The 114908-nt window shown below is 69.7% G+C and carries 93 protein-coding genes, 2 tRNA genes, 1 pseudogene and 1 riboswitch (1 of these 97 running past the window's edge); of the genes and pseudogenes, 65 read left to right on the forward strand and 31 right to left on the reverse strand.

Annotated features, from left to right (window positions below; genetic code table 11):
* A partial coding sequence (gene ccmI / locus ABNX41_RS00005) for a c-type cytochrome biogenesis protein CcmI (RefSeq protein ID WP_438667660.1) occupies nucleotides 1–299 on the reverse strand: 299 nt, incomplete at its 3' end.
* Nucleotides 300–576: 277 nt separating this feature from the next.
* Here ccmI and ABNX41_RS00010 point away from each other — a divergent pair.
* The 5 genes from ABNX41_RS00010 (at nucleotide 577) to ABNX41_RS00030 (ending at nucleotide 6711) form a co-directional block, all read left to right on the forward strand.
* Entirely contained in the window at nucleotides 577–1824 is a 1248-nt protein-coding gene (locus tag ABNX41_RS00010) for a sarcosine oxidase subunit beta family protein (protein WP_438667661.1), read from the forward strand.
* Nucleotides 1825–2014: 190 nt separating this feature from the next.
* Nucleotides 2015–2338, forward strand: coding sequence for a sarcosine oxidase subunit delta (locus ABNX41_RS00015; protein ID WP_438667662.1), 324 nt, complete (start codon nucleotides 2015–2017; stop codon nucleotides 2336–2338).
* Nucleotides 2335–5361, forward strand: a complete 3027-nt coding sequence (locus tag ABNX41_RS00020) for a sarcosine oxidase subunit alpha family protein (RefSeq protein ID WP_438667663.1) — start codon at nucleotides 2335–2337, stop codon at nucleotides 5359–5361. The genes ABNX41_RS00015 and ABNX41_RS00020 overlap by 4 nt, the downstream gene beginning before the upstream one ends.
* Entirely contained in the window at nucleotides 5354–5920 is a 567-nt protein-coding gene (locus ABNX41_RS00025) for a sarcosine oxidase subunit gamma (RefSeq protein ID WP_438667664.1), read from the forward strand. Before ABNX41_RS00020 ends, ABNX41_RS00025 begins: the two co-directional genes overlap by 8 nt.
* Before the next feature lie 188 nt (nucleotides 5921–6108).
* On the forward strand, nucleotides 6109–6711 hold the full coding sequence (locus ABNX41_RS00030) for a superoxide dismutase (RefSeq protein ID WP_438667665.1): 603 nt from the start codon (nucleotides 6109–6111) through the stop codon (nucleotides 6709–6711).
* A gap of 78 nt (nucleotides 6712–6789) precedes the next feature.
* Here ABNX41_RS00030 and ABNX41_RS00035 read toward each other — a convergent pair whose 3' ends face one another.
* Nucleotides 6790–7098, reverse strand: coding sequence for a hypothetical protein (locus tag ABNX41_RS00035; protein ID WP_438667666.1), 309 nt, complete (start codon nucleotides 7096–7098; stop codon nucleotides 6790–6792).
* Nucleotides 7095–7676: an LOG family protein gene (locus ABNX41_RS00040; protein WP_438667667.1), complete on the reverse strand. Its 582-nt coding sequence runs from the start codon at nucleotides 7674–7676 to the stop codon at nucleotides 7095–7097. Before ABNX41_RS00040 ends, ABNX41_RS00035 begins: the two co-directional genes overlap by 4 nt.
* Before the next feature lie 349 nt (nucleotides 7677–8025).
* On the opposite strand from ABNX41_RS00040, the gene ABNX41_RS00045 reads away from it, so the two are divergent.
* The 6 genes from ABNX41_RS00045 to der all read left to right on the forward strand — a co-directional run bounded on the left by ABNX41_RS00045 (nucleotide 8026) and on the right by der (nucleotide 20157).
* Entirely contained in the window at nucleotides 8026–9462 is a 1437-nt protein-coding gene (locus tag ABNX41_RS00045; RefSeq protein ID WP_438667668.1) for a LysM peptidoglycan-binding domain-containing protein, read from the forward strand.
* A gap of 788 nt (nucleotides 9463–10250) precedes the next feature.
* On the forward strand, nucleotides 10251–12104 hold the full coding sequence (locus ABNX41_RS00050) for an ABCB family ABC transporter ATP-binding protein/permease (RefSeq protein ID WP_438667669.1): 1854 nt from the start codon (nucleotides 10251–10253) through the stop codon (nucleotides 12102–12104).
* A gap of 386 nt (nucleotides 12105–12490) precedes the next feature.
* Nucleotides 12491–15841, forward strand: a complete 3351-nt coding sequence (locus tag ABNX41_RS00055; RefSeq protein ID WP_438667670.1) for a caspase family protein — start codon at nucleotides 12491–12493, stop codon at nucleotides 15839–15841.
* Nucleotides 15842–16267: 426 nt separating this feature from the next.
* Nucleotides 16268–17005, forward strand: coding sequence for a hypothetical protein (locus ABNX41_RS00060; protein ID WP_438667671.1), 738 nt, complete (start codon nucleotides 16268–16270; stop codon nucleotides 17003–17005).
* A 176-nt stretch (nucleotides 17006–17181) separates the two neighbouring features.
* Complete coding sequence (locus ABNX41_RS00065) at nucleotides 17182–18645, forward strand: PQQ-like beta-propeller repeat protein (RefSeq protein WP_438667672.1); 1464 nt, start codon at nucleotides 17182–17184, stop codon at nucleotides 18643–18645.
* 42 nt (nucleotides 18646–18687) lie between these two features.
* Entirely contained in the window at nucleotides 18688–20157 is a 1470-nt protein-coding gene (der, locus tag ABNX41_RS00070; RefSeq protein WP_438667673.1) for a ribosome biogenesis GTPase Der, read from the forward strand.
* A 144-nt stretch (nucleotides 20158–20301) separates the two neighbouring features.
* On the opposite strand, the gene serS is transcribed toward der, so the two are convergent.
* The gene (serS, locus tag ABNX41_RS00075; RefSeq protein WP_438667674.1) at nucleotides 20302–21594 is read right to left on the reverse strand and encodes a serine--tRNA ligase; all 1293 of its coding nucleotides are present in this window, start codon (nucleotides 21592–21594) and stop codon (nucleotides 20302–20304) included.
* 363 nt (nucleotides 21595–21957) lie between these two features.
* Here serS and yajC point away from each other — a divergent pair, with 363 nt between their 5' ends.
* From yajC to ABNX41_RS00120, 9 genes are all read left to right on the forward strand, one after another.
* On the forward strand, nucleotides 21958–22287 hold the full coding sequence (yajC, locus tag ABNX41_RS00080; protein ID WP_438667675.1) for a preprotein translocase subunit YajC: 330 nt from the start codon (nucleotides 21958–21960) through the stop codon (nucleotides 22285–22287).
* A 161-nt stretch (nucleotides 22288–22448) separates the two neighbouring features.
* Nucleotides 22449–24137, forward strand: a complete 1689-nt coding sequence (gene secD / locus ABNX41_RS00085; protein ID WP_438667676.1) for a protein translocase subunit SecD — start codon at nucleotides 22449–22451, stop codon at nucleotides 24135–24137.
* A gap of 14 nt (nucleotides 24138–24151) precedes the next feature.
* Nucleotides 24152–25126: a protein translocase subunit SecF gene (secF, locus tag ABNX41_RS00090; RefSeq protein WP_438667677.1), complete on the forward strand. Its 975-nt coding sequence runs from the start codon at nucleotides 24152–24154 to the stop codon at nucleotides 25124–25126.
* Nucleotides 25126–25482, forward strand: coding sequence for an Mth938-like domain-containing protein (locus ABNX41_RS00095; RefSeq protein ID WP_438667678.1), 357 nt, complete (start codon nucleotides 25126–25128; stop codon nucleotides 25480–25482). Before secF ends, ABNX41_RS00095 begins: the two co-directional genes overlap by 1 nt.
* 318 nt (nucleotides 25483–25800) lie before the next feature.
* Entirely contained in the window at nucleotides 25801–26436 is a 636-nt protein-coding gene (gene ccmA / locus ABNX41_RS00100; protein ID WP_438667679.1) for a heme ABC exporter ATP-binding protein CcmA, read from the forward strand.
* Nucleotides 26433–27095: a heme exporter protein CcmB gene (ccmB, locus tag ABNX41_RS00105; RefSeq protein ID WP_438667680.1), complete on the forward strand. Its 663-nt coding sequence runs from the start codon at nucleotides 26433–26435 to the stop codon at nucleotides 27093–27095. The genes ccmA and ccmB overlap by 4 nt, the downstream gene beginning before the upstream one ends.
* Before the next feature lie 73 nt (nucleotides 27096–27168).
* Nucleotides 27169–27900, forward strand: coding sequence for a heme ABC transporter permease CcmC (ccmC, locus tag ABNX41_RS00110; protein WP_438667681.1), 732 nt, complete (start codon nucleotides 27169–27171; stop codon nucleotides 27898–27900).
* Nucleotides 27897–28058, forward strand: a complete 162-nt coding sequence (ccmD, locus tag ABNX41_RS00115) for a heme exporter protein CcmD (RefSeq protein ID WP_438667682.1) — start codon at nucleotides 27897–27899, stop codon at nucleotides 28056–28058. Before ccmC ends, ccmD begins: the two co-directional genes overlap by 4 nt.
* Nucleotides 28051–28599 carry a DsbE family thiol:disulfide interchange protein gene (locus ABNX41_RS00120; RefSeq protein ID WP_438667683.1) on the forward strand — a complete coding sequence of 183 codons (549 nt, stop codon included), beginning with the start codon at nucleotides 28051–28053 and terminating at the stop codon, nucleotides 28597–28599. Before ccmD ends, ABNX41_RS00120 begins: the two co-directional genes overlap by 8 nt.
* Nucleotides 28600–28647: 48 nt before the next feature.
* Here ABNX41_RS00120 and ABNX41_RS00125 read toward each other — a convergent pair whose 3' ends face one another.
* Nucleotides 28648–28818: an SH3 domain-containing protein gene (locus tag ABNX41_RS00125; protein ID WP_438667684.1), complete on the reverse strand. Its 171-nt coding sequence runs from the start codon at nucleotides 28816–28818 to the stop codon at nucleotides 28648–28650.
* Nucleotides 28819–29196: 378 nt separating this feature from the next.
* Nucleotides 29197–31950, reverse strand: a complete 2754-nt coding sequence (gene acnA, locus ABNX41_RS00130) for an aconitate hydratase AcnA (RefSeq protein ID WP_438667685.1) — start codon at nucleotides 31948–31950, stop codon at nucleotides 29197–29199.
* 281 nt (nucleotides 31951–32231) lie between these two features.
* On the opposite strand from acnA, the gene ABNX41_RS00135 reads away from it, so the two are divergent.
* Entirely contained in the window at nucleotides 32232–32939 is a 708-nt protein-coding gene (locus ABNX41_RS00135) for a DUF1223 domain-containing protein (protein WP_438667686.1), read from the forward strand.
* A gap of 486 nt (nucleotides 32940–33425) precedes the next feature.
* Here the strand turns inward: ABNX41_RS00135 and ABNX41_RS00140 are convergent, their stop codons facing one another.
* Both ABNX41_RS00140 and ABNX41_RS00145 read right to left on the reverse strand, forming a co-directional pair.
* Nucleotides 33426–34433, reverse strand: a complete 1008-nt coding sequence (locus ABNX41_RS00140) for a lysophospholipid acyltransferase family protein (RefSeq protein ID WP_438667687.1) — start codon at nucleotides 34431–34433, stop codon at nucleotides 33426–33428.
* 54 nt (nucleotides 34434–34487) lie between these two features.
* Nucleotides 34488–35507: a DMT family transporter gene (locus tag ABNX41_RS00145; protein ID WP_438667688.1), complete on the reverse strand. Its 1020-nt coding sequence runs from the start codon at nucleotides 35505–35507 to the stop codon at nucleotides 34488–34490.
* A 316-nt stretch (nucleotides 35508–35823) separates the two neighbouring features.
* Between ABNX41_RS00145 and ABNX41_RS00150 the strand changes: the two genes are divergently transcribed.
* On the forward strand, nucleotides 35824–36018 hold the full coding sequence (locus tag ABNX41_RS00150; RefSeq protein ID WP_438667689.1) for a hypothetical protein: 195 nt from the start codon (nucleotides 35824–35826) through the stop codon (nucleotides 36016–36018).
* 593 nt (nucleotides 36019–36611) lie between these two features.
* On the opposite strand, the gene ABNX41_RS00155 is transcribed toward ABNX41_RS00150, so the two are convergent.
* The 7 genes from ABNX41_RS00155 to ABNX41_RS00185 form a co-directional block, all read right to left on the reverse strand.
* Nucleotides 36612–37718, reverse strand: coding sequence for a flagellar motor switch protein FliG (locus tag ABNX41_RS00155; protein ID WP_438667690.1), 1107 nt, complete (start codon nucleotides 37716–37718; stop codon nucleotides 36612–36614).
* A gap of 103 nt (nucleotides 37719–37821) precedes the next feature.
* Entirely contained in the window at nucleotides 37822–37989 is a 168-nt protein-coding gene (locus ABNX41_RS00160; protein WP_438667691.1) for a hypothetical protein, read from the reverse strand.
* A 136-nt stretch (nucleotides 37990–38125) separates the two neighbouring features.
* Nucleotides 38126–39436 carry an adenylosuccinate lyase gene (gene purB / locus ABNX41_RS00165; protein WP_438667692.1) on the reverse strand — a complete coding sequence of 437 codons (1311 nt, stop codon included), beginning with the start codon at nucleotides 39434–39436 and terminating at the stop codon, nucleotides 38126–38128.
* 207 nt (nucleotides 39437–39643) lie between these two features.
* Nucleotides 39644–40438, reverse strand: a complete 795-nt coding sequence (locus tag ABNX41_RS00170) for an NAD(P)H-dependent oxidoreductase (protein WP_438667693.1) — start codon at nucleotides 40436–40438, stop codon at nucleotides 39644–39646.
* Nucleotides 40435–41286 carry a heme-dependent oxidative N-demethylase family protein gene (locus ABNX41_RS00175; protein WP_438667694.1) on the reverse strand — a complete coding sequence of 284 codons (852 nt, stop codon included), beginning with the start codon at nucleotides 41284–41286 and terminating at the stop codon, nucleotides 40435–40437. Before ABNX41_RS00175 ends, ABNX41_RS00170 begins: the two co-directional genes overlap by 4 nt.
* Nucleotides 41287–41855: 569 nt before the next feature.
* The gene (gene glnA, locus ABNX41_RS00180; protein WP_438667695.1) at nucleotides 41856–43265 is read right to left on the reverse strand and encodes a type I glutamate--ammonia ligase; all 1410 of its coding nucleotides are present in this window, start codon (nucleotides 43263–43265) and stop codon (nucleotides 41856–41858) included.
* An 83-nt stretch (nucleotides 43266–43348) separates the two neighbouring features.
* A complete protein-coding gene (locus ABNX41_RS00185; protein ID WP_438667696.1) occupies nucleotides 43349–43687 on the reverse strand; it encodes a P-II family nitrogen regulator in 339 nt (112 codons plus the stop codon).
* Between the two features lie 170 nt (nucleotides 43688–43857).
* On the opposite strand from ABNX41_RS00185, the gene ABNX41_RS00190 reads away from it, so the two are divergent.
* Nucleotides 43858–45543, forward strand: coding sequence for an NAD(P)H-hydrate dehydratase (locus ABNX41_RS00190; protein ID WP_438667697.1), 1686 nt, complete (start codon nucleotides 43858–43860; stop codon nucleotides 45541–45543).
* A 169-nt stretch (nucleotides 45544–45712) separates the two neighbouring features.
* On the opposite strand, the gene ABNX41_RS00195 is transcribed toward ABNX41_RS00190, so the two are convergent.
* Nucleotides 45713–46204, reverse strand: a complete 492-nt coding sequence (locus ABNX41_RS00195) for a Hint domain-containing protein (protein WP_438667698.1) — start codon at nucleotides 46202–46204, stop codon at nucleotides 45713–45715.
* 300 nt (nucleotides 46205–46504) lie between these two features.
* Here ABNX41_RS00195 and ABNX41_RS00200 point away from each other — a divergent pair.
* A tRNA-Leu gene (locus tag ABNX41_RS00200) sits at nucleotides 46505–46589 on the forward strand.
* Between the two features lie 26 nt (nucleotides 46590–46615).
* Nucleotides 46616–47950, forward strand: a complete 1335-nt coding sequence (gene tig / locus ABNX41_RS00205) for a trigger factor (protein ID WP_438667699.1) — start codon at nucleotides 46616–46618, stop codon at nucleotides 47948–47950.
* 548 nt (nucleotides 47951–48498) lie between these two features.
* Here tig and ABNX41_RS00210 read toward each other — a convergent pair.
* The 4 genes from ABNX41_RS00210 to rpsF form a co-directional block, all read right to left on the reverse strand.
* Nucleotides 48499–49122, reverse strand: a complete 624-nt coding sequence (locus tag ABNX41_RS00210; RefSeq protein WP_438667700.1) for a CHAP domain-containing protein — start codon at nucleotides 49120–49122, stop codon at nucleotides 48499–48501.
* Between the two features lie 993 nt (nucleotides 49123–50115).
* A complete protein-coding gene (rplI, locus tag ABNX41_RS00215) occupies nucleotides 50116–50688 on the reverse strand; it encodes a 50S ribosomal protein L9 (RefSeq protein ID WP_438667701.1) in 573 nt (190 codons plus the stop codon).
* Nucleotides 50689–50700: 12 nt separating this feature from the next.
* Nucleotides 50701–50928 carry a 30S ribosomal protein S18 gene (gene rpsR / locus ABNX41_RS00220; protein ID WP_125327012.1) on the reverse strand — a complete coding sequence of 76 codons (228 nt, stop codon included), beginning with the start codon at nucleotides 50926–50928 and terminating at the stop codon, nucleotides 50701–50703.
* A 26-nt stretch (nucleotides 50929–50954) separates the two neighbouring features.
* Entirely contained in the window at nucleotides 50955–51359 is a 405-nt protein-coding gene (rpsF, locus tag ABNX41_RS00225; protein ID WP_438667702.1) for a 30S ribosomal protein S6, read from the reverse strand.
* 308 nt (nucleotides 51360–51667) lie between these two features.
* Here rpsF and ABNX41_RS00230 point away from each other — a divergent pair, with 308 nt between their 5' ends.
* A complete protein-coding gene (locus ABNX41_RS00230) occupies nucleotides 51668–52243 on the forward strand; it encodes a YceI family protein (protein WP_438667703.1) in 576 nt (191 codons plus the stop codon).
* Between the two features lie 798 nt (nucleotides 52244–53041).
* Here ABNX41_RS00230 and ABNX41_RS00235 read toward each other — a convergent pair.
* Entirely contained in the window at nucleotides 53042–54292 is a 1251-nt protein-coding gene (locus ABNX41_RS00235; RefSeq protein WP_438667704.1) for a cytochrome b/b6 domain-containing protein, read from the reverse strand.
* Between the two features lie 1086 nt (nucleotides 54293–55378).
* Complete coding sequence (gene ptsP / locus ABNX41_RS00240; RefSeq protein ID WP_438667705.1) at nucleotides 55379–57622, reverse strand: phosphoenolpyruvate--protein phosphotransferase; 2244 nt, start codon at nucleotides 57620–57622, stop codon at nucleotides 55379–55381.
* A gap of 526 nt (nucleotides 57623–58148) precedes the next feature.
* On the opposite strand from ptsP, the gene ctaA reads away from it, so the two are divergent.
* The 3 genes from ctaA to ABNX41_RS00255 all read left to right on the forward strand — a co-directional run bounded on the left by ctaA (nucleotide 58149) and on the right by ABNX41_RS00255 (nucleotide 61411).
* Nucleotides 58149–59345, forward strand: a complete 1197-nt coding sequence (ctaA, locus tag ABNX41_RS00245; protein ID WP_438667706.1) for a heme A synthase — start codon at nucleotides 58149–58151, stop codon at nucleotides 59343–59345.
* Nucleotides 59345–60853, forward strand: coding sequence for a carboxypeptidase M32 (locus ABNX41_RS00250; protein WP_438667707.1), 1509 nt, complete (start codon nucleotides 59345–59347; stop codon nucleotides 60851–60853). The genes ctaA and ABNX41_RS00250 overlap by 1 nt, the downstream gene beginning before the upstream one ends.
* Nucleotides 60854–60955: 102 nt before the next feature.
* A complete protein-coding gene (locus ABNX41_RS00255) occupies nucleotides 60956–61411 on the forward strand; it encodes a PaaI family thioesterase (RefSeq protein ID WP_438667708.1) in 456 nt (151 codons plus the stop codon).
* 694 nt (nucleotides 61412–62105) lie between these two features.
* Here ABNX41_RS00255 and ABNX41_RS00260 read toward each other — a convergent pair.
* On the reverse strand, nucleotides 62106–64475 hold the full coding sequence (locus ABNX41_RS00260) for a heavy metal translocating P-type ATPase (RefSeq protein ID WP_438667709.1): 2370 nt from the start codon (nucleotides 64473–64475) through the stop codon (nucleotides 62106–62108).
* 88 nt (nucleotides 64476–64563) lie between these two features.
* Between ABNX41_RS00260 and ABNX41_RS00265 the strand changes: the two genes are divergently transcribed.
* The 5 genes from ABNX41_RS00265 to ABNX41_RS00285 all read left to right on the forward strand — a co-directional run bounded on the left by ABNX41_RS00265 (nucleotide 64564) and on the right by ABNX41_RS00285 (nucleotide 68797).
* Nucleotides 64564–65004 (forward strand): MerR family transcriptional regulator, encoded by a 441-nt coding sequence (locus ABNX41_RS00265; protein ID WP_438667710.1) that lies wholly within the window; start codon nucleotides 64564–64566, stop codon nucleotides 65002–65004.
* Nucleotides 65005–65397: 393 nt separating this feature from the next.
* Nucleotides 65398–66105, forward strand: coding sequence for an RBBP9/YdeN family alpha/beta hydrolase (locus ABNX41_RS00270; protein ID WP_438667711.1), 708 nt, complete (start codon nucleotides 65398–65400; stop codon nucleotides 66103–66105).
* Nucleotides 66106–66484: 379 nt separating this feature from the next.
* Complete coding sequence (locus ABNX41_RS00275) at nucleotides 66485–66673, forward strand: hypothetical protein (RefSeq protein WP_438667712.1); 189 nt, start codon at nucleotides 66485–66487, stop codon at nucleotides 66671–66673.
* A 92-nt stretch (nucleotides 66674–66765) separates the two neighbouring features.
* Entirely contained in the window at nucleotides 66766–66933 is a 168-nt protein-coding gene (locus tag ABNX41_RS00280) for a hypothetical protein (protein ID WP_438667713.1), read from the forward strand.
* A 370-nt stretch (nucleotides 66934–67303) separates the two neighbouring features.
* Nucleotides 67304–68797, forward strand: coding sequence for an FAD/NAD(P)-binding protein (locus ABNX41_RS00285; RefSeq protein WP_438667714.1), 1494 nt, complete (start codon nucleotides 67304–67306; stop codon nucleotides 68795–68797).
* Nucleotides 68798–68977: 180 nt separating this feature from the next.
* Here the strand turns inward: ABNX41_RS00285 and ABNX41_RS00290 are convergent, their stop codons facing one another.
* Entirely contained in the window at nucleotides 68978–69484 is a 507-nt protein-coding gene (locus tag ABNX41_RS00290) for an RrF2 family transcriptional regulator (RefSeq protein ID WP_438667715.1), read from the reverse strand.
* A gap of 1036 nt (nucleotides 69485–70520) precedes the next feature.
* Here ABNX41_RS00290 and ABNX41_RS00295 point away from each other — a divergent pair.
* Nucleotides 70521–71591 (forward strand): AbrB family transcriptional regulator, encoded by a 1071-nt coding sequence (locus ABNX41_RS00295; RefSeq protein ID WP_438667716.1) that lies wholly within the window; start codon nucleotides 70521–70523, stop codon nucleotides 71589–71591.
* Between the two features lie 239 nt (nucleotides 71592–71830).
* On the opposite strand, the gene ABNX41_RS00300 is transcribed toward ABNX41_RS00295, so the two are convergent.
* Complete coding sequence (locus tag ABNX41_RS00300; RefSeq protein WP_438667717.1) at nucleotides 71831–73249, reverse strand: NAD(P)/FAD-dependent oxidoreductase; 1419 nt, start codon at nucleotides 73247–73249, stop codon at nucleotides 71831–71833.
* 293 nt (nucleotides 73250–73542) lie between these two features.
* A riboswitch (cobalamin riboswitch) is annotated at nucleotides 73543–73729 on the forward strand.
* Between the two features lie 149 nt (nucleotides 73730–73878).
* Here ABNX41_RS00300 and ABNX41_RS00305 point away from each other — a divergent pair.
* The 4 genes from ABNX41_RS00305 to ABNX41_RS00320 all read left to right on the forward strand — a co-directional run bounded on the left by ABNX41_RS00305 (nucleotide 73879) and on the right by ABNX41_RS00320 (nucleotide 78506).
* Complete coding sequence (locus ABNX41_RS00305; protein ID WP_438667718.1) at nucleotides 73879–75750, forward strand: TonB-dependent receptor plug domain-containing protein; 1872 nt, start codon at nucleotides 73879–73881, stop codon at nucleotides 75748–75750.
* A gap of 256 nt (nucleotides 75751–76006) precedes the next feature.
* Nucleotides 76007–76786 (forward strand): ABC transporter substrate-binding protein, encoded by a 780-nt coding sequence (locus tag ABNX41_RS00310; protein WP_438667719.1) that lies wholly within the window; start codon nucleotides 76007–76009, stop codon nucleotides 76784–76786.
* A complete protein-coding gene (locus ABNX41_RS00315; protein ID WP_438667720.1) occupies nucleotides 76783–77766 on the forward strand; it encodes a FecCD family ABC transporter permease in 984 nt (327 codons plus the stop codon). Before ABNX41_RS00310 ends, ABNX41_RS00315 begins: the two co-directional genes overlap by 4 nt.
* Complete coding sequence (locus ABNX41_RS00320) at nucleotides 77763–78506, forward strand: ABC transporter ATP-binding protein (RefSeq protein WP_438667721.1); 744 nt, start codon at nucleotides 77763–77765, stop codon at nucleotides 78504–78506. Before ABNX41_RS00315 ends, ABNX41_RS00320 begins: the two co-directional genes overlap by 4 nt.
* A 129-nt stretch (nucleotides 78507–78635) precedes the next feature.
* Here the strand turns inward: ABNX41_RS00320 and ABNX41_RS00325 are convergent, their stop codons facing one another.
* Nucleotides 78636–78944: a DUF6476 family protein gene (locus ABNX41_RS00325; protein WP_438667722.1), complete on the reverse strand. Its 309-nt coding sequence runs from the start codon at nucleotides 78942–78944 to the stop codon at nucleotides 78636–78638.
* Between the two features lie 63 nt (nucleotides 78945–79007).
* Here ABNX41_RS00325 and ABNX41_RS00330 point away from each other — a divergent pair, with 63 nt between their 5' ends.
* The 4 genes from ABNX41_RS00330 to pssA all read left to right on the forward strand — a co-directional run bounded on the left by ABNX41_RS00330 (nucleotide 79008) and on the right by pssA (nucleotide 84402).
* Nucleotides 79008–80087: a pseudouridine synthase gene (locus ABNX41_RS00330; protein WP_438667723.1), complete on the forward strand. Its 1080-nt coding sequence runs from the start codon at nucleotides 79008–79010 to the stop codon at nucleotides 80085–80087.
* A gap of 647 nt (nucleotides 80088–80734) precedes the next feature.
* Entirely contained in the window at nucleotides 80735–81631 is an 897-nt protein-coding gene (gene rpoH / locus ABNX41_RS00335) for an RNA polymerase sigma factor RpoH (RefSeq protein WP_438667724.1), read from the forward strand.
* A gap of 1246 nt (nucleotides 81632–82877) precedes the next feature.
* Entirely contained in the window at nucleotides 82878–83570 is a 693-nt protein-coding gene (locus ABNX41_RS00340; RefSeq protein ID WP_438667725.1) for a phosphatidylserine decarboxylase, read from the forward strand.
* 1 nt (nucleotide 83571) lies between these two features.
* Nucleotides 83572–84402, forward strand: coding sequence for a CDP-diacylglycerol--serine O-phosphatidyltransferase (pssA, locus tag ABNX41_RS00345; protein WP_438667726.1), 831 nt, complete (start codon nucleotides 83572–83574; stop codon nucleotides 84400–84402).
* A 150-nt stretch (nucleotides 84403–84552) separates the two neighbouring features.
* Here pssA and ABNX41_RS00350 read toward each other — a convergent pair whose 3' ends face one another.
* Nucleotides 84553–86424: a M3 family oligoendopeptidase gene (locus ABNX41_RS00350; protein ID WP_438667727.1), complete on the reverse strand. Its 1872-nt coding sequence runs from the start codon at nucleotides 86422–86424 to the stop codon at nucleotides 84553–84555.
* A 468-nt stretch (nucleotides 86425–86892) separates the two neighbouring features.
* On the opposite strand from ABNX41_RS00350, the gene ABNX41_RS00355 reads away from it, so the two are divergent.
* The 8 genes from ABNX41_RS00355 (at nucleotide 86893) to ABNX41_RS00390 (ending at nucleotide 95627) form a co-directional block, all read left to right on the forward strand.
* Nucleotides 86893–88308, forward strand: coding sequence for a circularly permuted type 2 ATP-grasp protein (locus ABNX41_RS00355; protein ID WP_438667728.1), 1416 nt, complete (start codon nucleotides 86893–86895; stop codon nucleotides 88306–88308).
* A 6-nt stretch (nucleotides 88309–88314) separates the two neighbouring features.
* On the forward strand, nucleotides 88315–89265 hold the full coding sequence (locus tag ABNX41_RS00360) for an alpha-E domain-containing protein (protein WP_438667729.1): 951 nt from the start codon (nucleotides 88315–88317) through the stop codon (nucleotides 89263–89265).
* Entirely contained in the window at nucleotides 89265–90209 is a 945-nt protein-coding gene (locus tag ABNX41_RS00365) for a transglutaminase family protein (protein WP_438667730.1), read from the forward strand. Before ABNX41_RS00360 ends, ABNX41_RS00365 begins: the two co-directional genes overlap by 1 nt.
* A 33-nt stretch (nucleotides 90210–90242) precedes the next feature.
* The gene (locus tag ABNX41_RS00370; RefSeq protein ID WP_438667731.1) at nucleotides 90243–90962 is read left to right on the forward strand and encodes a proteasome-type protease; all 720 of its coding nucleotides are present in this window, start codon (nucleotides 90243–90245) and stop codon (nucleotides 90960–90962) included.
* Nucleotides 90963–91428: 466 nt separating this feature from the next.
* Nucleotides 91429–91755, forward strand: coding sequence for a hypothetical protein (locus ABNX41_RS00375; RefSeq protein WP_438667732.1), 327 nt, complete (start codon nucleotides 91429–91431; stop codon nucleotides 91753–91755).
* Nucleotides 91756–91983: 228 nt separating this feature from the next.
* Entirely contained in the window at nucleotides 91984–92862 is an 879-nt protein-coding gene (locus ABNX41_RS00380; protein ID WP_438667733.1) for a LysR family transcriptional regulator, read from the forward strand.
* A gap of 239 nt (nucleotides 92863–93101) precedes the next feature.
* Nucleotides 93102–93971 (forward strand): DUF481 domain-containing protein, encoded by an 870-nt coding sequence (locus ABNX41_RS00385; RefSeq protein ID WP_438667734.1) that lies wholly within the window; start codon nucleotides 93102–93104, stop codon nucleotides 93969–93971.
* 1254 nt (nucleotides 93972–95225) lie between these two features.
* On the forward strand, nucleotides 95226–95627 hold the full coding sequence (locus ABNX41_RS00390; RefSeq protein WP_438667735.1) for an MmcB family DNA repair protein: 402 nt from the start codon (nucleotides 95226–95228) through the stop codon (nucleotides 95625–95627).
* A 286-nt stretch (nucleotides 95628–95913) separates the two neighbouring features.
* Here ABNX41_RS00390 and ABNX41_RS00395 read toward each other — a convergent pair whose 3' ends face one another.
* Entirely contained in the window at nucleotides 95914–96162 is a 249-nt protein-coding gene (locus ABNX41_RS00395; protein ID WP_438667736.1) for a DUF6324 family protein, read from the reverse strand.
* Nucleotides 96163–96348: 186 nt separating this feature from the next.
* Here ABNX41_RS00395 and ABNX41_RS00400 point away from each other — a divergent pair.
* From ABNX41_RS00400 to ABNX41_RS00410, 3 genes are all read left to right on the forward strand, one after another.
* A tRNA-His gene (locus tag ABNX41_RS00400) sits at nucleotides 96349–96425 on the forward strand.
* Between the two features lie 342 nt (nucleotides 96426–96767).
* On the forward strand, nucleotides 96768–97091 hold the full coding sequence (locus ABNX41_RS00405; protein ID WP_438667737.1) for a hypothetical protein: 324 nt from the start codon (nucleotides 96768–96770) through the stop codon (nucleotides 97089–97091).
* 89 nt (nucleotides 97092–97180) lie between these two features.
* A complete protein-coding gene (locus ABNX41_RS00410; protein ID WP_438667738.1) occupies nucleotides 97181–99499 on the forward strand; it encodes a Tex family protein in 2319 nt (772 codons plus the stop codon).
* A gap of 218 nt (nucleotides 99500–99717) precedes the next feature.
* Here the strand turns inward: ABNX41_RS00410 and ABNX41_RS00415 are convergent, their stop codons facing one another.
* Nucleotides 99718–100143 (reverse strand): hypothetical protein, encoded by a 426-nt coding sequence (locus ABNX41_RS00415; RefSeq protein ID WP_438667739.1) that lies wholly within the window; start codon nucleotides 100141–100143, stop codon nucleotides 99718–99720.
* On the reverse strand, nucleotides 100140–101564 hold the full coding sequence (gene tldD, locus ABNX41_RS00420) for a metalloprotease TldD (RefSeq protein ID WP_438667740.1): 1425 nt from the start codon (nucleotides 101562–101564) through the stop codon (nucleotides 100140–100142). The genes ABNX41_RS00415 and tldD overlap by 4 nt, the downstream gene beginning before the upstream one ends.
* Nucleotides 101565–102148: 584 nt before the next feature.
* Here tldD and coxB point away from each other — a divergent pair.
* The 11 genes and pseudogenes from coxB to ABNX41_RS00475 all read left to right on the forward strand — a co-directional run bounded on the left by coxB (nucleotide 102149) and on the right by ABNX41_RS00475 (nucleotide 114287).
* Nucleotides 102149–103066 (forward strand): cytochrome c oxidase subunit II, encoded by a 918-nt coding sequence (gene coxB, locus ABNX41_RS00425; protein ID WP_438667741.1) that lies wholly within the window; start codon nucleotides 102149–102151, stop codon nucleotides 103064–103066.
* A 396-nt stretch (nucleotides 103067–103462) separates the two neighbouring features.
* Entirely contained in the window at nucleotides 103463–104437 is a 975-nt protein-coding gene (gene cyoE, locus ABNX41_RS00430; RefSeq protein ID WP_438667742.1) for a heme o synthase, read from the forward strand.
* A 12-nt stretch (nucleotides 104438–104449) separates the two neighbouring features.
* The gene (locus ABNX41_RS00435) at nucleotides 104450–104644 is read left to right on the forward strand and encodes a cytochrome c oxidase system small membrane protein (RefSeq protein ID WP_438667743.1); all 195 of its coding nucleotides are present in this window, start codon (nucleotides 104450–104452) and stop codon (nucleotides 104642–104644) included.
* A pseudogene (locus ABNX41_RS00440) lies at nucleotides 104641–105237 on the forward strand (cytochrome c oxidase assembly protein); the annotation flags it as partial. The gene ABNX41_RS00435 and the pseudogene ABNX41_RS00440, both read left to right, overlap by 4 nt.
* A 118-nt stretch (nucleotides 105238–105355) precedes the next feature.
* Complete coding sequence (locus ABNX41_RS00445) at nucleotides 105356–106168, forward strand: cytochrome c oxidase subunit 3 (RefSeq protein ID WP_438667744.1); 813 nt, start codon at nucleotides 105356–105358, stop codon at nucleotides 106166–106168.
* A gap of 139 nt (nucleotides 106169–106307) precedes the next feature.
* Nucleotides 106308–106976 carry an SURF1 family protein gene (locus ABNX41_RS00450; protein ID WP_438667745.1) on the forward strand — a complete coding sequence of 223 codons (669 nt, stop codon included), beginning with the start codon at nucleotides 106308–106310 and terminating at the stop codon, nucleotides 106974–106976.
* 329 nt (nucleotides 106977–107305) lie between these two features.
* Nucleotides 107306–108703: a threonine synthase gene (gene thrC, locus ABNX41_RS00455; RefSeq protein WP_438667746.1), complete on the forward strand. Its 1398-nt coding sequence runs from the start codon at nucleotides 107306–107308 to the stop codon at nucleotides 108701–108703.
* Nucleotides 108700–109962, forward strand: coding sequence for a M16 family metallopeptidase (locus ABNX41_RS00460; RefSeq protein ID WP_438667747.1), 1263 nt, complete (start codon nucleotides 108700–108702; stop codon nucleotides 109960–109962). The genes thrC and ABNX41_RS00460 overlap by 4 nt, the downstream gene beginning before the upstream one ends.
* Complete coding sequence (locus ABNX41_RS00465) at nucleotides 109959–110552, forward strand: GNAT family N-acetyltransferase (RefSeq protein WP_438667748.1); 594 nt, start codon at nucleotides 109959–109961, stop codon at nucleotides 110550–110552. Before ABNX41_RS00460 ends, ABNX41_RS00465 begins: the two co-directional genes overlap by 4 nt.
* A 1150-nt stretch (nucleotides 110553–111702) precedes the next feature.
* The gene (locus tag ABNX41_RS00470) at nucleotides 111703–112611 is read left to right on the forward strand and encodes an MBL fold metallo-hydrolase (protein ID WP_438667749.1); all 909 of its coding nucleotides are present in this window, start codon (nucleotides 111703–111705) and stop codon (nucleotides 112609–112611) included.
* Between the two features lie 224 nt (nucleotides 112612–112835).
* Complete coding sequence (locus tag ABNX41_RS00475; RefSeq protein WP_438667750.1) at nucleotides 112836–114287, forward strand: FAD-binding oxidoreductase; 1452 nt, start codon at nucleotides 112836–112838, stop codon at nucleotides 114285–114287.
* Between the two features lie 98 nt (nucleotides 114288–114385).
* On the opposite strand, the gene ABNX41_RS00480 is transcribed toward ABNX41_RS00475, so the two are convergent.
* On the reverse strand, nucleotides 114386–114908 hold the 3' portion of the coding sequence (locus tag ABNX41_RS00480; protein WP_438667751.1) for an adenine phosphoribosyltransferase. 35 nt of this gene lie beyond the right edge of the window; the window shows 523 of its 558 coding nt (coding positions 36–558); its start codon lies beyond the right edge, outside the window; the stop codon is at nucleotides 114386–114388.

A 114908-nucleotide genomic window follows, 5' to 3' on the forward strand; every position in this document is an offset into this window, starting at 1 on the left:
GCGCCCCCGGCGCGGGTCGGCGCGGCGGCCTGCCGCGCGGCGCCCCGGTTGGCGCCCCGGTCGGCGTCCAGAAGCCGCCGGGCGATCTCGGTGCGCAGCCGCTCGGCTTCGGCCGCCGCCAGCGTGCCGCGTTTCAGGTCGCGCTCCACCTCGCGCAACTGGTCGCGGTAGACTTGCAGATCCCGCGCCGCCACCGGCGCCGGATCGGCCCGCCGCGCCGCCAGAAGCGACAGGATCAGAAGCCCCGCCACGCCAAGCGCCAGGGCCGATGCCGCTGCCCAGAAGCCCAGATTTTCCATCCATCTTCCCCGAGGTTGCTGGCCTTGCCATGTAACCGCTCGGGCCCCGGCGCGAAAGGGCCGGTTCCCGCGCCTTTTGCCACAGGCCCGCGCGCGCCCCATTCGCCGCCGATGCGGTCGATGTCGGATTTTTCCCGATTGCGCCGCTCGTGGACACGGGCCATCATCGCGGCCGTTCCATTCAGGAAGCGCCCCGGGTCCGGGCTCGCGGATGGGGAATCGCCCCGGCCCGATCCGATCCGAGGACCCCGACCAAGGCAGGACGAAAGAGCATCGCATGAAACGTTATTCGGTCTTTGCCATCGCGCGCGAGGCGCTGCGCTTCCATACCGGGTGGGAGCGCGCCTGGCGCAGCCCCGAGCCGAAGCGCGACTACGAGGTGGTGATCGTCGGCGCCGGGGGCCACGGCCTCGCCACAGCCTATTATCTCGGCAAGAACCACGGCATCCGCAATGTCGCGGTGATCGAGAAGGGCTGGCTCGGCGGCGGCAATTCGGGCCGGAACACCACGATCATCCGCTCGAACTATCTCCAGGACAGCTCCAGCGCGATCTTCGAGAAGGCCCGCAGCCTTTACGAAACCCTCAGCCAGGACCTGAACTACAACGTCATGTTCAGCCCGCGCGGCCTTCTGATGCTGGCCCAGACCCATCACGAGATGCGCGGCTACAAGCGCACCGTCCACGCCAACCGCCTCCAAGGCGTCGAGACCGAATGGATCCCCCCCGAAGAGGTCAAGCGCCTGGTCCCGATCATCAACCTGAATGGCCCGCGCTATCCCGTCCTCGGCGCGCAATACCAGGCCCGCGGCGGCACCGCGCGCCATGACGCGGTGAACTGGGGCTATGCCCGCGCCTGTTCCGAGATGGGCATGGACATCATCCAGAATTGCGAGGTCACCGGCATCGCCCAGTCGGGCGGCCAGGTCACCGGGGTCGAGACCACGCGCGGCGCCATCGGCTGCAGGAAGCTCGGCATCGTCGTCGCGGGCCATTCCGGCGTCCTGGCCGAAATGGCGGGCTTCCGCCTGCCGATCGAAAGCATGGCGCTCCAGGCCCTGGTCTCGGAGCCGGTGAAACCCTGCATCGACGTCGTGGTGATGGCCAATACCGTCCATGGCTACATCTCGCAATCCGACAAGGGCGAGCTGGTGATCGGCGGCGGCACCGATGGGTTCAACAACTACAGCCAGCGCGGCTCCTTCCAGCATGTCGAGGAAACCCTGCGCGCCCTGATCGAGACCTTCCCGATCATCTCGCGCCTCAAGATGCTGCGGCAATGGGGCGGCATCGTCGACATGACCGGCGACCGCTCGCCGATCATCTCGAAGACGCCCCTCGGCAATTGCTTCATCAATTGCGGCTGGGGCACCGGCGGCTTCAAGGCGATCCCGGGCTCGGGCTGGGCCATGGCCGAACTGGTCGCGAAAGGCGAGCCCGGCGCCCTGGCCTCCGAATTCGACATGTGGCGCTTCCGCGAGGGCCGCTTCATCGACGAATCCGTCGCCGCCGGGGTGGCCCATTGATGTCGCGCCCCCCGCTCCGCCAGGGCCCGGCCCTCCGCCAGGCACCCGCCACGCCAAACCCGCGCCGCGCCGCCGCCCACCGGCCCGGCCGGATCCGCCCCCTTCATCTTGGCACAAATATCCCCGGGGGGGCCGGGGGGCAGGCAGCCCCCCGGGGCGTCCCCCTTTCGAGCGGCCGGAGGTTCCCGCCATGCTGATCCTGACCTGTCCCTATTGCGGCATCGCCGCCGAAGAGACCGAACTCTCCCCGGGTGGCGAGGCGCATCTGAAACGCTTCGGCCCCGGCGCTTCGGACGCCGAGTTCGAATCCTACATGTTCGCGCGCAAGAACCCCAAGGGCGTGCATTGCGAACGCTGGCGCCACAGCTACGGCTGCGGCAAGTGGTTCCTCGCCGCCCGCGACACCCTCAGCCTTGAGGTCTTCGGCACCTATCCCGCCCAGACCACCGAACCCCCCGCCGCGATCGTCGAGAAGATCATGGCCCGAAACCCCGACTGGAAGGGCTGGAAATGAGCGCGCGCCTCGCCTCGGGCGGGCGGTTGATCGACCGCTCCGCCACATTGGAATTCACCTTCAACGGCCGGAAACTGCGCGGTTTTCAGGGCGACACCCTGGCTTCCGCCCTGCTCGCCAACGGCCAGGTGCTGGTCGGGCGCTCGTTCAAATACCACCGCCCCCGCGGCATCGTGGCCCGCGGCGCCGAAGAGCCGAACGCGCTGGTGGGCCTGGGCCAGGGCGCGCGGTTCGAGCCGAACCAGCGCAGCACCACGACCGAGCTTTTCGAAGGCCTGACCGCGACCAGCCAGAACCACTGGCCCAGCCTGGAATTCGACATCGGCGCGGTCAACGACGCCCTGTCGCGCTTCCTGCCCGCGGGTTTCTACTACAAGACCTTCATCCATCCCCGCCCGGCCTGGAAACATCTGTTCGAGCCGGTGATCCGCCGCTCGGCGGGCCTTGGCCGCCCGCCGGAAGAGGCCGACGCCGACCGCTACGAATTCGCCTATGCCCATGCCGATCTGGTGATCGCGGGCGGCGGCATCGCCGGGCTTCGCGCCGCGCTTCTTGCGGGGGCGGCGGGGGCGCGGGTGATCCTGGCCGAACAGGGCCCGCATTGGGGCGGCCGCGCGCCGGTGGACGGCGATCTGATCGACGGCGCGCCCGCCTCGGAATGGATCGATTCCGCGCTTCATGCCCTTGAAAGGATGGAGAATGTCACGCTGCGCACCCGCTTCATGGTGGCGGGGGTGCACGACCATGGCCATGTGCTGGCCGAAGAGCGGATCGCCGACCACACGCCGGGCGACGGGCGGCCCAGGAAGCGGCTCTGGCGGATCCGGGCGGCCAAGATCCTGGCCGCGACCGGCGCGATGGAGCGTCCGCTGTCCTTCGCCGGAAACGACGTGCCGGGGGTGATGCTCGCCGGGGCGATGCGCGACTATCTGGCGGATTTCGCCGTCTCGCCCGGCGACCGAACCGTGGTCGTCACCAACAACGACGACGCCTATCTGACCGCGCTGGCGCTGCATGACGCGGGCCTGCGGGTCGCGGCGGTGGTCGATGCCCGCGCCACCGCGACCGGCCCGCTGGCCGGGCGGGTCCGCGCCCTGGGCATCCGGGTCGAGACCGGGCGCGGCGTCGTCAAGGTCCATGGCCGCAAGCGGGTCACCGGCGTCTCCATCGGCCTTCAGGTGGGCGAGGGCGCGGCGCTGGAGGAGATCGCCTGCGATGCCGTCGCCATGTCGGGCGGCTGGTCGCCCGTGGTCCATCTGTGGTCGCATTGCGGTGGCAAGCTGGTCTGGGATGCGGCGGGCGCGATGTTCCGCCCCGATCCCGATCGCCCGGCGCGCAACCATGACGGATCGGCGCTGGTGATCGCCGCCGGGGCCGCCAATGGCGCGCTTTCGGCGGCCGAGGCGCTGGAGGATGCCACCCGGGCGGGGCTTGAGGCGGTGGTGGCGCTTGGCCTCGAACCCGCCGATGCGGCCGGGCCCGTGCGGGCCGAACCCGTCCCCTCGGCCCCGGTCGAGCCGGTCTGGATCATGCCCGCGGGCGCGGGACCGGAACTGCGCGCCAAGATGTGGCTCGACTACCAGAACGACGTGAAGGTCTCGGACCTGCAACTGGCGGCGCGCGAGGGCTATGCCTCGGTCGAACATGCCAAACGCTACACCACGCTGGGCATGGCGACGGACCAGGGAAAGCTTTCGAACATCAACGGGTTGGCCGTTCTTTCTGATGCATTGGATCAAGAGATCGCAAAGACCGGCACCACCACCTTCCGCCCGCCCTGGACCCCTGTCACCTTCGGCGCGCTGGCGGGCGAGGCGAGGGGCGCGATCTTCCAGCCCCTGCGCAGGACCCCGATCCATGACTGGCACCTCGCCCAGGGCGCCTATATGGAGCCGGTGGGCCTGTGGCAACGCCCCTACACCTATCCCCGCATCGGCGAAAGCCATGCCCAGGCCGTGAACCGCGAGGTGCTGAACACGCGCCGCAACGTCGGGCTGCTCGATGCCTCGACGCTGGGCAAGATCGTGGTGAAGGGGCCGGATGCGGGGCGGTTCCTCGACATGCTCTACACCAATATGATGAGCAACCTCGCCCCCGGCAAATGCCGCTACGGGCTGATGTGCAACGAACAGGGCTTCCTTTTCGACGACGGCGTGGTGGCGCGGCTGGACCAGGACACCTGGCTTTGCCACACCACCACCGGCGGCGCCGATCGCGTCCATGCCTGGATGGAGGACTGGCTGCAATGCGAATGGTGGGACTGGCAGGTCTATACCGCCAACCTGACCGAGCAATACGCCCAGATCGCCATCGTCGGCCCCAGGGCGCGCGAGGTGATGGAGCGGCTTGGCGGCCTGGATGTCTCGAAGGCGGCGCTGCCCTTCATGACCCATGCCGAGGGGGATCTGGCGGGCATTCCGGCGCGGGTCTACCGGATCAGCTTCTCGGGCGAACTCAGCTATGAGGTGGCCGTGCCCGCCGGGCAGGGCGCGGCCTTCTGGCAGGCCTGCCTTGAGGCGGGCGAGGATCTGGGCCTGATGCCCTACGGCACCGAGGCGCTGCATGTGCTGCGCGCCGAGAAGGGTTTCATCATGATCGGCGACGAGACCGACGGCACGGTGATCCCGCAGGACCTGAACCTCGACTGGGCGGTGTCGAAGAAGAAGGCAGATTTCCTGGGCAAGCGCGGGATGGAGCGCAGCTTCCTTGCCGCGCCCGACCGCTGGAAGCTGGTGGGGTTCGAATCGCTCGACGGTTCGGTCCTGCCCGATGGCGCCTATGTGCTGGCCGGGGGGCACAACCGATACGGCTTCCGAAACGCCCAGGGGCGCGTCACCTCGACCTACTGGTCGCCCAATCTGCAAAAGGGCATCGCCATGGGGCTTTTGAAACACGGCCCCTCGCGCCTTGGCGAAGAGGTGGAGCTGACCCGGATCGAGGGCGACGAGAAGGCGGGCCCGATCCGGGCGCGCGTGGTCTCGCCCGTGTTCCTCGACCCGGAAGGAGAGAAGCTGAATGCCTGATCCGGTCCAGATATCCCCCGTCACGCCGCTGGCGGGCGCCGAATTCCACGGCTTCGCCCGGGTGCGCGAGGCGCCCGCCCAGGGCATGATCACCCTGCGCGCCCGGCCCGGCGCGGCGGGGCTTGAGGCCGCCGTCATGGCGGTGACCGGCGGCCCGCTGCCCGCCGCCCGCCAGATCGTCACCACCGAGGGCCGCTCGGTCGGCTGGATGGGGCCGGACGAATTCCTGCTGCTGCTGCCCCGGGACGAGGTGGGCCCGGCGCTTCGGGTGATCGCCGATGCCATGGCGGGGGCGCATCACCTTGCGGTGGATGTGTCCGACGCGCGGGCGCTCTTGCGCATCGAGGGGCCGCGCGCCGACCAGGTCCTGCGCAAGCTGACCCCGGCCGATCTGGACGCGCTGGCGCCGGGAGAGCTGCGCCGCTCGCGCCTGGCGCAGGTGGCAGCGGCCTTCTGGGCGGCGGAGGGCGGTTTCACGCTGGTCTGCTTCCGTTCGGTCGCGGGCTATGTGATGGATGTCCTGACCCATTCGGCGCAACCGGGCGCGGAACTTTCCTGAGCGCGGCGCGTTGGGGGACGAGGACCTGCACCGCCGGGTTTTCGGTCGCCGTCTCCGGGTTGCAGCGGGTGCGGCGCCTTTCTGTGCGCCCGGGGACATGTCCTCGTGCCCCGGGTCGCACTTGACCTTCCGGCGTTATGCGCCCTTATTCGGCGGGTAACGCCATCCCTCGAACAGGAGAGTCTGCCATGGCCTTCACCCTTCCCGATCTTCCCTATGCCCATGACGCGCTTGCGCCCCTCGGCATGTCGAAGGAAACGCTGGAATACCACCACGACCTTCACCACAAGGCCTATGTCGACAACGGCAACAAGCTGATCGCGGGCACCGAATGGGAATCGAAATCGCTTGAGGACATCGTGACCGGCACCTACCAGGCCGGTGCGGTGGCGCAGAACGGCATTTTCAACAATGCCTCGCAGCACTGGAATCACAACCTGTTCTGGGAAGTGATGGGCCCGGGCGAAGACAAGAAGATCCCCGGCGCGCTGGAGGGTGCGCTGACCGAGGCCTTCGGCTCGGTCGACAAGTTCAAGGAAGAGTTCGCCGCCGCCGGCGCGGGCCAGTTCGGCTCGGGCTGGGCCTGGCTGGTCAAGGACAAGGACGGCAGCCTCAAGGTCACCAAGACCGAGAACGGCGTGAACCCGCTGGTCTTCGGCCAGACCGCGCTTCTGGGCGTCGATGTGTGGGAGCACAGCTACTACATCGACTTCCGCAACAAGCGTCCGGCTTACCTCACGAACTTCCTCGACAAGCTGGTGAACTGGGAAGCGGTCGCGGCCAAGCTCTGAGCCCGGCCGCCGCGCGGCCTTCCGCGCCGGAAATGACGAACCCCCGCAGGTCCGGCCTGCGGGGGTTTTGTTTTTGCCCTAGCCTTCGCGCCGCAGGATGGCGCGGGCGGCCCGGCTTGTGTCTGCCTCCACCCTTTCCGATGCGGCGATCATCGCCAGCGCGTCCCCCTCGCGCCCCGAGGCGAGGATGGCCCGCGCCTTCGACACCCGGCTGCGGCACGAATGCGCGGTCCAGCCGCTGCGTCCCTGCAATTCGGCGGCGGCCTCCGCGTGACCCTGCGGCCCCTTGAAAAGGTCCAGATGCCTGACGAAGGCCGCCATGCCGATCGCGCGCAGGGCGGCGCGCAGCCGGTCGTCGTCCATGCCGCGCGCCGGGGTGCCGCTCATCCCAGGGCTTCGGCGATGGTTTCCTGGCCCGCCAGCGCCCCGGCCAGCGCCGCTTCCAGCGCGGCCACGTCCGGGGCCAGCCGGTAAAGCCCCGACAGGCCGCCGGGCGCGAAGCCCTCGGCCACGACATGGTTCAAGAGCGCGACCAGCGGCTGCCAGTAGCCGTCGGTGTCCAGCAGGAAGATCGGCTTGGCGTGCAGCCCGATCTGCGCCCAGGTCAGCACCTCGAAGAATTCGTCAAGGCTGCCCGCGCCGCCCGGCAGCACCACGATGGCGTCCGAGTTCATGAACATCACCTTCTTGCGCTCGTGCATGTCCTCGGTGATGACGAAGGTGGTCAGGTCGCGCTTGCCCTTCTCGGCCCCCAGGAGGTGGACGGGAATCACGCCGAGCGCGGGCGCCCCCGCCGTCTGGGCCGCGCGGGCGACCTCGCCCATCAGCCCGACGTCGCCCGCGCCATAGACCAGCCGCCAGCCGCGCGCGGCGATCACCTTGCCAAAGGCGCGGGCCGAGGCGGCATGGGCGGGATTGCTGCCCGGACGAGAGCCACAGAAGACGCAGATCGAAGCTTTGGTCATGGGAAAACCTGAATTCCTGTTGCCAGAGGAGGGTCTATCGGGATTCCTAAGCCAGAATCCGCCGCGAGGCGATGGGGCAGCCCGTCGTCGCGCCGGAAAAACGCAAGGTCCGTGAACGCAAGGTCCGTGCCCGAGGGCGGGACCGGCCCTTGCGTTCCGCACAGGCGGCAGGCGCGCCCCCCAGGGCATCGTGTCGAGAAGACCGGCCGTCCGGGAAGGATGGCCCTGGGGAAGACGGGCCTCGGGCAAAGACGGGTCGCCGGGGCAGCTTGCCCGCCGGGGCGGAAAGAGCGGAATTCCGCCGCGCGCAGATCATGGCGCGCGGGGGCTTGGGAAAGGGACGGATGCGATGGCAGGTTGGGCGGCGGCGAAGGCCGGGGGATGGGCGGGGGCGGTGACGGCGGTGGCGGGGGCGGCGACCCTGGTCGGCTATCTGGTCTGGGATGCGCGCCGCTCCGAGCCCGCCGCGCCCGAGAACCTGCCGGTCGCGGCGGCGGCGGTGCCGCCCGAATCGGCCGCAGCGGGTGCCGCGCCCGCGACCGCGCCTGTGACCGAGGCCGGGGCGGCCCCGGAGACCGCGCTCCCCCGGATCGGCACCTGGGCGGTGACCGCCACCGGCTCGGCGGTGATCGCGGGCTTTGCCGCGCCGCATTCCACCGTCCAGGTCCTGATCGACGGCACCTCCGTGGCCGAGACCCGCGCCAGCGGGGCGGGCGAATTCGCCGTGGTGACCACGCTTGCGCCCAATCCCGCGCCCAGCCTGATGACGCTCTACATGCTGCTCGCGGACGGCAGCGGGATCGCCTCGGTCGAAAGCGTGGCGCTTGGCCCGATCGTGGGGCCCGATACCGGACCTGGGACGGCTCCCGCCGCGGCCGAGGCCGATTCCCCCGCCGCCCCGGCCGCGCTTCTGGTCACGGGCGAGGGCGCGGTTCTGCTGCAGGAGGCTCCGCTGCCCGAGGAAGCCCCTCTCCCGCAGGAGGCCGCCGCCGCCGAGGCCGACCAGCCCCTGCCCGCCGCCGCCGAATCCGCCCCCACGACCGGCGGCGCGACCCTCGCGCCGGTCTCGGTCGAGACCATCACCTACACGCCCTCGGGCGAGGTGCAGATCGGCGGCGCGGGCCAGCCCGGCGCGGGCCTGCGGATCTATCTCGACAATGCCGCGCGGGCCGAGGCGCGGGTGCCCGAGGGGGGCAAGTGGCTGGCCACGCTGGCGGATGTGGCGCCCGGCCTCTACACCCTGCGCGTGGACCAGCTTGGCCCGGAGGGCGAGGTGACGGCGCGGTTCGAGACCCCGTTCCGGCGCGAGACGCTGGAGGCGCTGGCGGCTGCCACCGCAGGTGCGGCGCCGGGCGTCGCAGTCCCCGAAGAGGTCCCCGAGCAGGCTGCCGGACAGGCGCCCGACCAGACCTCGGCCCAGCCCCCCGATCCGGCCCCCGCGCAAATCGCCGCCGAGCCGGGCGTTGGCGCCGCGCCCGCCCTGGCCCCGGTCTCCGAGGCCCCGATTCCTCAGGACACGCCCCCCGAGGCCCCGATCCCGGCGGGCGCCGTTTCGGCCAACCCGCCGCCTGCGGCCGCATCCCCGGCGGAAACCGCGGCCGACCCCGCGCCGCCCGCCCGCCCGGTCACGATCACCGTCCAGCCGGGGCATACGCTCTGGGCCATCGCGCGCGACGAATTGGGCGGCGGGCTGCTCTATGTGCAGGTCTATGAAGCCAACCGCGACAAGATCCGCGACCCGAACCTGATCTATCCCGGCCAGGTCTTCACCATCCCGGGGAATTGAGGGGGGCGAGGCGAGGGCGGGCAGGGCGCTGCCCCCGGCAACCACGACAGCGGGCCGGAGCCCCCGCGATGGGAAGCCGAAAGGCGGGCAGCCCTGCGCCGGTGTGCCGAGGTTGGGACGCCGTGCTCAGGCGGGCCGCGAGAGCGGGAGACCGAGGCCGGAGCCCCCGCGATGGGGTGCCGAGAGACGGGCAGCCCTGCGTCGGCGTGCCGAGTTGGCGGGCACGCCAAGGGCGCGCCACCGCGAGGCCGGGTCGGTGAGGCCGGGGGAGGGCGTCGCGACATGGGAAGCCGAGAGGCGGGCAGCCCTGCGTCGGCGTGCCGAGGTTGGGGCGCGGTGCCTCAGGCGGGCCGTGAAACCGGATGCCGCCCGCCTGCGATCCTTCTCGGGGCGGGCGCTGCGGTGAGCGACTTCTCGGTGGAGGCTTTGCCGCGCGGGCGGTGCGCCGTTGGCAGGGGCCATCGGATGGGGCCGCCCCGTCCCGCCCGTGCCGCAGTCGATCCGGCGGCGGGCGCGCGCTCGCGTCAGGCGGGACGCTCCGAGGGCCCCGCTTTCCCGGCCGCCCCTTTACTCCACCCCCCTTTACTCCACCCCGGGGCGCGACTATCTCAGGGCCTCCTTGAAGAACGGAAAGGGCCGACCCGCGCCGATAGGCGCAGCCTCGGGCCGCGCTTCCCCGCCCCGCCCCGCCGGAGCCCCGGGCCGGACCCCAGCCTTCGCCGTCCGTCGGCCTGGCCGGGATCGCCGTTCGGGGCGCAAGCCCATTCGTCGATTTGCCGGATCACCAGATGCGCTCTCCCAGTTTCTACCCTTCCGCCACCGGGGACCGCCCCGCCAATGCCGCCGCCGGATCCGAGATCCCCGCCGCGCCGGGGGCCGAGACGCTGCGCCGCGTCGTGCCCTATCTGTGGCCCGAGGGGCAGCCTTGGGTGAAGCGCCGGGTGGTGCTGGCGATGCTGCTTTTGATCATGGGCAAGGTGATCGCGGTCACGGTGCCCTGGCTCTACAAGCTGGCGGTGGACGCGCTGGACGGCGCGGGCGGCGATGCGCTGGCGATCGGCGCGGTGGGGCTGGTCGTGGCCTATGGCATGGCGCGGGTGATGAACATCGCCTTCGGCGAATTGCGCGACGCGGTCTTCGTGCGGGTGGGCCAGCGCGCCTTGCGCCGCCTGGCGCTTGAGACTTTCGAGCATATCCACCGCCTGTCCTTGCGCTATCACATCTCGCGCCGCACGGGGGGGCTGTCGCGCATCATCGAGCGGGGGGTGAAGGGCGTCGACTTCCTCCTGCGCTTCCTTCTCTTCTCGATCGGGCCGCTGATCCTCGAGATCCTGATGATCACCACGATCTTCGTCCTGGCCTTCGGCTGGAGCTTCGCCGCCGTGGTGGCGGTGACGGTCGCGGTCTATATCCTCTTCACCCTCAAGGTCACCGAATGGCGCGTCCGCATCCGGCGCGAGATGAACAACGAGGATACCGACGCCAACCAGAAGGCGGTCGACAGCCTGCTGAACTACGAGACGGTGAAATATTTCAACGCCGAGACGCGCGAGGCGGGGCGCTATGACGGCGCCATGCGCAGATACGAGGCGGCGGCGGTCAAGACCGGGCTGTCGCTGGCCATGCTGAACGTGGGCCAGACCTTCCTGATGACGGCGGGGCTGGTCGCGGTGATGGTGCTGGCCGCGCAGGGCGTGCAGGCGGGCCGCATGACGGTGGGCGACTTCGTCATGGTCAACGCCTATATGATGCAGATCACCATGCCGCTGAACTTCCTCGGTTCGGTCTACCGCGAGATCCGCCAGGCGCTGGTCGACATGGGGCAGATGTTCGGCCTCCTGGGCCAGCCCGCCGAGGTGCTGGACGCCCCCGACGCCCGCCCCCTTGCCGTCACCGGGGGCGAGATCGTCTTCGACGAGGTGCGCTTTTCCTACGATCCGGGGCGCGAGATCCTCAAGGGCGTCTCGTTCCGCGTGGCGCCGGGCCAGACGCTGGCGCTTGTCGGCCATTCGGGATCGGGGAAATCCACCATCGGGCGGCTGCTGTTCCGCTTCTACGACGTCGGTTCCGGTGCGATCCGCATCGACGGCCAGGACCTGCGCGAGATCACCCAGTCCAGCCTGCATGCCGCCATCGGCGTGGTGCCGCAGGACACCGTGCTTTTCAACGACACGATCCGCTACAACATCGCCTATGGCAAGGATTCGCCCTCCGAGGAAGAGATCGCCGCCGCCGCCCGGGCCGCCCGGATCCATGATTTCATCATGAGCCTGCCCGAGGGCTACGACACCGCCGTGGGCGAGCGCGGGCTGAAGCTTTCGGGGGGCGAGAAGCAGCGCGTCGGCATCGCGCGCACGCTTTTGAAGAACCCGCCGATCCTGATCCTGGACGAGGCGACCTCGGCGCTGGACACCCGCACCGAACGCTCGATCCAGGATTCGCTGCGCGAGATGGGGCAGGGAAGGTCGGTGATCACCATCGCCCACCGGCTTTCGACCATCGCCGATGCCGACCGGATCCTGGTGATGGACCAGGGCGAGGTGGTCGAGGAGGGGCGGCATGAGGATCTGATCCAGCGCCACGGCATCTATGCCGCGATGTGGGCGCAGCAGATCGCCGAAGAGGAAGAGGCCGCGGCCTGAGGGCGGGCGGCCCCCGGTCGTCTGATCGCGGGCCGTCTGATCGCGGGCCGGGCGCCGCCATGCCCGCCCGTGCCGCCATGCCCGCCCGTGCCGCCATGCCCGCCCGTGCCGGGGGGCTTCCCTCACCGCCGTGCCGACCCTCACCGCCGTGCCGACCCTCACTGCCGTGCCGACCCTTGTCGCCGGGCCCGCCACTGCCGCCCCCACCGACCTGTGCCGCCATGCCCGCCCTTGCGGCGCTGTCCAGCGCCGCTTGCGATTCCCCACTTGCCCGCAGCGGTTTTCCTTTGACCCTGCGGCACGGGCGCGCCATTGCTTGGTGCGGGCCGTTGTCGCAGGGATCGAGGGTTGCAGGGATCGGGGGTTGTGCAGATCGGGGGAAGGTGATGTTCGGGCGGGTGATCATCGCGCTGGTGATCGTGATCGGCCTTGCCTCCTCGGCCATGGCCGAGCGGCGGGTCGCGCTTGTCCTCGCGGTCGAGGATTACCGGAACCTGCGCGATCTGGCCAATCCGGTGAACGACGCCCGGGCGATGGAGGAACTGCTCGAAAGCCTGGGCTTCGAGGTCTGGCTGGAAAGCGACCGCAACCTGAGCCGCAGCCTGCGCGCGCTGGAGGATTTCCGCCAGGACGCCGCCGGGGCGGATGTGGCGCTGTTCTTCTACGCCGGGCATGGCGTCGCCATCGAGGGCGTGAACTATCTGCTGCCCACGGATGCCGAGATCACCTCCTCGGCGCGGCTGGCCGAGACCTCGCTGCCGCTCTCGGCGGTCCAGGCGGTGCTCGACGAGGTGGCGCCGGTCTCGATCGTGCTGCTCGACGCCTGCCGCGACGATCCCTTCGGGGGCATCGGCGGATCGGGCGACGGGCGCGGCGCGGTGGCGCTGGATGAGGATCCGGCCGACCGCCCGCCCCCGGTGCCGGGGCTGGGGCGGATCGGGCGCGCGGACGGGGTGCTCTTCGCCTTCGCCGCCGCGCCGGGAGAGACCGCTTCGGACGGCGACGGGCGCAATTCGCCCTTCACCTCGGCGCTGCTGCGCCATTTCGCCACCGGCGGGGTGGAACTGAAATCGGCGCTGACGCTGGTGCAGCAGGATGTCTACGACCGCTCGCGCGGGCGGCAACTGCCCTATATCGAAAGCGGCCTGCCGGAGCTGGTCTTCATCGCCGAGGCGGGCGAACTGCCCGAACGCGACCAGTTGCTGATGGCCATGGCCGGGCTGACCGAGACCCTGCGCCATGAGGTCGAAAGCGTGGCCGAGGCCAACAACATGCCCCTCGCGCCGCTTTACGCCGCGCTGATCTCGGGCGATCTGGCGCGCGAAAACGTGGAAGAGCGGCGGCGCAAGCTGGAAGAGGCCGCGCGCTCCTACGCGGCGTTCCAGTCGGAACTGGTGAAATACGCCTCCGACGATCCGCGCGTGGCGCAATTGCGGGCCGAGGCCGAGGAGGCGCTGTCGCTGGGCGCCTTCGAGGCGGCGCGGGCGCGGCTGACCGAGGCGGCGGCGATCGATTCGACGGCGCGGCTGGCGATCCGCGACAATTACCTGACCCGGACGCTGTCCGAGGCCTCGACCCATGTGCTGAACGCCAATGCGGCGCGCACGGACCTGCGCTACGATCTTGCCATCGGCGACCTGACCCGCGCGGTCGAGCTTTACGCCGAGATCGAATCCGACCTGCCCGACCGCGAGACCCGGCTGGCCTATGTCATGGCGCTGGCCGGCCTGGGCGAGTTGCACTTGATCGCGGGGAACAGTTTCGGCGCGCTCGGCGCCCATATGACCCGCGCCGAATTCCTTGAGCGCCAGGCCCGGGCCGAGCCCTTCGACCTGGGCTGGACGCGCGAGCTGATCTGGGCGCTGAACAATGCCGGCACGGTTCTGCAACAGCTCGGCTATCTGCGCGAGGCCGAAGAGGCCTTCATGAACGCCTTCACCTTCAGCCAGCGCCAGAGCGACCAGAACCCCGACGACCGCGACCTGATGCGCGACCGCGCGGTGATGCAGAACAAGCTGGGCGAGGTGCGCTACGCCCAGAACGACCACGCCGGAGCCCTTGCCGCCTATGCCGAGGCGCTTGCCATCGCCGAGGCGCTGCTGGAGACCGATCCGACGCGGATCGTCTATCTCCAGGACGTCTCCTACACGCAGGAGCGGATCGGCGACGTCCATGCCGCGATGGGCGATTACGCGGCGGCGCGGGCGGCCTTCGACATATCCCTGCGGATCGCGCAGAGCCTGTGGAACGAATTTCCGAACGATCCCAGCATGCGCCGCGACATGTCGGTGGGGCTGGAGCGGCTGGCCGACATGACGGCGGCAGAGGGCGATCTCGACACCGCGCTGGCCATCTATCTCGAATCGCTGAACATCCGTGAGGAGCTGGTCGCCCGGGATCCCTCGCATATGCTGCTGCGCCGCGACCTCGCGGTGACCTACGAGCGGATCGGCGACATCCATTACGGCCGCGGCGATGCGGGTTCGGCGGTGATGTCGCATGTCCAGGCGATGACGATCCGCGAGGAACTGGTCGCGCTCGACGCCGCCAATACCGAATGGGCGCGCGACCTGAGCGTCAGCCACGAGCGGCTTGGCGACCTCTATCTGGCCGAGGGCGAGCATGGCGGCGCGCTGGCCTCTTACCAGCGCGCGCGCGATCTGCGCCTGGCCATCGTGGCGCTGGATCCGACCAACCTGCCGCGCCAGCGCGATCTTGGCGTGACCTATGAGAAGCTCGCGCTGTTCCATGCGGCGCTCGACGACATGGATCGCGCGCTCGCCGCCTATCTGGAGACGCTGGAGCTGCGCCGCCGCCTGGTCGACGCCGACCCCTGGGTGGTGCTTTACCAGCGCGATCTGGGCATCGTTCTGGTCAATCTGGCCGAGATGCTGCGCTTTGAGGACAGCGCGCAGGCGGGCGAGATGGCCGCCGAGGCCATCGCCATCAACGAGGCGCTGGTGGCGCGCCATCCCGACGACACGCTTTACCTGCGCGACCTTACCGTCTCGCAGAACATATGGGCCAGCATCCTGATGGACCAGGGCGATGGCGGCCTTGCGGCGGTGGTGGCGCGCGATTCGCTTGAGGTGACGGCCAGGCTGCTGGAACTGCGCCCCGGCGACCGCCAGTTCACCATCGACCGGCTGGTGGCGGCGAACCGGCTGGGGGATGCCGAGCTTCTGCTCGGCGCGCCCGACCGCGCGCTGCCGATCTTCCGCATCATGGCCGAGGCGGGCTATGCGGTCTCTTCCGCCGATCCCTACGATGTCGAGGCCGCCTCGCTTTACGCCACCGCGCTTGAGCGGATGGCCGAGGCGCTGCGCGACATGGGCGAGCATCGCGCCGCCCGGGTCGAGCTGGAGAGTGCGGTGGCGATCCGGCGCTGGATCGCGGGGCAGGACCCGGCCTCGTTGTTCCGCCAGCGCGAGCTGGTGGTGACCTTGCACAATTACGGCGCCACTTTCCTTGAGACCGGGGAATATCGCGAAGGCGCCGCCATCGAGGAGGAGGCCCTGGCGATCCAGCGCTGGATCGTCGGCCAGAGCCCGGGCGACACCCTGGCGCTGCTTGGCCTTGTCGTGGCGCTGGACCGGGCCGCGCTGTATTACACCGACGCCGCCGCCTATGTGACCGAGGCGCTCGAGATCATGGAATGGCTCGACGCCGAGGGGCGGCTGAACGATCCGGTCTATTACGGCTGGCTGGAGGATTTCCGCATCCGGGCCGGGCGCTAGGCCCGCAGGGCAGGTGTGCCGGATCCGGGGCGCGGCGCAGGGGCCGGTTTTTGCGGGCCGGTTTCGCGGGCCGGTTTTTGCGGACGGGTTGCTCTGGCCAGGCCGGGGCGGACCCTGACCCCGGCATGGCGCCCGCGAACATGGGTGCGCAGATTATGCGGCTGCGCTAGGCCGGGGCCGCAGGCAGGGGCCGTTGGCGCGGCCGGGGCGGCGGCGGGGTCCCGCCCTTCGCGGTTTTCCATTCCCCTCGCAGGGCTTGGCAATGGCGCGGGAATCCCTGTAAGACGGGGCAAACCGGTCCCGAGGCTTCGGCCATCGGGCCCCGGGGGCGGCGCATATGCCTTCGGGGCGCGCAGGGGTGGGCGGCTGGCCCGCGCGCAAGGGCACGAAAGACAGAACGGGCAAACGGCAGGAAGGCCCCAGGCAGTGAGCAATTCCGACAGCTTCATCCAGGAAGTCGCCGAAGAGGTCCGTCGCGACCGGCTTTACGGCCTGTTGCGGCGCTATGGCTGGATCGGCGTCGTGCTGATCCTGGGGATCGTCGGCGGCACCGCCGCCAACGAGATCCTCAAGGCGAGGGCCGAGGCGCGCGCCCAGGCCTTCGGCGACGGGCTTCTGGATGCGCTCGACCTTGGCGCCGAGGATCGCGCCCAGGCCCTGGCCACCGTCCCCGCCGACGGGCGGCAGTTGACCATGCGCGACATGGTGGTGGCCTCGGACCCCGAAAGCGACCGCGCGGGCGCGCTGGCGGCGCTGGAGCGGGTGATCGCCGATGCCTCGGCCCCGCAGGCCTGGCGCGACCTTGCGGTGCTGCGCCGGGTCGGCGTGCTTGGCGCCGAGGCGCCGGTGGCCGAGCGGCGCGCGGCGCTGGAAGGCATCGCGGCGCCGGGGCGGCCCTACCGGGCGCTCGCGGCCGAGCAACTGGCCTATCTTTTGCTGGAAGAGGGCCGGACCGACGAGGCGGTGGCCGCGCTGACCTTCCTTGCGGGCGCCGAGGATGCGGGCGCCGCCCTGCGCCAGCGCGCGACCGAGATCGCGGCGGTTCTTGCCGCGGGTTCGGCCGCGGCGGGCGCGCCGATACCGGATACGGCGGCAGGTGATGCGGGCTCCGTTGATGCGGGCGCGGGCGGCCAGAACGGCGAAGACGGCACTGTTGAGAACTGATCCATGCCCTTCGGGGCATCGGAAACCGACGGATGAAGGGGCAGGGGATCGTGGGTAAGGAACGCCAGATCGTTGCGGCAGGGCCGATGCGTTCGGAACCGTCCGGTTCGGGTGCGATTTCGCAGATGGTTTCGTTGGTGGCTTCGGGTGCGACCTCGGATCGGGCTTCGGGAGCGATGCGCCCCCGGGACCCGACCACGCAAGCCCCCGCCACGCAAGCCCCGGTCGCGCGGCACCTGCCCCCGGGCGGATCCGCCCCCGGCCGCAATGCCTATGCCGCCCCGGGCCACCCGCTGGCGCGCGCCGCGCTTTGCGGCGCCGCGCTGTCGCTCGCGCTGGCCGCCTGCGGCGAGCGCGAACTGATCCTGCCGGGCGAGCGGTTCTCGGTGCGCGACGATCTCGCCGCCTCGATCCCGCAAGAGGGCCAGCCCGCGCCGCGCGCGCCAGCGGGTGGCCCTGCCTCGGAAAGCCGCCCGATCAGCCTGCCCGCCGTCCAGTCCAATGCCGATTGGGCGCAGCGCGGCGGCAATGCCCGCCATGCCGCGCCCCATGCGGCGCTGTCGTCCGCGCCCAGCCTGGTCTGGGCGCAGGCCATCGGCCAGGGCTCGTCCCGGCGCGCCCGGATCTCGGCCGCGCCGGTGGTCGCGGGCGGGCGGGTCTTCACGCTGGATGCGGCCTCGGTGGTCTCGGCGGTCTCGACCTCGGGCGCGGCGCTGTGGCAGGCCGATCTGGCGGCGGTCTTCGACCGGGGCGGCGCGGTCTCGGGCGGCGGGCTGGCCGCCGGGGGGGACCGCCTGTTCGTCACCACAGCCTATGGCGAGGTGGTCGCGCTCGACGCCGCCACCGGCCGCGTGGTCTGGAGCCAGCGCGTCGATTCGGCGGTGCAGGGCGCCCCCACCGTCGACGGCGGGCGCGTCTATGTCACCGCCCGCGACGGCGCCGCCTGGGCGCTGGAGGCGGCGAATGGCAAGGTGGTCTGGCAGGTCGTCGGCAGCCCGGCCCCCTCGGGCTTCCTGGGCGCCGCCGCGCCCACGGTGGGGGACCGCGCGGTCATCTTCCCCTCGGGGGCGGGCGATCTGATGGCGGTCCTGAAGGTGGGCGGCGGCACCAAGGTCTGGCAGGCCTCGCTTGCGGGCAAGCGGCTGGGGCGCGCCTATGCGCAAAGCTACGACGTGACCGGGGATGCGGCGCTTGTCGGCGGCGTGCTTTACGCCGGGACCGGGGCGGGCCGCACGGTGGCGATCGACGCAGGCTCGGGCGCGCAGATCTGGTCGGCGGGCGAGGGCGCGCTCGGGCCCCCCGCGGTGGCGGGCGGCTCGGTCTTCATCGTCAATGACGAGGCGCGGCTGGTGCGGCTGGACGCGGCCAGCGGCCGGGTGATATGGGAAGTCGAAATGCCCTATTTCCAGGATGACCGCGCCAGGAAGCGCAAGGCGGTCTATGCCCATTACGGGCCGGTCCTGGCGGGCGGGCGGCTTTGGGTCGCCTCGTCCGACGGGGTGCTGCGCGGCTTCGATCCGGTCGGCGGCAGGCTGGTCCACAGCGCCGAGATCCCCGGCGGCGCGGCGACGCAACCGGCGGTGGCGGGCGGCACGCTTTACGTCGTCTCGGGCGCGGGCCAACTTCTGGCTTTCCGCTGAGGCGATTGCGGTGTAAGCCCCCGGGTTCAGGAGATCCGGGCCATGAGTTTCACCCTTGCCATCGTCGGCCGCCCCAATGTGGGCAAATCGACGCTGTTCAACCGCCTTGTCGGCAAAAAGCTGGCGCTGGTCGATGACCAGCCCGGCGTCACGCGCGATCTGCGCGAGGGCGATGCGCGGCTGTTCGACCTGCGCTTCACCGTCATCGACACCGCCGGGCTGGAGGAGATCACCGACGACAGCCTGCAGGGCCGCATGCGGCGCCTGACCGAACGCGCGGTGGAACTGGCCGATATCTGCCTGTTCCTGATCGACGGGCGGGTGGGCGTCACCCCCTCGGACGAGGTTTTCGCCGAGATCCTGCGCCGCAAGAGCGCGCGGGTGATCCTGGGCGTGAACAAGGCCGAGGGTAAGGCGGGGGATGCGGGCGCGCTGGAGGCCTGGAGCCTTGGCCTGGGCGAGCCGGTGCGGCTTTCGGCCGAACATGGCGAGGGGATGGACGACCTTTACCATGTCCTGACCCCGCTGCGCGCGGAATTCGCCGCGCGCGAGGCCGAGATCCTGCCCGAAACCGATCTCGACATCCCCGAGGACAGCGAGGACGAGGACGACGAGGAAAGCTGGCGCCCCTCGGCCGCGAAGCCCTTGCAGATCGCGGTGATCGGTCGGCCCAATGCCGGAAAGTCGACGCTGGTGAACCGCATCCTGGGCGAGGACCGGATGCTGACCGGGCCCGAGGCCGGGATCACCCGCGACGCGATCTCGATCAAGGCGGAATGGCAGGGCGTGCCGGTGCGGATCTGGGACACCGCCGGGATGCGCAAGAAGGCGCGGGTGGTCGAGAAGGTCGAGAAGCTTTCGGTCGCCGACGGGCTGCGCGCGGTGCGCTTCGCCGAGGTGGTGGTGGTGCTTCTGGACAATGCCATCCCCTTCGAGACCCAGGACCTGCGCATCGCCGATTTCGCCGAGACCGAGGGCCGGGCGGTGGTGGTCGCGGTCAACAAATGGGACCTGGAGGAGGAGCGGCAGGAAAAGCTGGCCGAACTCAAGGAGATGTTCGAGCGGCTTCTGCCGCAGTTGCGCGGCGCGCCGCTGGTCACCGTCTCGGGCAGGACCGGGCGCGGCATGGACCGGCTGCACGAGGCGATCCTGAAGGCCCATGCGGTCTGGAACCGCCGGGTGCCGACGGCGCGGCTGAATTCCTGGCTGTCGGCGATGGTCGAGGCCCATCCGCCGCCCGCCCCGGGCGGGCATCGCATCAAGCTGCGCTATATCACCCAGGCCAAGACCCGCCCGCCGGGCTTCGTGATCAAATGCTCGCGCCCCGACGACCTGCCCGACAGCTACCGCCGCTATCTGGTGAACGGGCTGCGCGATCATTTCGACATGCCGGGCACGCCGATCCGGCTGTTCTTCCGCAGCCAGGGCAGCGAGAATCCGTTCAAGGAGCGGAAATTCCATACGCCCAGCCGGTTGCGCAAGCATGTCGGCGGCAAGGTGGTGAAGAAGTAGGGGGCGGGGGCCCGGGCTGAGAGGGGAGGGGGCGCCGCCCCCTCGGCGCCTTTGGCGCCTCACCCCCGGGATATTTCTGCAAAGAAGAAAGGGCTTGGGGGGGCGTTTTTTGCCCCCCCCCGGGTTGGTTATGGGGGTGGGGGGTCAGACCAGCTCGCCTTGCGCGGAGATGCGGGTCTTGCCGCGCAGCCAGGGGTGCAGGGCCGGGGGCAGTTCGACCGAGCCGTCGGCCTGCTGGCCGTTTTCCAAGACCGCGATCAGGCAGCGCCCCACGGCGAGGCCCGAGCCGTTCAGCGTGGCGACGAATTCGGGTTTGCCGCCCGCCGCCGGGCGGTAGCGCGCATTCATCCGCCGGGCCTGGAAGCTGCCGCAGGTCGAGACGCTGGAGATTTCGCGGTAGCGGTTCTGGCCGGGCAGCCAGACCTCCAGATCCCAGGTGCGTTGCGCGCCAAAGCCCATGTCCCCGGTGCAAAGCGCCATCGTGCGGAAGGGAAGCTCCAGCTTTTTCAGGATCGCCTCGGCGCAGGCGACCATGCGTTCCTGTTCCTCGAGATGGGTCTCGGGGGTGCAGATCGTCACCATCTCGACCTTTTCGAACTGGTGCTGGCGCAGCATGCCGGTGGTGTCCTTGCCCGCCGATCCCGCTTCGGAGCGGAAGCATTGGGTATGGGCGGTCAGGCGGCGGGGGAGGGCGCTCTCGTCGAGGATCTCGCCCGCGACGGTGTTGGTCAGCGTCACCTCGGAGGTGGGGATCAGCCACCAGCCATTGGTGGTCTGGTAGCTGTCCTCGGCGAATTTCGGCAGGTTGCCGGTGCCATACATCGCCTCGTCGCGCACCAGCACCGGGGTCCAGGTCTCGGTCAGGCCATGTTCCTCGACATGGGTGTCGACCATGAACTGCGCCAGCGCGCGATGGACGCGGATCACCGCGCCCGAGAGCAGGACGAAGCGCGCGCCGGAGAGTTTGGCGGCGGTTTCGAAATCCATGCCGGGGCGGACGCCGGGGATCTCGTAATGTTCGACCGGGGGGAAGTCGAAGGCGCGCGGGCTGCCCCAGCGGCGGATCTCGACATTGGCGTCCTCGTCCGCGCCCTCGGGCACGCTGTCGAGCGGCAGGTTCGGGATGCGCATCAGCGCGTCCTTCAGTTTCGCATCCTCATCGGCGGCCTCCTGGGTCAGGCGGGCGATCTCGGCCTTCTTTTCGGCGACCAGGGCGCGCAGGCGTTCGAATTCGGCATCGTCGCCGCGCGCCTTCGCGGCGCCGACCTCTTTCGAGGCGCGGTTCTGTTCGGCCTGGGCGGTTTCGGCGGCGAGGATCCGCGCGCGGCGCCCCTCGTCCAGCGCCAGCAGCCCGGGCGAGAGGGGCGAGAGGCCACGGCGCGCGAGGGCCGCGTCGAAAGCGGCGGGATTTTCGCGGATGGTGCGGATGTCGTGCATGGCTGGACCCTTCCTCTCGACCTTTCGGGTGCCGGGGCGCGGCGCCGGACCCGGGGCGCTTATGGCAGAAGGCGGGTTCGGGGGGAAGGGGAGGGCGCCGCGCCTTGGGCGACCCCCGGGCCCGCGCGAAAGCGCCTTTGTCTCGCGCGAAAGCGTCCCGGTCTCGCGGGTTTGACCCAAGGCGGCTCTGGCATCCGGGGCGAAAACCCACTACATCAGCGCCGGACCCGGGCGCGCCCGGGCGGGGGTGGCCTGTCGGGCGCGCGCCCCGCCCGCCGTTTCGCCCGAGGCGAAGCAAGATGCCCGGTCTGAGACCCCGGTCTGGGACCGACCACGAAAGATCCGACGAGGAGAGAGAGCAAGATGTTCGCAACCCCCGCCTTCGCGCAGGCCGCAGGCACCGGCGCCGCAGGTTCCACCTTCGGGCTGCTGTTCCCGATGATCATGATCTTCGCGATCATGTATTTCCTGATGATCCGTCCGCAGCAGAAGAAGATGAAGGAACATCGCGCCATGGTCGACGCGCTGCGCCGGGGCGATCAGGTGGTGACCCAGGGCGGCATCGTCGCCAAGGTGACCAAGGTGCAGGAAGACGGCATGGTCGAGGTCGAGATCGCCGAGGGCGTGAAGGTCAAGGTCGTGCGCCACACCATCACCCAGGTCCTGAACAAGACCGAGGCGGCCGCCGCCTGAGACCGGCTGGCGGGGCCTGCCCACCGCGCAAGCACCCTGCGCCCGCCTGATCCGGGCGCGCCGGGGGCATGGCGCAACCCTGGCCGCGCCTGCCGTCGGCCCGCAGCAAAGACCGGGGCGCAGCTTGCCCCAAGGACCCGGGTGATACGGAGTTTTTCGCCATGACGCCGACCGCGACCTGGAAAACCGTGCTGATCGCGCTTGTCTGCCTTTGGGGCATTGTGGCGGCCACGCCGAATGTATTCTACGGCAAGGTGGAGCGGCACAACGACGCCGTGGCCGAGCTTTCGCGCGCCGAGCGGGCGGGCGAGGTGCTGCCCGCCGCCGAGGCCGAGGCGCTGGCGCGGGAGCGCGGGCTCTGGCCCGACTGGCTGCCCTCGGCGCTGATGCCCCTGGGGCTCGACCTGCGCGGCGGCGCCCATCTTCTGGCGCGGGTCGAGGTGTCGGATGTCTACAAGGCGCGGCTGGACGGGCTCTGGCCCGAGGCGCGCGACGCCCTGCGCGAGCTGCGCGACCAGGTCGGCACCGTGCGCCGCGCGCCCTCGCCCGAGGATACCCTGCGCATCACCATCGCCAATCCCGAGGCGATCGACGCCGCCGTGGCGGCGGTGGCGCGGCTGGCGACGCCGGTCGTCACCCTGACCGGGGCGGGGCAGAACGACATCGTGGTCACCAAGGAAGGCGCCGATGTCGTGGTGCGGCTGACCGATGCGGAAAAGACCGCGACCGACAACCGCACCATGCAGCAAAGCCTTGAGATCATCCGCAACCGCGTCGATCAGGCCGGCACGCGCGAGCCGACGATCCTGCGCCAGGGCGCTGACCGGATCCTGATCCAGGTGCCGGGCATCGGCTCGGCGGCCGAGCTGAAATCCCTGATCGGCACCACGGCGAAACTGTCGTTCCACCCGGTCCTGCGCACCACCACCGACGCGGGCGCGAGCCCCGGGGCGCGCAACATGCTCTTGCCCGCGCGCGGCCAGCCCGGGCTTTACTATGTGCTTGAGGAAACCCCGGTCGTCACCGGCGAGCAACTGGTGGACAGCCAGCCCTCGTTCGACCAGAACGGGCGGCCCGCGGTCTCGTTCCGCTTCGACGGCGCGGGGGCGCGCAAGTTCGGCGACTACACCGCGGCCAATATCGGATCGCTCTTCGCCATCGTGCTGGACAACGAGATCATCTCGGCGCCGCAGATCCAGAGCCATATTCCTGGCGGATCGGGCATCATCACCGGCACCTTCACCGTCGAGGAGGCGACCGAGCTTGCGGTTCTGCTGCGCGCGGGCGCGCTGCCCGCCGGGATGGAGTTTCTGGAAGAGCGCACCATCGGCCCGGAACTGGGCGCCGACAGCATCGCGGCGGGCAAGACCGCCGCCATCATCGGCATGATCGCGGTGCTGGTCTATATGGTCGCCTCCTACGGCATGTTCGGCTGGTTCGCCAATGTGGCGCTGGTGCTGAACGTGATCATCCTGGTGGCGCTGCTGTCCTCGATCGGGGCGACGCTGACACTGCCGGGGATCGCGGGGATCGTCCTGACCATGGGCATGGCGATCGACGCCAACGTGCTGATCTTCGAGCGGATCCGCGATGAGCTGCGCGAGGGCACAGCACCCCACCGCGCCTGTCAGGCCGGGTTCGAGCGCGCCTTCTCGGCCATCATGGATGCCAATATCACCGCGCTTCTGACCGGGTTCATCATGTTCTGGATCGGCTCGGGCCCGGTGCGCGGCTTTGCCGTGACCTTCACCCTGGGGGTCATCACCTCGATGTTCACCGCCGTCTATGTGACGCGGCTGGTGGTCGAGCTTTACATCAACCGCACCCGTCCGAAACAGATCGTGGTCTGAGGGGAGATCCGCAAATGGCATGGCGTCTCAAGCTTGTTCCCGAAAAGACCAGCTTCGATTTCTTCCGCTACCAGATCGTCACCTTCAGCATATCGGTGGCGATGATCGTCGCATCGCTGCTGTCGGTGGCGGTCTATGGGCTGAACTTCGGCGTGGATTTCCTGGGCGGCACCACGATCCGCACCGAATCGACCGAAGCCGTCGATGTCGGCAGCTACCGCGAGGCGCTGGCCGGGCTTGAACTGGGCGATGTCTCGATCACCGAGATCAACGACCCGGGCTTTCGCGCCGACCAGCATGTGACCCAGGTCCGCATCGGCGCGCGCGAGGGCGAGGAGGCGGCGACGCCCGAGCTGATCACCGAGATCGAGGCGGCGCTGAAGGCGGTCGATCCGGCGGTGATCTTCACCTCGGTCGAATCGGTTGGGCCCAAGGTCTCGGGCGAGCTGATCTGGAAGGCGATCCTGGCCGTGGTGGCGGGCTCGGCCGGGATCCTGGTCTATATCTGGATGCGGTTCGAATGGCAGATGGCGGTCGGGCTGGTCGCGGCCTGCGTGCATGACGTGATCGTCACGGTGGGGATCTTTTCCTTCTTCCAGTTGCGATTCGATCTGTCGATCGTGGCGGCGCTTTTGACCATCCTTGGCTATTCGGTGAACGACACCGTCGTCATCTTCGACCGGCTGCGCGAGAATCTGGCCAAATACAAGACCATGCCGCTGCGCGAGATGATGAACCTGACCACCAACGAGACGCTGTCGCGCACGGTGATGACCTCGTCCTCGACGCTTCTGGTGCTGATCGTGCTGCTGATCTGGGGCGGCGACGTGATCCGGGGCTTTGTCTTCGCCATGGTGCTGGGGGTGGTGCTGGGCACCTGGTCCACGCTCTACATGGCCAAGAACATCGTGCTTTATCTGGGCATCGACCGGGGCGACAAGCCGAAGAAGACCGCGACCCCCGACGAATACGCCAATATCGACGCCTGATGCGGCAGATCCTGGTCTCCTGGCCCGAGGCGATGCCGGTCGAGGGTTTCGGCCCCGGGTTCTTCCGCATCCACGGCCATCTGCTGCGCGGCCCGTCGCTGATCACGCCATGGGATGCGGGGCCCTGGGGCGGGCTGGAGGACTGGGCGACGCCGCTGGAATTGCGCGGGCGGATCGACGTGCTGATCCTGGGGCTGGGGGACACGATCTTCCACCCGCCGCGCCCCTTCCGCAACGCGCTTGAGGCCGAGGGGATCGGGATCGAGCCGATGGCCTCTCCCATCGCCTGCCGCAGCTACAACCTCTTGATCGGCGAGGGGCGGCGGGTGGCGCTGGCGGTGCTGCCGGTGTCCTGAGGGGGGGGCTGTCCTGGGGGATGCCGGTGCGGTGAAGGATGTGGGCGAAGGATATCGGTGTCGCGATCCGGGTCGCGGCAGTCTTGAAGATGCCCGTTCTCCTGAAAATTCCGCTTTCCTGAAGATCCTGGGCGCCTGGGAATCCTGTGCTCTTGAAGGTGCCGCGCTTTTGGATGCGCCCGTGCTGTAGTGGGGATCCGTGCCGCGAATGATGCCCGGTCCCTGTGCGGGTGCCCGATGCGGGGGCCGATACCGCGCGGCGCGGCTGCGGCGTCGGCGTCCGTTGCCTTTCGACGGCGCGCTGGCTAGACGGGCGTCATGGAGTTGAAGGTCACGGATCTTGCGGTGGCGCGCGGCGGCATGGTCGTGCTGGAGGGGCTGGGCTTCACCCTTGCCCCCGGCCATGCGCTGATCCTGCGCGGCCCGAACGGGGTGGGCAAGACCACGCTGCTGCGCACCCTGGCCGGGTTGCAGCCCGCCGTGGCGGGCGCGATCTCGGTCCCGCCCGAAAGCCTGGCCTATGCCAGCCATTCGGACGGGTTGAAGGCGGTGCTGAGCGTGACCGAGAACCTCGCCTTCTGGGCGGCCGTCCACGGGCTGGGGGGCCCCGAGGTGACGGCGGCGCTTTCGGCGATGAACCTTGAGGCGCTGGCGACCCGGCGCGCGGCGGACCTGTCGGCGGGGCAGAAGCGGCGGCTGGGTCTGGCGCGGCTTCTGGTCACCGGGCGGCCGGTCTGGCTGCTGGACGAGCCGACGGTCTCGCTCGACGCCGCTTCGGTCGCGCTGTTCGGCGGCGTGGTGCGCGCGCATCTCGCGGGCGGCGGCATGGCGGTGATGGCCACCCATATCGACCTGGGTCTGCCCGAGGCGGGGGTGCTGGAGCTGGACCCCTTCCGCGCCGCGCGGCCGGTCTCGGCGGCCTTCGGCGGCGGCTTCGACGAGGCTTTCGCATGATCGCGCTCTTGATCCGGGACCTGCGGCTGTCCTTGCGCGCCGGGGGCGGTTTCGGGCTGGGGCTGGCCTTCTTCCTGCTGGTGGCGGTGCTGGTGCCGCTTGGCGTCGGGCCCGAAGGGGGCATACTTGCGCGCATCGCGCCGGGGATCCTGTGGGTGGCGGCGCTTCTGGCCTGCCTTCTCAGCCTGGACCGGCTGTTCGCGCTGGATTTCGAGGATGGCAGCCTGGACCTTCTGGCCACCGCGCCGCTGCCGCTGGAGGGGGCGGTGGCGGTCAAGGCGCTGGCGCATTGGCTGGTGACGGGATTTCCGCTGGCGGTGGTGGCGCCCGCGCTCGGGGTGCTTCTCAATCTGCCGGGGCCGGGCTATCTGTGGCTGGTGGTGTCGCTGATCCTTGGCACGCCCGCGCTTTCGATGATCGGGGCCTTTGGCGCGGCGCTGGTGGTGGGGGTGAAGCGCGGCGGGCTTTTGCTGTCGCTTCTGGTGCTGCCGCTTTACGTGCCCACGCTGATCTTCGGCGCCGAGGTGGTGCGGCGCGGCATGGAGGGGCAGGCGGTGACGGTGCCGATGGCGCTGATGGCGGCGATCACCGCGGGGGCGGCGGGGCTTTTGCCCTTCGCCTCGGCTGCGGCAATCCGCATCAATCTGCGCCAGATGTGAATATGTTAGTATAAGGCCGGACAACAGCCACAGCGAAGGCCCCGAACAGCAGGACCGAAAGTAGCGAAACGCCATGTCGATCTGGGAATATGCCAATCCGAAGAAATTCATGCAGACCTCGGGCGCGGTGCTGCCCTGGCTGGTCGGCCTGACCGTGGCCAGCCTGACCCTGGGCCTGGTCTGGGGCTTTTTCTTCACGCCCGACGATTACAAGCAGGGCGCGACGGTGAAGATCCTGTTCATCCATGTCCCCACCGCGATGATGGCGATCAACGCCTGGGCGATGATGCTGGTCGCCTCGCTGATCTGGATCGTGCGGCGCCACCATGTCTCGGCGCTGGCGGCCAAGGCGGCGGCGCCGGTGGGCCTGTGTTTCACCGCCATCGCGCTGGTGACCGGGGCCTTCTGGGGCCAGCCGATGTGGGGCACCTGGTGGGCCTGGGACCCCAGGCTGACCTCGTTCCTGATCCTTGCGCTGTTCTATCTGGGCTATATCGCGCTCTGGCCCGCGATCGAGAACCCCGATACGGCGGCGGATCTGACCTCGGTCCTGTGCGTGGTGGGCTCGGTCTTCGCCGGGCTCTCGCGCTATGCGGTCAAGTTCTGGAACCAGGGGCTGCATCAGGATTCGACCATCCTCAAGGTGGGCGAGCGCGATCCGCTCGACGCTGCCTATTACCAGCCGCTGGTGGTCTGCATCCTCGGCGTGGTGCTTTTGTTCGTGACGCTCGTCCTTCTGCGCACCCGGACCGAGATCCGCGCGCGCAGGCTGGCGGCGCTGATGGCACGGGAGAAACTGGCATGATGCCCGATCTTGGCCGCTACGCCTTTGCGGTTCTGGCTTCTTACGGTGCGACTTTCGCGCTGATGGGGCTTTTGGTGGCGGTGACCTTGTGGCATGGCGCCAAGGTGCGCCGCGCGCTGGCCGAGGTCGAGGCGCGGATGGGGCGCGGCGATGGCTAACCGCTGGCTGATGGCGCTGCCGCCCGCGATCTTCCTGGGGCTGGCGGGGATGTTCTGGCTGGGCATGCAGCGCGAGGCGCCGGGCGAATTGCCAAGCGCCTTTCTGGGCCGCACGGCGCCCGCGCCGCCCGAGACCACGCTGCCGGGCCATGCCCAACTCGTTCCCGCCGACCTGCGGACGGGAGAGGTGACGGTGGTCAATTTCTGGGCCTCGTGGTGCCCGCCCTGCCGGGCCGAGCATCCGGTGCTTTTGCGCATGAACGACGAGGGGATCCGCGTCGTGGGCATCAACATGATGGACCGCGAGGAGGATGCGCTGAACTATCTGGCCGAGGCAGGCAATCCGTTCTTCGCCATCGCCACCGATCCGCGCGGGCGCAACCGGGTGGAATGGGGCGTGACCAACCCGCCCGAGACCTTCATCGTCGCGGGCGACGGCACGATCCTTTTCCGCTTCATCGGCCCGCTGATCGGCACCGATTATGAGCGCCGCTTCGTGCCCGCGCTGGAGGCGGCGCTGGCGGGCGAGGGCGCGCCCTGATCAAAAAGGGCGCTTCGGTCAGTCGGCGCCCTGCGGCCAGCGCAAGGCTCAGCCCGCCCCATCCCGCAGCCAGCGGCCATGGACCCAGCCTTTGCGCTCGGCCCCCTGGCTGCGACAGGTCACGCCGATCCGGTTGCCGCTGCGATGGCAGATGCGGACCGAATCGCCGTTGTGCAACTCGTCAAGCTTGCGATAGCCCGTGCCCGGCCCGCTGCGCACGACCAGAAAGCCCTCGCCATCGGGGTCGAGCCCGGCGACCAGGCTAGCGCAACCGGCGGCGCCGTTGGGGGGGCCGGAGCACCCGGAAATCCACGTCGAGTCGCTGTGCCTGCACCGCCCCGGCGGTCGGCAGGGCCGCAAGCGCAAGGGTCCATCTGTTCACTGTGGTTTCCCTGGATCATCCGGCGGGGCGAAAAATCGGGGCGAAAAACAGGCCCGCCCGGTCAAGGCTAGGCCCACAGGGGCGGGGCGGTCAAATGAAACGCCTGTCGCGCCGGTGTGACACCCCGGGCCGCGCGGCGGCCGGGGCAGGGCATGGAAAAGGCCCCGAAGCGCGGGGGGCTTCGGGGCCTTTCGGCTGGGCGCCGTGGCCGGGCCTCAGGATTTCGCCAGATTGCGCAGAACGTAATGCAGCACGCCGCCGTTCTCGACATATTCGATCTCGATGGCGGTATCGATGCGGCACTTGATCTGGATGGTCTTCTCGGTGCCGTCGGCGTAGGTGATGGTGCAGGGCACCAGCGACAGCGGCTTCAGATCCCCGGCAAGGCCCGCGATCGAGACCACCTCGTCGCCCTTCAGGCCAAGGGTCTTGCGATTGTCGCCGCCGGTGAATTCGAAGGGGATCACCCCCATGCCCACCAGGTTCGAGCGGTGGATCCGCTCGAAGCTTTCCGCGATCACCGCCTTGACGCCAAGAAGCGCCGTCCCCTTCGCCGCCCAGTCCCGCGACGAGCCCGCGCCGTATTCGATGCCGCCGAAGATCACCAGCGGCACGCCCTGCGCCTGCCATTCCATCGAGGCGTCGAAGATCGAGGTCTGCGCCCCGTCCGGCCCGACCGTATAGCCGCCCTCGACGCCGTCGAGCATCTCGTTCTTGATGCGGATATTGGCGAAGGTGCCGCGCATCATGATCTCATGGTTGCCGCGGCGCGAGCCGTAGGAGTTGAAGTCGCGCGGCGCCACCTGCCGCTCGGTCAGGTAGCGGCCGGCCGGGGTGGTGGGCTTGAAGGATCCGGCCGGGCTGATGTGGTCGGTGGTGATCATGTCGCCCAGGATCGCCAGCACCCGCGCGCCCTGGATGTCGGTGATCACGCCCTTGTCGCGGCCCATGCCCTGGAAATAGGGCGGGTTCTGGATATAGGTCGACGATGGCGGCCAGTCGTAGGTTTCTTCGCCGGTGACCTCGACCGCCTGCCATTTCTCGTCGCCCTTGAAGACATCGGCATATTTCGCAAGGAAGACCTCGCGCGTCACCACGCTGTCGACGATCTCGGCGATTTCCTTGCTCGACGGCCAGATGTCCTTGAGGAACACCTCCTTGCCCTCGGGGGTGCGGGCCAGCGGATCGCGGGTCAGGTTGATGTTCAGATCGCCCGCGATGGCATAGGCCACCACCAGCGGCGGCGAGGCGAGGAAGTTCGCCCGCACGTCCGGCGAGATCCGCCCCTCGAAATTGCGGTTGCCCGAAAGCACGGCGGTCGCCACCAGGTCGTTGTCGTTGATCGCCTTCGAGATCGCCGGATCACCCAGCGGGCCCGAATTGCCGATGCAGGTGGTGCAGCCATAGCCCACCAGGTTGAAGCCGATGGCGTCCAGATCCTCTTGCAGGCCCGCGGCGGCCAGATATTCGCCCACCACCTGGCTGCCGGGGGCGAGCGAGGTCTTCACCCAGGGCTTGCGCGTCAGGCCAAGGGCGCGCGCCTTCCTTGCGACCAGGCCCGCGCCGATCATCACATAGGGGTTCGAGGTGTTGGTGCACGAGGTGATCGCCGCGATCACCACCGATCCGTCGGTGAGGGTGTAGTCCTTGCCCTCGACCGGCACCACCTTGCGCACGTCCTTCGGCGGCGCGGTGACGGCGCCGCCCTCGTCCCCCATGTCGAGCGCATCGGGCGAGACGTCGATGCCGCGATAATCCGCCACCACCTTGTAGAAGCTGCGCGCGCTTTCGGTCAGGGGCAGATAATCCTGCGGACGCTTCGGCCCCGAGATCGCGGGCACGATGCCGCCCATGTCCAGCTCCAGCGTGCTGGTATAGATCGGATCGTAATCCGGGCCGCGCCAGAAGCCGTTCTCCTTGGCATAGGCCTCGACCAAGGCGATGCGGTCCTCGTCGCGGCCGGTGTTGCGCAGGTAGCGCAGCGTCTCGTTGTCGATGGGGAAGAAGCCGCAGGTCGCGCCGTATTCGGGGGCCATGTTGGCGATGGTGGCGCGGTCGGCCAGCGGCAGGTTGTCCAGCCCCTCGCCGTAGAATTCGACGAATTTGTTCACCACGCCATGCTTCCTGAGCATGGCCACCACCTTCAGCACCAGGTCGGTCGCCGTCGTGCCCTCGACCATCCTGCCGGTCAGCTTGAAGCCCACGACCTCGGGGATCAGCATCGAGACCGGCTGGCCCAGCATCGCGGCCTCGGCCTCGATCCCGCCGACGCCCCAGCCCAGGACGGCCAGGCCGTTGACCATGGTGGTGTGGCTGTCGGTGCCGACCAGCGTGTCGGGATAGGCCACCAGCGCGCCCGACTGGTCTGTGTCGGTCCAGATGGTCTGCGAGAGATATTCGAGGTTGACCTGGTGGCAGATCCCGGTGCCCGGCGGCACGACGCGGAAATTGTCGAACGCCTCCTGCCCCCATTTGAGGAAGGTGTAGCGTTCCATGTTGCGCTCATATTCCAGATTGACATTCATCTGGAAGGCGCGGGGATTGCCGAATTCGTCGATCATCACCGAATGGTCGATCACAAGGTCGACCGGGTTCAGCGGGTTGATCTTCTGCGCGTCGCCCCCCAGCCCCTTGATGCCGTCGCGCATCGCGGCAAGGTCGACCACGGCGGGGACGCCGGTGAAATCCTGCATCAGGACGCGGGCGGGGCGATAGGCGATCTCGATCGGGTTCTTGCCGCCCTGCCTGCCCCATTCGGAAAAGGCGCGGATGTCGTCCACGGTGACGGTCTTGCCGTCCTCGAACCGCAGCATGTTCTCAAGCACCACCTTCAACGAGGCGGGCAGGCGCGAGAATTCGCCAAGCCCCGCCGCCTCGGCCGCCGGGATCGAGTAATAGCCGACGGTCTTGCCGCCGATGGTCAGGGTCTTGCGGGTCTTCTGGCTGTCATGTCCGACGGTGACGGTCATGGCTATGGCTCCTTGCGCTCGGATCGTGGCATCGTGATGGCTACGTCCGGGGACCTGTCAGGCGGCCTCCGGGAGAGTCGGAGTTTATGTATACAATGGTATGCCAAAAGTCCAGATCACATCTCCGACAGGATGCGTGGGCGGCGCATCCCTTGCGGCGATTCCCCCGCGCTTCGCCGACAGGATAGAATGGTTCGTCCTCCCTCGCAAAACCTTGATTGGCAGGGTGGGGGTCGGTTTCCTATAAGCGAGGGGTCAGGACGCAAACCGGGAAAGCGAAGATGCGACATCTGGTCAGCGCCGTCTGTGGGGCCTTCTGCGGGATCGTGCTTTGCGCCGCCGGGGCGCTGCGGGCGGAACCCGTGGTCGTGGTCGAGCTGTTCACCTCGCAGGGCTGCGTCTCCTGCCCGCCGGCGGATGCCTTCTTCGCCCGGCTGGCCGAGGATCCCCGGGTGATCCCGTTGTCCTTGCATGTCGACTATTGGGATTACATCGGCTGGAAGGACAGTTTCGCCGATCCCCGCTTTACCGAGCGCCAGAAGGCCTATGCCCGCGCCATCGGCAGCAAGACCATCTATACCCCGCAATTCATCGTCGAGGGGCTGGACCGGGTCGAAGGCTTTTCCGCCGACGAGACGCTTGCCCATATCGCCCATCGGCTGGCCCGCCCCTCGGCGGTCAGCCTGCGGGTGACGCGGCGCGGGGGCGGGCTGGTGATCCATGCCGATGCCGATCCGCCGCTGGATCAGCCGGTGCGGGTGCAGGTGGTGCGCTATCTGCCCGAGCAGACCGTCACCATCGAGCGTGGCGAGAATGCCGGAAAGACAGTGACCTATCGCAATGTGGTGACCAGTTGGGACAATCTGGGCGACTGGCCGGGCCGTGCGCCGCTGGAGCTTGAGGTCGCGCTTGCGGGTGACGCGCCCGCCGTGGTGATCGTGCAGGCCCCGGGCCCGGGCGAGATCCTGGCCGCCGCCCGCGCCGATTGAGGCGCCCCCGCGCGGGAAGTGCCGGGCCTTTGGCGGCGCCCGGGCCTTTGCCGAGGCCTTGCCGGAAGGTTTGCTGTCTGTCGCCCGCGTTCGCCGTTTCCCTGTCTGCGGGGCCTGCATTTGCCGCAGGCTTCTTCGTCACTCCCCTGCTTGTCGGCTGCCCATTGCCGCTCCGGCGGCAGGCGCTTGGCCGCAAGCCGGGGTCGTCCTCTAGCGGGCTGCTGAAAAAGTCATGCAGCGGCGTCGGCTTGCGCGGAAGATCATCAAATTGGTCCGATAGCGGGCCAAGATAGGCGGCTTCCGCAGGGATGATTGACGATGCGGGAAAAATTTCCGTCCCGAGGTCGCCCCAAGATACTCTTTCAGCGGACTGTTGGATCCGGCAGGCTGAGAAGCGCCCGATTGCCGGGCTGGCGCGGCGCTTGCGAGATGGGCCGGTGTGACGTGGGCTCCTGAGGTGGACGGCCCTGCGACAGGCGGCAGGGCTCAGGGTGCGCCCGGGACCTCGGGCGATTTGTCACGCTCCGCGTCCATCGTCGCCTTCCTCGGGGCCGCCTCGCCCGGGCCTGCCTCTTCCCGGCGCGCCCCGGATCCGGCCGCCGCGATCGGCCCGCCGCCACCCTTCCAGCGTTTGTGGATCCAGAACCACTGGTCCAGATGGCGGCGCACCAGCGCCTCCAGGCTGTCGTTCAGCGCCTGGGTCATCGTCGCCGGATCGCCATGCGGGATCGGCGCCTCGACGATCACCTCGAAGGACAGCCCGTCGGGCTGGCGCACCGCATAGGTCGGCACCACCAGCGCGTCGTATTTCAGCGCCATCTCGGCGGCCGAAAGCGCGGTCAGCGCCTCATGGCCGAAAAAGCCCAGAAGCGCGCCCGAGCGCATGTGCTGATCGACCAGCAGCCCCAGCATGCCGCCGCCGCGCAGAAAGCGCACCATATCCGCAAGCCCCTTGCGCCCGCGCGGAAACAGCGGCGTGCCGATCCGCGAGATCGCCTGGACGTAATGGGCGTTGAAGGATTTGTTGGCCATTTCCATGTAAAGCGCGCCGACCGGGTAGCCGCGCGCGATCAGCGCCGCGCGGCTGGCGTCGTAATTGCCGAAATGCGCGGTGACCAGGATCACCGGGCGCTTTGCGGCATGGGCCTCGGCCAGGGCGGCCACGCCCTCGCCTTGCAGGGGCAGGCTGGCGGCGCGGGCGATGAACTCCGGGCCGGAATAGATCTCGATCAGGGTGCGGCCGACATTGTCGGGCACGGCGCGGGTGATGCGGCGCACCTCGTCTTGCGGCAGATCGGGCAGGATCATCGCCAGATTGTCGCGGATGCGGCGTCGATAGCCCGCCAGCGGCGCTATGACGCGCGAGACGACCCAGCCGCACAGCGGCACCCGGATCCGGTAGGGCAGGCACAAGAGCCCCCCGATCATGCCCCGGAACAGCAGGTCCTGCAGCCGGTGGCGCAGGTTGAAGGGCGGGGGGGTGTCTTCGCTCATCTCTCTCGCCGGTTCTCGTGGTGGCTTCCGGGGTGGCTTCCGGGCCGCGCGGGCTCAGCCCGCCTTCGCCCGGGTCTCCCGATGCCAGACATAAAGCCCGGCCGCCACGATCACAAGCGCGCCCGCCACCGTCCACAGGTCGGGCCATTCGTCGTAGAACACCACGCCCCAGAGCGTGGCGAAGACGATGCCGACATAGGTGAAGGGTGCCACGCTCGAAGCTTCGGCCATGGAGAAGCTGCGGATCAGGAAAAGCTGCGCCATCGTGCCGAACAGCCCGATCAGCGCGAAAAGCCACAGGTCCGCCAGCGCGACCGGCACCCACAGGAACGGCATGGCCAGCCCGGTGACCAGCGTGCCGACGGCGCCGCCCCAGAGCATCGCGGTCCAGACCGGCTCGCGCAGGCCAAGGCTGCGGGTCATCAGCGCGTTGCCGGTGTAGCACATCGCCCCCATCAGGGGCAGCAGCGCCCAGGCCGAGAAGGCCTCGGCCCCCGGGCGGATGATGATCAGCGCCCCGGCCAGCGCGGCGAGGATGCCGAAGATGCGGCGCGGCCCCAGCCGCTCGCCCAAAAACAGCGCCGCCCCCAGCGTGATCAGCACCGGGCTGAGGTCCGATATGGCGGTGGCCTCGGCCAGGCCGATATGCTGGAGCGAGAGGAAGAAAAAACCGATCGCGCCGACCTGGAACAGGCTGCGCAGCACATGCTGGCCCGGCCGCGCCGTGCGCATCAGCCCCGGCGCGCGGCGGTTGAGGATCAGGCCCGCCAGCAGGACCTGGCCCAGGAATCGGGCGAAGACCACCTGCGGCGGCGGGTAGTCCCGCACCAGCGTCTTCGCCGTCGCATCCATCAACGTGAAGATCAGGATGGCGATCAGCATGAGGACGATGCCCTTGGCGGTGTTCTGCGCGGCGTTCTGGGGGACGTTCCTGGGGATGTTCCGGGCGGTGCCGCGGGCATGGCCCTGGGCCTTGCTTTCGGCATTGCCTTGGGCGGCGCCCGGGTTGGCAGAGCCTGCGCCCGATGGCGGGCAGGGCGGCTTGTGCCCGGCGGTCAAATCCTGTCGCGTCACGTTCTGGGCCTCATGTTCTGCTGCACGGGGGAAGAGGGATCATGCCCGGGATCTCGAGGGCCGTCTGCTCCGGGATGCGCAGCCTCCCGGCAGGGGCTTGAGGCGCGGGCGGCCGGGGCACAGGCGACCGGGGCGCGCGGATGGTGGGGGAAAGCGGGGGCCAAAAGCGCGGGCCAGAGGCATACGAAACCCCGCAAACCGGACAGCCAAACCCTGGGGGCATCGCCGGTGCGGGTCCTGATCGCGCGACCTGTTTCCTTGCGCCCCAGGGCGCGCGACATCCCGGTCTGCCGGTGACCGATGCGCAGGTGCTCGATTGGGCTTCCGGCCGTTCAATCCTGACGCGGCCAATCCCGATCCGGTCAATGCGCCTCTGGCGGGTCCCGATCTGGCCAAATCGGATCTGGCCAAGTCCGGCCTGGCCAAGTCCGATCTGGCCGCCGCCGCGATGGACTCGGCGGTCGTGTCACCGATGAAGGGCGAGGCGTTGCGCATGATGGCCGAGCCATAGGCTTGCGCCGGGTCGGAGGCAAGGCTCGGGATCTTCGTGCTTCGTGCTTCGTGCTTCGTGCTTCGTGCGGCGTTTGGCCGGGTTTGAAGTGTAATCCAATCCATGCTTTTGGCCCCGGGGCGCGCGGCGCTGGTCGGGCGTTGGTGGCCTGCCTCGGGCGGCGGATGCGCGCCCCGACCACCCATGCCCCGACCACCCTTGCCCCGCCCGCCCGGGCTTTGGTCGCCCGCCGCTCAGTTGCGCGCGCCTGGGGCGCCAGCACCTTGGCCCCAGGTGCTTCGGCAGCCCGTATAGCGATACCTGCGGCCGAGTGTGTGTGAACACTCGGTCGAGCATGGCTGGGCCCGGTGAGGCGTTCTATCGCAGGCGCTAATGCAAGAATTCGTTCTGGTGTTTCCGGTTAAGTCCGGCCCCGTAAGGAAACTGTTCTCGGCTGATTTCGGAAATTGGCGTTTTCACACACCCTCGGCCCATATCTGCTCCGCGTTCTAGCGAGTCCCCCGATGCGCCCCCCGCGCGAGCGCCCCGACGCGCGCCAATGCCCCTCTCCATGCCGCTCTCCATGCCGCCCGAGACGCGCCATGCGCGCGGCGTCAGTCCTCGGCGGGGTCGACGAATTCCAGTTCCCCGGCGCCCTGCAACTGGCGGATGGCCGAGATGACGGCGGCCATCGCGGCTTCGGCGTCCTTTTCGCGCACCGGGCCGCGTTCGGCGATTTCTTCGCGGATCAGTTGCGCCATGCGCTGCGACATCGAGCCGAGGAGGAATTCCGTCGCCGCCTCTTCGGCCGCGCGCCCGAAGCTGAAGGCCATGGCATTGACCAGCGTCGGCTGATCGACCAGCCGCACCACCTTGGGCACGTCGCGGGGCTGGATGCGCTGCGGGATATGGGCATAGGTGAAGATGGCGCGCCGCACCTCGGCGGCAAAGCCGGTGTCCTCCTGTTCCAGCCCGGCGAGAACCTCTTCCCGGGTGGCGGATTGCGCCACGTTGAGGATGGCGCCCACCCGCTCCACCGGGCCGCGCTCGAAGGCGCGCGGCGGCTGGCTGTCGATCTGTGACAGGATCGCGGCGCCGATCCGACGCACCGTCTCGGGGTCGACATTGCCGGTCTGCGACACTGCGAAGGCGATGCGCCGCGCCCGCTCGCCCGGCAATTGGCCGAGGATTTCGGCCGCCGCCGCCACCGGCAGTTTCGACATCACCACGGCGGCGACCTCGGCCGATTCGGCTTCGATCACCTTGAGAATCTGCGCCGGGGGCAGCGCCACCAGCCGCTCCCACGGGTCGCTTCGGCCCGCCATGTTCGCCATCCGGCGCAACCGGCTGACCGCCGTGGGCGACAGATGGCCGTCCATCGCGCTCAGCGTGCCCTCAAGCCCGCCGGGGAAGGTCAGGCCGACCGATTCCAGCTCGGATTCGAATTCCGCCACCACGCTGTCGAGCGTCTCGCGGTCGACCAGCCGCATCCGTCCCATCTGCTCGGCCAGGGCGGCCTGCATCTGGTCCGGCAGCCCGGTCAGGCGCAGTGAGCCGCCGCCCGAGATCAGATAGCGCACGATCACTGCCGCCTTCTGCCGCCCGGTCAGCGGCACGGCGGATCCGCCGGACCCCGGCGCAAGGGCGGAAGCGGGCTGGGGCGTGATGCGGGCGAGCGCCTGGGGCGCCTGTCGGCTGAGCGCCTGCGGGTCGGGGGCCATGGGAACCTCTTCTGCGGTCGGGCTGCGGTCGTCTTGGCGCAGTCTCGCAGCCCCGGGTTAACAGAGGCTTTCCGCCCGCAGGTTTTTCCTCCGAACCCGTCGGTCAGCTCGTCGGCGCCAGGACGCAGATCCCCCGCGCATCGTCATAGCTGGAGCCCTCGGCGCAGGTCAGCGCCGCCGTCTCGAGGGCTTTCGAGCCGCAGTCCCAGGCGGCGGCGATCCCGGGGGCCAGGGTGAGGGCGACGGCGAAAAGGGCGGTGCGGATCTTCATCTTCGTTCTCCTGTCGGTGCCGGGTCGGTGCCCGGGAGATGTCGCGAAAGAAAAAGGCCATGGCGTCCTGCGCCATGGCCCATCCTGACACGAGTCGCGCCAAATCCGGCGGGAAAACCGCGCGGCCCCGCCGTTTTCAGCCCGCCGTGCCGAAAACGCGGGCGAAAATCGTCTCGACATGCTTGGTGTGATAGCCGAGGTCGAACTTCTCCTCGATCCCGGCGGGCGAGAGCGCCGCGCTCACCTCGGGGTCGTTGAGGAGTTCGGTCTTGAAATCGGCGCCCTGCTCCCAGACCTTCATCGCGTTGCGCTGGACCAGCCGATAGGCGTCCTCGCGCGACACGCCCGCCTGGGTCAGCGCCAGAAGCACCCGCTGCGACATCACGAGGCCGCGGAACTTGTTCATGTTCCTGAGCATGTTCTCGGGGTAGACCACCAGTTTCTCGATCACGCCCGCAAGCCGGTTCAGCGCGAAATCCAGCGTGATCGTGGTGTCGGGGCCGATGGCGCGCTCCACGCTGGAATGCGAGATGTCGCGCTCGTGCCAAAGCGCCACATTCTCCAGCGCGGGGGTGACCGCCATCCGCACCAGCCGGGCGAGCCCGGTGAGATTTTCGGTCAGCACCGGGTTCCTTTTATGCGGCATCGCCGAGGAGCCCTTCTGCCCGGGCGAGAAATATTCCTCGGCCTCAAGCACTTCGGTGCGCTGCATGTGGCGGATCTCGATGGCGATATTCTCGATCGACGAGGCGATCACGCCAAGCGTGGCGAAGAACATCGCATGGCGGTCGCGCGGGATGACTTGGGTCGAGATCGTCTCGGGCACCAGGCCCAGCTTCTCGCAGACATAGGCCTCGACGCTGGGGTCGATATTGGCGAAGGTGCCGACCGCGCCGGAAATCGCCCCGGTGCGGATCTCTTCGCGCGCGGCGCGCAGGCGCGCGAGGTTGCGGTCCATCTCGGCGTAGAAACGCGCGAAGGTCAGGCCCATGGTGGTGGGCTCGGCATGGATGCCGTGGCTGCGGCCGATGCGGACGGTGTCCTTGTGCTCATGGGCGCGGGCCTTGAGCGCGGCCAGCACCCGCTCCACGCCGCCGATCAGGATGTCCGAGGCGCGCACGAGCTGGATGTTCAGCGTGGTGTCGAGCACGTCGGACGAGGTCATGCCCTGATGGACGAAGCGCGCGTCCTCGGCGCCGACATGTTCGGCGAGATGGGTCAGGAAGGCGATCACGTCATGTTTGGTCACCGCCTCGATCTCGTCGATGCGGGCGACGTCGAAGGTGACGTCGCGGGCGCGCCAGACGGCCTCGGCATTGGCCTTCGGGATGACGCCGAGCGCGGCCTGCGCGTCGCAGGCATGGGCCTCGATCTCATACCAGATGCGGAATTTCGTCTCGGGCGACCAGATGGCGACCATTTCGGGGCGGGAATAGCGCGGGATCATCGCGGACCTCTGACTGGCGGACGGGTTGGGGACCGCATAAGCCTTGCCCGGCCAAGGTTCAAGGCGCGAGGGCGTGGTTGCGCGAGGTGGGCGGCGCGAGGTGGGCGGCGCGAGGTCGGCCGCGCGCGGTTCCACCTGACGGGTGGAGAGGAACGGCGTTCAGGGGCTCTGTGCGAGGCCCTGTGCGAGGGGGGCCGGGGGCAGGGTTCAGTCGCCGGTTCCGGGCGCTGACCGGCTGCGGGCGCGGGCGATCTCGGCGGTGATCCGGCGCTCGAACCGGGAAAGCCGCGTCGGCGCGAGGGTCTGCGCCTCGTGCAGCGTCAGCCAGCGCAGGCGCGCGCGCGGCGCGGTGGCGCGCAGGATCCCCAGCCGCAGGGCGCGGCGCTGCGGGCGCCACAGCACCAGCCGGTCGATCCATCCCGGCATGCCCAGGGGCGTGATCGCGATCAAGGTGGAGAGCCGGGTCAGACCGGCCACCATGCCGCCCGGCCCCGGCCCATGGTGAAAGGCGGTTCCGGGCGCCCAGATCCGGTCGAACCAGCCCTTGAGCAGCGCGGGAAACCCCGCCCACCAGGTCGGGAAGACCAGCACCAGCAGGTCGGCGGCGGCAAGCTCTTGCCGCAGCGGGGCGATCCCGGGCGCGGCTGTGATCTGTGTCCCGGTCTCCGTCCCGGTCTCCGTCTCCGTCCCGGTCCGGGCCATGGCCTGCGCATCCGTCGCCGCCTTGTTCCCCGTGGCGGCCGGTGCCGGGGTTCCGGGCTGCGTGCCCGCTCCGGCCTTGCTTCGGGCCTCGCTTCGGACATCGGATCCGGCCTGCGCCCCGCCGTAGCCCCGCCGTTCGGCAGCGGTCATGCGCGGATCGAAGCCCTCGGCGTGAAGGTCGCGCAGAGTTGCGTCATAGCCCGCGCGGCGGGCCGCTTCCAGCGCATGGCCCGCCAGCCGGGCGCAAAGGCTGTCCGGCAGCGGATGGGCCAGCACGACAAGGCAGCGCGGCGCGGTCAATGCCTGCTCTCGATCAGCCGCGCCAGCGCCTCGGGCGGCAGGGTCGCGGCCCGGACGACATAGCTGTGGATCGAGAAGACCACGGCCCGGCTGGCGGGCAGGCGCAGGAGGCACTGGCGCTCGCAGCGCACGAACATCCGCTTGGGCGCGGCCCCGGAATGCGGGCCCGGGATATCGGGACTCGAGTCGGGGCTCGGATCGGGGCGGCTTTCGCCCTCGGCCCGGGGCTGGTGCAGGGCGGGGTCGTCGTAGGTCAGCCAGTTCATCCGCCACAGCGGCTGTTCGGGGCGGATGGCGTCGAACAGCCGTTGCACGCGGCGGGCAAGCCCCTCGTCATAGGGGGCGACCGGCCTGTGGATGGCGACCAGCGGGCGGCCGATCTTCTGCGCCAGCGTCCAGCTTGCCGGAAAGCACAGGATCGCGCCGGTGAGCGCATGTTCCCCGCCCGGCTCGGCCTGTTCCATCAGGCAGAGGTCCTCCTGCACCAGCCGCCCCAGCGTCAGGAGCGGGGCCTCGGCCTCAAGCGCCACCGCGACGCCGTCGGGCCGCAGCGCCTCGGCCCGGCCGATGCGGTAGCCCGGGGTCGCGGCCAGGTCCGACAGCACGCGGGCGTAAAGCTCTTGCGCGGCAGGGCGGGCGGGTCCGGACAGGGCGTGGACCGCCTCGGGCCGGGTCGAGATCAGATGGTCGCGCAACCGCATCTGGCCCGCGAAGGCGTCGTCCACCCGCAGCCAGTCCGGGCGGCCGTCGGCGCGAGGCTCCACCGGCAGGATCCCGGGCAGCCGGGCGGTGCGCGGGTCCATCCAGGGCAGGAAGGGCAGGCTGGATTGAAGGACGGCATCTTGCATGGCGCCCAAGGGTAGGGCCGGGCGGGCGCGGGGGAAAGGGGGGGGGGCTGCGGAAAACGGAGGGGGTGCTCTCGGACGCGGGGCCGCATGTCGCGGTCCATGGCCCGCGCCGCAATCCGTTGCCGCTGTCGCAACCCTCCGTCGCGTGCCGGAATGTGCCGCCGGGCGCCGGAACCCGTGGCCCTTTGTCGGCGCCCGCGGTCATGTCGGGTCCGGGGTCGGTGCCTGAAGCCGGGGGCGGCGCCGGAAGCCGGGGCGCCCTGTCGAGGCGCGCGGTTCGGGCGATGTCACGGCGCGAAATCTTCTTGTTCGAAGGGAGGCAGGAGGGAGGCTCTCGACCGCCCCCGCGCGCGGGGGGGCTCAACGCCTGCGCCAGCGCCTCGGCCACGGCGAGATACACCGCCGCCGCGCGTGCGGGATCAATATGAATTTCCCGCCGACCGCGCCAGGGCGCGCGGTGGGGGCGACAGTGGTCCGCCGCGGCGGTCTCCCCACAGGGGGCACGGTAAAGGGGCGGCCCTTGCGGGCCGCCCCTTGTCGATGTCTTCCCTGTCCGGGCGCGTGCCGGATCAGACCGAATAGTAGAGCTGATATTCGACCGGGTGGGGGGTATGCTCATAGGCATAGACCTCTTCCCACTTCAGCGCGATATAGGCGTCGAGCTGGGGCTTGGTGAACACGTCGCCCGCCAGCAGGAAGTCCATGTCGGCTTCGAGCGATTCCAGCGCCTCGCGCAGCGAGCCGCAGACGGTCGGGATCGCGGCCAGTTCCTCGGGCGGCAGGTCGTAGAGATCCTTGTCCGAGGCCGGGCCCGGGTCGATCTTGTTCTTGATGCCGTCGAGGCCCGCCATCATCAGCGCGGCGAAGGCCAGATAGGGGTTCGCCGAAGGGTCGGGGAAGCGGGCTTCCACACGCTTGGCCTTGGGCGATTCGGTCCACGGGATCCGCACGCAGCCCGAGCGGTTGCGGGCCGAATAGGCGCGCAGCACCGGGGCCTCGAAGCCCGGGATCAGGCGCTTGTAGCTGTTGGTCGAGGGGTTGGTCAGCGCGTTCAGCGCCTTGGCGTGCTTCAGGACGCCGCCGATGAAATAAAGCGCCTCCTGGCTGAGGTCGGCATATTTGTCGCCCGCGAACAGGGGCTTGCCGTCCTTCCAGATCGACATGTTGACATGCATGCCCGAGCCGTTGTCGCCCTTCATGGGCTTGGGCATGAAGGTCACGGTCTTGCCATAGGCGTGGGCCACGTTGTGGATCACGTATTTGTATTTCTGGATGTTGTCGGCCTGTTCGACCAGGCCGCCGAAGATCATCCCCAGCTCGTGCTGGCAGGTCGCCACCTCGTGGTGGTGCTTGTCGACCTTGATGCCCATGCGCTTCATGGTGGACAGCATCTCGCCGCGCAGGTCCTGCGCCTCGTCGACCGGGTTGACCGGGAAATAGCCGCCCTTGTGGCCGGCGCGGTGGGCGAGGTTGCCGCCCTCGTATTCGGTGTCGGTGTTCCAGGCCGCCGCATCGGCGTCGATCTGATAGGCGACCTTGGCCGGGGTGACCGAATAGCGCACGTCATCGAAGATGAAGAATTCGGCTTCCGGGCCGAAATAGGCCGCATCGCCGATGCCCGAGGATTTCAGATAGGCCTCGGCCTTCTTGGCGATCTGGCGCGGGCAGCGGTCATAGGCCTCGCCGGTGTCGGGCTCGACCACGTCGCAATGCAGGCAGAGGGTCTTCTCGGCGTAGAACGGGTCGATATAGGCCGAGGACGCGTCCGGGATCAGCTTCATGTCGGACTGGTCGATCGACTTCCAGCCGGCGATCGAGGAGCCGTCGAACATGAAGCCTTCCTCGAAGAAGTCCTCGTCGACCAGATCGACGACCAGCGTCACATGCTGAAGCTTGCCCTTCGGGTCGGTGAACCGCACGTCCACATATTCGACCTCTTCGTCCTTGATCAGTTTCAGAGCCTTTGCAACCGCGCTCATGCTACTGCCTTTCGTTATGGGTTGTCAGTGATGAGGACCCGGCCTCCTGGTCCGGTGCCTCGGGGTTCGGCTGTGGGATGGGGTCAGACCGCTTCGTCGCCGGTCTCGCCGGTGCGGATGCGGATCGCCTGTTCGACGGGAGAGACGAAGATCTTGCCGTCGCCGATCTTGTCGGTGCGCGCGGCGCCGATGATCGCCTCGACCGCCGTCTCGACCATATCGTCGGACAGCACCACTTCGATCTTCACCTTGGGAAGGAAATCGACCACATATTCGGCGCCGCGGTAGAGTTCGGTATGGCCCTTCTGGCGGCCAAAGCCCTTCACTTCCGTCACCGAGAGGCCTTGAATGCCCGCTTCCTGCAGGGCTTCCTTCACCTCATCGAGCTTGAAGGGCTTGATGATCGCCTCGATCTTCTTCATTGGGCCGACTCCCCCGTTGTCTGTCGTGGACCATCGACCATTTCCGGCAGCGGGTCACAATCGGTCTGGACCGGGATGCGACATATGGCGGCGGAAATCTGCGCGATGTGCATTAATTTTGTGCATGTGGTCGCGATATTGGGCGATTTGCGGATGGATTGGGCGGAAAGATGACCGAACTGCTGACATCGGCGCAGATGCGGGCGCTGGAACGGGCCGCGACCGAGGGCGGCGGGGTGAGCGGGCGGGCACTGATGGAGCGCGCCGGGGCGGGGGTGGTCGAGGCGATTCTGGCCGAGTGGCCCGGGTTCGGGGCGCGGGGGCCGAGCGGGGGCGGCGTGCGCTCCGGGGAGGCAGGGCAGGGCGGGGGCGCCGCCCCCGCACCCCCGGGATATTTGCGCCAAGATGAAGGAGGCAGGCGGGCGGTGGTCCTGTGCGGGCCGGGCAACAACGGCGGCGATGGATTTGTCGTGGCGCGGCTTCTGCACGGGTCGGGATGGGCGGTCGAGGTCTTTCTGTTCGGCGAGGCCGGGCGGCTGCCGCCGGATGCGCGGGCGATGCATGACCTCTGGCGGGCGCTTGGCCCGGTGCGCGATCCCCGGGGGCGGCGGCCGGAGGAGATGTCGGGGGCGGCGCTGGTGGTGGATGCCCTGTTCGGCACCGGCCTTGCGCGGCCGGTTTCGGGCGAGATCCGCGCCTGGCTGGCCGGGGCCCGTGCCCTGGATCGAGCGGGGACGAGGGTCGTTGCGGTCGACATGCCCTCGGGTCTCTGTGCCGACAGCGGGCGGGTGCTGGGGGAGCCGGTTCCGGCGGAGGAAGAGGAGGGCGGGGCCGATCTGACGGTGAGTTTCCATCGGCCGAGGCCGGGTCATTTCCTGGGGCGGGGGCCGCTTCTGTGCGGGCGCCTGCGGGTGGTGGAGATCGGGCTGGGGCCGCTGCCCGGGGGCGACTATGCCGCGCTGGTGAGCGCGGGCGGGCTTGGGCTTGCGCCGGGGGCGGCGGCGGGCGGTTCGCGACCGCCAGGCGGGCTGGCGAAATCGGGGCGGGGGCACAAGTTCGACCACGGCCATGCGGTGGTGGTTTCCGGCCCCGCCGGGCAAGGTGGCGCGGCGCGGATGGCTGCGCGCGGCGCGCTTCGGATCGGGGCGGGGCTGGTGACCCTGGCCTCCGGGCCCGGGGCGCTGGCCGAGCATGCGGCGCGGCTGGATGCGGTGATGCTGCGGCCGGTGGCCGGGGCGCCCGCGTTGGCGCGGATGCTGGAGGACCGGCGCATCGGCGCGCTTTGCCTTGGCCCGGGCCTGGGGACCGGCGCGCGCGAGGCCGGGCTGGCGGGGGTGGCGCTGGCCTCGGGGCGGCGGCTGGTGCTGGATGCGGATGCGCTGACGCTGATCGGGCGCGACGCGGCGCTGTTCGGGGCGTTGCACGGGGGTTGCGTGCTGACGCCGCATGGCGGCGAATTCGCGCGGCTTTTCCCCGATCTGGCGGCGCGCCTGGCCGAGCCCGCCGCGACGGGCCCGGCGTTTTCGAAGCTGGACGCCTGCCGCGCGGCGGCGGCGCGGGCGGGCTGCGTGGTGCTGTTCAAGGGGGCGGATACGGTGATCGCGGCGCCGGAGGGCGCCTGCCGGATCAATGCCGCCGCCTATGACCGCGCGGCGCCCTGGCTGGCCACGGCCGGATCGGGGGATGTGCTGGCGGGTTTCATCGCCGGGCTGCTGGCGCGCGGGTTCTCGCCGTTCGATGCCGCCTGCACCGGGGCCTGGCTGCATGTGGAATGCGCGCGGTCCTTCGGTCCGGGGCTGATCGCCGAGGATCTGCCCGAGACCCTGCCGAAGGTGCTGCGCGGGCTTGGGTTGTAAGCGGGAGCGCATGGGCGACTGCGGCGCGGCCTGCGCTGATGTGTTCGGTGCGATCGGCTTGACCGAAGGGGGCCAGCGGGGGACGTGTCAGGCTCGACCCTGTGTCAGGCGAGGGCGGGCGCACACGCCCCTCGGCTGCGGTCGGGACTGGCGCGGGTCGGCCGGGGTTTCAGGCGTGAACGGGCGCCGCCTCGCAGCACAGTTCCAGCCCGGCGGCATAGATCACCTCGTCCCGGGCGAAACGCAGGGTGAAGAGCCGCACCTCGGCCACGGTTTCCTTGCGGATATAGCTGCCGTCGGCCAGGCGCTCGGCCGCGACCATCGCCGCAGGCTTGCCGTAAAGCGCCTTGGCGCGCCAGTCGCGGACCAGGATCTTCTGGCCCGGCGCGACGAAAAGGTCGGCCTCGGGGCGGTCATGGCCCAGCGAGGCGGCCGAGATCCGCACCATCTCCTGCCCGCGCAGCACCGCCACCTCGACCGCGACCAGCTCGCGCGCGCCGTTGCGGGTCACCACCCGGTCGCCGGGGGAGAGGAACTGCACCGGCAACGCGCCGTCCAGCGTCAGGACCGTGGTTCCGGCGGTCAGCCCGCGCGGCGAGTCGAGGCCGGTTTCGGCGCCGAGGCCTTCGAGGGTTCCGAAGGAAAGGGTCATGTCGCCCATGGGTCTGTCCTCTCTGTTGGCGCGCCGAGCCGGGGTTTGCCCGGCGGGCGCCATCGCGCCGCTGTTCGTGCTGGTGACACCTTTCTTGCCCCCGACTGTGGCAGGAATGCGCCCGCGGCGGGCTCATTTGCGGGCAGAAGCGGAAAAAGCCGCGTGGTTTGTGGCGAAAATGGGGCGAGATTTTCCGCTCGCATCCGGTTTGCGCCTTTGTTAGAAGGGCGCCGAATTTCCGTGCCGGACGGGGGCCGGACCTTCGGGAAACGAAGGGCCGGCCCCCGCTGCATTGGAATGCGACGCGTTGCGGGTGTGGCGGAATTGGCAGACGCACCGGATTTAGGTTCCGGCGCCTTACGGCGTGGGGGTTCAAGTCCCTTCACCCGCACCATTTGAGGATTGGGAAGGACGAAACGAATGACGGTCACCGAGACCCTGAACGACGGCCTGAAGCGCGGCTATACCATCACGGTGACCGCCGCCGAACTGGACGCCAAGGTGCAGGAGAAACTGCTTGAGGCGCAGCCCGAGGTCGAGATCAAGGGCTTCCGCAAGGGCAAGGTGCCGCTCGCGATCCTGAAGAAGCAGTTCGGCCAGCGCATCCTGGGCGATGCGGTGCAGGACGCCATCGACAGCGCGCTGAAGGGCCATTTCGAGACCAGCGGCGACCGTCCGGCGCTGCAGCCCGAGGTGAAGGCCCGCGACGGCGAGACCTGGAAGGAAGGCGACGATTTCGTCGTCGATGTCGCCTATGAGGCGCTGCCCGATATCCCCGAGGTCGACCTGTCCGGCGTGACGCTGGAAAAGCTGGTGGTGAAGGCCGACGAGGCCTCGCTCGACGAGGCGCTGAAGAACCTGGCCGAGAACGCCAAGAACTTCGAGGACCGCAAGAAGGGCACCAAGGCCAAGGACGGCGACCAGGTCGTGATCGACTTCGAGGGCTTCATCGGCGACGAGGCTTTCGAGGGCGGCAAGGGCGAGGAATATCCGCTGGTTCTGGGCTCGGGCTCGTTCATCCCGGGCTTCGAGGAGCAGCTCGTCGGCGTCAAGGCCGGTGACGAGGTCGAGGTCAAGGTCAGTTTCCCCGAGAATTACGGCGCCGCCCATCTCGCGGGCAAGGAAGCCCTGTTCAAATGCAAGGTCCATGCCGTGAAGGCGCCGAAACCCGCCGAGATCGACGACGAGCTGGCGAAGAAATTCGGCGCCGAGGATCTGGCCGCGCTGAAGACCCAGGTCTCGGGCCGTCTTGAGGCCGAATATGCCGGTGCCGCCCGCGCGGTGCTCAAGCGCGGGCTGCTCGACCAGCTCGACAAGCTGGTCTCCTTCGATCTGCCGTCGAAACTGGTCGAGGCCGAGGCGGGCCAGATCGCCCATCAGCTCTGGCATGAGGAACATCCCGAAGAGCACGGCCACAACCATGGCTCGATCGAGGCCACCGAAGAGCACAAGTCGCTGGCCGAGCGCCGGGTGCGCCTTGGCCTCCTGCTGGCCGAGATCGGCCGCAAGGCCGAGGTCACCGTGACCGATGCCGAGATGACCCAGGCGGTGATCCAGTCCGCCCGCCAGTATCCGGGCCAGGAACGCGCCTATTTCGAATTCGTGCAGAAGAACCCGCAGATGCAGCAGCAGTTGCGTGCGCCGATCTTCGAGGACAAGGTGGTGGACCATATCCTGGGCCTGGCCAAACTGTCCGAGAAGGAAGTCGGCAAGGACGAGCTGCAAAAGGCGGTCGAGGCGCTGGACGAGCTTTGATGCCTGCGCCGCGCGGCCGGGCGGATCCCTCGCCCCCCGCGCGTGTCTTACCCGCAGATTGACGAAAGGCCGCCCCCAGGGGCGGCCTATTGCATTGCAGCGGCGTTTTCCGGGCCTGATCCGGTTCCGGGGCCCCGACAGCTCCTCCAGCCGATGCCAGAATCCGGCCCAGGGAAAAGGCCGCAGCCCACCGGAGCCAACCTCCGGGTTTCCGGTGTCAGGCTGCGAGGTGAAGCGGGAAATGTCCTGCGCAAGCCGCAGGTTCTCAGAGCTTGCCGGGACGGGAGGCGGCGCGGGGAAAGGGCTCGGTGAGCATGGCTCTAGGCGCCTTCCGTTCTCGGCCCCCCAGGATCTCTAGTCACCTGGGGCTCAAGCGACCGCTCCGACCCACAGTCGCGCGGAGGCTTTCAACCGCGCGCGGGATCCGAAGTATCGTCTTCTCTGGGTTACCTCGAGTCGTCAGTTTTTTGTGCCGCTCAGCCCGCGCAGGATCTGACGCGCCGTCCGTCGTCGGTTCTCGGTTTCCCGGCCCTCGGACCACGGGCCCCTCAGCCGTCGGAGCGTTCGGCGTCGCCGGGTTCGGGGTAGATGAAGCCGTTCACCGGATAGACACTGCCATAGGTCTCGGGCGTGCTTTCCACCCGCACCTTGGACCAGTCGTTGCGCTCCGAGACATCGACGACCGACATCTGCAACGAGATCCGGTTGCGGTCCCAATTGGCATGGTCGATCAGCACCTCGCGCTCGGACAGGACCTGCGAGACCACGGCGACATGGCCCATCGGCATCTTGCGGGTCGAGGCGAAGGCCATGACCGCGCCGGGCTGCGGCTGGTGCCCGCGGTCGTAGACGCCCCGGGCCGCCCCCCACCAGGTGCCGGCATTGCCGCGGATCTCGACGCCGCTCGCGGTGCGGGCGAAGGGCACGCACCAGACCCGCTCGCCCCTCGCGCGGCGGGCCTGGGCCTCGCTGATCGCCAGGGCTTTCAGCTCTTCGTTCTGGCCCGCGTCGAAGCCCTTGGAGGATTTCGTCGCCTGGTCGAGCGAGGCGCCGCAGGCCGAAAGCGCCAAGGCCGCGCCCAGAAGGGCGGCGAGGCGCAGGCCGGTGCGGGGCCTGAGGGAGGCTGAGGATCGGGAAGACGAAAGGCGAAAGAGGCTGCTGCCGCTTGTCATGCGGTTCTGTTCCATGCTGCGGTGTTTTTGTCACTGTCCGGCAGCGTCTTTGCCCCGCTCTCGGGAATATTGCAAAGATTGAAATAAATCGTAGGCGGATTGCTGCCAGCCGCTGCCCGATACAAGGCAGATCCTCGCCATATGCGGGCGTTTTCGGGGCGTTTCGGGCCTTGGGCCGGAGAAGCGCGCCTGTTCTGCGGGCAGATGCCGGATCCTTGGGGCATGCCGCCGCACTGCGGGGTGGGCTCTCGCGAGGGGGGGAAGGCTTTCGCCCCTGACGGACGGCTTGCGACGGGCGCTAAGGAAAGCGGGTTGCGCAAGGTGCCGAGGTTCGGAGTGGGGGGCGGGAACGGTCCAGTTGCGAGGCGGCGCACTACGAGGCGGGGCGCCGGAGGAAGTGGTGCGAAGCGGCGCGGTGCGAGCCGCACGGTTGATACGATGCAGCACAACCCGCAAGCGGCGCAGTGCTGGCGTGAGGCTGTCGTGTGAGGGAGCCATGCGAGACGACGGCAGCGTGAGGCCCGCGCGGTCGATGCGATGCAGCGAGCCGGCGAGGGTGCGAGGCGCGGCGGCGGTGTGGAGAGCGAGCCATGCGAGGGGTCCAACGCGCAGCTACTCGGTTGAGGCGATGCAGGGCAGTCTGCGCGGGTGCGGGGCGTCAGGCGGTTGTGACAGGAGGCCGTGCGATGCCATGCAGCCCACAAGGACGGGACGGCGCGCGCGAGGATCGCCCCTTGGCAGGCTGCTGGAAAAGTATCCTGGAGCGGCTTCGAGACGGAAATTTTTCCTGCAGTGTCGAAAATCACTGCGGAGGCCGCATATTTTCGCCCACTCCCGGACCAGATTTACTGATTTTCCGCGAAAGCCGATGCCGCCGCACGAGTTTTTCAGCGGCCCCTCGGGCGCAGTAAGAAGCCCGCCGCGCGGAGGGCGCGGCGGGCGGGGTCTTTGCGGGGGCGGGCCGGGCGCGTGGCCCGGGTCGGCCCTGTTCGGTCAGAGTTCTTCCGAGGCGGCGGCGCCGACTTCGCTCAGAACCTGCGCGAGTTCGGATTCGGCTTCCGCCTCGGCCTCGGCGGCCAGTTCGCGGATCGACTTGCCCGAGGCCTGAAGCTCGGCCTCTTCCACCGAACGCGCCACGTTCACGGTGACCTCGACGGTCACCTCCGGGTGCAGCACGATCGAGACCGCATGCAGGCCCAGATCCTTGATCGGCTTTTCCTGCACGATCTGGCTGCGGGCCACGGTGAAACCGGCGGCGGTCGCCGCCTCGGCCACGTCGCGGCCCGAGACCGAACCGTAGAGCGCGCCCGATTCGGAGGCCGAACGGATCACCACGAAGCTTTGCCCGTCAAGCTTTTCGCCCACGGATTCGGCTTCCTTGCGGGTTTCGAGGTTCACCGCCTCAAGCTGGGCCTTGCGGGCCTCGAAGCTCTTGATGTTGGTCTCGTTGGCGCGCAGCGCCTTGCCCTGCGGCAGCAGGAAGTTGCGGGCATAGCCGTCCTTGACGTTGACGACTTCGCCCATCTGGCCAAGCTTGGCCACGCGTTCCAGAAGGATCACTTGCATCTGTCGTGCTCCTTATTTCACGGCATAGGGCAGCAGGGCGAGGAAGCGGGCGCGCTTGATGGCGGTCGCCAGTTCGCGCTGCTTCTTGGCCGAGACGGCGGTAATGCGCGAGGGCACGATCTTGCCGCGCTCGCTGATGTAGCGTTGCAGCAGACGGGTGTCCTTGTAGTCGATCGCCGGGGCATTGTCGCCCGAGAAGGGGCAAACCTTGCGGCGGCGGAAAAACGGTTTGTTCGCCATGGTCTAAGTCCTTTTCCCGGCTGTGATCAACGACGCTCGCGACGGTCGAAGCCGCCCCGTTCGCCCCGGTCTCCGCGATCGCCGTCGCGGTCGCCGCGGTCACGCTCGTCGCGCTTCTGCATCTGGACCGAGGGGCCCTCGGCGTGCTTGTCGACCTTGATGGTCAGCACGCGCATGACATCGTCATGCAGGCGCATCAGGCGTTCCATCTCCTGCACGGCATTGGCCGGGGCGTCCGACTTCAGCAGCGCGAAATGGCCCTTGCGGTTCTTGTTGATCTTGTAGGCCATGGTCTTCACGCCCCAATACTCGTGTTCAACGACCTTGCCGCCGTTGTCCGCGAGGACGGTGGAGAAATGTTCGATAAGACCTTCGGCCTGCGCGTTGGACAGATCCTGACGCGAGATGAAGACATGCTCGTAAAGCGGCATGAGGCTTCCTTGCTGTGCAATGGGCGGCTTCAAAGGACGGGCATCGCGCCTTTCCGGGCCCGTCCACGAGAGGCATCGCCGGTTCATGGTCAATCGGAAAGGATGCGGCTTTATACAGAAGGTGCGCGTCGATGCAAGCGCGGTAAGCGGCGGCGCGCGCCCCTGTCGGGCGGCTTTGTGCGAAACGGGCCGGATGGCGCGACTGTGATGTGCGGGGGCGCACGAAGCCTGTTCGGACCTGCCGGATTGTGCCAGTGTCCCGGCGCGGGCAATTTCGCTGCGCCTGCATCATACCCATGGAGACCGAGATGAACCGCATCCTACCCCTTGCGCTGACCGCGCTTTTCGCCGCCCCCGCCTTCGCCGAGCCGGTGAAATACGACCTGGACCCGACCCATAGCGCCGCGGCGTTTTCCTACAGCCACCTGGGCTTCTCGACCACCCGGGGGATCTTCGGCGGGGTGACCGGCACCATCGACTTCGACGCCGAGGCGCCGGAAAACAGCGCGGTCGAGATCTCCTTCCCGATCGCGGGCCTTGCCACCGGCGATGCGGGCCGCGACGGTCATTTCCTGTCGGGCGACTTCTTCGATGCCGCCAAATCCGAAGTGGTGACCTTCAAGTCGACCTCGATCGAGGTGACCGGCGAGGACACCGGCCTGATCACCGGCGATCTGTCGCTGAACGGCGTCACCAAGGAAATCGTCATCGACGCCAAGCTGAATTTCGCGGGCACCCATCCGATGGCCAATACCGAATGGCTGGGATTCGACGGCACGGTGACGCTGATCCGCAGCGATTTCGGCCTGGGCATGTTCGCCCCCGCCATCGCCGACGAGGTGCTGGTCGAGGTTTCGATCGAGGCGGGCAAGGCCGCCGAATAAGCGCCGGCCCCGACGACCCCGGGCGCCCGACAGGCGGCGCGGCCGGGCCCGATTCTGCGGGATCCGATTTCGGGAGACGGCCGTGGGAGAGGTCCTGCGGCCGTTTTCCCTTGCCGGGCCGACTGCGGCCTCCGGCTTTCCGGTTCCTCGGCTTTCCGGTTCCTCGGCTTGTCGGTCCCTTGGCTTTCCAGGGGCCGGTTTTGCCAAGTCTCGACTGAGATGGGCTTCGACTGTGCCGGGCCTCGACGCTCCGGGGGCTCGACGCTCCGGGGCCTGGGCCTTCGGGCCGGGCCGTCCCGCGCCCCCGCCCGAACCCGGACAGGCGACCATAGACCCCGCCCAGGCACCCGGGCCGGGGATGGGCTTCGGAGCAATCTTTCCCTCAGCATTTCTCTGCCGCTGTTCTATGGTGCTGTCTCGGGGCGGGTTCCCGGCTGGCCGTCTCTTGCGGCCGAAAGCGCCTGCCATCGGCACGCAGGACAAAAGGCGCGGCCCCGCCAGAGCCCGCCGCCCTTTTTGACCGGGGCCGGACGCGGCCGGGTGACTGGCCCGGGCGGGGGCTACCGCTCCGCATTCCCCGCTCCGCATCCCCCGTTCCGCATCTATGGGCGGCGGCGGAGGTCATGACGGGTGCCGCGATCCGGAAGCCACGATCGTGGCCTTCGCAATCAATGGGCCGCGACCGAAACGCCGCGACCCTGCGGGCGATTGCCCGGCGCCTTGGTCAGGGCGCCGTGAAACCGGCAACCCGTGCCATCGGACCGGCCGTCCCGATCCGCAAGGCTCGATCCGGGCTGCTCAATCCAGGTGGCGGGCGGTCAGTTCGACCGAGACGGTGACGGAAAAGCCCACCGTGCCTTCGTCGCCATAATTCTCGCCCATGCCGTAGTCGCGCCGGTCCAGCACGGTCTGCCCCTGCATGGTCGCGACACCGTCCCGGATCTCCAGCGCGAAGGGCAGCGCGACCTCGTGCGAGACGCCGCGCAGGGTGAGGCTGCCCTCGGCGACATGGCTGGCGCCGTCCGCGCCCTCGGCGGGCCGGATGGTGGCGTCGAAGATCGCGGTCGGGTGGTTGGCGATGTCGAAGAAATCCGCGCCCTTGGCCTGGTCGGTGACCGAGCCGAGGCTGAGGCTCGTGGTGTCGATCTCGACCCGGACCGCGCCGTTGCGCCCCTCGACCGCGGGCTCGTCGAAGCGGATCGCGGCGGTCCAGCCGGCGAAGCCGCCCGAGACCTCGGCCCCCATCTGGCGGACGGTGAAGGACAGCGTGCCGCTTTCCACCGCCCAGTTTCCGGCGGTCTCGCCTGCGCCTTCGGCCGCTGTCGAGACCCCTGTCGACGCCGGTGCGGCGCCGGTTCGGGCGGGGGCCTCGGCGATCTGCCAGGCCGCGCCGAAGGCCAGCAGATAGACCGCGAAAGCCGCCAGCATCGGCAGGCGCCCGGCATGCGGGGCGGCGTCGACCCCAGATCCAGCTTCGGCCGAGGCCGCCGTGCCGCGCAGCATCCGCGCCAGCGTGGCGTCGCGGTCGATGACGACATGTTTCAGCGCCCCCGCCACATGCAGCAGCACCGCCGCCAGCAGGACTTTGGTGAACAGCCAGTGCATGACGGTGGCGACATGGGCGACGGTTTCGGATTTCGGCACGAAGGGCAGGCCCTGGCCGAAGGGCCACAGGATCGGAGCGAACCCCTCGACCGCGGCATGGTGGATCCAGCCCGAGAGCGGCACCGCCACCAGCGAGATGTAAAGCCCCCAATGCACGATCTCGGCGGCCAGGGTCTCAAGCCTGCGCTCGGGGTGCAGCGCGGCGGGCCGGACCTGGGTCAGCGCCCACAGGATCCGCGCCAGCGCGACGAAGAAGACCAGCGTGCCGAGCGTCTTGTGGATCGAGAACAGCCGCGCCTTGCGGGCCAGTTCCCCGGCATTGCCGAAGGGCAGTTCGTTCGCGATCACGCCAAGCGCGAAGGCGGTGAAGATCAAAAGCGCGGTCAGCCAGTGAAAGCTGCGGGCGACGGCGCCGTAATGGGCGCGGCTGTTGGTTAGGGACATGGCGAACCTTCCGGGCGCGGATGTTGCAGATACGGGGCCGGGCCGGGGCCTGGCTGCGGGAATGGGCGACGATGCCGCGGTTGCATCATAGCCCGGACGGCGCGAGGGCGTGAGACCGAACCCGCGCACAAAGCCTGTTCGCCAGCGCGGCTTCACCATAATGTCAGCGGAAGGTTAGGGCGCGGAATGGCCTTCCCGGCCCTCCTTTGAGCAAGGGGCGCGCAGGGTTTGCCGGATGGGGGGCGCAAGGCGGACGTGGGTCTCCCGGCGCCCCCTTTGCACAAGCTGGCGCAGGGCGAAGTCTTGCAGGGCGCGGCTCGCCGAATGGTGGCCGGGGCGGAAGGGGCGGCATCGTCCCTCTCTTGGCCCTCGGCGCCAGGTGGCGGAGGCAGAGCTGCCTGTCGTGCGGGGCTCGCCGGATGAAGTCTCCCGGGCGCAGGCGCGGCGTGACCCTCCCTGAACCCTCGGCGCAAGGTGAGGGGCGGACTGTGCGCCCGGCGGTTTGGCCGGATGGGGGCGGGCGCGAGGCGCGACATGGGTCTCCTCGCCCCTCTTGGCGCAAGGGGGGGGAGGTTTGGTGCCGGGCCGGACAGGGCTTGCCGGGTTGAAGGGGTTATATGGGCAGCTTTTGGCACGGATGAGGCAGGCGCGATCACGGATTGGGCGGAGGTCGCCCGAAGAGTGCCTGGCGGAGACCCGTGAGCGGGAATCGTCTGGCGGAGCTTTCCAGGGGAAAGCTGGCGGGCGGGGCTTGCCGGGTTGAAGGCGCGCGCGGAAATGCGGCGCTCCCGCTCCCGCTCCGTGTGACCGGGATGGCCGGGGGCACGGCGGTGGTTGGGGGGAGGGGGTGGGCGGTGATCTCCATGTTAAGGCGCGCGGGTGGCAGGCTGTTGTGGCTCGTTCCGCCCCGGTTCCCTCGGCTCCGGTCCGATCTGCTTCCGTCCGGTCTGCCCCGCCTGGCCGACCTCGATCCGACACGTTCCTGTTCGACCCGTTCCGGTCCGGCCCGACCGTCCTGGCTACCCGCTTGCTGTCAGGCCCGTTCCGTTCGACCGGCCCTTTCCGATCCTCCCCCGGTCCCGCCCGCTATTCCGCCTGCGAGGACAGCCAGTCCATCAGCCGGGGCCGCAGGCTTTCGTCGCCCGCCGTCCGCGCCGCCTCGATCACGCCGCGCGCCTGCGCCAGATCGACGCGGCGCAGCAGCGCCTTCACCGGCCCGATCGAGGCCGGGCGCATCGACAGCATGCGAAACCCGAGCGCGGCCAGCGCCAGCGCCTCGATCGGGCGCCCGGCATCCTCGCCGCAGAAGGACAGCGGAGTGGCGCTGCGGGCGCAGCGCGCCACGATGCCTTCCAGGAAATCCAGAAAGCTCAGGTTCAGCGTGTCGTAGCGGCGGCGCACCCGCTCGTTCTCGCGGTCGGCGGCATAGAAGAACTGCTTCAGGTCATTGCCGCCGACCGAGATGAAATCGGCCGCCTCGAAGAAGCTTTGCGGCGCGTAGGCCAGCGACGGCGTCTCGCACATGGCGCCGATCTCAAGCGTCTCGGGCACGACATGGCCAAGCGAGCGTTCGCGGTGGATCTCGCGCAGGACCTGGGCGCGGGCCTCGGTGAATTCGGCATGTTCGGCGACGAAGGGGAACATGATCGACAGGGGCCGCCCGGCGGCCGCGCGGATCAGCGCCTGGACCTGCATCCGCAGCACGCCCGGCTTGTCCAGCCCCACCCGGATCGCGCGCCAGCCCATGGCGGGATTGGGCTCTTCGTTGGGCTTCATATAGGGCAGCACCTTGTCCGAGCCGATGTCGAGGGTGCGAAACACCACCCGCTTGCCCTTCGCGGCATCCATCACCCTTGTGTAGAGCGAGGCCAGCTCGGCCCGTTTGGGCATCTTGTTGCGGATGAGGAACTGAAGCTCGGTGCGGAACAGCCCCACCCCCTCGGCCCCCGATCCGTGCAGGCTGGGCAGGTCGGCCATCAGCCCCGCGTTCATGTGCAGCGCGATGGTGGTGCCGCATTTCGCGGTGGCGGGCAGGCGGCGCAGGCTGGCGTAGCGCTTCTGCGCCTCGGCCTGCATCGCGGTCTTGTCGCGGAAGGCGCGCGCCACGGTTTCCTCGGGGCGCAGATGCACCACGCCCTGGTCGCCGTCGACCAGGATCGGGTCGCCGTTCAGCGCCTCGGTGGTGATGTTGCCCGCATGGATCACCAGGGGGATCGCCAGCGCCCGCGCCACGATGGCGGCATGCGAGCCGACCGAGCCCTCGTCCAGCACCACGCCGCGCAGCTTGCGGCCGTAGTCGAGCAGTTCCGCCGGGCCGATGTTGCGCGCCACCAGGATCGGATCGGGCGGCATCTGCGCCCCGGTGTCGCGGCCCTGGCCGGTCAGGATGCGCAAGAGCCGGTTCGACAGGTCGTCCAGATCGTGCAGCCGGTCGCGCAGATAGGCGTCGGGCACCTGTTCCAGCCGGGCGCGGGTGGCGGATTGTTCCTTTTCCACCGCCGCCTCGGCGGAAAGGCCGCGCATGATGTCCTCTTCCATCCGCCTGAGCCAGCCGCGCGAATGGGCGAACATCCGATAGGCCTCCAGCACCTGCTTTTGATCCTTGTCGAGCTGTTCGGCCGCCAGCAGGTCGTCGATCGAGATCCTGAGCTGCCCGACCGCGTCGCGGATGCGGTCGATCTCGGTCAGCGGATCGTCGGCGACCGGGTTGGTCACCACGACGCGCGGCTCGTGCAGCCAGACCCGCCCCTCGGCCGAGCCCTCCTGCCCGGTGGCGCCGCGAAACATCACCGGCTGGCGGTGCAGCGCCTTCACGCCGCTGTCGTCGCCGTTGAAGGCGCCCAGTTCGGTCATTTCGGCCACGACCATGGCGACCACCTCGACGGCATAGATCTCGTCGTCCGAGAATTCGCGCGCCTCCTTCGACTGCACGACGAGGACGCCGATCTTCTCGCCCACGCGCTGGATCGGCACGCCGAGGAAGGACGAGAAGATCTCTTCCCCGGTTTCGGGCATGTAGCGAAAGCCCTTCTCGGCGGGGGCGTTGGCGGTGTTGACCGGCAGGCCGGTGCGCGCGACGCGGCCCACCAGCCCCTCGCCAAGCCGCATCCGGGTGTGATGGACGGATTCCTTCTTCAGCCCCTCGGTCGCGAACAGTTCCAGCGTCTCGGCATCGCGGAAGAGGTAGATCGAGCAGACCTCGGTCCGCATCGAATCGGCGATCAGATGGGTGATGCGGTCCAGCCGGTCCTGGCCGCGCCCGGGCGTGGCCAGGACATCGCGCAGGCGGCGCAGAAGCTTGCGGCTGTCGCTTTCGCTGCGTTCGGGCATGGGGCGCGGGGGTCCGGGTGGGGTGGCTCTTGCGGTCTTTAGATCACATGGGTTCGGAAAACGGAACGCCCCCCGCGCGCGGCCCATGCGAAAGTGGCGGAAAGCTTTGGGGCGAGGCGCCGGGAGGCCGGTGCGAAACTGCCGGAAAGGCTTGCGTGACCCGCAAAGGCTTGCCTGACAATGCCGGAAGGGCTTGCCGGAAAGCGCCGGAGCGGCCTGCGCGAAAGCGCAAAAAACCGGCAGCCCCGTCGCGTTGGCCCGCGCGAGACCCGACCGGGGCCGCCCCTCGCGCGTCCTTTCGCCGCAATCGCCCCGCCCGGCCCCTTCGCGAAGGCGCCGCCGCCCGTGGGTCGCAGGGCCTTGCCCGCCCGTGATGGCGCGGCCTTGGGGCTCTGCCGCAGGGGGGCCAGCGCGGGCTTGCCGCAAGGGAGTCAGCGCGGCCTTGCCGCAGGGGCGGGCGGGTCGGGGGCCTTGAAGCGGGCGGGGGGGCGCACTAGGCTCGCGCCGTCACGCAAGGGAAGGCGACATGGCCGGAAAGCGCAGCATTTTCGAAGAGGTCGCGGCGGATCCCGCGACGACCGCAGGACAGGGGGGCGCGAAGGCGCGCCCGGCGAAGGCGGGGGGCATGATCGACGCCCGACCCAAGGGGGCGCGGCGTTCGATCCGCAACTGGCTGGTGGCGCTTTTCGTGCTTGTCGTCGCCATGGTGGTGATCGGCGGGCTGACGCGGCTTTCAGACGCCGGGCTTTCGATCACCGAATGGCGCCCGGTCACCGGGGCGATCCCGCCGCTGAGCGCCGCCGCCTGGGACGCCGAATTCGCCAAATACCGCGAGACGCCGCAATTCGCCTTGGCCTTCCCCGGGATGACGGTCGAAGAGTTCAAGACCATCTTCTGGTGGGAATGGGGCCACCGCCAGCTTGGCCGCATCGTCGGCCTGGTCTGGGGGCTGGGCTTTTTGTGGTTCGCCTTGCGCCGCGCCATTCCGGCGGGCTGGACCGGGCGGCTTTTGCTGGTCGGCGGCCTTGGCGGGCTGCAGGGCGCGATCGGCTGGTGGATGGTCGCCTCGGGGCTGGAGGGGGCGCGGATCTCGGTCGTGCCCTACCGGCTGGCGGTGCATCTGGGGCTCGCCTTCGTGATCCTGGGCTTCCTGGGCTGGTATGTCATGCTGCTGTCGCGCCCCGAGGCCGAATTGATGACCGCGCGGCGCGGGCGCGAGGCGAAGCTGTTCTCGCTTTCCACCGGGCTTTTGCATTTCAGCTTCCTGCAGATCCTGCTGGGGGCGCTGGTCGCGGGCACCGATGCGGGCCAGGCCTTCCCGACCTGGCCCCTGATGGCCGGGGGGCTGATCCCGCCCGACATCCTCTATGTGACCGACCTGGACGGCAATGCGCTGCCCGGCTGGCACGCCTTCTTCGAGGGCCAGGCCATGACCCAGTTCCTGCACCGGATGGCGGGCTATCTGCTGTTCGCCTTCGGCATCGTGGTCTGGCTGCGCGGCCGCCGTTCGGCCCATGGCATGACGCGGCGGGCCTTCCATCTGGTGATGGCGGTGCTGGCGGCGCAGGTCGTGCTCGGCATCGTCTCGGTCCTGACCGGGGCGCATCCGCATGTGGCGATCACCCACCAGATCGGCGCGATTCTGCTGTGGTGCCTGATCCTGCGCGCGCGCCATCTGTCGCAATACCCCGTGGCGGGGTCCATTCGCAAAGGAACGGCCTGATGTCCCCAGATGCCCCCAAGCCTGATGCCCCGAAAAACGACGCATACGAAGCCCTGATCGCCCATGCGCGCGAGACGGCGGCGCTGGAGCAGGTGGCCGGGCGGCTGTCCTGGGACCAGGAGACCCATATGCCGCGCGGCGCCGCCGCGCAGCGCGCCGAGGAGATGGCCGCGATGGAGGGCGTCCTGCACGCCCGCCGCTCGGACCCCCGGCTGCGCGACTGGCTGGCGGCGGTGACGCCGACCGAGCCGGTGGCCGAGGCGCAACTGGCGAAGATCCGCCGCGCCTGGGAGCGTGCGGGCCGCGTGCCCGCCCGGCTGTCGCAGGAGATCGCCCGCGTCACCTCTGTCGCGCAGGGCATCTGGGCCGAGGCGCGGGCGCGCGACGACGTGGCGGCCTTCCTGCCGACGCTGGCCGAGGTGGTGCGGCTCAAGCGCGAGGAGGGCGCGGCCCTGGCCACCGGCGGCGACGCCTATGACGCGCTGGTCGACGATTACGAGCCGGGCATGACCGGCGCCGACATCTCGGCCATGTTCGACGCGCTGCGCCCGCGCCTGGTGGATCTGCGCGGCCGGATCCTGGGGGCGTCGAGCCGCCCCGCCGCGCTGCACGGCAGTTTCGGCGCCGATACCCAGATCCGGCTGGCGCGCGACCTGGCCGGGGCCTTCGGCTACGACTTCACCCGAGGCCGGATCGACATCGCCGTCCATCCGTTCAGTTCCGGCGCGGGCGACGATGTGCGCATCACCACCCGCATCGCCGAAAGCGATCCGTTCAACTGCTTCTATTCCACCATCCACGAGGTCGGCCACGCCATCTACGAGCAGAACATCGACCCCGATTACGCGCTGACACCGATCGGGGGCGGGGTCTCGATGGGGGTCCATGAAAGCCAGAGCCGGATCTGCGAGAACCAGCTCGGCCGCTCGCGCGCCTTCACCGGCTGGCTGTTCGCGCAGATGCGCGAGCGGTTCGGCGAATTCGGCATCAGTTCGGAGGAGGAGTTCTTCGCCACCGTGAACCGGGTGGAGCCCGGCTTCATCCGCACCGAGGCCGACGAGGTGCATTACAACCTTCACGTCATGCTGCGCTTCGATCTGGAGCGGGCGCTGATCCGGGGCGATCTGGAGGTGGCGGATCTGGAAGAGGCCTGGAACAGCCGCTTCCTGGCCGATTTCGGCGTGGCGGTGGACCGGGCCTCGAACGGGGTGCTGCAGGATGTGCATTGGTCGGTGGGGCTTTTCGGCTATTTTCCGACCTATACGCTTGGCAACCTTTACGCGGGCGCGCTGCATGGCGCGATGCGACGGGCGCTGCCGGATTTGGACGACCAACTGGCGGCGGGCGATCTTTCCGGCGCGACCGGCTGGCTGCGCGAGCATGTGCAGCGCCATGGCGGGCTTTACACGCCGCACCAACTGATCTCGACCGCCATCGGCGAGGAGCCGGGGGCGGGGCCGCTGCTGGAGTATCTGGAGGCGAAATTCGGCGCGATCTACGGGGTTTGAGCCAGGGGGGAGGGGGTAGCAGGGGGCGCTGCCCCCTCGGCGCCTTTGGCGCCTCACCCCCGGGATATTTCTGCAAAGAAGAATGGGGCAGGGTGGGGGGCGATGGAAGTGGTGATGGGGGCGGAGGCGCTTTCGGCGTTTCTGCGCGAGGAATTCGGTCAGGTGGCCGGGGATTTTGCCCTGGAGGCCGTGGAGGCGGAGAGGGTGTGGCTGCGGATGCGGCCTGCCGAGCGGCATCTGCGTCCGGGCGGCACGGTCTCGGGGCCTTCGCTGTTCGCGCTGGCCGATGTGGCGATGTATCTGGCGATCCTGTCGCGGATCGGGCCGGTCGCGTTGGCGGTGACCACGAATTGCTCGATCGATTTCATGCGCAAGCCCGCGCCGGGGCGCGACCTTCTGGCCGAGGCGCGGATCCTCAAGCTGGGGCGGGTGCTCGTGGTGGGGGATGTGCTGATCCGTTCGCTGGACGAGGCGGCGGCGGACGGCGATGCGGCGGGGCACCGGGAGGGGCCGGTCGTCGCGCGGGCCTCGCTGACCTATTCGATCCCGCCGCGTTGATCCGTGGCGGGGCGGTCCGGGGGACTTGGAGGTGCCCGGGACGGAAGCGAACGGAAGCGGGTGGGCTTCGGCGGACCGATCCGGTGCGGGATGTGGGCCGGATTGGCCCGTCAATGCCCGGCCGGTTCCTTGCCGGAGTGCCGCCTTTTCGGCGCGGATCTGGCGCGGCACCTTGGCAGGTCGTTGAAAAGGGGCGGGGCTTGAGGCGGAAATCCAGCCCGCATTGACGGAAGTGACCGTGGAAACTGCACCATCGGGTGCGAGACCGAGCCAGTTGGCAGGGGCCTGGGTTGCCGCGTGACTTTTCCGCAGCCCGTGGAGCGCGGCGTGACGGCCCGCTCGGCCTGGGGATACCGGATCGGGGCTGCATTGGAGCGCGAGCTTGGCGGCGGGCGGTCTTACGGTTGGGCGATTTCCTCTGGGTGGCATGGGCCGCGCGCCCCTATCGGCCGGAGCGGCGGCGCCGTTGCCAGCCCGAGGGTCGGCATGCCCCCCTTGCCGCTGCCAGCCGGTTGCGCGGTCGGGTGGCCGCCGCCTGCGCTTTTTCTTGGGCCGATGCGGGTCGGGCCGAACGGCGAAGGCGGCGGAGAGCCCAGGCCGTTGGCCGCCGGTTCGCAGGCGTCAGACCCGTCCGCGACTCCCGTGGCCGACCAGGACCTTCCGTCGCCCGCCGCGCGCGCCCCGCAGCCCGCGCTCAGCCCCTGCGCGCGGGATCGAAGGTCAGCAGCCGCAGCGCATTCAGCGTCACCAGGACCGTCGCGCCGGTATCGGCCAGGATGGCGATCCACAGCCCGGTGATCCCCGCGACCGATGTCACCAGGAACACCGCCTTCAGCCCGAGCGCGATGGCGACGTTCTGCCGGATGTTCCCCATCGCCGCCCGTGCGAGACGGATCAGCGCGGGCACATCCGCCAGCCGGTCGCGCAGGATCGCGGCATCGGCGGTTTCCAGCGCCACATCGGTCCCCGATCCCATCGCCACGCCCACGCCCGCCTGTTTCAGCGCGGGCGCGTCGTTGATGCCGTCGCCGATCATCATGACCCCGCCCTGTGCCTGCATCTGGCGGATGGCGTCGAGCTTGTCGGCGGGCAGCATGCCCGCGCGGAAGTCCATCCCAAGCCCGCCTGCGATGGCGGCCGCGGTGCGGGGATTGTCGCCGGTCAGCATCACGCTTTCGATGCCGAGCGCGCGCAGATCGGCGATGGCTTCGCGGGCGTCGGGCCGGGGCTCGTCACGCAGGGCGAGAAGGCCCAGCAACTCGCCCTCGCGGAAGACGGCGACGGTGGTCTTGCCCTCGCTTTCCAGCCGGGTGGCCTCGGCCCGGGCCGGGGCGTCCAGCACGCCCGCCGCTTCGGCATGGCGCGGCGACGATACCCAGACCGCGCCGCCGTCGATCACCGCGCTGACGCCCTTGCCGGGCAGGGCCCTGGCCCCGGTGGCGGGCCGGGGGGCGATGCCCCGGGCTTCGGCGCGGGCCAGCACCGCGCGGGCCAGCGGATGGGCCGAGCCCGCCTCGACCCCGGCGGCGGCGGCCAGCAGCGCCTCGGCCCCGGTCGCGCCGAAGGGCAGGACATCGGTGACCTCGGGCCGCCCCAGGGTCAGGGTGCCGGTCTTGTCGAAGGCGATGCGGCGGGTGGCGGCGGCGGCCTCGATCACCGCGCCGCCCTTCATCAGAAGGCCGCGCCTGGCCCCCGAGGACAGCGCCGAGGCGATCGAGGCCGGGACCGAGATCACCAGCGCGCAGGGGCAGCCGATCAGCAAAAGCGCCAGCCCGCGATAGACCCAGGTGCCCCAGTCCTGCGCGAAGAAAAGCGGCGGCACCACGATCACCAGCACCGAGACCGCCACGATGGCGGGCATGTAGAGGCGCGAGAAGCGGTCGATGAACCGCTCGGTGGGGGCGCGGGCCTCCTCGGCCTCCTCGACCAGGCGGATGATGCGCGAGATCGTGTTGTCGCCCGCCGCCCGCGTCACCCGCAGCCGCAGCGCGGCCTCGGCGTTGATGGCGCCGGCGAAGACCTGCTCGCCCGGGCCGCGCGTTACCGGAACGCTTTCGCCGGTCACCGGGCTTTCGTCGATCCCCGAGGTGCCCTCGACGATCTCGCCGTCGGCGGGGATGCGGTCGCCGGGGCGCACCAGCACGGTCTGGCCGGGGGCCAGGCTGGCGGCGGGCACCTCGACCGTGGTGCCGTCGCGTTCGAGCCAGGCGCTTTGCGGCACCAGCGCCGAGAGCGCGCGGATGCCGTCGCGGGCCTTTCCGGCGGCGACGCCCTCCAGGAGCTCGCCCACGGCGAAGAGAAAGACCACCAGCGCGGCCTCTTCGGCGGCGTCGATGAACAGGGCGCCGATGGCGGCGATGGTCATCAGGCTTTCGATGGTGAAGGGCTGGCCCATGCGCAAAGCGGCCCAGGCCCGCCGCGCGACCGGGGCGAGCCCGATCAGGCAGGCGGCGGTGAAGGCCCAGCGACCGGGCCCGGCCGAGGTCAGCATCTCGAAGATCCAGGCGGCGGCGAGCAGAAGGCCGGTCAGGATCACGAGGCGGCCCTTGCCGGTCTCGTGCCAGCGTTTGCCGCGGTCGGCGGGGTCGTCGTGGACATGGCCGGGCGCGCCATGGCCGGGGTCGCGGGTCGCCGCGGGTGTCCCGGAGGCCGGGTGGGAACCGCCATGATCCGGGGGCGCCGCGTGGCTGTGGCCGATATGGTCCGGGGCCGGACGATCCGCCCCGGGTTGATCTTGCGCGGCCGTGTCCTGCCCGCAAACCTGCCCGCAAACATGCGTGGCGGGGTCATGCGGGGGCTGGCCGCCGCCCACCCCGCCGCGAATGCCGTAGCCCAGCCTGCGCACGGTGTCCTCGACCCTCTCGCGCGGGGTGGCGCCCTCGTCGATCCTGAGCCGCAGCTTTTCCGACATCACCGTGACCGAGACCTCCGAGACCCCGGGCATCCGCGCCACCGCATCCTTGATCTTGATGGCGCAGGCGGCGCAATCCATGCCCGAGACCGCCCATTCCATCCGCTCGCCGCCATCCCGGGGCGTTTCGCCTTGTTCTTCCTGCTTGGTCATGTCGAGTCTCCGCCCGGGATTCGGGCCGTTGTTTCATTTCGACTCGATAGCTAATGTCTCTAGCGGCTATAGCTTCAAGGGGGAAATCATGCTGACGATCGGAAAACTCGGCCAGGCCGCCGGGGTGAAGGTGCCGACCATCCGCTACTACGAACAGATCGACCTGCTGCCCGCGCCCGGGCGCTCCTTGGGCAACCAGCGGCTTTACGGCGCCGAGGTGCTGGACCGGCTGCGCTTCATCCGCCATGCCCGCGACCTCGGCTTTCCGCTTGAGGCGATCCGCGACCTGCTCAGCCTGTCGGACCGGCCCGACCAGTCCTGCGCGGCGGCCGATCAGATCGCGCGGACGCAGCTTTCGGCGGTGCGCGCGCGGATCGGGCGGCTGCGGGCGCTGGAGGGGGAGCTGGCGCGGATGGTGGCGCAATGCGCCCATGGCACCATCGCCGATTGCCGGGTGATCGAGGTTCTGGGCGACCATGCGCTGTGCGGCCACGACCATCCCGGGGACGTGACCGGGGGGCCGGGCTGACGGGCGGGCACGGGCTGACGGGCGGGCGCGGCGATCCGGGGTCGGGGGGCGGAGACTTGCGCGGGCGAAGGGCGGGGCGGCCGACCCCGCCGGAAGAGGCCAGCCGCTTTCGCCTTTGAGGCGGGTCGGCAGGGCCGTCGCAAGCGTCGGAAGCGGTGTCGGCCCCGAACCCGGTACGGATTGCCCGTCGGTGCCCCCATCCGATCGCCTCGGCGCGGGCGAAGAGATCCGCCGCCCCTCGCGGATCCTTCGGGGAATAATATTTCCTTTCGCCCGGGTCTTTTGGAAGCCATAAATACGACAAAGTTGGTAGTCTTTATCGCATGGGCATCGCGAAACGAGTCGTTCCGGCCACGCGATCCCGACCGCACCGCAGGCGAAAGGAGAGGGGCCATGATCACGACGCTTATCGTTGCGGGCCTTGACGGTTCCGCCGCGCCGCATTGGCAGCAGTGGTGGGCCGCCAGCGATCCGCATGCGCTGATGGTCGAGCTTTCCGATCCCGGGAGGCCCTCGCCCTCGGTCTGGGAGGTCGAGCTGGCCTCGATGATCCTGCAGCATCCGGGCTGCGTGCTGGTCGGCCATTCGCTGGGCTCGATCCTGATCACCCGGCTCTTGACGCAATGGCCACATCTGCGGGTCAAGGCCGCGCTGCTGGTGGCCCCGGCCGAGACCGGGGGCGCCGACCGCATCGCGCATTTCGGCCCGATCCCCGAGCGCGATCTGGGCGTTCCCGCGCTGGTCGCGGGCAGCCGCAACGATCCCTGGATGGGGTTTGAGCGCGCGCAGGCGCTGGCCGGGGCCTGGGGCGCGGGCTTTCTGGACATGGGCCATGCGGGACATGTGAACGTGGCCTCGGGCTATGGTCCCTGGCCCGCCGCGCGGGCCCTGCGCGACGGGCTGCGGGCCGAGGCGGAGGCGCGCGCGGGTTTTGGCGACGCCTTCGGAGCCGGGGACGAGGCCGAGGATCCCGCCGAAACGCCCGCTTTGCGCCGCTCGTCCTCGGGGGTGGCCTACGGGCCGGGCATCCTGCCCTTCCGCGCCCGCGCGCTGCGCCGGATCGCGGCGGGCCTGGCGGTGGGCCGGGGGGCGCGGCGATGAGGTCGGGTCCGGCGACGGATTCCGCAAGGCGCCTGCCGGTGCCGTCGCCGCTTGAAGCGGCGCCCGGGTTCGACCTTGTCGCCCCTGGGGCAGGGAGGAGAGGATGATGGAAGCTTCAGTCCGGCCCGCAGCGGCCCCCACCGCGCAAGGCCTGATCCCGCCCGGGATCGCCTCGGGGCACGCTTCGTCTGGGTCGGCCTTGCCCGGCTCCACCCCTTCGGGGCGTCTCGCGCGGGCGCAGGCTGTCGGCGCCCGTCATGATCGCTTTGCGGAGGGGGCTGCACCGGGTCTTTCCCGGAGGGATGCGCCCGCCGGATCGTGGCTGCGCCGCGCGGGCAGGGGCAGGGGCGCGACGCTTGGCGCGCGCGCGGCCCTGCCGGTGCTGCTGTTCGCGTCGGCCTATCTCTTCGCGCTGGTGCTTGTCCTGATGCCCAAAGGGCTGCTGGCGGTGCTTCCCGGCGCCCTCGCGCCGCCCGCCCCGGTGGTGGCCACGGTGACGGCCACCGATCCCGCCACCGATCCGACGCTCGCCCTGGCCGCCGCGCCACCCCGCCTTTCCGCGCCCTGACGGGCTTTCCCGCAACCTTCCAGCCCGGGCCCGAGCGCGCGCCGAACCAGGCCAGTTCATCGCGAACCCGATCGGCAGAACAGGAGGTTTCCATGATCTACAACGGCTTTGAGCCCGCGCTTGCGGCGCTTCTTGCGGGCGAGGATCGCGCGCTGTCCGAAGAGGGCGCCGAGGAGGCGCAGCTTCACGATGGCCGCCTGGCGCTGACATCGCTGGCGCTGCTGGTGGTCGTGGTGGCCGCGCTGGTCTGGCTGGCCTGAGGCGAGCCCGCCCCGGCCTGGACCCGGGCCCCGGAGCAACCGGATAAGCAAGGGGACGGGCCCGAAATCCGGGCCCGGCCCGAATGACGGACGAACCGAATATTGTGGAGTGACGATGGACCGCCCCCGTTCCGACGGGTCCCTTTCGACCGAGGCCCTTTCCCTGGGGTCCCTTCCCGCGGATGATCCGCCTGCACGGGGGGCTGCCGCATCGGCGGCTTCGCCCGATGGTGCGCCCGATGGTGCGGCGGCGCGGCCTGACGCGCCTTCAGCCGATTCGGCCCTGCCAGACCTGCCCGTATCTGGCGCGCCCCCGTTCCCGCCCGCGCCGCCGGGCCCGGTGCCTGCCTCGCCAGCCCGGGGGCCGCATGTGCTGATCCTGGGCGGCGGGGCGAGCGGGGTCCTGATGGCCGCCCATCTGCTGGCGCAGGAGGCGGCGGGCTTCCGCGTCACCCTGGTCGAGGGGCGCAACCGGCCCGGCCGGGGCCTGGCCTATTCCACCCCCGACCCGGACCATCTGCTGAACACCCGCGTCCATAGCATGAGCGCCTATCCCGCCGATCCGCATCACTTCCACCGCGGGCTCAAGGCGCGGCCCGAGGGCGCGGGCGTGACCGACCGCTGTTTCGTCAGCCGCGCGACCTATGGCGCCTATCTTTCCGACCTGCTCCGGCCCTGGGCCGATCCCCGTCTCGTGGCGACAGGGCAGGCGGAGGTGGGCGGGTCGGGTGCCTCCTCCTCGGCATCCGCCCCGGAATTCGCCCCGCAACCGCATGTCCCGACCCCGCCGCAGGCGTCGCGATCGGGCGCCCCGGCGTCCGGCGCCGCTAGTGCCGCCGGTCAGACCTTCACCGGCGGGCGGCTGCGCTTTCTGGCCGAGAATTGCACCTCCCTGACCGAGCGCGCCGACGGCGTCGCGGCGGGGCTGGAGGGCGGGCGCAGCCTGATGGGCGATTACGCCGTGCTGGCGACCGGCCATGTCCTGCCCTCGCCCGATCCCGAGGGGCTGCTCTCGGACGCCTGGGCCGTGCCCGAAGGCATCGACCCCGAGGCCCGGGTGGTGATCCTGGGATCGGGGCTTTCCATGGTGGATCAGGTGCTTACATTGCTGAAATCCGGCCATAGGGGCGAGATCGTCGCCCTGTCGCGCCGTGGCCAGTTGCCGCGCCCGCATGCCTCGGGCACGCCGCTTGCGGTGGCGGCCGAGGAGGTGCCCTTCGGCGCTCCGGTCAGCCGCCTCTGGGCCTGGGCGCGCGGGCTGGCGCGGCGGGCCGAGGCGCAGGGCGGCACCTGGCGCGACGCGGTGGACGGCATCCGCCCGCATGTCCAGGCGCTGTGGCGCGCGCTGCCGGATGATGCGCGGGCGCGCTTCCTGCGCCATGGCGCCACCTGGTGGGACGTGCATCGCCACCGCATCCCGCCCGCCTCCGAGGCGCGGCTGTCGGGGGCGTTCCTCTCGGGCCAGCTTCGGCTTCTGCGCGGCGCCTGGCGCGGGGTTGATCGGGGGGGTGAGGGCGGGATCGCGGTCTCCTACCGCCCGCGCGGCAATTCGACGACCGAGACGATCGCCGCCGCGCTGGTGATCGACTGCCGGGGCATCCGGCGCGATCCGCTGGCCAATGCCTCGCCCCTGATCGGCGATCTTCTGGCGCGCGGCGCGGCGCGGATCGACCCGCTGTCGATCGGGCTGGATGTCGATGCGGATTGCCATGTGGTCGGGCGCGACGGGCGGCCCTCGCGCCGGATCCATGCCATCGGCCCGGTGTCGCGCGCAGCCTTCTGGGAGATCACCGCCATCCCCGACATCCGCGTCCAGACCGAGGCGCTGGCGCGCCGTTTCGCCGGGGCCGCGGTCCCGGCCTGAGGCCCCGGTCTGAGTCCCGGGCCTTTGCCCGGGGCCCGGGATCGCGGCCAAGCGTCGGGTCGGTGCCTGGCCCGCGGCGCCTGCCTTCCGGTGCGGTCTGCCGGTGCGTGGTCTGCGGGTGCTTGGTCTGCCGGTGCTCCGATATCGGAGCCTCGTTCGAAGGGCCATAGTCCCGCGGGATCAGTTCGGGCGCCCCCGCTCATGCTCCGTTCCGGCCGGGCCCTGCCGGTTCGGGCAGGTCGCGCCCATGCGCCCGGGCAGTTCCAGCAGCCCCGCCAGCCCGCAGTTCCCCCGCACCAGATCGGCCAGGGTGACGCTGTCCATCTCGTCGTAGAACGCCTCCAGCGCGCGCGCGATGTAGGCTTTCAGGCGGCAGTTCCAGGCCAGGGGGCAGGTGTTCGTCGCCGGGTCGAAACATTCGGCGAAGGGCAGGTCGGATTCGAAGACGCGGAACACCGCGCCAAGCGAGATCGCCTCCATCGGCAGGGCAAGGCGCAGCCCGCCGGTCCGCCCCCTTTGCGTGGCGACGAAGCCGCTGGCCTGCAGCATCGACACCACCTGGAGCAGATGGTTGAGCGAGGCATTGCAACGTTCGGCAATCTCGGCGGTGCGGACGGTGCGGCCGTCGTTGACGGCGCAGAACATCAGGACGCGCGAGGCGAGATTGGTCCGAAGGGTCAGGCGCATGGGCGGCGGGGCTCGTCTGGCTGGCGTGGCTGGTGGCTGGCGTGGCTGGTGGCTGGCGTGGCTGGGCGGGGCGTCTGCTGCGGCCCGGAAGGGGCCGTGCCAAGGGAAGTCATGCCAGCCCGGAGGCGGCGGCAAACTGATCTGGATCAGATTCCCGTGCCGGGGATGCGGTTTTTCCGCGCGGGCCTTGGGACTGGGCTTATCGGGGCGGCGGGCGGCGTTTGACCGGCCGACCCGATGGACCCCAGCCGATGGGCGAGTTGCCCGGCGGGGCGGCGAGCGGCATCGGCTGCAGCACCGAAGGGCGGGGCTGAGTGGTAGCGCGGGGGGCCGCGCCGACCCGATGGACACCAGCCGATGGGCAGAGTTGCGCGGCGGTGTGACACGCGGGGCCGGTTGGTGCGCCCAAGGGGACGCGACCGGCGGATCCGGCTGGTGGAGCGACAAGCCGCATCGGTTGTCAGGTCGCAGGGCGGATTTGATCGGCGGGCCGGAGGGCGGTGCCGGCCCTTTGGCGGCGGAGTTGCCCGCCGCGATCCCAAGGGTTCGACCCGGTTCTCGCCGCGCCTTTCGCCGGGGGCTTCGTGCGCTCGGCCGCGCCGGGGGCTCGACAATCGGGCTGCGGGGCCGCATGGATTGGTCGAGGTGGCTTCGGGCCGAATCTGCCTTGCGGCCGGGCCCGGCGAATCCGATGCGGAAAGCCGGACGCGGCGGGTCCTTCGCCCGCTGGAAGCGGGGCTGGCCCGGCAGCTTCAGCTTCGCGCCCACTGGCCGATGCGGCGGTTTCGGCCCCGCTCCGGTGCCTTTGCGGGGGTCCTTTGCGGTGCCTCGCCCGTAGGGTTGGCCCAGACAGGGTTGGCCCAGACAGGCCGGAGCGGGCCCGGCCAGGATCCGCCGACATGGCAGGTGTCGGCCCCTCGGCCCGCGCAGGCGGGCCGCGCGCGGTAGCCCGGCCCGGGCCCCATGCCCCAGACCGCCCGTTCTGCCCGGATGGCCCGGGCAGGACACCCGAGAGAACGAAAGGCACCGCCCCGAATTGCGCGATCTCAGCCGTCTTCTTTCCAACCCCGATCGGATCGGACGCCATCTTCTCGGCCTTGGCCTCGGCGTGGTCGGGGGCGCGCTGTTCTGGAGCCTGGGCCTGCCGCTGCCCTGGATGCTGGGGGCGCTTTTCGCCACCATGGCCGCCGCTGTCGGCGGCCTGCCGGTCAGCGGGCCGAAGCGGGCGCGCCCCGTGGTGGTCGCGGTGATCGGCGTGCTGCTGGGATCGCGCTTCGGCCCCGAGGTGCTGGAGCAGGCCGGGGCCTGGCTGGGCACGCTTGCGGTGCTGGCGGTCTATATCCTGGCGGTCGGGCTGGTGGTGGTGCCCTTCTATCGCTTCGTCGGGCGGATGGACTGGGCCACGGCCTATTTCTCGGGCATGCCCGGGGGCTTGGCCGAGATGATCGAGGTGGGCGAGGCCAGGGGCGGCAAGGTGCTGCCGATCACCCTGGCCCACAGCCTGCGCATCGTGCTGACGATCACGATCGTCGCCTTCTGGTTCCGCATCGTCCAGGGCCATGAGGTGGGCGGCATGCCGATGCGCGCCGCCACGCCGCTGAGCCTGGCCGAGGCGCTGATGCTGACCGGCTCGGCCGTGGTGGGGGCGGGACTGGGGCTCTTGCTGCGGCTGCCCGCGCCGACCTTCCTCGGGCCGCTGCTGGTCTCGGCGTTGCTGCATCTGGCGGGGGTTTCGGAAAGCGCGCCGCCGGGCTGGATCGTGGTCATGGCCCAGATCGTCCTGGGGACGATCATCGGATGCCGGTTCCGCGGGGTGCCGCTGGCCGCGCTGCGCGAGGCGGCGGTGCTGTGCCTGGGCGCCACCGGGCTGACCATGGCGCTGGCCTTCGCCTTCGCGCTGGCGATGCAGCGGGTGGCCGGGGTCGATACCGAACAGGCGGTGTTGGCGCTGGCCCCGGGGGGGCTGACCGAGATGGGGCTGATCGCGCTGGCGATCCATGCCGACGTGGCCTTCGTCGCGCTGCATCATGTGGTGCGCATCCTCTTGGTGATCGTCGCCGCGCCCCTGGTCTTCGGCCTGGTCGAGCGATTGCGCCGCCGCGACTGAGGGGCGGGACCGAAGCGCCCAGACCGAGGCGCCCAGACCGAGGCATCCAGACCGGGGCATCCAGACCGGGGCGCCCCTTTCCGGCCCGGTCGTGCCCCGGCCGCCGTCGGATTGCCCCCCGGCTTTCCCGCGCCCTGGCCGTGCCCCGGCTCCGCACCTGAGCCCGCCGCGCCCTGGTCCACCGTGCCCGGCTCATTGCGCCCGGCCCCCGGACCTCCGACCCCGCGCCTCCGGCGCCGCTACCCCCGCCCGGCCAGCCGGTTTCCCAGCCCCGCCAGCCATGACGGGCGGCGCGCGCCGGGCCGCGCCTCGGCCCGGTCGGCGGCGTTCAGCAGCGCATACATCCCCCTGACCCCCAGCCAGCGCAGCGGCTCCGGCTCCCACCGGCGCATCCGGCGGTTGACCCAGGGCAGCCGCGTCAGCCCGCTTTCCACCCCGAGCGCCAGATCCGCCAGCGTCCGCCCCGCGAGGTTCGAGGTCGAGACCCCCACGCCCACATAGCCCCCGGCCCAGCCCATGCCGGTGGCGGGATCGAAGCCCACCGTCGCGCACCAGTCGCGCGGCACCCCCAGCACGCCGCACCAGGCATGGTCGATGCCGACCTCGCGGGTCTGGGGGAAATGGCGGTGCAGGATCGCGGTCAGGCGGCGGATGGTTTCGCCGTCGGGCGCGCCGTCGCGGTCGATGCGCGATCCGAAACGATAGGGGATGCCGCGCGCCCCCATGGTGATCCGGCCTTCGCGGCTGCGCTGCGCATAGCAATAGGAATTGGCGAAATCGCCAAGGATCTCATGCCCCTGCCAGCCGATCTTCGCCCAGATCTCGGGGGGCAGCGGCCGGGTCACGATCTGGGCGGAGTTCAGCGGCAGCCACTCCCGCCCCAGCCCCGGCAGGGTGGCGGTGAAGCCTTCGGTGCAGCGCAGCACCGCCTTCGCGCGGATCTCGCCCCGGTCGGTCTCGACCAGGCCCGGGGACAGCGCGGTGACGCAGGTGCCCTCATGGATCACGACGCCCGCGCGTTCCACCGCCTGCGCGAGGCCGCGCGCCAGTTTGGCGGGCTGGATCCGGGCGGTGTTGCCGACCACCATCGCGCCGAGCGCGCCGGGGATCGCGATGCGTGTGGCCATCTCGTCGCCGCCGATCAGGCGGATGCGGCCCTCTTCGCCCCAGTGGCGGCGCGTGTCGGCCTCGGCCCGCATCCTTGCCAGTTGCGCGGGATTGGTCGCGACGATCAATTCGTCGCAACGGCGGATGTCGGCCTCGATCCCCTCGGCCTCGGCGATGCCGATCACCTCGTCGACGGTGCCGTTCATCGCCTGCACCATGGCGCGCACCGCCGCCGCGCCCGAGGTCGCGGCATAGCGGCGATGGCTCCAGGCGAAGCCGCCCGACAGCCAGCCGCCATTGCGTCCCGAGGCGCCGAAGCCCGCGAAGGCCTTCTCGACCACGATCACCTTCAGATCGGGTCGCGCGCGTTTCAGATACCAGGCGGTCCACAGCCCGGTATAGCCTGCGCCGATGATGCAGACATCGGCCCGGGTCGGGCCCGGCAGGGGCGCGCGGGGGGTGGGCGGGCCGATCTCGGCATGCCAGAACGAGACGCCGCCGATGTTGCGGGGGGCGGTGGCGGGGGGCGAATGGGGCGCATTGGCGGACATTGGCGCTCGCTTGCAAAGGGGGGGGCGGCCGATGACCCGAGGGGGACGAAGGCGCGCGAAGGATCGTGGCATTTCGACCGGGATCGGCGGGAATGTCCATCGCGCCCGGTGCGAAACCGGGTGGGAGACACGGCCTGGAACCCGGTGCGCGACCCGGCCCGAGACCCGGCCCGAGACGGCGATCCCCGGGGCGCGGCGGGCGGGCAGGCCGACCGGGCCCGCGGATGGCTTGACAAGCCTGCCGCCCCCGGGCCATGCAGGGGAACCTTCGGTTTCCGGGGGCAGGCGGCGGGCCCCGGGGCATCGCTTTCGGCCCCGGATGAAAAGGGAACGCGGTGCGATTCCGCGGCTGCCCCCGCAACTGTAAGCGGCGAGCGCGGACGAACAATGCCACTGGGGCGCGCCTTTCGCGCCCTGGGAAGGCCCGTCCAATGCGCCCAGACCCGCAAGCCAGGAGACCTGCCAGGGTGATCACCCTTTCCGCCGTGCGTGGGGCGCGGAGGAGGGCGGGCTTCCGCCAGCGGTGACGAAACATGTCACCGGGCGGGCGGCCTTCGGCCTTTTCCCCTCGGGCCATGCAACGCATCCGCGGTCGCGCCGTCCCGGCCGCCGCCTGAGGGAGACATCAGATGCAGGGCATCTCACATATCGCAATCCTCGCGGCCCTTGCCGCGACGGGCTTCGCCACCGGCGCCCGCGCGCAGGAACGCGCGCTGTCCGACCATCTGCCGCTTGGCGAGATCACGCTTTCGGCCAGCACCGAGGCGCGCAGCCTGTCGCAGACCGGGGCCACCGTCTCGGTCGTCACCGGCGAGGATCTGAAGAAATCGGGCGAGCTTTCGGTCGCGGGCCAGCTTGCGCGCCTGCCCGGGGTCTCGATGGCGCGCAACGGCGGGCTCGGCACCTCGACCGCGCTGCGGCTGCGCGGCCTGGCCGGGCCCTATATCGGCGTGCGCATCGACGGGATCGACGTCGCCGACCCCTCGGGCACGCAATGCGCCTATGATTTCGGCTCGACCACCACCGGGGGCATCTCGCGGATCGAGGTGCTGCGCGGCTCGCAATCGGCGCTCTACGGCTCCGAGGCGATCGGCGGCGTCGTCGACATCACCAGCTTCCGCCCCGTGAAGGACGGCGTCTCGGGCGAGGCGGGGCTTGAGATCGGCTCGGACGCGACGCGCTCCGCCACGGCCTCGGTCGGGCTGAAGACCGAGCGGGCGGAGCTTGCCCTGACCCTCAGCCACACCCGCACCGACGGGATTTCGGCCTATGCCGGGGGCACCGAGGACGACGGGTTCGAAACCTCGATGCTGACGCTGCATGCGGCCTACGACCTGACCGACGGCATCCGCATCGGCTTCAACGGCTTTGCCCGCAACAGCTATACCGAATTCGACGGCCAGACCGCCGACAATGCCGAGACCGAGCATGGCCGCCTGCGCGGGGGTCGGTTGTTCGTGGCGGCCGAGACCGGCGCGGTCAGCCATGAGCTGTCCTATGCCCGGACCGAGACCTCGCGCTACTATCCCCTGGGCTGGGTGCAGGCCTATGACGGCGCGCGCGACCAGATCGCCTATGACGGGCGCTGGCGGGCCTCGGAGCAGGTCTCGCTCAACTGGGGCCTCGACCGCACCAGCGAGGATTTCGGCGCGGGCAGCGACCGGGGCAAGGCCTGGACCACGGCGGTCTACAGCGAATTGCTTTACGCGCCGACCCCGGATCTGGACCTGTCGCTGGCGCTGCGCCGCGACGATCACGAACATTTCGGCGGCAAGGTCACCGGCCGCGCCGCCATCGCCTGGCGGCCGGGCCAGGACTGGGTGATCCGGGCCGTGGCCTCGACCGGGTTCCGCGCGCCCTCGCTCTACGAGATGTATTCGGCCTATGGCGACACTGGCCTGATGCCCGAGACCAGCCAGAATTTCGAGCTTGGCGCGGAATATCTGCTGCCGGGCGGCTCGATCCAGGCCACGCTGTTCCAGACCACCATCGACGACAAGATCGGCTGGGACGGCTCGGCCACCACCTGCGCCTCGGCCTCGGGCGGCGGCTGGCCGGGCTGCTACGCCCAGATCCCGGGCGAGACCCGCACCCGCGGCATCGAGCTGACCGGCAGCTACCAGGTGGCGCCGGGCTGGACCGTCTTCGGCAATTACACCTATGCCGATGCCGTGACCTCGGACGCGGGGGTGGACACCCGGCTGGTGCGGGTGCCGCGCCACGACCTGACCTTCGGGGTCGAGGGGCGGTTGGCCGACCGGCTTTCGGGCGTGCTGACCGTGCAGCATGTCGCGGATTTCCTCGACAACGGCATCTGGCCCGCGCCGGTCTCGGCGATGCCGGATTACACGCTGGCCAATCTGACGCTGACCTATGAGCTGAACGATGCGGCCCAGGCCTATCTGCGGGTCGAGAACCTGTTCGACGAGGAGTATCAGACCGTCCGCAACTACGGCCAGCCGGGCCGCCAGGTCTTTGTCGGTGTCCGCACCTCGTTCTGAGGCGGGCGCGGCCCTGCTTGCCCTTCTGCTGTGGGGGGCGGGCATGGCGGCCGCGCAGGAGGGGGCGGCGCCGGTCGCCCCCGAAGCCATCTTGGCGTCCGATCCGGTGGCTTCCGATCCGGTAGCTTCCGATCAAGGGGCTTCCGATTTTGGGGCCTCCGATCCGGTAGCTTCCGGTCCGGTAGCTTCCGATCCGGGGGCCCCCGGCGCCGGGGGCGCCACCACGCCTCCCGGTGGGCAGCCGCCCGCGCGGGTGGTGTCGATCAATCTTTGCACCGACCAGATCGCGATGATGCTGGCGGCGCCGGGGCAGTTGGTGTCGGTCAGCCATCTGGCGCTCGACCCGCTGTCCTCTTCCATGGCTGAAGAGGCCGGGGCCTATGTCGTCAATCGCGGCCAGGCCGAGCAGGTCTATCTGCTGGCGCCCGATCTGGTGCTGGCGGGCCAATACAATTCCCCCGCCACCATCGCGCTTCTGCGCGGCTTCGGCATCCGGGTGGAGCAGGTGGCGGCGGTCACCTCGCTCGACGGCGTGCCGGGGCAGGTCCGCGCGGTGGCGCGCGCGCTGTCGCGCGAGGCCGAGGGCGAGGCGCTGGTCGCCGAATTCGCCGCCGGGCTGGCCGCGCTGGCCGAACCCCGGACGCAAGCGCCGCCCATCTCGGCCGCGCTTTACTATCCCAACGGCTATACCAGCGGCGAGGGCACCCTGGCCGACGACGTTCTGGCCCATGTCGGGCTGGAGAATATCGGCGCGCGCGCGGGCCTGAGCGGCGGCGGCATCCTGGCGCTGGAGCGGCTGGTGCTGGCCGCGCCGCAACTGATCGTGACCTCGACCCCCTATCCCGGCGCCTCGCGCTCGGAAGAGATCCTGCGCCATCCCGCGCTGGCGCGGCTGCGCGAAGGGGCCGGGGTCGCGGCCACCACCGATGCCGACTGGGTTTGCGGCACGCCCCATGTGCTGCGCGCCGTCGCGGCCATGGCGCGCGCGCGCGCGGCTTTCGAGGCGCGCGAGACCCCGGAAGGGCCCGCGCCATGACCCGGCTGATCCTGGCGCTTTCGGCGCTTGTGGCGGTGCTTTTCGCCGCCTCGCTGCTGATCGGTCCCGCCGGGCTGGGCCTGGGCGAAAGCCTGCGGGCGCTTTTCGCGGGCGAGGGCGGGCCCATCGTGCAGGTGATGCGCGAGATCCGGCTGCCGCGCGCCGTCCTGGGGCTCTTGGTCGGCGCGGTGCTGGGGCTTTCGGGCGCCGCGATGCAGGGGTTCTTGCGCAATCCCCTGGCCGAGCCGGGGCTGATCGGCATCTCGGCCTCGGCCTCGCTGGGGGCGGTGATCGCGCTGCAGACCGGGCTGGCGGCGGCCTTCGCGCTGGCCCTGCCGCTGGCGGCGCTGGCGGGGGCGGGGGTGGCGGTGGCGCTGGTCCTGGGCCTTGCCGGGCCGCGCGGGGGGGCGCTGGCGCTGATCCTGGCGGGGATCGGGATCTCGGCGCTGGCGGGGGCGCTGACCTCGCTGGTGCTGAACCTGTCGCCCAATCCCTTCGCCGCGATCGAGATCGTGCATTGGATGATGGGCTCTTTGGCGGATCGCTCGATGCGCCATGTCTGGCTGGCGGCGCCGCTGATGGCGGGGGGGATGGCGCTTCTCCTTTCGCTGGGGCGGGGGCTGGACGCGCTGACCCTGGGCGAGGATGCGGCGCAAAGCCTTGGCGTCGATCTGGCGCGGCTGCGGCTTTGGCTGGTGATCGGCACGGCGGCGGCGGTGGGGGCGGCGGTCTCGGTCGCGGGGGCGGTGGGCTTCGTCGGCCTGGTGGTGCCGCATCTGCTGCGGCCCCTGACGGGGGGGCGGCCCTCGCGCCTCTTGCCCGCGGCGGCGCTTGGCGGCGCGGCGATGCTGCTGGCCGCCGATGTGGCGACGCGGCTGATCGCGCCGGACCGCGACCTGAAGCTGGGGGTGCTGACCGCGATCGTGGGCGCGCCCTTTTTCCTGCATCTGATCTGGCGGCTGAGGAGGGTCGAGGCATGAGCCTCTTGGCGCTGGAGGATCTGGGCGTGCGGCGCGGCGGCCGCGAGGTGCTGGCGGGCGTGTCCCTGCGGATCGGGCCGGGCGAGGTGGTCGGGCTGATCGGCCCCAACGGCGCGGGCAAGACCACGCTTCTGCGCGCCGCACTTGGGCTTTTGCCGCATGCGGGGCGATCCTCGCTTTCGCGGATGGCGCCCCGGGCCCGCGCCCGCGCCGCCGCCTTCCTGCCCCAGGGGCGCGAGATCGCCTGGCCGGTTTCGGTGGAGAGCCTGGTCGCGCTTGGCCGCGCCCCCCATGGGGCGGCCGATCCCGCCGATCCCGCCGTGGCGCGGGCGCTGGAGCGGGTGGGGCTGTGGTCCTTCCGCCACCGCCGCGCCACCGAGCTTTCGGGGGGCGAGCAGGCGCGGGTGCTGCTGGCGCGCGCCCTGGCGCAGGAGGTGCCGCTTCTGCTGGCGGACGAGCCGGTCGCCGGGCTAGATCCCGGGGGGCAGATCGCGACCATGGCGCTGTTCGGGGAACTGGCGGCCGAGGGGCGCTCGGTCCTGGTCTCGATCCACGATCTGGGGCTGGCGGCGCGCCATTGCGGGCGGCTGGTGCTGCTGGATGGCGGGCGGATCCTGGCGGATGGCGCGCCGGGCGAGGTGCTGGGGGAGGCGCATCTGGCGCGCTCTTTCGGGATCCGGGCTTACCGGGCCGAGACCCCGGACGGGCCGGTGATCCAGCCGGTGGCCACTGTGGGGTGACGCCCCCGGGGGGGCGGTGGTGGCGGAGAGGCAGGGAGGGGGCGCTGCCCCCTCGGCCCGTGCCGGGCCTCACCCCCGGGATATTTTTGCAAAGAAGAATGGGCAGGGGCCAGGAGAGGGGCAGGCGGGTCAGGGGGAGAGTGTGGTGTCCTGCCGCAGGCGGCCGTCGGTGTCGAAGATCAGGATGCGGTCGCTTTCGGTCACCACGAGGATCCAGCCCGTGCCGAAGGTCACCGCGCCCGCGGTTTCGCCTTCGGGCAGGCGGATCCCGTCGGGCAGGGCGGGCGGGGGGGCGTGGCGTGAAGGGGGCAGGCGCGTGACAAGCAGCGCCACCACCGCTATGACGCCGCCGATCATGCTCAGCATCAGGACGATGACCAGAGCCTTCAACAGACGCAGCGAGGGCGGCAATCCGCCCATGTCGGAACCCGGGGTCATGGTGAGGGGCGCGCCTTTTGCGGATCTTTCCCTGCCCGGGGGCAGCTTTCGGGCGAGGATGTTATGACAGAAGATTTCTCCGACGACGATACCCCTTTCGATCTGGGGGCGCAGGCGGCGATCGAGGTCCGCATCGGCGAGGATGCGCCCGCGCGGCTGGACAAGGCGCTGGCCGCGCTCGTGCCCGAGGCGGCGGCGCTGTCGCGCTCGCGCCTGGCGCGGCTGATCGCCGAGGGGCGGGTGTCGCGGCTTGGCGCGGCGGGCGAGGCGGTGGTGACCGATCTCAAGGCCCGGGTGGTGCCGGGCGAGTGCTGGCGGATCCGGCCCGGCGTGCCCGAGGCGGTCGAGACCCGGGCCGAGGCGATCGCGCTGACCGTCGTGCATGAGGATGCCGATCTGATCGTGATCGACAAGCCCGCGGGGATGGTGGTCCATCCCGCGCCCGGTTCGCCCTCGGGGACGCTGGTCAATGCGCTTTTGCACCATTGCGGCGAGAGCCTTTCGGGGATCGGGGGCGCGCGGCGGCCGGGGATCGTGCATCGCATCGACAAGGAGACCTCGGGCCTGCTGGTCGTGGCCAAGTCGGATGCGGCCCATCACGGGCTGGCCCGCCAGTTCGAGGCCCACAGCGTCGCCCGCCATTATCTGGCCCTGTGCCAGGGCCTGCCCGATGGTGCCGATCCCCGGTTGCGGGGGCTGCGGGGGGTCGGCGTCGAGCCGGGGGGCGTCATCCGCATCGCCACCCATCTGGCGCGCCACCGCAGCGAGCGGCAGAAACAGGCGGTGGTCTGGCCGCCGGAAGGCCGCCATGCCGTCACCCGCGCCCGGGTGGTCGAGGGATTCGCGGGCCAGGCCGCGCTGATCGATTGCTGGCTTGAAACCGGGCGCACGCATCAGATCCGCGTCCACCTGGCCTATGCCGGGCACGGGCTGCTGGGGGATCCGGTCTACGGCGGGCGGCGCAGGCTTTCGGAGAAATTGCTGGGGCCGGGGGCCGCTGCGGCGGCGGATTTTCCGCGCCAGGCGCTGCATGCCGCGAGCCTTGGTTTCACCCATCCGGTGAGCGGGGCGCGGCTGGAGTTCCGCTCGGCCCTGCCGCCGGACATGGCGGCGCTGCTTTCGGCCTTGCGCGGGGGGGCTTAGGGAGGGGGCGGCAAGGAGGAGTCGTTTGGAGGGGGCGCTGCCCCCTCGGCCCGTGCCGGGCCTCACCCCCGGGATATTTTTTGCAAAGAAGAAAGGGGGAGGGGTTGGCTTGGTGGCCGGGGGTTTTGGGGGCCAGGTGTTTGTGGGCCCGTCTTTTCTGGGGGCGTGGCTTGCCGTTAGCAGGCTGCTGAAAAAGTCATGCTGCGCTGGCTTGCGCGGAAGATCATCGGATTGGTCCGGTCGCGAGCCAAAAAGTGCGGTTTCCCCAGGGATGATTGACGATACAGGGAAAATTTCCGTCCCGGACTTGCCCCGGAATACTTTTTCAGCAGCCTGTTGGGCGGCCTTGCTCCGCGGGGAGGCGGGTTTCCTGGCGGAAGTCGGGCGGATGATCGGGGGCGGCGGGGGCTTGGTTGGCGGGCGGTGCCTTCGTACGGGGGCTGGTCGTTTGGTCGCGGGCGGTGGGCCATGACAATGACGTGAAGCCGCCGACATATCGCGCGCTCGACGGGACCTCGGGTTTCGATCCGTGTTAGGGTGGTGAGGGCGCCCGTCCCGGGCGAGGTCTTGAATCGGGGCGGGCCGATACCCAGATAACAGCGTTCCCCGGGGGCTGATGGCACCGGGGAAGAACTAGGGGGCAAAGCATGAGCACCTACCAGAACCTTCCCGCACCCAGCCCGGAACAGGGGCTGAACCGTTACCTTCAGGAAATCCGCAAATTCCCGCTTCTGGAACCGGAAGAGGAATACATGCTGGCCAAGGCCTGGGCCGATCACCAGGATCCGCAGGCGGCGCATCGGCTGGTGACCTCGCACCTGCGGCTCGCCGCCAAGATCGCCATGGGTTATCGCGGCTATGGCCTGCCGCAGGCCGAGGTGATCTCGGAGGCCAATGTCGGGCTGATGCAGGCGGTCAAGCGCTTCGACCCGGAGAAGGGCTTCCGGCTCGCGACCTATGCGATGTGGTGGATCCGGGCCTCGATCCAGGAATACATCCTGCGGTCCTGGAGCTTGGTGAAACTGGGCACCACCTCGGCGCAGAAGAAGCTGTTCTTCAACCTGCGCAAGGCCAAGGCCAAGGTCGGCGCGCTGGAGGAGGGCGACCTGCGCCCCGAGAATGTCGCCCGCATCGCCAAGGATCTCTCCGTCACCGAGGATGAGGTGATCCAGATGAACCGCAGGCTTTCGGGGGGCGATGCCTCGCTGAACGCGCAGGTGGGGTCGGACGGCGACGGATCGGTGCAGTGGCAGGACTGGCTTGAGGACGAGGACAGCGACCAGGCCGCAGATTACGCCGAGCGGGACGAACTCGACACCCGCCGCGCCCTTCTGGCCGAGGCGATGTCGGTGCTGAACGACCGCGAGAAGGACATCCTGATGCAGCGCCGCCTTTCGGAAGAGCCGGTGACGCTGGAGGAGCTTTCCGAAAGCTATGGCGTCTCGCGCGAGCGGATCCGCCAGATCGAGGTCCGGGCCTTCGAGAAGCTGCAATCGCGGATGCGCGATCTGGCGCGCGGCAAGGGCCTGTCGGTCCCGGGGTGAGGTCCTGGCCTGGGGGGTCGGGTTGGATTTGCCGGTCGGGACCGGGCGTTTCGGGGCTTCTGGCGCAGGTGCATGGGCGTTCGCGCCCTTATGACTTTGGCCTTAACTGCATCCAACTCGGCGTCGCGAGCGGGCGGTCGATGCCCCCGTGACTGTCGTCCGTGCAGCGCGAGGCGGGCCGGGCTGCCGTAGGCGGTGGGCGTCACGCGCGCGCGATGCCGCCGTGCCCGGGCTGGGGCGGGCGGCGGCCCGCTCTTTCCTTGCATCCTGCGCGTCCGGCGGGCACGGTCTTTTGACTCGGTGGGCTCTCGACCACCGCACGGGCTCCGGCAGGTTACGGAGACTCCCTGATGTATTCCTCGTGGCGCAGGGATTGCGGCAAGACCGCCGGACGGACCGGGCGCCAATGTTCCGCAAGCCGCAGAAAAAGTGACGGCGCGGTGTGGTTTCGCGGTGGGAAGCGCAAGATCGATCCGCAATCGCCGGAAAATCCGCGCGCTCCGGGCCCGATTGCCGCGACCAAGGAAGCGTTTCCGCCTCAATACGGGCCGAAAGTCCTTTTCCAGCGGCCTTTCGGAGGCCCGGCTCAAGGGGGCGGGTTGCGCCTTCGATCCATGCCTCCGCATCTGCCGCCCGCGCAGCGGATCTTTCGCCCGCGCCACACCCCGCCTGGTCAGAGCACTCGCCCGAGCCAGGATGGTGGCGGCGCCGACCGCGCGGGACGGAAAGCCGACGCTGTCCCGGTCAGGCAAGTGCCCGGTTGTGCGCTCGCTCGCCGCCGCGCCTGTTGCTCGCGCCGCAAGCCTGCGGACGGCCGCCCGCTACGCCAGGCGGTTGCCCGAAACCCTTAGCAGGCTGCTGAAAAAGTCATGTGCAACCGCAGCTTGCGTTAAAAAAACAGGAAATTCGACCGATAGCGCGCCAAAACAGGCCATTTTCGGTCCAATTTTCTACCTTGTCGGGAAGATTTTCGCTTCAAGACAGCCCCAAAATACTTTTTCAGCAGCCTGTTAGTCCCGCGCGCGGCCTTCAGGTGCCAACGGCAAAGACCGCGCCCGCCCTGCGCCTTTGCGCCAAAGCTCGACCACTCGGCATGCGGCCTGAGTCCCACGACCCGGATCCGCCGCTTCCCCGCGCCGCGCCCCTGCGCGGCATTCGAGCCGGGCCCTCCGCCAGCCCCCCGATCAGGGTTGCCCGACGCGGGTCGAGACGCTAGGACCGGAAGTTGCAAGCGAGGGAAACCGCCATGAAAATGACCGACACTTTCATCAAGCCCATGCACCGCGAGGGCATTCCCTTCGTCGCCGCCTTCGCTGCCGTCACGCTGGTCCTGTTCCTGATCTGGGCGCCGCTCGGCTGGATCGGCACCGGCCTGACCGTCTGGTGCTACTATTTCTTCCGCGACCCGAAGCGCGCCGTCCCAGAAAACCGCGGCCTTCTGGTCAGCCCTGCCGATGGCGTGGTCTCGATGATCGCCCCCGCCGTGCCGCCCGCCGAACTCGGCCTCGGGCCCGCCGCCCTCACCCGGATCTCGGTCTTCATGTCGGTCTTCAACTGCCATGTGAACCGCGCGCCGATCGCGGGACAGGTCACCGCCGTCGCCTATCGGCCGGGGAAATTCCTCAACGCCTCGCTCGACAAGGCGAGCGAGGACAACGAGCGCAACGCCCTCGCCATCGAGATGGCCGATGGCCGCCGGATCGCTGTGGTGCAGATCGCGGGGCTGGTGGCGCGACGCATCGTCTGCTGGACCAAACCCGGCGCGCAACTGCGCACGGGCGAGCGTTTCGGCCTGATCCGCTTCGGCTCGCGGCTCGACGTCTACCTGCCCGAAGGGGTGCAGCCCCAGGTCGCCCTCGGCCAGACCGCCGTCGCGGGCGAGACCGTGCTGGCAATCATCGGCGAGGACACCCCGGCCCGCCAGGCCCGGATCGACTGAGATGGGGCCTTCCGAAACCCCGGCCGAAACCCCGGCCGAGACCCCGGCCGAGACCCCGCCCCAACCGGGCCCGCAGGATCCCGCGTCCGATCCGCCCCTCCCCCCCCCTCCGCGCGAACGCCAGCTCCTCCTGCTGAAGCTGCTGCCGAATTTCGTCACCATCCTCGCGCTCTGCGCCGGGATGACGGCGATCCGCTTCGCGATCTCGGGGAATATCTCGACCGCTGTCCTGCTGGTCGCGCTGGCGGCCTTCCTCGACGGGCTCGACGGGCGGCTGGCGCGGATGCTGCGCTCGGAAAGCGCCATCGGCGCCGAACTCGACAGCCTGTGCGATTTCGTGAATTTCGGCGTGGTGCCCGCGATGGTGCTCTACCTCTGGGGCCTGCATGGCGAGGTGGGGCTGGGCTGGATCGCGGTGCTGATCTTCGCGGTCTGCTGCATGCTGCGGCTGGCGCGGTTCAATGTCGGCAGCCGGGGCGAGATTCCGGCCGAGAAGGCCGATTTCATCGGCGTGCCCTCGCCCGCGGGCGCGCTGCTGGCCTTGCTGCCGATCTATGTCTCGCAGGTCACCGGCCTTGGCGTGCCCGAAGAGCTGGTGGCCTCGTGGATGATCGCGATCGGCGTCCTGATGATCAGCCGCATCCGCACCCCCAGCCTCAAGCGGGTGCGGGTGGCGGCCTCCTCGGCGCCCTTCGTCCTGGTGGGCGCGGTGGCGGCGGTGGCGGCGGTGATCACCTACCCCTGGGTCATGCTGCTGGCTTTGTCGCTGGCCTATCTCGGCTCGATCCTCTGGCTCGCCCTGCGTCGCCACCGCGCCGCCGCCGACCATTGACCGCCGCCCGAGCGGCGGCAAAGAATGAAGAGCGCCTCCCCCCTTTCTTCTTTGCAAAAATATCCCGGGGGTGAGGCGCCAAAGGCGCCGAGGGGGCAGCGCCCCCTCCAAACCCCAGCCCCCCAGCCGCAGCCCCAGCCCCAGGCCGCCTCAACCCTCCATCGCCTCCAACTCGTCGATGAACCCCGCGATCATCGAAAGCCCCTTGTCCCAGAACGCCGGGTCCGAGGCATCCAGCCCGAAGGGCGCCAGCAATTCCTTGTGGTGCTTCGATCCGCCGGCCTTCAGCATGTCGAAATATTTCGCCTGGAACTCGGGCAGCCCGCCCTCGTAGGCGGCGTAAAGCGCGTTCACCAGCCCGTCGCCGAAGGCATAGGCATAGACGTAGAAGGGCGAATGCACGAAATGCGGGATATAGGCCCAGAAGGTCTCGTAGCCGTCCATGAAATCGAAGGCCGGACCAAGGCTCTCGGCCTGGACCGACATCCACAGCGCGTTGATGTCGTCGGGGGTCAGCTCGCCCTCCGCCCGCGCGGCATGCAGCTTGCATTCGAAATCGTAGAAGGCGATCTGGCGCACGACGGTGTTGATCATGTCCTCGACCTTGCCCGCGAGCAGGGTCTTGCGCTCGGCGGGGGTCGCCGCGGCGTCGAGGAGCTTCCTGAAGGTCAGCATCTCGCCGAAGACGCTGGCGGTCTCGGCCAGCGTCAGGGGGGTGGCCGACAGAAGCTCGCCCTGGCCCGCCGCCAGCACCTGGTGCACGCCATGGCCAAGCTCATGCGCCAGCGTCATCACGTCGCGCGGCTTGCCCAGGTAGTTCAGCATAACATAGGGATGGACCGTGGTCACGGTCGGATGGGCGAAGGCCCCGGGCGCCTTGCCGGGCTTCACGCCCGCGTCGATCCAGCCCCGCTTGAAGAAGGGCCGGGCCAGATCGGCCATTTCGGGGGCGAAGGCGGCATAGGCATCCATCACCGTGGTTTCGGCCTGGTCCCAGGCGATGGTCTTCGGCGGCTCCAGATCCAGCGGCGCATTGCGGTCCCAGACCTGAAGCCGCTCCAGCCCCAGCCATTTCGCCTTCAGCGCGTAATAGCGGTGCGAGAGCCGCGGATAGGCCGCCACCACGGCATTGCGCAGGGCCTCGACCACCTCGGGCTCGACATGGTTCGACAGATGCCGCCCGGCCTGGGGGCTGGGCATCTTGCGCCAGCGGTCCTCGATCTCCTTTTCCTTGGCGAGCGTGTTGTGGATGCGCGCGAACAGCTTGATGTTGCGGTCGAACACGCCCGCGAGCGCCCGCGCCGCCGCCGCGCGCCGGGCGCGGTCGCTGTCGGTCAAGAGGTTCAGCGTGGCCTCCAGGTTCAGCTCCTCGGCCTCGCCCTCGACCTTGAACATCAGCCCGGCCATGGTCTCGTCGAAAAGCTTGTTCCACGCGCTGGCGCCGACGACCGACTGGTCGTGCAGGAATTTCTCCATCTCGTCGGACAATTGGTGCGGCTTCATCGCCCGCATCCGCTCGAACACCGGGCGATAGCGCGCCAGCGCCGGATCCCGCGCCAGCAGCGCCTCAAGATGCGCATCCTCCAGCCGGTTGAACTCCAGGCTGAAGAAGACCAGCGGCGTCGTGGCCCGGGTCACCCGGTCCTGGGCATCGGCCATGAACTTGGCGCGCGCGCTGTCCATGGTGTTCTGGTAGTAGCGCAGCCCCGCGAAGGACATCAGCCGCCCGGCGGTCACGTCGATCGCCTCATAGGCGCGGACGCAGTCCAGCAGCCCGCCCGCATCCAGCGCGGCCAGGCGGCCCTCGTAGCGGGCGGCGAAATCGGCGCAGGCGGTTTCCAGCCCCTCCATGTCGCGCAGAAATTCGGGCGCCTCGGCATCGGGATAAAGATCCGACAGGTCCCATTCCGGCAGGTCGCCGAATTCCGCCGCGCCCTTGCCGGGATCGCGGGCATCGCGGGGAACATCGCGGGGAAAATCACGGCGGGCATCGCCGAGGGAACGGGAAAGCGGCAGGGTCATGGTGCGATATTCCTTCGGGGCTGGCCCGGATGGCGGGCCCGTGTGGCTGGCCCCTGTGCCGGGGCCCTTTGGTTGGCCCCTGTGCCGGGGCCGGGGGATGGTCGGCGCCGGGGCGCCTTCGATCCCATCTAGGCGCGCGAGGGGCCGGGCCGCAAGTCCGCCCGGGCCATTCGCCCCGCCGGGGGCGCCGCGGAAGCGGCGGGCCGGAACGGACGCAGCGTCAGCTTGCGCGGGGTTCGTGCGTATTTTGCAGGCAGGATTCGCCGCTTTTCTCTGGCATCGCGGCGGTTGCGGCGGGTAATTGCACAATAATCATGCAAATACCCGGGCTCCGCCCCGTCCGCCCGCAAGATTTCCTCGGGGCGGGGCTTTACCCTCGCCGGGATGCACGATTGACTGAGCGGGCCGGAGCGGCATCGCGAGAGGCCGCCAGACCGCCACCAGACCGTGAGGGGAGGGAGCCGAGGAATGGGCGCCTATTTCGACGAGATGAACGGAACGGGCGGCGGCATCCGCCCCCCCTATGCGCGGCTCGGCGATTGGGTGCAGGGGATGCCGGTCGAACTCAGGACGCTCAAACAGGCCGAGGCCGAGGCCCTGTTCCGCCGCATCGGCATCACCTTCGCCGTCTATGGCGAGGGGGGCGATCCCGACCGGCTGATCCCCTTCGACATGTTTCCGCGTGTGTTCTCCAATGCCGAATGGACCCGGCTGGAGCGCGGCATCAAGCAGCGCGCCCGGGCGCTGAACGCCTTTCTGGTCGATGTCTACGGCCGGGGCGAGATCGTCCGCGCGGGCCGCATCCCCGCCCGCCTCGTCTACCAGAACGAGGCCTATGAGAAGGCCGTGGTCGGCTTCGTGCCGCCCAAGGGGGTCTATTCCCATATCGTCGGCATCGACCTGGTGCGCACCGGCCCGGACGATTTCTTCGTGCTGGAGGACAATTGCCGCACGCCGAGCGGCGTGAGCTACATGCTGGAAAACCGCGAGATCATGATGCGGATGTTCCCGGAACTCTTCCGCGAGAACCGGATCGAGCCGGTGGACAGTTACCCCGAGATCCTGCGCCGCACCCTGGCCTCGGTCGCGCCCGCGAAATGCCAGGGCGATCCGCAGATCGCCATCCTGACGCCGGGGCATTTCAACTCGGCCTATTACGAGCACAGCTTCCTCGCCGATCTGATGGGGGTGGAACTGGTCGAGGGGCAGGACCTCTTCGTCGACGGCGAATTCGTCTATGCCCGCACCACCGAAGGGCCCAGGCGGGTGGATGTGATCTACCGCCGGATCGACGACACCTTCCTCGATCCGCTGTGCTTCCGCCCCGATTCCATGCTGGGCGTGCCGGGGCTGATGGATGTCTACCGCTCGGGCGGCGTCACCATCGCCTCGGCCCCGGGCGCGGGCGTGGCCGACGACAAGGCGATCTACACCTATGTCCCCGAGATGATCCGCTTCTACCTGGGCGAGGAGCCGATCCTGAAGAACGTGCCCACCTGGCAATGCGGCAAGGCGGACGATCTGAAATATGTGCTTGAGAACCTTGGCGAACTTGTGGTGAAAGAGGTCCATGGCTCGGGCGGCTACGGCATGCTGGTGGGCCCCAAGGCGACGAAAGACCAGATCGAGGCCTTCCGCGCCAAGATCGCCGAGGATCCCGCGAACTACATCGCCCAGCCGACGCTTTCGCTGTCCACGGTGCCCACCTTCGTCGAAGAGGGCGTGGCGCCGCGCCATGTCGACCTGCGGCCCTATTGCCTGGTGGGCGAGCGGATCGAGCTGGTGCCCGGCGGGCTGACGCGGGTGGCCCTGACCGAGGGCAGCCTTGTCGTCAATTCCTCGCAGGGCGGGGGCGTGAAGGATACCTGGGTTCTGGCGGAGTGACCTGACATGCTGAGCCGGACGGCCGACAATCTTTTCTGGATCGCGCGCTACATGGAGCGCGCCGATACCGCCGCGCGCCTGCTCGAGGTGGGCTCGCGCATCTCTCTCATCCCTTCGGCGCATGGCTATCGCAGCGAATGGGACAGCCTGTTGCAGGCCTCGGGCATGGCCGAGGGCTTCGTGAAGAAATACGGCGATCCGGTGCAGCGCAACCTGGAAAGCTGGCTGTTCTTCGACCACGACAACCCCTCGTCGGTGGCAAGCTGCATCACCGCCGCGCGCGAGAACGGCCGGATCGTGCGCACCGCGCTGACCACCCAGGTCTGGGATGCGCTGAACACCGCCTTTCAGGAATTGCGCGGGCTGGAGCGGCAGGAACGCTCCAAGCTGGAACTGTCGGACCTGACCGACTGGGTGACCCGGCACTCGGCCATGGTGCGCGGCGCCATCGACGCCTCGCTCCTGCGCAACGACGGCTACAATTTCCTCAACATCGGCTATTATCTGGAGCGCGCCGACAATACCGCCCGGCTGATGGACGTGAAATATTACGTCCTGCTGCCGCGGGTGGAATTCGTGGGCTCGGGGCTGGACAATTACCAATGGTCCACGCTCTTGCGCGCGATGGGGGCGCAAAGGGCCTTCCACTGGGCCTATGGCGGCGAGGTGACCTCGGCCAAGATCGCCGATTTCCTGATCCTGAACCGGCAATGCCCGCGCTCGCTGATCACCTGCGTCGCGGGGATCGAGAACCATCTGGGGCGGCTGGCGCAGAATTACGGCAGGCCGACCGGGGCGCTGGAAAAGGCCCGCGCCATGCTGGCCGATCTGGAATCGGAAACGGTCGAGCGGATCTTCGACGAGGGGCTGCACGAATATCTGTCGCGCTTCATCGGCGACACCGCCGAACTGGGCCATGCGATCAACGATGTCTATCTGTGCGGGGAGATCCGCTGATGCGGCTGAGCGTCGATCACGTCACCCGCTACGGCTATGAGCGGCCGGTGCGTTCGGTGATCCAGAGCCACCGGCTCTCGCCCTCGCTGTGCAATGCGCAGAAGGTGCTGGACTGGAGCGTGAGCGTTTCGGGGGGCGTCTCGGGCGGCGGGGCAGGGCCCGCGATCCAGGGGGCCGCGATTCAGGGGGCCGCCTTCCGCGACGGCGCCGGGGACTGGGTGCAGGGCTGGACCGTCGCGGGTCCGCTGGACGAGGTGGTGGTGCGGGTCCGGGGCACGGTCGAGACCTTCGACACCCTCGGCATCCTGCGCGGCCATCGCGAGATGGTCGCGCCCGAGCTTTACCTGCGCGAAACCCCCGCCATCGCCGCCGATGCGGGGCTGGTGGCGCTGGCGCAATCCGCGCCGGGCGGGGATCCGCTGTCGCTATCGCATGCGCTTTCGGCGGCGGTGGCGGCGGCGATCGCCTATCGCCCCGGCGCGACCGAGGCCCATACCACCGCAGCCGAGGCGCTGGCCCTGGGTGAGGGCGTCTGTCAGGACCACGCCCATGCCCTGATCGCCTGTGCGCGGGTGCGCGGGCTGGCGGCGCGCTATGTCTCGGGCTACCTTTTCACCGATCCGGGCGCCTCGGCCGGGCAAACCCGGTCGCAGGGCGGGCCGTCGCAGAAACAGGGCGGAAAACCCGCGAAGGCCGAACCAGCCGCCGCGCCGCGCGCGCATGAGGCCGCCCATGCATGGGCCGAGATCCATGTCCCCGGCCTTGGCTGGGTCGGTTTCGACCCGGCGAACGAATGCTGCCCGGACGAGCGTTACATCCGCCTTGCCAGCGGCTTCGACGCCCGCGATGCCGCGCCGATCCGGGGCCTTGCCCGGGGCGGGGCGGGCGGCGCCGGGCCCGAATCGCTTCAGGTGGCGGTTGCGGTCCTTTCGGCGGGCCAGTAGGCTTCGCCGCGATCCAGTTACCCGGGCGTGACGATGACCTATTGCGTGGGCCTTTTGCTGAACGAAGGCATGGTGTGCCTGTCCGACACCCGCACCAATGCGGGGCTGGACAATATCTCGACCTATCGGAAGATGTTCGTCTTCGAAAACCCGGGCGAGCGGGTCTTCATCATCATGACGGCGGGCAGCCTTTCGGTCACCCAGACCACCATCGCCCGCCTGCACGAGGCGATGGACGCGCCCGACGCCACGGCCGAGACCTCGGTCATGCTGGCGCCGACCATGCTTGCGGTGGCCGAGCTTGTCGGCAACACTTTGGCGGCGGTCCGGGCCGAGATCGACGAGAAACTGGCGCAAAGCCAGGGCGCCTCGGCCTCGATGATCGTGGCGGGCCAGCGCAGGGGCGGGGGCATGCGGATGTTCCTGATCTATCCGCAAGGGAATTTCATCGAGGCCACCGACGACACGCCCTTCCTTCAGATCGGCGAGCATAAATACGGCAAGCCCATCCTGGACCGCGTGGTGCAGCCCGGGACCAGCCTTGCCGATGCGCAGAAGGCGGTGCTGCTGTCGATGGATTCGACCCTGCGCTCGAACCTTTCGGTGGGCATGCCGCTGGACCTGGCGGTGATCCGGCGCGATTCCTTCACGGTGGAGCGGCGGCGGATCGAAGCCGGAGACCCCCAGTTCCGCGCCATGTCCGACGCCTGGTCCAACGCCCTGCGCGAAGGTTTCTCGCGCATCGCGCTCTAGGCGGCCCGTCTCCCGGGCATCGCGCCGCAGGTTCGGCCAGGTGCATCGAGCCGCAGGTTCCCGGGACACCGCCCCGAATGTCCGCTCCCCTGGGGACCCGAATGCCCGGTCCCGGAAGGCATAGCGCCGCATGCGCCGTCTTGCGGGCCCCGCCCGCCACGGCCCGTCCTCCGGGGCGAGGTTTCGTCCGCCCGGCCCCGCGGGGCACAGCGGCCGAGGTCCCGCGCGTGACGATCGTCCCACGCCGCCCGCCTTCTGCACGGGTCTTTCCGCATGTTCCTTCGGGGCATCGTTGCGCAGGCATCCGTCCGATGCGCCTTCTTCCGCGCCAGCGGCCTGCGCTTTGCGCCTGTCGCCGGGCCGGTCTGCGTCTGCCCGGGGTTCACAAAGCCGCGCAACGGGCCTAGCCTTGCGTCGACCCCGCTGGCCCCCGCCTGCTGGACCCCCGCTGGACCGGAGCCGCCAGATGCCCAAATTGATCCGCCTTTACATCCTCTCGGTCGCCATCGGCTTCGCGATCTCGGCAGGTTTCGTCGCGGTGCTGCTCTGGCTCGACCTGGCTGGGGTGGGGCGGCTGATCCTGGGCTCTTCGCTGGGCTGGGTGGCGGCGATCATGATGGTCACCTTCTTCGGCGTGATGTTCTCGGGCGTGCAATTCGCCATCCGAATCATGATGATGGCCGAACCGGGCGAGGGGCCGCGCGGCGGCCAGCGCCAGCATGTCCGCCCCCTGCGCGCAGGGCCCGTGCCCGTATCTGCGCCCGCCGCCGGGCGCCGCCCCGGCCGGGGCTGAGCTTTCCGGGCCGAAGCATCCGGGGCCACAGCGCCTGGGGGCCCGAACCTTTCCGGTCCCGGGCCCCCGCTTTCACATTTCCTGACCGCGCTGTCGCATCCGCCCGCGATTCGTGAGGGCGATTGGCCGAATCCCGCGCCCGGGCCCGGCCCGGCCCCCCGCAGGGGCTGGAAGCGCGCGCCCCGCAAGCCTATCGGGGCGGTCCGTCACGACATGAGGCAGCGCGCCATGGATCTTCAACTGATCAAGACCTTTCTGGAAGTGGCCGACAGCGGCTCGTTCGCCGCCGCTTCCGAGCGGCTTTTCGTCACACAGTCGGCGGTGTCCCTGCGGGTGCAGCGGCTGGAGGACCAGCTTGGCCGCCCCTTGTTCAACCGCTCGAACGACGGGGTGGCGCTGACGCTTGCGGGGCGCGAGTTCCGGGGCTTTGCCGTCACCATCATGCGCAACTGGGAACAGGCGCGCCAGCGGGTGTCCCAGGCCGAGACCGGGGCCGAGGCGCTGTCGATCGGGGCGCAGCCCTCGCTCTGGCCGCGCCTGGGGTTCCGCTGGCTCGATGCGCTGGCGCTGGAACGCCCGGGGATCGGGCTGCGCGCCGAGATGGGGCGGCCCGAGACGCTGACCCAGCTGATCGTCTCGGGTTCGGTGCAGGTCGCGCTTTCCTATGCGGCGGTGGCGCGGGCCGGGCTGCGGACCGAGCCGCTGATGGAGGACCAGCTTGTCCTTGTCGCCCCCTGGGCGGGCTGCGCGGTGGCGGATCTGGCGGGGCGCTATGCGCTGGTCGACTGGGGCCCGGAATTCCTGCGCTTCCACGAGGCGATGCTGCCCCAGCTTGAAACGCGGCTGGTGCTGGCGCTTGGCTCGCTTTCGGCGCGATTCATCCACAACCGCCCCTATGCGGCCTATCTGCCCGCCCGCTATGCCAAGCGCTATGTCGAGGCGGGGCGGCTGCATCTGGTCGCCGACGCGCCGGTTTTCGCCCATCCCGCCTGGGTGATCTGGCGCGACGACATGAGCGAGGATTTGCGCGATGTGGCGCGAAAGACACTCCATCTTGTGGTGGCGCGGGCCGAAGAGGATACCGCCGATCTTCTGGACATGCTTTAGGCGCCACGCGCGCGACATCTGAAAAGGGGCGGGAAATCAATGGTTTCCCGCCCCTTTTTCTATGCGCCGGCCCCCCGCCGCACCGGGCTTTCGCCAATCGCGATCCGGTTCCACGAATAATCCTGGGGTCGGCCTCAAATTTCGCAAATGTTCCATTTTCGGGCGCGCGGGCCCAGATGCCATTCACCACGCCGCCGGACCTGACCGGCAGGGCGAAGGCAATTGTGAAAGGGTAAACGATGAAGAAAAGTGTCCAATTCGCGACCGCATCGGTTCTGGCCTCGGTGCTGGCGCTGCCGGTGATGGCGCAACAGAGTGAACTGCTGGGCATCCGCGGCCTCGACGACCGGATCGACGACATCGAGCGCGACGTCGCCGAAGACATGGCGCGTTCGCAGGATGCGGCCCGTTTCGGCAACCCGGAATACCGCCAGGGCTTCTCGGGCTCGGCCTCGCTGGGCTATTCGGGCAAGACCGGCAACAACGAATCCCAGGATCTGACCATCGGCCTGCGTCTGCGCGATGCGCAGGGCGCCTTCGTCCAGACCCTTGGCGCGGCGCTCGACTATTCCGAATCGGATGGCAATTCGACCAAGGAAGACGTCTTCGCGATCTACGACGCCAATTACTACTTCAACGACCGCGCCTATGGTTTCGTGATGGCCCGGGTGCAGAGCGATGGCCTTGCCGACCGGCTGAGCGCGGACGAGATCGCCGCGGGCACCGTGCTTTCCGACAAGGTCCAGCGCGACGGCTTCCTCGGCTTCGGCCCTGGTTATCGCGTGGTGAACAGCAATGACATGACCTGGCGCGTCCAGGCCGGTATCGGCGTCAGCTATCTGGAATACGGCGACGGCTCGTCGGTGACGGAAGAGGCCGGGATCCTGTCGTCGCGCTTCTTCTACCAGCTCAACGACAACGTGTTCTTCACCAATGACACCGACATCCTGACCTCGGATGCGGCGCTGCGGGCGAACAACGACTTCGGCGTGAACTTCAAGGTCACCGATGCGATCTCGACCCGGGTGAGCTACCTGTCGGAATACAACGACAGCCGGGCGATCCGCACCGACAACAAGCTGGGCGTGGCGATCGTCTTCGGCTTCTGATCTGGGGCCGAGGGGGCGCTTGCGGGCGGGCTTTGCGCGCGCGGCGGGGGCCCCCTCGATCCTGCTGACGTCATGAGAGAACCTTTGACTGGGGTGGAGCGATCCACCCCTTTTTTCATGCGCTCCGCCGATTGTGCCGCCGGGGCGGGCCCCCGCGCGTCCCTTGCCGCGCTGGCCGGGCAGGTTCCATCGGGACAGGCTTGCGAGGGGGGAAAGGTGGCGGGCCCGCAGCGACCGTGGGTGGTCTCGATATCCCGAGAGCCAGAGGTCTCAGGTGGGCGCCAGATACCCGGACCAGGATCCGGGCAGAGCCAGCCCCCATTCACATGCTTATCGGCCACTGGGTTATGGACCCCGCACGCGAAGAGCAGCACCCGCCACCTTGCAATCTAGGTGCGGCGCGCCCCGCCCGCAAGCCGTCGCGGTGTTGGAAGCCGTTCGAGGCGCGGCGCCGCGCAGGCTGGCCGTTCATCGGCGCCCTGGCTTCGCAACGCCTGCTTCGGCGCCGGGACGCTTCGGCACGGAGGCGCCGCAGCCCCGGTTCCGGCCCGCTCTTCCGGCGTGCCGTGCATGTAAAGGTTTCGCGCGGCTCATGCAGGGCGGGGCGGAAACCGGGCTCGCCGAGAAAGCAACCTGCCCCCCCCGGGCTGTTCAAACGGGGCAGGGGTGCTTGCCCGGGAGAGACGCCAGAGGCGTCAGGGCCAGAGGTTTTGGGCGATGCCGAGGGGCGGGACGCTGCGCGGCCAGAGGCACGCCTCGACTCCGAGCCGGGCGTTCCGGGCCGGGTTGTCGGGGGGGCACGCCATTGGTGCTGCGCTTCTCTCCCTTCGGCGGTCCTGGCCGGGTTTTTGGGGCGGAGCGCCTCGGACATCGCGCTTTTGGCGGAGCGTTGCGCGCAGCCTGTTCCGAGCATGGCCATGCTGGCCGGTTTTTGCGGAGCGTTTCGGGCAGGGCGCTTCGGGCGGAGCGTTGCGGGGGACATGGCGTTACCGGCCGCGCAATTCGGGGCGGGGTCTTCCGATGCCGTCTGGGCCGCACCGCCCGCTGGACTTTTGTTCTCTTTTCGTTCATGTTGCGGCGATGCAGGATCCGTTCTCCCCTCTGGCCGCCGCCCGGGCCATCTCGCCCGATTTCGACTCAGCCGATTCCGGCCTTCCGAAGTCTGGCCCACCCGCCGCCGGGCTATCCGGTTCCGATATGCGCGACGGCAGCAGGGGCGGGCCTCCCGGCCTTCCCCTGCGTCCGGGGGCGAGGTTGCAGCGCGGGGTGGGGCGGGTGCTGGTGGCGCTCGGCTTCGCGCCGGTCGAGGAGATGGTGCTGGCCGGGGGCCTGCGCGCCGATCTGATGGCGCTTGGCCCGGGCGGCGAGATCTGGATCGTCGAATGCAAGTCCGGCGCCGCCGATTTCCGCGCCGACCGCAAATGGCGGGGCTATCTGGAATGGTGCGACCGTTTCTTCTGGGCGGTGCCGCCGGATTTCCCCCAGGCGATCCTGCCGCCCGAGGGCGGGCTGATCCTGGCCGATGCCTGGGGCGGCGAGGTCCTGCGCCTGCCGCCCGAGACCCCGCTGGCGGGCGCGCGGCGCAAGGCGGTGACCCGGGGCTTCGCACGCGCCGCCGCGCTGCGGCTGAACGGGCTGCGCGACCCGCAGCCCTGAGCGCCCGCATCCCGCGAAATCCGCAGCCCCGTGAGTGCCAGACCCCGGCAAACCCTGGGCGCACCGAACTCCGGTTCACCAAGCCCCCGCCGCCCGAATACTGGCCGCCCGAATACTGGTCCCGCGAATACTGGTCTCCCGAATACCGGCGCGCCGAACCCTGGCCCCGCCACCCCTTGCCGATCCCTTGCGGGCGTCCGTCGCAATGGCATCCGGCGGGGGTATCCGGCGCGGCCCGCGCCCAGGCGATCGGGGCGCGAGTGCCGCGCCTGAGGGCAAGGCTCGGTCAGCGCCGCTTGCCGCCGGCATTGCCCTTGCCCGAAGGGGCTTTCCCCGGCGCGGCCTTGTCCAGGACCGCCCGCGCGGCCTCGGCGGCGGCGCGCAGCTCCTCGGCGATTTCCTCGGCCTCTTCGGGATCGAAGTCGAGCGGCAGCTCGATCCCGCCCTCGGCCTCGACATAGATGCGGACCATGCCCTGATCGGTCGGGCCGATCTGGATATTGGCGGCGATGTCACTTTGCTTGTTGATCGTCATGGCGGCCCCTGCTTGCGCTTTCCCCAAGGCCTAACGCCGCCCCCGCGCGCCCGCAAGCGCCAAGCCCGGCCCTCGCGCCCGAAACCCGGCCCATCCCAAGTCCGCCCGAAGGCCCGATCTCCGACGCGCAGCCCCGCTTTCGGGCTTGCAATCCCTGCGGTCGGGCGCTATCTCGCCCCGGTAAGTGCCGGCTTAGCTCAGTTGGTTAGAGCACCAGATTGTGGATCTGGGGGTCCCCCGTTCGAGCCGGGGAGTCGGTACCATCAACCACATGATTTATTTGGGTTTCTCCAATTTTTTCATGACCCTCCGTCCGACGATCCGACGCGTCCGTGACGGACGCTGGTTTTGGGACGGGACACCCGAAACGATAGTCAGGCCGGATCCTCGGCCCAGGCGGGCCCCAAGCACGATTCGCCTTCTCTTCACGGCGATATGCCTCCCGCCGTCATCGCAAGGCGCCAGCTTCTGGACGGTTGCGCGATAACTTTCCCGATAACCTTCGCCGTGACGCATGGCTTTCGCCGGAAATTGCGCCGAATACTCTCGGAGCCGATGCCCCGCTCGGGCGTTGACGAAAGATGATCCCAGATATGGAGACCGTGATGATCCGCACCTCTGCCACTCTGCGTTCTGGCGCCCTGGCTGCCGCCCTTGCGCTCGCGCCCCTGCCGGGCCTGGCCGCGCTTTCGGGCTTTTACGACAGCGCCGCGCAGATCCAGGTGATCCTGGACAGCGCCGAGCTTGCCGATGCGCTGTCGCAGCTTCCCATCGACGAGATCGAATTCGACGAGATCCGCCGCGACGGGCTGATCGAATGGAATGTCGGCTCGCAACGCTGCGACGTCGACGTGTTCCTGCGCGCGATCCCGCCCGAGGGCCCGGGCGCCACCCGCTACGAGATCGAGCGTATCTCGCGCTGCGACTGACGCCGGGCGCGATCCTTGCCGGGGGTGCGCGCCCTTGCCTCGGCCTCGATCCGGGCTATGGTCGCGCCCCCGCCACAAGGAGGATTCGCATGTCGCTCGCCGCCATTCCCGCCCTGATCGCCGCCGAGATCGGTGCGACCCCGCGCCAGGTCACCGCCGCGGTGGACCTGCTGGACGGCGGCGCGACCGTGCCTTTCGTGGCGCGCTACCGCAAGGAGGCGACCGGCGGGCTGGACGACAGCCAGTTGCGCAGGCTGGAGGAGCGGCTTTCCTACCTGCGCGAGCTGGAGACGCGCCGCGCCGCGATCCTTTCGGGGATCGAGGGGCAGGGGAAGCTGACCCCCGATCTGGCCCGCGCCATCGCGGGCGCCGCGACCAAGGCGGAACTGGAGGACATCTACCTGCCCTACAAGCCCAAGCGCCGCACCAAGGCGATGATCGCGCGCGAGGCCGGGCTTCAGCCGCTGCTTGAGGCGATCCTGGCCGACCGCGCCGCCGATCCGGCCGCGCTGGCGGCGGGATTCGTGACCGAGGGCTTCGCCGATCCCAAATCCGCGCTGGAAGGCGCGCGCGACATCCTGGCCGAGACGCTTTCCGAGGATGCCGCACTCCTGGGCCGGTTGCGCGACCACATCCGCAAGGCGGGTCGGCTGGTGGCGAAGGTCGCGCTGGGCAATGAACAGGCGGGGGCGAAATTCTCGGATTACTTCGACCATGCCGAGCCGCTGGCCTCGGCCCCCTCGCACCGGGTGCTGGCCATGCTGCGCGGGCGCGGCGAAGAGGTGCTGACGCTGGATCTTGAGATCGACGCCGACAGCCCGCGCGGCGAAAGCCCGGCCGAGCGCGCCTGCGCCGCCGCCATCGGCGCCTCGGGCCGGGGGGCGGGCGACGGCTGGCTGCGCGATGCGGCGGCCTGGGCCTGGCGGGTGAAGCTGAAGACCTCGCTGACGCTGGACCTGATGGCCGAGACGCGCGAGCGTGCCGAGGCCGAGGCGATCAAGGTCTTCGCCCGCAACCTTGGCGACCTGCTGCTGGCCGCGCCCGCGGGCGGCAAGGCGACGATGGGGCTGGATCCGGGCATCCGCACCGGGGTCAAGGTGGCGGTGGTCGATGCCACCGGCAAGCTGCTGGACACGGCGACGGTCTATCCGTTCCAGCCGAAGAACGACCTGCGCGGCGCCCAGGCCGAGATCGCCCGGCTGATCGGGCGCCACGGCGTGCGGCTGATCGCCATCGGCAACGGCACCGCCAGCCGCGAGACCGAGAAGATGGTGGCCGATCTTCTGGCGCTGCTTCCGGCGGGGGCGGAAAAGCCGGTGAAGGTGGTGGTGTCCGAGGCCGGGGCCTCGGTCTATTCGGCCTCGGAACTGGCCTCGCGCGAGTTTCCGGGGCTGGACGTGTCCTTGCGCGGCGCGGTCTCGATCGCGCGGCGGCTGCAGGATCCGCTGGCGGAACTGGTCAAGATCGAGCCGAAGTCGATCGGCGTCGGCCAGTATCAGCATGACGTCGACCAGCACCGGCTGGCGCGCGCGCTGGATGCGGTGGTCGAGGATGCGGTGAATGCGGTCGGCGTCGATCTGAACACCGCGAGCGCGCCGCTTCTGGCGCGGGTCTCGGGGCTGGGGCCGGGGCTTGCCGAAAGCATCGTCGCGCATCGCGACGCCAATGGACCCTTCGCCAGCCGCCGCGCGCTGTTGAAGGTGCCGCGCCTGGGGCCGAAGGCCTTCGAACAGGCGGCGGGCTTCCTGCGCATCCGCGACGGGGCCGAGCCGCTCGACGCCTCGTCGGTGCATCCCGAGGCCTATGACGTGGCGCGCCGCATCGTCGCGGCTTGCGGGCGCGACATCCGGGCGCTGATGGGCGACGGCGCGGCGCTGGCCAGGCTGGACCCCGCGCGCTTCGTCGACGAGAGCTTCGGCCTGCCGACGGTGCGCGACATCCTGTCCGAGCTGGAAAAGCCCGGCCGCGACCCGCGCCCCGAATTCCGCACCGCGAGTTTCGCCGATGGCGTCGAGCAGATCGGCGACCTGAAGCCCGGGATGGTGCTGGAAGGCACGGTGACCAATGTCGCGGCCTTCGGCGCCTTCGTCGATATCGGCGTGCATCAGGACGGGCTGGTCCATGTCAGCCAGCTTGCGGACCGCTTCGTCTCGGACCCGCATGAGGTGGTGAAGGCGGGCGATGTGGTGAAGGTGATGGTGGTCGAGGTTGACGTGCCCCGCAAGCGGATCGGCCTGACCATGCGCAAGGACGGCGGCTCATCCGCCCGCCAGGCGCGGGAGGAGCGCGGGGGGCCGCGCTCTGGTGCCAAGCCCGGGCGGAAGTTCGAGGGCGCCGCCCGGGCCGGACCGAAGGACGGCGGCGGCAATGCCTTTGCCGATGCGCTGCGGGGCAAGTTCGGGCGCTGAGTTGGGCTGAGCGGGGGGCGAGGGTGGGCTGGCCGGGCAGGGGGCGCTGCCCCCTCACCCCCGGGATATTTCTGCAAAGAAGAAAGAGGCGGTGTTTTCGCCTGTTTTCTCCGGGTGAGGATTTTTGGGGCGGCGATCTGTGCTGCGGTTGCTTTGGCGGCGGGAGTTCGGCCTGTTATCTGTCCTGCCTGTTCCGGGGCGCTTCTCTGTACCCTTTGTCAGAAGGCCAGCGGGCGCAGGAGCGCCAGGATATAGCGGTGGAGCGTCGCGAGGGCTGCGCCCGCGAGGATCAGCATCGGCGCCCCGAAGATGTCCGAGGTCAGCGCCGCCCCGGCCGCGCCCCCGGCCATCGCGCCGACCAGCGCGGCACTCAGCGCGCCCCAGAGCCCGTGCCGCAGCCCCCATAGCGTGGCGAGCGTGATCACGATCCAGAAGGGCAGGGTCACGATCGGCGAATAGCCCGCGAATGTGGCCAATGCGATATGGGTCATCCGTCCGGGGCCGTCGGGGGGAAGCTGGATCAGGATCTCGCGCAGCACCAGCCCGAGGGTGGCGGGCAGAAAGCAGAGGGCGGCGCTGGTGGTCAGCACCAGCCGCCAACCCACCGCCCCTTCGCTGTCGCGGGGCGAGGTCAGCAGGCTCATGCCGTTTCGCGCCCGCCCAGCGTCAGCCCGCCGATCAGGAGCGTGGGCTGGCCCACCCCGACCGGCACCCATTGCCCGGCCTTGCCGCAATTGCCGATCCCGGGGTCGAGCGCCATGTCATTGCCGATGGCGCGGATCTGGCGCAGCGCCGTGGCGCCGTCGCCGATCAGGGTGGCGCCCTTCAGCGCCTCGCCCGGCACGCCGTTCCTGACCCGATAGGCCTCGGTGCAGGAGAAGACGAACTTGCCGCTGGTGATGTCGACCTGGCCGCCGCCGAAGCCCACGGCCCAGATCCCGTCCTTCAGATCGCCCAGGATGGCGGCGGGGTCGCTGTCGCCGCCCAGCATATAGGTGTTGGTCATGCGCGGCATCGGGATATGGGCAAAGCTCTCGCGCCGCCCGTTGCCGGTGGGGGCCACGCCCGTCAGCCGGGCGTTCTGGCGGTCCTGCATGTAGCCGGTGAGGATCCCGTCCTCGATCAGCACATTGCGCGCCGAGGGCGTCCCCTCGTCGTCGATGGTCAGGCTGCCGCGCCGGTCGGGCAGGGTGCCGTCGTCGAGCACGGTGACCCCCGGGGCGGCGATCCTCTGCCCCATCAGCCCGGCGAAAGCCGAGGTGCCCTTGCGGTTGAAATCGCCCTCCAGCCCGTGGCCGATCGCCTCGTGCAGCAAGATCCCGGGCCAGCCGGGACCAAGGACCACATCCATCACGCCCGCGGGGGCGGGCAGGGCGCCAAGGTTCACCCGGGCGATGCGGATCGCCTCCTCCACCATGGGTTTCCAGCTCCCGGGCGCCAGAAGCCCGGCCAGCCCGTGGCGCCCGCCGGTGCCGGTGCCGCCCTGTTCGCGTCGCCCGTTCTCCTCAATGATGACCGAGATGTTGAGCCGCGCCATCGGGCGGACATCGCGCAGCCGCAGCCCCTCCGGGCGCAGGATCTCGACCTCCTGGAGGCTGGCGGAAAGCGAGGCCGAGACCTGCACCACCCTGGGGTCGGCGGCGCGGGCGAAGGCGTCGATCTCCTTCAATATGTCGATCTTGGCGGTGAAGGCGGCGCCCCGCATCGGATCGGCATCGGCGTAAAGGCGGCGGTTCGTGCCCGGGGGCGGCGGCGCCATGACGCCCCCGCCCGATCCCACGGCCAGCCGCGCGGTTCCAAGGGCGCGCCGCAGGGCGGATTCGGAAATCTCGGTCGCATGGGCATAGCCCGCCACCTCGCCCCGCACCGCGCGCAGGCCGAACCCTTCCGTGGCGTCGTAGCTCGCATTGCGGATGCGGCCGTCGTCGAGGACAAGGCTCTCCCCCCGGCGGCGTTCGAGGAACAGTTCGCCGTCATCCGCCCCCGCGACCGCCTCGCGCAGGATCGACAGCGCGCCCGCCTCGTCAAGATGGCTGTCGAAGGGGCGGAAGGGGGAATCGGTCATCTGGTCCTTGCCTTTCGGGGTTCCGGGCCCGTGTCCACGCCAGGGCCGGGCTTGATCGTCCCGGCCGCCGCCATCGCCGCTGCGATGCGCCGGTCCCGCCCGCGAAGGTAGGGCCGCCGGGCGGGAAGGGCAAGACGGGGCCGGGCCGGGCGGAGTCCGCCCCCCCCCCATCCCCGGAAAGCCGACGAAGGGCCCTGCAGGCGCGCGACCGCCGTGCCGCCCATCCCAACGGGATCGCAAGCCGACACCCGCCCCGCGACCGGCCCCGTCTTGGACCTCATGCCCGCCCCCAAACATGCCGCCACGCCGCAACCGCTCTCCCGCCCGCGCCCCTTTCTTCTTTGCAAAAATATCCCGGGGGTGAGGCGCGGCCCGCGCCGAGGGGGCAGCGCCCCCTCCACCCCCTTTCCCCCTGTCTTTGATCCGGATCAATCCGCGCGGCTTTGTCGCGACGGTTTCTCTTGTCGGATCGCCGCCGATATGGTTTGAACGGAAAAACGAAACACGGGGGGTCGCGCCGGTTGGAGCGGCGGATCGACCGAAAGGGAAGGCGGCTCGGGCCGCATTCAGGAACGGGAAGAGACATGCGCGCGATGACGTATCTGAGGGGGCTGGCGCTTGGTGGCGCCGCGGCCCTGACCTCGGGCCAGGCCATGGCCCAGGCGCTTGAGATCGTCGGCCAGCCAGTTGCCGGGGGGACGGGGTTCCAGCCCGCCGCCACCGAACTTGCGGTCGACCAGCAATGGCTGGACCAGATGATGCTCTACATCATCGCCGCCGTCACGATTTTCGTCCTGGCGCTTCTGGTCATCGTGATCCTGCGCTTCAACAGCCGCTCCAACCCGGAGCCCAGGAAGTTCACCCACAACACGCCGCTCGAGATCGCCTGGACGGTGCTGCCGATCCTGATCCTGATCTTCATCGGCGCCTTCTCGGTCCCGGCGCTGAAGAAGCAGCAGACCTTCCCCGAGGGCGATGTGGTGATCAAGGTCACCGGCAGCCAGTGGTTCTGGAGCTACGAATACCCCAACGAGGGCATCGGCCCCTATGACAGCTACATGATCGGCGGGCTGAACCTGGGCGGCAGTGCCCGGCTGACCGATACCGTCGTGGCCGAGCTCGAAGCCGCGGGCTACACGCGCGAGCAGTTCCTGCTGGCGACCGATACCGCCATGGTGGTGCCGGTGGGCGCCAAGGTGCTGTTGCAGATCACCGCCTCGGACGTGATCCATTCCTGGACCATCCCGGCTTTCGCCGTGAAGCAGGACGCCGTTCCGGGCCGCATCGCGCATGCCTGGTTCGCCGCCGACCGCGAGGGCATCTTCTTCGGCCAGTGCAGCGAACTTTGCGGCAAGGACCACGCCTATATGCCGATCACCGTCAAGGTGGTCTCGCCCCAGGCCTATGCCGCCTGGCTCGACCAGGCGCGGGCGGGCGATGTCGTGCTGGCGCAGGGCGAGGCCGCCGCGACCGGCGCGATCCGCTTCGCCGCCAACGACTGAGCCGCCGGGCGGGATCGTCCCGCCGGGGGCCCGCGCGCGGGCCATAGATCCGCGGCGGGCCGACGAGACCGCCCCGCCGGGATCTCTGCCCGCGGAGGCCCTTTTCCCCGCGCGGGCGGCCTTCGCCAGCGTATCGCGGGCGGGAGGCGCGCCGATCCTTCGCCCCCCTTCTTGCTTCGAGGGGCGCGCTTTGAGGGCCGGGCTTTCCGCAGGGGGTGGCCTAGAGCAAGAGGGCTCGCACCGGGGATCCACAGGGCCCGGGCGTGCGGGCCCGCAGGAAACGGACCACGGGGCGTGAGCCCGCAGGAAATGGACCATAGGGCGCTGGCCCGTAGCAAATGGACCATAGGGCGCTGGCCCGTAGCAAATGGAACTGAAAGGCCGGGGTTTCGCCGCATGAGCGATATCGGAACATTCAAACGCGACGAGGCGGGGCCGGGCCTGGGCAGCGGCCAGGGCGAGGCCGGATTCGGCGATTTCGTCCAGCTTCTGAAGCCGCGCGTCATGTCGCTGGTGGTCTTCACCGGGCTGGTCGGGCTTCTGGTGGCGCCGGTGCGGCTGCATCCGGTCGAGGCCTTCGCGGCGATCCTGTTCATCGCGCTCGGCGCCGGGGCCTCGGGCGCGCTCAACATGTGGTGGGATGCCGATATCGACCGGGTGATGCGGCGCACGCAGTCGCGCCCGGTGCCCTCGGGGCGGATCCAGCCGGGCGAGGCGCTCGGGCTGGGGCTGGCGCTTTCGGGGATCTCGGTCGTCATGCTGGCGCTTGCGGCCAATCTTCTGGCGGCGGCGCTTCTGGCCTTCACCATCTTCTTCTATGCCGTCGTCTATACGATGTGGCTCAAGCGCTGGACGCCGCAGAACATCGTGATCGGCGGCGCGGCGGGGGCCTTTCCGCCGATGATCGGCTGGGTGGCGGCGACCGGCCATGTCGGGCTTGAGGCGGTTTTGATGTTCGCGCTGATCTTCATGTGGACGCCGCCGCATTTCTGGTCGCTCGCGCTGTTCATCAACAGCGATTACCACAAGGCCAATGTGCCGATGCTGACGGTGACCCATGGCCGCCGCGCCACGCGCAACCATATCCTGGCCTACACGCTTCTGCTGGCGCCGGTGCCGGTCTGGGCGGCGCTGACCTCGATCGGCGGGCCGCTGACGCTTGCGGTGACGCTGGCGCTGAACGCCGTGTTCATCCTGGGCGCCTGGCGGATCTGGCGCCGGGACGAGGCCATGGCCGAGGCCGATGGCTATCGGGTCGAGAAAAGGTTCTTCACCTTTTCGCTGTTCTATCTTTTCCTGCATTTCGCCGCCTATCTGGCCGAGCTTGCCCTGCGGCCCTGGGGGCTGGGTGGCTGGGCCGCGGTCGGCTGAGAGGTATACGCCATGGCATTGAACCCGACACATGAGATCCACCGGCGCCGCTTCGGGCGCAATGTCGGCGTGGCGGTGGTGCTGGTCGGCTTCGTCGCGCTGGTCTTCGCGCTGACCGTGGTCAAGGTCACGCGGGGCGACCCGATGCAGGCCTACGACCACAGCCTGCGCCCCGAGATGCTGCCCGCAGAGGGGGGCGCGGAATGAGCGGGACCCCCGATGACCGCCCCTCGGCCGAAGAGACCCGCAAGAGCGCCTCGCGCACCGCGCTGACGCTGGTGGGCGTGGCCGTCGGCATGTGCGCGCTTTCCTTCGCGGCGGTGCCCTTCTACGACTGGTTCTGCCGGGTGACCGGCTATGGCGGCACCACCTCGGTCGCCGAAGCCGCGCCGGATCTGGTGCTCGACCGCACCATCAAGATCCGTTTCGACGCCTCGCGCGCGCCGGGAATGCCCTGGGAATTCAAGCCGGTGGTGCGCGAGATGGACATCCGCATCGGCGAAAGCGGCCTGGCCTTCTACGAGGCCTACAACCCCACCGACCGGGTGATCGCGGGGACCGCCAGCTACAATGTCGCCCCCGATGTGGCGGGCGGCTTCTTCACCAAGGTGCATTGCTTCTGCTTCGAGCAGCAGGTGCTGGCCCCGGGCGAGCGGATCGAGATGCCGGTCAGCTTCTATGTCGACCCCTCGATCATGGACGATATCGACGGGCGCGCGATCCGGGCGATCACGCTGAGCTACACTTTCTACGAGACCGATCTGCCACAGGACCATGCGGCGCTTTCGCCGCCCCCCGCCCCTCCGCAGGGCGTGGCGACGGATCGGGCAAGGATCTTCGCGATGACGGCTCCGGCGGACCCCGCCCCGGAAGCCGCCATCGTCGAATAAGGAAAACGAGGGAACGGAAACACCGGACATGGCACATCAGAAAAACCACGACTACCACGTCCTTCCGCCGTCGATCTGGCCCTTCCTGGGCTCGCTCGGGGCGTTCGTCATGCTGTTCGGCATGGTGCTCTGGATCTCGCCCAGCGTGGCGAATCCGCAGCCCTGGGTCTTTCTGATCGGGCTGGTCATGGTGCTTTACACCATGTTCGGCTGGTGGTCCGATGTGGTCCATGAGGGCGAAAGCGGCGATCATACCCCGGTGGTGGTGATCGGGCTGCGCTACGGCTTCATCATGTTCATCATGTCCGAGGTCATGCTCTTCGCCGCCTTCTTCTGGACCTTCTTCAAGCATCGGATGTATCCGATGGGGCCCGACAGCCCGACGGTCGACGGCGTCTGGCCGCCCGCCGGGATCGAGACCTTCGACCCCTGGCACCTGCCGCTGATCAACACGCTGATCCTGCTGCTGTCGGGCTGCGCGGTGACCTGGGCGCACCATGCGCTGGTCCATGAGAACAACCGCAAGGACGTGGTCACGGGGCTGACGCTGGCGGTGGTGCTGGGCGTGGTCTTCTCCTTCCTCCAGGCTTATGAATACAGCCACGCCGCCTTCGGCTTCTCGGGCAATATCTATGGCGCGACCTTCTTCATGGCGACGGGGCTGCACGGGTTCCACGTCATCGTGGGCACGATCTTCCTCTTCGTCTGCCTGTTGCGCGCCCGGGCCGGGCATTTCACCCAGAAGCAGCACACCGGATTCGAGGCGGCGGCCTGGTATTGGCACTTCGTCGACGTGGTCTGGCTGTTCCTGTTCTTCGCGATCTACGTCTGGGGTCGCTGAGGTCCGGGGCAGGTCCGGCACCAGACGTAAACCGGAGCGCGCGGATCCCCCAAGCGCGATACGCGGACCCTCGTGACGGGGTCCGCGCTTTCCATTGCGGCAAGGCGCGCGCGCATGCGCCGCCCGGCCCGGAGCAAAGATGATGCGGCAGATCCTGTTCGTTCTGGTGGTGGGCCTGTGCGGCATCGCGGTGCTGACGGGATTCGGCCTGTGGCAGTTGCAGCGGCTGGAATGGAAGGAAGGCCTGATCGCCGAGGCCGAGGCGATGATCGTGCTCGACCCGGTTCCCCTGCCGGTCGCCCCGGGTCCCGCCCGCGACCGCTATCGCGCCGTCGAGGTCGAGGGGCGCTTCACCGGGGCCGAGGCCCATGTCCTGACCTCGACCCGCGAATGGGGCCCCGGATTTCTGGTGATCGCCGCCTTCCTGACCGCGGACGGCCGCCCGATCATGGTCGAGCGCGGCTATGTCCCCGAAACCGCCAAGACCGCCCCCCGCCCGCCGGGCCCGGCGCGCGTCACCGGCAACCTGCACTGGCCCGAGGACATCACCTCGGCCACGCCCGCGCCCGATCCCGCGCGGGGGATCTGGTTCGGCCGCGATCTGGACAGCCTTGCCGCCCATCTGGGGACCGAGCCCATCCTGGTCGTGGCCCGCAGCCCGACGGGGCAGGGGGTGCAGCCGGTGCCGGTCACGGCGGTCTTTCGCAACAACCACCTGGGCTATGCGGTGCAATGGTTCGGGCTTGCCATCGTCTGGGCGGGGATGACACTGGCCTATCTGTGGCGTATCACGCGCCGCGAAGGCTGAGGGCGCCGATGGATTGCGGCCGTGGATTGCGGTCAGGGCCGGAGCGGGGCAGAAGGTTGGGGGCCATGCAGTCTGGGCCGTGAGGGGGGCCGAAGGCAAGGCAAGGGCAGCGCCCCGGACGGCGGCGCCTGAGCGGGGGCTCCGCCGACGAAGGGCCCCCATGAACGAGGGACCCATGAACGAAGGGCCCCCATGAACGAAGGGGCCCGAAACGGGAGGGCCCCCGGCAAAAAGGACCCGGAACGAAGGGCCCCAAACAGAACGGGCTCCGGACGAAGGCCGTCAAACGCAGGCCCCCGAACGCGGGCCCCGAAACGAGAGACAGGAAGATGCGCTATATCTCGACACGCGGCCAGGCGCCGGAACTGGGCTTCGGCGAGGCGATGATGACCGGCCTTGCCCGCGACGGCGGGCTTTATGTGCCCGAAAGCGTGCCGGTGCTCGCGGCCGACGAGATCGCCGCCTGGGCGGGGCTGTCCTACGAGGATCTGGCCTTCAACGTCATCCGCCCCTTCATCGGCGGCTTCTTCGCCGATGCCGAGTTGAAGGCGCTGATCGCCCGCGCCTATCAGGGCTTCGGCCATGCCGCCCGCGCGCCCCTGGTCCAGCTTGGCCCCGACCACTTCCTGATGGAGCTGTTCCATGGCCCCACGCTCGCCTTCAAGGATTTCGCCATGCAGCTCATCGGGCAGATGATGCAGGCGGCGCTGGCGCGCTCGGGCGAGCGGATCACCATCGTCGGTGCCACCTCGGGCGATACCGGCTCGGCCGCGATCGAGGCCTTCCGGGGCCTTTCCAACGTCGATGTGGTGATCCTCTTCCCCCATGGCCGCGTCAGCGAGGTGCAGCGCCGCCAGATGACCACGCCTTCAGAGGCGAATGTCCATGCCCTTGCCGTGGACGGCGATTTCGACACCTGCCAGGCCCGGCTCAAGGACATGTTCAACGATTTCGCCTTCCGCGACGAGGTGCGGCTGGCGGGGGTGAACTCGATCAACTGGGCGCGGGTGCTGGCCCAGGTGGTCTATTACTTCCATGCCGGGCTGTCGCTCGGCGCGCCGCATCGCCCGGTCTCGTTCACCGTGCCCACCGGCAATTTCGGCGATATCTTCGCGGGCCATGTCGCCCGCGCCATGGGTCTGCCGATCGACCGGCTGGTGATCGCGACCAACCAGAACGACATTCTGGACCGCACGCTGAAATCGGGCGAATACCGCACCATGGGCGTGGCGCCGTCGATCTCGCCCTCGATGGATATCCAGGTCTCGTCGAATTTCGAACGCGCGCTGTTCGACGCCACCGGGCGCGATGCGGCGGCGGTCGCCGCGCTGATGCGGGGGCTGAACCAGTCGGGCGGATTCGCCGTGCCCGCGCCCGCGCTGGCCGCGCTGCGGGCCGAATATGGCTCGGGCCGCGCCTCGGAGGCCGAGACGCAGGACACCATCGCCCGGATCTGGCGCGAGACGGGCGAGCTTTTGTGCCCGCATTCCGCCGTGGGGGTGAAGGTGGCGTCCGAACAGCCCGCGCGCGGCATGATGGTGACCCTCGCCACCGCCCATCCGGCGAAATTCCCCGATGCGGTCGAGGCGGCTACCGGCCTTCGCCCCGCCTTGCCCGCCCGCATGGCCGATCTTTTCGAGCGGCCCGAGCGGGTGACCCGGGTGGCCGGGGACCTTGCCGCGCTGCAAAAGGTGATCCGCGCCCGGATCGCGGGAGAATCGCATTGAGCACCACCCGCATCCACCGGCTGCCGAACGGGCTGCGCATCGTCACCGAACATATGCCGGGGCTGAAATCGGCCTCCTGCGGGCTCTGGGTCGGCGCGGGCGGGCGCCATGAGCGCGAGCCCGAGAACGGCATCGCGCATTTCCTCGAACACATGGCCTTCAAGGGCACCGCGCGGCGCAGTGCCCTGCGCATCGCCGAAGAGATCGAGGATGTCGGCGGCTATATCAACGCCTATACCTCGCGCGAGATGACCGCCTATTACGCGCGCTGCCTGTCGGCGGATGTGCCGCGCGCGCTGGATGTGATCTCGGACATCGTGCTCAATCCGGTGTTCAACCCCGAGGATATCGAGACCGAGCGCCATGTGATCTTGCAGGAGATCGGCCAGGCCAACGACACGCCCGACGACATCGTCTTCGACTGGCTGCATGAGGTCTCCTATCCCGGCCAGCCCTTCGGCCGCACCATCCTGGGTCCCGAGGCGCGGGTGGCGGGTTTCGGCGACGGCGACCTGCGCGGCTTCGTCGGGCGCCATTACGGGCCGGACCGGATGATTCTCTCGGCCGCCGGGGGCGTCGACCACGACGCCATCGTGGCCCAGGCCGAGGCGGTCTTCGGCGCGCTTTCCCCCGTGGGGGCGGTGCCCGCCGGGCCCGCCCGCTTCAAGGGCGGCGAGCGGCGCGAGATCAAGGACCTGGAACAGGCCCATTTCGCGCTGAACATCGAGGCGCCGGGCTATCGCGATCCGCTGGTCCATACCGCGCAGATCTGGTCCACCGCGCTTGGCGGCGGCATGTCCTCGCGCCTGTTCCAGAAGATCCGCGAAGAGCGGGGGCTGTGCTATTCGATCTATGCCCAGTCGGCGGCCTATGACGACACCGGCCATGTCACGATCTATGCCGGGACCTCGGGCGACGAGATCGCCGACCTGACCGAGCTGACGGTGGCCGAATTGCGCCGCGCCGCCGAGGACATGTCCGAGGCCGAGGTGGCCCGCGCCAAGGCGCAGTTGACGGCGGGGATGATGATGGGGCTGGAAAGCCCCTCCTCGCGCGCCGAGCGAAACGCCCGGCTGCTCTCGGTCTGGGACCGGGTGCCCGATCTGGACGAGGCGGTGGCGCGGATCCAGGCGGTGGATCTGGCGGGGGTGCGCGACTGGGGCCGGGCGGCGCTTTCGGGCAATGTGGCGCTGGCGGTCTACGGCCCGGTCGATGCCGCCCCGGGCGTGGAGGCGATCCGGGCGGGGCTTTCGTCGTGACCTTCGGCTTTTCGCGCCGCCCCCGGCTGGAGACCGAGCGGCTGACCCTGCGGCTGGCCAGCCATGACGACTGGCGGCAATGGGCCGATCTGCGCGCCGATTCGGCCGCCTTCCTGACGCCGTGGGAGCCGGTCTGGTCCGAGACCCACCTGTCGCGGCGCAATTTCTCGAACCGGGTCTATTGGGGCAGGCGGGCCGAGGCGCAGGGGACGGCGGTGCCCTTCGTGCTGATCCGCCGCGCCGACCAGCGGCTTCTGGGGGCGATCACGCTGGACAACATCCGGCGCGGCCCGGCGCAGACCGCCATGGTCGGCTACTGGATCGGCGCGCCCTTCGCCCGCCACGGCTATATGCGCGAGGCGCTGGAGGCGGTGGTGCATTACGCCTTCGCGCGGCTGGACCTGAGCCGGATCGAGGCCGCCTGCCTGCCCGAGAACGCCGCCTCGCGCGGGGTTCTGGAGAAATGCGGCTTCAAGTTCGAGGGCGTGTTCCAGTCCTATCTCCAGATCAACGGACGCTGGCGCAACCATGTGATCTACTCGCGCCTGCGCAACGACCGCCGGGGCCGAACCGCGATCGGCCCGGCCTGAGGCCCCGGCCTCTCCGGCGACCTGGCCGCGCCCTGCCGACTCCTCGCTTCGCCGACCTGCTCCCGACTTGCCGCCCGCCAATCCCGGGATCTGCTTCCGCCCCGCTACCCGCCCGGCCTCTCTCGGAACCTGTTCGCGGCTCGCCCGTTCGCCCGGCCTGCCGCCTCTCCCCCCGGGACCTGTCCGCGCCCTGCGGCCTGCTTGCTCCGGGATCAGCCCTGGACGCGCGGCCCGACCACCCCGGACCTGTCCCTGGCGGGAGGCCCGTCCGACCCGTCGTCTGACCCGTCGTTCGCCGCGGAGCGCCGTTCCGGACCCCGCCTGTCCGTCCCGAGGCTTTCCCACTCCCGGGGGATCCCCTCGCCCGGCAATCCATCCGCTCCCGGCCCGTCCCGAGGCCCGCTCCGACATCCGCCCGTCCCAAGATCCATCCGTTCCCGCTGTCTGTCCGCGCCCCGAGAGTGCGTCTCCCCAGACCTCCGCGCCGCTGGAGGATCGGCACGACCTGCCTGCCGACCTCGACTGCGACGCTCTTCGCCACGATCCAGACAGCCCTGATCGGGCCTGTCGCAGATCTCGGTCCCCCTCCGATCCGGTCCCCCTCCGATCCGAGTCCGGCCTGATCGGATTTCCCTCCGATTCGGCTTCTGCATGATCCAACTTGCGCTCGATTCTGCTTTCGCCCGACCCTCACCCGTCTGACCCGCCCCCGCCAGAGCCCCGGGCGCTCTCCCGATCCGGGACCGCTGATCGGCTACCCCCGACCCCTATCCCTCATCCGGTCGCCCCTGATCCCAGCCCTGATCGGACCCTCGCCCCGGGCGTCCAACGGCAGCCCACAGAACTCGTCCTCTCCCGGCCTTTCGCTCCGAACCGCCCCGACGAAGCCCGGCCCCCCCTGCGAATCGCCGCGCCCGTCCGCTCCCGCGGATTGCCCGCGAAATCACCGCATGTTCCCGTTCCACCCGCCTGGCCCGCCCGCTCGCGCATCCGTGATGACGGAAAGCGCGGCGCCCGTGTCAGTTTCGTCCCATGGGTCCGGGCCCGCGGGAAGCCGCCCCAGACCTCGCCCCGGTTTCCGCCCCGACTCCGGCCCCGATGCAATGCCGGTATTCCGGCCTGCACCGGGCCCCGCCCGAAGGAGAGCCTCATGACCGCTTTCGCCACGCCCCCGGTCGCCGCGCCATTCCTCCTGCGGTGCTGCCGCGCGCTGGCGGGGCCGGTTCTGGCCGGGCTCATCGCGCATCCGGCGGCGGCGCAAGAGGCGGCCCCACCGGATACGGCCCCGCAGGACACGGCCCCACAGGAACGCATCGCCTCGCATTGCATCGCGCTGGCCCGGAACGCGCCGCCGCCGCTCCTGCGCCACGCGGCCTTCACCCTCCCGGGCGAGGACCGCGTGCTCCTGCGCTATCTCAATCACGCCAGCTTCGCCGTGGTGGCCGAGGACGGCACCGTCGCGGTCACCGATTACACCGGCCATATCGGCGCGGCCGATGTCGCACCAGATCTGGTCACGATGAACAATTCGCATTCGACGCATTGGACGGCCCATCCCGATCCACGCATCCACCATGTGCTGCGCGGCTGGCCCGAGCCCGGCCAGCCCAATGTCGACCATCGGGTGGATCTGGGCATGATGCTGGTGCGCAACGTCCCCACCGATGCGCGCGGCTGGGGCGGCGAGGTGCGTCGCGACGGAAATTCGATCTTCATCTTCGAGGTGGCGGGCCTGTGCATCGGCCATCTGGGCCATCTGCACCAGTTGCCCTCGGCCGAGCAATTCGCCGCCATCGGGCGGCTCGACATATTGATGGTGCCGGTCGATGGCTCGGTGACGCTGGGGCTCGAGGACATGGTGGCGGTGGTGCGGCGGCTGCGCTCCAAGGTGGTGATCCCGATGCACTGGTTCTCGCGCGGCTCGCTGGAATGGTTCATGCAGGAGATGGCCACGGATTTCGACGTGGTCGAGACCGGCCTGAACGAGATGGCCTTCTCGATCGGCACGCTCCCCGCGCGTCCCACCGTCCTGGTGCTGGAGCCCGCCTGGCTGGACTGACCCCTCACGGCCCCCTCCCAACCCTTCACCCTTCATTCTTCTTTGCAGAAATATCCCGGGGGTGAGGCGCCAAAGGCGCCGAGGGGGCAGCGCCCCCTCCCGCAGCCTCCCCATTCCAGTAAAGCAGCCCCAGACAACCCACTCTGGACGGACCGCATCCACATGGTTAGGCATGGGAAGGTCCCTCACCCACGCGCGCCCCGCCCGATCCAGAGCCCGATCCCATGCCGAACCCGATCCCCCCCTTCGCCGCCCTCAATCCCTGCGACGAGGCCTTCCTCGCCCGCCTGGCCGAGGCGCTGCCCCCCGCCACCCTCCGTCCGCCCGAGCCGCGCGACCTGGAAGAGCCGCGCGGGCGCTGGCGGGGAAGGGCGGGCGCGGTGGCGCGGCCCGCCTCGACCGGCGAGGTCTCGGCGATCCTGCGCGCCTGCCATGCCGCGCGGGTCGCCGTCGTTCCCAGGGGCGGCGGCACCGGGCTGGTCGGGGGCCAGGTGATCCCCGAGGGGGGGCCGCTGCCGCTGATCCTCTCTCTCGAACGCATGAACGCGCTGCGCGGGATCTGGCCCGAGGAAAACACCATCGCGGTCGAGGCCGGGATGACGCTCCAGGCGGTGCAGGCGGCGGCGCAGGCCTCGGGGCGGCTCTTCCCGCTGTCGCTTGCCTCCGAGGGGACGGCGACGATCGGCGGCAATCTCGCCACCAATGCGGGCGGGACGGCGGTGCTGCGCTATGGCAATGCGCGCGACCTGTGCCTGGGGCTGGAGGTGGCGATGGCGGATGGCGCGGTCTGGCACGGGCTGCGGCGGCTCAGGAAGGACAACACCGGCTACGACCTGCGCAACCTGCTCGTCGGCTCCGAGGGCAGCCTGGGCGTGATCACGGCGGCCAGCCTGCGGCTTTTCCCGGTTCCGGCGCATCGGCTGGTGGCGATGCTGGCCGTGCCCTCGCCCGCGGCGGCGCAGGATCTGCTGCGGCTGTTCGAGGCCCGGCTGGGCGGGCTGGTGTCGGGGTTCGAACTGATCGCGCGGGCGGGGTTCGAATTCCTGGCCGAGGCCGATCTCGGCCTGCGCGCGCCCTTCGCGGCGCTGCCCGACTGGGCGGTGCTGGTGGAACTGGGCCTGCCGCAGGCGATGGAGCCGGAGGCGACCATGGCCGCGCTTTACGACGAGGCCGAGGGCGCGGGCCTGGTCCTCGACGGCGTCATCGCCAGTTCCGGCGCCCAGGCCGACGGCCTCTGGGCGATCCGCGAGGCCATCCCCGAGGCCAACCGCCGCATCGGCGCGGTGGCGAGCCACGACATCTCGCTGCCGCTCGGCGCGATCCCGGGCTTCATCGCCGAGGCGGGCGGCCGCCTTGCCGCGCTCGGCGACTTCCGGGTCAATTGCTTCGGCCATCTGGGCGACGGAAATCTGCATTACAACATCTTCCCCGCCCCGGACCGGACGCGCGGCGCATATGAGGCCTTGCGCAACGATGCCACGCGGATCGTGCACGACCTGGTGCATGAGCTGGGCGGCAGCGTCTCGGCCGAGCACGGGATCGGGCGGCTGAAGACCGCCGATCTGGCGCGCTACGGCGATCCGGTGCGGCTGCAGGCGCTGCGGGGGATCAAGGCGGTTCTCGATCCGTTGGGGATTCTGAACCCCGGCGCGGTTCTGGCGCGGGACGCGGGCTAGGGCGGCTTGCCCGGGCGGCGGCGCGGGATGGTTGGCCTGCGCCTCCGGCGGGGATATTTTTGCAAAGAAGAAAGGGCGGGGGCGCGTTCGGGCTGGGGTCAGTGGCCTTCGAAGGCGCAGAGCGCGTGGACTTCCATTCCCATCGCCTCCAGCCGCTTGCGGCCGCCCAGGTCGGGCAGGTCGACCACGAAGGCGCAGCCGGTAATCCGCCCGCCCAGCCGTTCGACGAGGGCGATCCCGGCCTCGGCGGTGCCGCCGGTGGCGAGAAGGTCGTCGACGAGAAGCACCGTCTCTCCGGGCTGGATCGCATCCTCGTGGATCTCGACCACCGCCTCGCCATATTCCAGCGCATAGGGCTGCGAAAGGGTCCGGCCCGGCAGCTTGCCCTTCTTGCGCACCGGCACGAAGCCTGCCGAGAGCTGATGCGCCACCGCGCCGCCCAGGATGAAGCCGCGCGCCTCGAGCCCGATCACCTTGTCGATGCGCCGCCCGGCATAGGGGGCGAGCAACTGGTCGACGCAGATGCGAAAGCCGCGCGGATCGGCGAAAAGCGTGGTGACGTCGCGAAACAGGATCCCCTTATGCGGGAAGTCCGGGATGGTGCGGATGTAGTCGCCGACG

This window comes from Pseudogemmobacter sonorensis (assembly GCF_042762395.1).
Taxonomy (GTDB): Bacteria; Pseudomonadota; Alphaproteobacteria; order Rhodobacterales; family Rhodobacteraceae; genus Pseudogemmobacter; species Pseudogemmobacter sonorensis.

Coding starts and splice junctions, on each gene's coding strand:
- secD (WP_438667676.1), top strand. CDS start 22,449: ATGACGCCGACCGCGACCTGGAAAACCGTGCTGATCGCGCTTGTCTGC.
- ABNX41_RS00195 (WP_438667698.1), bottom strand. CDS start 46,204: ATGGGCGACATGACCCTTTCCTTCGGAACCCTCGAAGGCCTCGGCGCC.
- purB (WP_438667692.1), bottom strand. CDS start 39,436: ATGATCCCGCGCTATTCCCGCCCCGAAATGGTCGCCATCTGGTCGCCC.
- ABNX41_RS00010 (WP_438667661.1), top strand. CDS start 577: ATGAAACGTTATTCGGTCTTTGCCATCGCGCGCGAGGCGCTGCGCTTC.
- ABNX41_RS00155 (WP_438667690.1), bottom strand. CDS start 37,718: ATGGCCCCCGACCCGCAGGCGCTCAGCCGACAGGCGCCCCAGGCGCTC.
- ABNX41_RS00185 (WP_438667696.1), bottom strand. CDS start 43,687: ATGAAGAAGATCGAGGCGATCATCAAGCCCTTCAAGCTCGATGAGGTG.
- ABNX41_RS00475 (WP_438667750.1), top strand. CDS start 112,836: ATGCCGAACCCGATCCCCCCCTTCGCCGCCCTCAATCCCTGCGACGAG.
- ABNX41_RS00140 (WP_438667687.1), bottom strand. CDS start 34,433: ATGAGCGAAGACACCCCCCCGCCCTTCAACCTGCGCCACCGGCTGCAG.
- ccmB (WP_438667680.1), top strand. CDS start 26,433: ATGATCGCGCTCTTGATCCGGGACCTGCGGCTGTCCTTGCGCGCCGGG.
- tig (WP_438667699.1), top strand. CDS start 46,616: ATGACGGTCACCGAGACCCTGAACGACGGCCTGAAGCGCGGCTATACC.
- cyoE (WP_438667742.1), top strand. CDS start 103,463: ATGAGCGATATCGGAACATTCAAACGCGACGAGGCGGGGCCGGGCCTG.
- ABNX41_RS00160 (WP_438667691.1), bottom strand. CDS start 37,989: ATGAAGATCCGCACCGCCCTTTTCGCCGTCGCCCTCACCCTGGCCCCC.
- ABNX41_RS00355 (WP_438667728.1), top strand. CDS start 86,893: ATGGGCGCCTATTTCGACGAGATGAACGGAACGGGCGGCGGCATCCGC.
- ABNX41_RS00435 (WP_438667743.1), top strand. CDS start 104,450: ATGGCATTGAACCCGACACATGAGATCCACCGGCGCCGCTTCGGGCGC.
- ABNX41_RS00015 (WP_438667662.1), top strand. CDS start 2,015: ATGCTGATCCTGACCTGTCCCTATTGCGGCATCGCCGCCGAAGAGACC.
- acnA (WP_438667685.1), bottom strand. CDS start 31,950: ATGACCGTCACCGTCGGACATGACAGCCAGAAGACCCGCAAGACCCTG.
- coxB (WP_438667741.1), top strand. CDS start 102,149: ATGCGCGCGATGACGTATCTGAGGGGGCTGGCGCTTGGTGGCGCCGCG.
- ABNX41_RS00305 (WP_438667718.1), top strand. CDS start 73,879: ATGCAGGGCATCTCACATATCGCAATCCTCGCGGCCCTTGCCGCGACG.
- ABNX41_RS00470 (WP_438667749.1), top strand. CDS start 111,703: ATGACCGCTTTCGCCACGCCCCCGGTCGCCGCGCCATTCCTCCTGCGG.
- ABNX41_RS00045 (WP_438667668.1), top strand. CDS start 8,026: ATGGCAGGTTGGGCGGCGGCGAAGGCCGGGGGATGGGCGGGGGCGGTG.
- ABNX41_RS00280 (WP_438667713.1), top strand. CDS start 66,766: ATGATCTACAACGGCTTTGAGCCCGCGCTTGCGGCGCTTCTTGCGGGC.
- rpoH (WP_438667724.1), top strand. CDS start 80,735: ATGAGCACCTACCAGAACCTTCCCGCACCCAGCCCGGAACAGGGGCTG.
- ABNX41_RS00415 (WP_438667739.1), bottom strand. CDS start 100,143: ATGAGCCTGCTGACCTCGCCCCGCGACAGCGAAGGGGCGGTGGGTTGG.
- ABNX41_RS00210 (WP_438667700.1), bottom strand. CDS start 49,122: ATGACAAGCGGCAGCAGCCTCTTTCGCCTTTCGTCTTCCCGATCCTCA.
- thrC (WP_438667746.1), top strand. CDS start 107,306: ATGCGCTATATCTCGACACGCGGCCAGGCGCCGGAACTGGGCTTCGGC.
- rplI (WP_438667701.1), bottom strand. CDS start 50,688: ATGCAAGTGATCCTTCTGGAACGCGTGGCCAAGCTTGGCCAGATGGGC.
- ABNX41_RS00360 (WP_438667729.1), top strand. CDS start 88,315: ATGCTGAGCCGGACGGCCGACAATCTTTTCTGGATCGCGCGCTACATG.
- ABNX41_RS00405 (WP_438667737.1), top strand. CDS start 96,768: ATGATCCGCACCTCTGCCACTCTGCGTTCTGGCGCCCTGGCTGCCGCC.
- ccmC (WP_438667681.1), top strand. CDS start 27,169: ATGTCGATCTGGGAATATGCCAATCCGAAGAAATTCATGCAGACCTCG.
- ABNX41_RS00175 (WP_438667694.1), bottom strand. CDS start 41,286: ATGCAAGATGCCGTCCTTCAATCCAGCCTGCCCTTCCTGCCCTGGATG.
- ABNX41_RS00055 (WP_438667670.1), top strand. CDS start 12,491: ATGTTCGGGCGGGTGATCATCGCGCTGGTGATCGTGATCGGCCTTGCC.
- ABNX41_RS00040 (WP_438667667.1), bottom strand. CDS start 7,676: ATGACCAAAGCTTCGATCTGCGTCTTCTGTGGCTCTCGTCCGGGCAGC.
- ABNX41_RS00385 (WP_438667734.1), top strand. CDS start 93,102: ATGAAGAAAAGTGTCCAATTCGCGACCGCATCGGTTCTGGCCTCGGTG.
- ABNX41_RS00230 (WP_438667703.1), top strand. CDS start 51,668: ATGAACCGCATCCTACCCCTTGCGCTGACCGCGCTTTTCGCCGCCCCC.
- ABNX41_RS00025 (WP_438667664.1), top strand. CDS start 5,354: ATGCCTGATCCGGTCCAGATATCCCCCGTCACGCCGCTGGCGGGCGCC.
- ABNX41_RS00065 (WP_438667672.1), top strand. CDS start 17,182: ATGCGCCCCCGGGACCCGACCACGCAAGCCCCCGCCACGCAAGCCCCG.
- pssA (WP_438667726.1), top strand. CDS start 83,572: ATGGGGCCTTCCGAAACCCCGGCCGAAACCCCGGCCGAGACCCCGGCC.
- ABNX41_RS00445 (WP_438667744.1), top strand. CDS start 105,356: ATGGCACATCAGAAAAACCACGACTACCACGTCCTTCCGCCGTCGATC.
- ABNX41_RS00030 (WP_438667665.1), top strand. CDS start 6,109: ATGGCCTTCACCCTTCCCGATCTTCCCTATGCCCATGACGCGCTTGCG.
- ABNX41_RS00365 (WP_438667730.1), top strand. CDS start 89,265: ATGCGGCTGAGCGTCGATCACGTCACCCGCTACGGCTATGAGCGGCCG.
- rpsR (WP_125327012.1), bottom strand. CDS start 50,928: ATGGCGAACAAACCGTTTTTCCGCCGCCGCAAGGTTTGCCCCTTCTCG.
- ABNX41_RS00450 (WP_438667745.1), top strand. CDS start 106,308: ATGATGCGGCAGATCCTGTTCGTTCTGGTGGTGGGCCTGTGCGGCATC.
- ABNX41_RS00370 (WP_438667731.1), top strand. CDS start 90,243: ATGACCTATTGCGTGGGCCTTTTGCTGAACGAAGGCATGGTGTGCCTG.
- tldD (WP_438667740.1), bottom strand. CDS start 101,564: ATGACCGATTCCCCCTTCCGCCCCTTCGACAGCCATCTTGACGAGGCG.
- ABNX41_RS00375 (WP_438667732.1), top strand. CDS start 91,429: ATGCCCAAATTGATCCGCCTTTACATCCTCTCGGTCGCCATCGGCTTC.
- yajC (WP_438667675.1), top strand. CDS start 21,958: ATGTTCGCAACCCCCGCCTTCGCGCAGGCCGCAGGCACCGGCGCCGCA.
- ABNX41_RS00395 (WP_438667736.1), bottom strand. CDS start 96,162: ATGACGATCAACAAGCAAAGTGACATCGCCGCCAATATCCAGATCGGC.
- ABNX41_RS00315 (WP_438667720.1), top strand. CDS start 76,783: ATGACCCGGCTGATCCTGGCGCTTTCGGCGCTTGTGGCGGTGCTTTTC.
- ccmA (WP_438667679.1), top strand. CDS start 25,801: ATGGAGTTGAAGGTCACGGATCTTGCGGTGGCGCGCGGCGGCATGGTC.
- ABNX41_RS00340 (WP_438667725.1), top strand. CDS start 82,878: ATGAAAATGACCGACACTTTCATCAAGCCCATGCACCGCGAGGGCATT.
- ABNX41_RS00190 (WP_438667697.1), top strand. CDS start 43,858: ATGACCGAACTGCTGACATCGGCGCAGATGCGGGCGCTGGAACGGGCC.
- rpsF (WP_438667702.1), bottom strand. CDS start 51,359: ATGCCGCTTTACGAGCATGTCTTCATCTCGCGTCAGGATCTGTCCAAC.
- ABNX41_RS00035 (WP_438667666.1), bottom strand. CDS start 7,098: ATGAGCGGCACCCCGGCGCGCGGCATGGACGACGACCGGCTGCGCGCC.
- ABNX41_RS00135 (WP_438667686.1), top strand. CDS start 32,232: ATGCGACATCTGGTCAGCGCCGTCTGTGGGGCCTTCTGCGGGATCGTG.
- ABNX41_RS00290 (WP_438667715.1), bottom strand. CDS start 69,484: ATGCGCCTGACCCTTCGGACCAATCTCGCCTCGCGCGTCCTGATGTTC.
- ABNX41_RS00300 (WP_438667717.1), bottom strand. CDS start 73,249: ATGTCCGCCAATGCGCCCCATTCGCCCCCCGCCACCGCCCCCCGCAAC.
- ABNX41_RS00260 (WP_438667709.1), bottom strand. CDS start 64,475: ATGACCAAGCAGGAAGAACAAGGCGAAACGCCCCGGGATGGCGGCGAG.
- ABNX41_RS00320 (WP_438667721.1), top strand. CDS start 77,763: ATGAGCCTCTTGGCGCTGGAGGATCTGGGCGTGCGGCGCGGCGGCCGC.
- ABNX41_RS00270 (WP_438667711.1), top strand. CDS start 65,398: ATGATCACGACGCTTATCGTTGCGGGCCTTGACGGTTCCGCCGCGCCG.
- ABNX41_RS00050 (WP_438667669.1), top strand. CDS start 10,251: ATGCGCTCTCCCAGTTTCTACCCTTCCGCCACCGGGGACCGCCCCGCC.
- secF (WP_438667677.1), top strand. CDS start 24,152: ATGGCATGGCGTCTCAAGCTTGTTCCCGAAAAGACCAGCTTCGATTTC.
- ABNX41_RS00120 (WP_438667683.1), top strand. CDS start 28,051: ATGGCTAACCGCTGGCTGATGGCGCTGCCGCCCGCGATCTTCCTGGGG.
- ptsP (WP_438667705.1), bottom strand. CDS start 57,622: ATGCCCGAACGCAGCGAAAGCGACAGCCGCAAGCTTCTGCGCCGCCTG.
- ABNX41_RS00235 (WP_438667704.1), bottom strand. CDS start 54,292: ATGTCCCTAACCAACAGCCGCGCCCATTACGGCGCCGTCGCCCGCAGC.
- ctaA (WP_438667706.1), top strand. CDS start 58,149: ATGGCCGGAAAGCGCAGCATTTTCGAAGAGGTCGCGGCGGATCCCGCG.
- ABNX41_RS00410 (WP_438667738.1), top strand. CDS start 97,181: ATGTCGCTCGCCGCCATTCCCGCCCTGATCGCCGCCGAGATCGGTGCG.
- der (WP_438667673.1), top strand. CDS start 18,688: ATGAGTTTCACCCTTGCCATCGTCGGCCGCCCCAATGTGGGCAAATCG.
- ABNX41_RS00350 (WP_438667727.1), bottom strand. CDS start 86,424: ATGACCCTGCCGCTTTCCCGTTCCCTCGGCGATGCCCGCCGTGATTTT.
- ABNX41_RS00250 (WP_438667707.1), top strand. CDS start 59,345: ATGTCCCCAGATGCCCCCAAGCCTGATGCCCCGAAAAACGACGCATAC.
- ABNX41_RS00255 (WP_438667708.1), top strand. CDS start 60,956: ATGGAAGTGGTGATGGGGGCGGAGGCGCTTTCGGCGTTTCTGCGCGAG.
- serS (WP_438667674.1), bottom strand. CDS start 21,594: ATGCACGACATCCGCACCATCCGCGAAAATCCCGCCGCTTTCGACGCG.
- ABNX41_RS00020 (WP_438667663.1), top strand. CDS start 2,335: ATGAGCGCGCGCCTCGCCTCGGGCGGGCGGTTGATCGACCGCTCCGCC.
- ABNX41_RS00325 (WP_438667722.1), bottom strand. CDS start 78,944: ATGACCCCGGGTTCCGACATGGGCGGATTGCCGCCCTCGCTGCGTCTG.
- ccmD (WP_438667682.1), top strand. CDS start 27,897: ATGATGCCCGATCTTGGCCGCTACGCCTTTGCGGTTCTGGCTTCTTAC.
- ABNX41_RS00330 (WP_438667723.1), top strand. CDS start 79,008: ATGACAGAAGATTTCTCCGACGACGATACCCCTTTCGATCTGGGGGCG.
- ABNX41_RS00095 (WP_438667678.1), top strand. CDS start 25,126: ATGCGGCAGATCCTGGTCTCCTGGCCCGAGGCGATGCCGGTCGAGGGT.
- ABNX41_RS00380 (WP_438667733.1), top strand. CDS start 91,984: ATGGATCTTCAACTGATCAAGACCTTTCTGGAAGTGGCCGACAGCGGC.
- glnA (WP_438667695.1), bottom strand. CDS start 43,265: ATGAGCGCGGTTGCAAAGGCTCTGAAACTGATCAAGGACGAAGAGGTC.
- ABNX41_RS00265 (WP_438667710.1), top strand. CDS start 64,564: ATGCTGACGATCGGAAAACTCGGCCAGGCCGCCGGGGTGAAGGTGCCG.